General features: G+C 67.5%; 105 protein-coding genes, 1 tRNA gene, 3 pseudogenes and 1 riboswitch (2 of these 110 only partly in view). Of the genes and pseudogenes, 56 read left to right on the top strand and 53 right to left on the bottom strand.

Annotated elements, in window-relative coordinates:
- From DIE15_RS14895 to DIE15_RS14885, 3 genes are all read right to left on the bottom strand, one after another.
- Positions 1–782, bottom strand: the 5' portion of a protein-coding gene (locus tag DIE15_RS14895; protein WP_057929303.1) for a DegQ family serine endoprotease. Its footprint begins 703 nt before the window's first position; 782 of the gene's 1,485 nt are visible here — the first part of the coding sequence; it begins with the start codon at positions 780–782; its stop codon lies beyond the left edge, outside the window.
- 111 nt (positions 783–893) lie between these two features.
- Positions 894–2,240, bottom strand: a complete 1,347-nt coding sequence (locus DIE15_RS14890; protein WP_057929304.1) for an ATP-binding protein — start codon at positions 2,238–2,240, stop codon at positions 894–896.
- A 3-nt stretch (positions 2,241–2,243) separates the two neighbouring features.
- Positions 2,244–2,906, bottom strand: a complete 663-nt coding sequence (locus tag DIE15_RS14885; RefSeq protein ID WP_057929305.1) for a response regulator — start codon at positions 2,904–2,906, stop codon at positions 2,244–2,246.
- Between the two features lie 181 nt (positions 2,907–3,087).
- Here DIE15_RS14885 and dacB point away from each other — a divergent pair, with 181 nt between their 5' ends.
- From dacB to DIE15_RS14870, 3 genes are all read left to right on the top strand, one after another.
- Positions 3,088–4,623, top strand: a complete 1,536-nt coding sequence (gene dacB / locus DIE15_RS14880) for a D-alanyl-D-alanine carboxypeptidase/D-alanyl-D-alanine-endopeptidase (RefSeq protein WP_057929306.1) — start codon at positions 3,088–3,090, stop codon at positions 4,621–4,623.
- 355 nt (positions 4,624–4,978) lie between these two features.
- Positions 4,979–5,893: a sterol desaturase family protein gene (locus DIE15_RS14875; protein ID WP_124833670.1), complete on the top strand. Its 915-nt coding sequence runs from the start codon at positions 4,979–4,981 to the stop codon at positions 5,891–5,893.
- Between the two features lie 94 nt (positions 5,894–5,987).
- Positions 5,988–7,124: an SGNH/GDSL hydrolase family protein gene (locus tag DIE15_RS14870; RefSeq protein ID WP_124833669.1), complete on the top strand. Its 1,137-nt coding sequence runs from the start codon at positions 5,988–5,990 to the stop codon at positions 7,122–7,124.
- Between the two features lie 84 nt (positions 7,125–7,208).
- Here the strand turns inward: DIE15_RS14870 and DIE15_RS14865 are convergent, their stop codons facing one another.
- The 6 genes from DIE15_RS14865 to pyk form a co-directional block, all read right to left on the bottom strand.
- The gene (locus DIE15_RS14865) at positions 7,209–8,237 is read right to left on the bottom strand and encodes an L-threonylcarbamoyladenylate synthase (protein ID WP_124833668.1); all 1,029 of its coding nucleotides are present in this window, start codon (positions 8,235–8,237) and stop codon (positions 7,209–7,211) included.
- Positions 8,238–8,248: 11 nt separating this feature from the next.
- Positions 8,249–9,445, bottom strand: a complete 1,197-nt coding sequence (locus tag DIE15_RS14860) for a 5-(carboxyamino)imidazole ribonucleotide synthase (RefSeq protein WP_124833667.1) — start codon at positions 9,443–9,445, stop codon at positions 8,249–8,251.
- Positions 9,446–9,532: 87 nt separating this feature from the next.
- Positions 9,533–10,054 (bottom strand): 5-(carboxyamino)imidazole ribonucleotide mutase, encoded by a 522-nt coding sequence (purE, locus tag DIE15_RS14855; protein ID WP_012364611.1) that lies wholly within the window; start codon positions 10,052–10,054, stop codon positions 9,533–9,535.
- A 15-nt stretch (positions 10,055–10,069) separates the two neighbouring features.
- Positions 10,070–10,960, bottom strand: a complete 891-nt coding sequence (locus tag DIE15_RS14850) for a phosphoribosylaminoimidazolesuccinocarboxamide synthase (protein ID WP_057929311.1) — start codon at positions 10,958–10,960, stop codon at positions 10,070–10,072.
- Between the two features lie 231 nt (positions 10,961–11,191).
- A complete protein-coding gene (gene fba / locus DIE15_RS14845) occupies positions 11,192–12,256 on the bottom strand; it encodes a class II fructose-bisphosphate aldolase (protein WP_057929312.1) in 1,065 nt (354 codons plus the stop codon).
- A 310-nt stretch (positions 12,257–12,566) separates the two neighbouring features.
- Complete coding sequence (gene pyk / locus DIE15_RS14840; RefSeq protein ID WP_057929313.1) at positions 12,567–14,003, bottom strand: pyruvate kinase; 1,437 nt, start codon at positions 14,001–14,003, stop codon at positions 12,567–12,569.
- Here pyk and DIE15_RS37685 point away from each other — a divergent pair.
- A complete protein-coding gene (locus tag DIE15_RS37685) occupies positions 14,002–14,130 on the top strand; it encodes a hypothetical protein (protein ID WP_260428264.1) in 129 nt (42 codons plus the stop codon). The two genes, pyk and DIE15_RS37685, sit on opposite strands and share 2 nt — an antisense overlap.
- Positions 14,131–14,287: 157 nt before the next feature.
- On the opposite strand, the gene DIE15_RS14835 is transcribed toward DIE15_RS37685, so the two are convergent.
- From DIE15_RS14835 to DIE15_RS14825, 3 genes are all read right to left on the bottom strand, one after another.
- A complete protein-coding gene (locus DIE15_RS14835) occupies positions 14,288–15,484 on the bottom strand; it encodes a phosphoglycerate kinase (protein WP_124833666.1) in 1,197 nt (398 codons plus the stop codon).
- 291 nt (positions 15,485–15,775) lie between these two features.
- The gene (locus DIE15_RS14830; protein WP_124833665.1) at positions 15,776–16,099 is read right to left on the bottom strand and encodes an AzlD domain-containing protein; all 324 of its coding nucleotides are present in this window, start codon (positions 16,097–16,099) and stop codon (positions 15,776–15,778) included.
- On the bottom strand, positions 16,096–16,851 hold the full coding sequence (locus tag DIE15_RS14825; RefSeq protein ID WP_057929316.1) for an AzlC family ABC transporter permease: 756 nt from the start codon (positions 16,849–16,851) through the stop codon (positions 16,096–16,098). Before DIE15_RS14825 ends, DIE15_RS14830 begins: the two co-directional genes overlap by 4 nt.
- Positions 16,852–17,057: 206 nt before the next feature.
- Between DIE15_RS14825 and DIE15_RS14820 the strand changes: the two genes are divergently transcribed.
- The 6 genes from DIE15_RS14820 to DIE15_RS14795 all read left to right on the top strand — a co-directional run bounded on the left by DIE15_RS14820 (position 17,058) and on the right by DIE15_RS14795 (position 21,623).
- The gene (locus DIE15_RS14820) at positions 17,058–17,981 is read left to right on the top strand and encodes a branched-chain amino acid transaminase (protein ID WP_082664882.1); all 924 of its coding nucleotides are present in this window, start codon (positions 17,058–17,060) and stop codon (positions 17,979–17,981) included.
- Positions 17,982–18,031: 50 nt separating this feature from the next.
- Positions 18,032–18,226 carry a zinc-finger domain-containing protein gene (locus DIE15_RS14815; RefSeq protein ID WP_006749970.1) on the top strand — a complete coding sequence of 65 codons (195 nt, stop codon included), beginning with the start codon at positions 18,032–18,034 and terminating at the stop codon, positions 18,224–18,226.
- A gap of 137 nt (positions 18,227–18,363) precedes the next feature.
- On the top strand, positions 18,364–19,401 hold the full coding sequence (waaF, locus tag DIE15_RS14810) for a lipopolysaccharide heptosyltransferase II (RefSeq protein WP_057929318.1): 1,038 nt from the start codon (positions 18,364–18,366) through the stop codon (positions 19,399–19,401).
- 115 nt (positions 19,402–19,516) lie between these two features.
- Entirely contained in the window at positions 19,517–19,963 is a 447-nt protein-coding gene (locus DIE15_RS14805) for a nuclear transport factor 2 family protein (protein ID WP_006749968.1), read from the top strand.
- A 33-nt stretch (positions 19,964–19,996) separates the two neighbouring features.
- Positions 19,997–21,034 carry a hydrolase gene (locus DIE15_RS14800; RefSeq protein ID WP_057929319.1) on the top strand — a complete coding sequence of 346 codons (1,038 nt, stop codon included), beginning with the start codon at positions 19,997–19,999 and terminating at the stop codon, positions 21,032–21,034.
- Positions 21,027–21,623 carry a DUF2946 family protein gene (locus DIE15_RS14795; protein WP_124833664.1) on the top strand — a complete coding sequence of 199 codons (597 nt, stop codon included), beginning with the start codon at positions 21,027–21,029 and terminating at the stop codon, positions 21,621–21,623. Before DIE15_RS14800 ends, DIE15_RS14795 begins: the two co-directional genes overlap by 8 nt.
- A 30-nt stretch (positions 21,624–21,653) precedes the next feature.
- Here DIE15_RS14795 and DIE15_RS14790 read toward each other — a convergent pair whose 3' ends face one another.
- Positions 21,654–23,348, bottom strand: a complete 1,695-nt coding sequence (locus DIE15_RS14790) for a M48 family metalloprotease (protein WP_124833663.1) — start codon at positions 23,346–23,348, stop codon at positions 21,654–21,656.
- Between the two features lie 272 nt (positions 23,349–23,620).
- On the opposite strand from DIE15_RS14790, the gene moaC (DIE15_RS14785) reads away from it, so the two are divergent.
- The 5 genes from moaC (DIE15_RS14785) (at position 23,621) to DIE15_RS14770 (ending at position 26,431) form a co-directional block, all read left to right on the top strand.
- Positions 23,621–24,100 carry a cyclic pyranopterin monophosphate synthase MoaC gene (gene moaC, locus DIE15_RS14785; protein WP_124833662.1) on the top strand — a complete coding sequence of 160 codons (480 nt, stop codon included), beginning with the start codon at positions 23,621–23,623 and terminating at the stop codon, positions 24,098–24,100.
- Between the two features lie 139 nt (positions 24,101–24,239).
- Complete coding sequence (locus DIE15_RS14780) at positions 24,240–24,455, top strand: hypothetical protein (protein ID WP_185734466.1); 216 nt, start codon at positions 24,240–24,242, stop codon at positions 24,453–24,455.
- On the top strand, positions 24,452–24,592 hold the full coding sequence (locus DIE15_RS38135) for a DUF6988 family protein (protein WP_409364299.1): 141 nt from the start codon (positions 24,452–24,454) through the stop codon (positions 24,590–24,592). The genes DIE15_RS14780 and DIE15_RS38135 overlap by 4 nt, the downstream gene beginning before the upstream one ends.
- Positions 24,576–24,929, top strand: coding sequence for a DUF6988 family protein (locus tag DIE15_RS14775; RefSeq protein ID WP_409364298.1), 354 nt, complete (start codon positions 24,576–24,578; stop codon positions 24,927–24,929). The genes DIE15_RS38135 and DIE15_RS14775 overlap by 17 nt, the downstream gene beginning before the upstream one ends.
- A gap of 182 nt (positions 24,930–25,111) precedes the next feature.
- On the top strand, positions 25,112–26,431 hold the full coding sequence (locus DIE15_RS14770; RefSeq protein WP_124833660.1) for a hypothetical protein: 1,320 nt from the start codon (positions 25,112–25,114) through the stop codon (positions 26,429–26,431).
- Here the strand turns inward: DIE15_RS14770 and DIE15_RS14765 are convergent.
- The 3 genes from DIE15_RS14765 to DIE15_RS14755 form a co-directional block, all read right to left on the bottom strand.
- Entirely contained in the window at positions 26,412–26,699 is a 288-nt protein-coding gene (locus DIE15_RS14765; RefSeq protein ID WP_124833659.1) for a PAAR domain-containing protein, read from the bottom strand. The two genes, DIE15_RS14770 and DIE15_RS14765, sit on opposite strands and share 20 nt — an antisense overlap.
- A 63-nt stretch (positions 26,700–26,762) precedes the next feature.
- On the bottom strand, positions 26,763–27,074 hold the full coding sequence (locus DIE15_RS14760; RefSeq protein ID WP_124833658.1) for a hypothetical protein: 312 nt from the start codon (positions 27,072–27,074) through the stop codon (positions 26,763–26,765).
- A 68-nt stretch (positions 27,075–27,142) separates the two neighbouring features.
- Positions 27,143–28,450 carry a sel1 repeat family protein gene (locus DIE15_RS14755; RefSeq protein ID WP_221624173.1) on the bottom strand — a complete coding sequence of 436 codons (1,308 nt, stop codon included), beginning with the start codon at positions 28,448–28,450 and terminating at the stop codon, positions 27,143–27,145.
- 335 nt (positions 28,451–28,785) lie between these two features.
- On the opposite strand from DIE15_RS14755, the pseudogene moaC (DIE15_RS14750) reads away from it, so the two are divergent.
- A pseudogene (moaC, locus tag DIE15_RS14750) lies at positions 28,786–28,908 on the top strand (cyclic pyranopterin monophosphate synthase MoaC); the annotation flags it as partial.
- Positions 28,909–28,995: 87 nt separating this feature from the next.
- A pseudogene (locus DIE15_RS14745) lies at positions 28,996–29,328 on the top strand (hypothetical protein); the annotation flags it as partial.
- 109 nt (positions 29,329–29,437) lie between these two features.
- Here DIE15_RS14745 and DIE15_RS14740 read toward each other — a convergent pair.
- The 9 genes from DIE15_RS14740 to recA form a co-directional block, all read right to left on the bottom strand.
- Positions 29,438–29,788, bottom strand: coding sequence for a TonB family protein (locus DIE15_RS14740; protein ID WP_057926656.1), 351 nt, complete (start codon positions 29,786–29,788; stop codon positions 29,438–29,440).
- 414 nt (positions 29,789–30,202) lie between these two features.
- Positions 30,203–31,981 (bottom strand): Wzy polymerase domain-containing protein, encoded by a 1,779-nt coding sequence (locus tag DIE15_RS14735; protein ID WP_057926655.1) that lies wholly within the window; start codon positions 31,979–31,981, stop codon positions 30,203–30,205.
- 162 nt (positions 31,982–32,143) lie between these two features.
- Complete coding sequence (locus DIE15_RS14730) at positions 32,144–32,740, bottom strand: pilin (RefSeq protein WP_124833657.1); 597 nt, start codon at positions 32,738–32,740, stop codon at positions 32,144–32,146.
- Positions 32,741–32,837: 97 nt separating this feature from the next.
- The gene (locus DIE15_RS14725; RefSeq protein WP_124833656.1) at positions 32,838–33,542 is read right to left on the bottom strand and encodes a TerC family protein; all 705 of its coding nucleotides are present in this window, start codon (positions 33,540–33,542) and stop codon (positions 32,838–32,840) included.
- A 161-nt stretch (positions 33,543–33,703) separates the two neighbouring features.
- A complete protein-coding gene (gene sucD / locus DIE15_RS14720; RefSeq protein WP_042586225.1) occupies positions 33,704–34,585 on the bottom strand; it encodes a succinate--CoA ligase subunit alpha in 882 nt (293 codons plus the stop codon).
- Positions 34,586–34,734: 149 nt separating this feature from the next.
- Positions 34,735–35,901, bottom strand: a complete 1,167-nt coding sequence (gene sucC / locus DIE15_RS14715) for an ADP-forming succinate--CoA ligase subunit beta (RefSeq protein ID WP_057926652.1) — start codon at positions 35,899–35,901, stop codon at positions 34,735–34,737.
- Between the two features lie 68 nt (positions 35,902–35,969).
- Positions 35,970–36,578, bottom strand: a complete 609-nt coding sequence (locus tag DIE15_RS14710; protein ID WP_124833655.1) for a DUF2889 domain-containing protein — start codon at positions 36,576–36,578, stop codon at positions 35,970–35,972.
- Between the two features lie 146 nt (positions 36,579–36,724).
- Entirely contained in the window at positions 36,725–37,594 is an 870-nt protein-coding gene (gene recX / locus DIE15_RS14705) for a recombination regulator RecX (RefSeq protein WP_124833654.1), read from the bottom strand.
- Complete coding sequence (recA, locus tag DIE15_RS14700) at positions 37,594–38,664, bottom strand: recombinase RecA (protein ID WP_057926649.1); 1,071 nt, start codon at positions 38,662–38,664, stop codon at positions 37,594–37,596. The genes recX and recA overlap by 1 nt, the downstream gene beginning before the upstream one ends.
- A 190-nt stretch (positions 38,665–38,854) precedes the next feature.
- Between recA and DIE15_RS14695 the strand changes: the two genes are divergently transcribed.
- The 4 genes from DIE15_RS14695 to DIE15_RS14680 all read left to right on the top strand — a co-directional run bounded on the left by DIE15_RS14695 (position 38,855) and on the right by DIE15_RS14680 (position 43,242).
- Positions 38,855–39,583, top strand: a complete 729-nt coding sequence (locus tag DIE15_RS14695) for a response regulator transcription factor (RefSeq protein WP_057926648.1) — start codon at positions 38,855–38,857, stop codon at positions 39,581–39,583.
- A gap of 17 nt (positions 39,584–39,600) precedes the next feature.
- The gene (locus tag DIE15_RS14690) at positions 39,601–41,154 is read left to right on the top strand and encodes a sensor histidine kinase (protein WP_124833653.1); all 1,554 of its coding nucleotides are present in this window, start codon (positions 39,601–39,603) and stop codon (positions 41,152–41,154) included.
- Between the two features lie 229 nt (positions 41,155–41,383).
- On the top strand, positions 41,384–43,042 hold the full coding sequence (locus DIE15_RS14685; protein ID WP_057926646.1) for an MFS transporter: 1,659 nt from the start codon (positions 41,384–41,386) through the stop codon (positions 43,040–43,042).
- Between the two features lie 123 nt (positions 43,043–43,165).
- A tRNA-Met gene (locus DIE15_RS14680) sits at positions 43,166–43,242 on the top strand.
- Positions 43,243–43,350: 108 nt separating this feature from the next.
- On the opposite strand, the gene DIE15_RS14675 is transcribed toward DIE15_RS14680, so the two are convergent.
- The gene (locus DIE15_RS14675) at positions 43,351–44,322 is read right to left on the bottom strand and encodes a LysR family transcriptional regulator (protein ID WP_124833652.1); all 972 of its coding nucleotides are present in this window, start codon (positions 44,320–44,322) and stop codon (positions 43,351–43,353) included.
- Between the two features lie 198 nt (positions 44,323–44,520).
- Positions 44,521–45,489, bottom strand: a complete 969-nt coding sequence (locus DIE15_RS14670; protein WP_124833651.1) for a GlxA family transcriptional regulator — start codon at positions 45,487–45,489, stop codon at positions 44,521–44,523.
- A gap of 116 nt (positions 45,490–45,605) precedes the next feature.
- Between DIE15_RS14670 and DIE15_RS14665 the strand changes: the two genes are divergently transcribed.
- Positions 45,606–46,289 (top strand): DJ-1/PfpI family protein, encoded by a 684-nt coding sequence (locus DIE15_RS14665; RefSeq protein WP_124833650.1) that lies wholly within the window; start codon positions 45,606–45,608, stop codon positions 46,287–46,289.
- 137 nt (positions 46,290–46,426) lie between these two features.
- Positions 46,427–46,687 carry a cupin gene (locus DIE15_RS14660; protein ID WP_260428265.1) on the top strand — a complete coding sequence of 87 codons (261 nt, stop codon included), beginning with the start codon at positions 46,427–46,429 and terminating at the stop codon, positions 46,685–46,687.
- Between the two features lie 43 nt (positions 46,688–46,730).
- Here DIE15_RS14660 and DIE15_RS14655 read toward each other — a convergent pair whose 3' ends face one another.
- On the bottom strand, positions 46,731–47,015 hold the full coding sequence (locus tag DIE15_RS14655; protein ID WP_057926641.1) for a PAAR domain-containing protein: 285 nt from the start codon (positions 47,013–47,015) through the stop codon (positions 46,731–46,733).
- Positions 47,016–47,407: 392 nt separating this feature from the next.
- On the opposite strand from DIE15_RS14655, the gene DIE15_RS14650 reads away from it, so the two are divergent.
- Positions 47,408–50,515, top strand: coding sequence for a transglycosylase domain-containing protein (locus DIE15_RS14650; protein WP_057926640.1), 3,108 nt, complete (start codon positions 47,408–47,410; stop codon positions 50,513–50,515).
- A gap of 30 nt (positions 50,516–50,545) precedes the next feature.
- On the opposite strand, the gene DIE15_RS14645 is transcribed toward DIE15_RS14650, so the two are convergent.
- A complete protein-coding gene (locus DIE15_RS14645) occupies positions 50,546–50,893 on the bottom strand; it encodes a GFA family protein (protein WP_057926639.1) in 348 nt (115 codons plus the stop codon).
- Between the two features lie 155 nt (positions 50,894–51,048).
- On the opposite strand from DIE15_RS14645, the gene DIE15_RS14640 reads away from it, so the two are divergent.
- Positions 51,049–51,294: a DUF1272 domain-containing protein gene (locus DIE15_RS14640; RefSeq protein WP_057926638.1), complete on the top strand. Its 246-nt coding sequence runs from the start codon at positions 51,049–51,051 to the stop codon at positions 51,292–51,294.
- A gap of 22 nt (positions 51,295–51,316) precedes the next feature.
- Here the strand turns inward: DIE15_RS14640 and DIE15_RS14635 are convergent, their stop codons facing one another.
- Positions 51,317–52,036, bottom strand: a complete 720-nt coding sequence (locus tag DIE15_RS14635; RefSeq protein ID WP_260428262.1) for a FadR/GntR family transcriptional regulator — start codon at positions 52,034–52,036, stop codon at positions 51,317–51,319.
- Positions 52,037–52,155: 119 nt separating this feature from the next.
- Between DIE15_RS14635 and dgoD the strand changes: the two genes are divergently transcribed.
- A complete protein-coding gene (dgoD, locus tag DIE15_RS14630) occupies positions 52,156–53,304 on the top strand; it encodes a galactonate dehydratase (protein WP_057926637.1) in 1,149 nt (382 codons plus the stop codon).
- Positions 53,305–53,443: 139 nt separating this feature from the next.
- Here the strand turns inward: dgoD and DIE15_RS14625 are convergent, their stop codons facing one another.
- The gene (locus tag DIE15_RS14625; RefSeq protein ID WP_124833649.1) at positions 53,444–54,376 is read right to left on the bottom strand and encodes a CopD family protein; all 933 of its coding nucleotides are present in this window, start codon (positions 54,374–54,376) and stop codon (positions 53,444–53,446) included.
- Between the two features lie 377 nt (positions 54,377–54,753).
- On the opposite strand from DIE15_RS14625, the gene DIE15_RS14620 reads away from it, so the two are divergent.
- The 3 genes from DIE15_RS14620 to DIE15_RS14610 all read left to right on the top strand — a co-directional run bounded on the left by DIE15_RS14620 (position 54,754) and on the right by DIE15_RS14610 (position 58,419).
- Positions 54,754–55,518 carry a c-type cytochrome gene (locus DIE15_RS14620; RefSeq protein WP_057926635.1) on the top strand — a complete coding sequence of 255 codons (765 nt, stop codon included), beginning with the start codon at positions 54,754–54,756 and terminating at the stop codon, positions 55,516–55,518.
- Positions 55,519–55,537: 19 nt separating this feature from the next.
- Positions 55,538–56,836 (top strand): cytochrome c, encoded by a 1,299-nt coding sequence (locus tag DIE15_RS14615; protein WP_057926634.1) that lies wholly within the window; start codon positions 55,538–55,540, stop codon positions 56,834–56,836.
- Between the two features lie 128 nt (positions 56,837–56,964).
- Positions 56,965–58,419, top strand: coding sequence for a DEAD/DEAH box helicase (locus DIE15_RS14610; protein ID WP_124833648.1), 1,455 nt, complete (start codon positions 56,965–56,967; stop codon positions 58,417–58,419).
- Here DIE15_RS14610 and DIE15_RS14605 read toward each other — a convergent pair.
- The 3 genes from DIE15_RS14605 to DIE15_RS14595 form a co-directional block, all read right to left on the bottom strand.
- A complete protein-coding gene (locus tag DIE15_RS14605; RefSeq protein WP_124833647.1) occupies positions 58,413–58,922 on the bottom strand; it encodes a hypothetical protein in 510 nt (169 codons plus the stop codon). The two genes, DIE15_RS14610 and DIE15_RS14605, sit on opposite strands and share 7 nt — an antisense overlap.
- 66 nt (positions 58,923–58,988) lie before the next feature.
- Positions 58,989–59,816: a ferritin-like domain-containing protein gene (locus tag DIE15_RS14600; RefSeq protein ID WP_057926632.1), complete on the bottom strand. Its 828-nt coding sequence runs from the start codon at positions 59,814–59,816 to the stop codon at positions 58,989–58,991.
- A 311-nt stretch (positions 59,817–60,127) separates the two neighbouring features.
- Positions 60,128–61,768, bottom strand: coding sequence for a gamma-glutamyltransferase family protein (locus DIE15_RS14595; protein WP_124833646.1), 1,641 nt, complete (start codon positions 61,766–61,768; stop codon positions 60,128–60,130).
- A 223-nt stretch (positions 61,769–61,991) separates the two neighbouring features.
- Here DIE15_RS14595 and DIE15_RS14590 point away from each other — a divergent pair, with 223 nt between their 5' ends.
- Positions 61,992–62,771: a DeoR/GlpR family DNA-binding transcription regulator gene (locus DIE15_RS14590; RefSeq protein ID WP_048025981.1), complete on the top strand. Its 780-nt coding sequence runs from the start codon at positions 61,992–61,994 to the stop codon at positions 62,769–62,771.
- Positions 62,772–63,073: 302 nt separating this feature from the next.
- On the top strand, positions 63,074–63,271 hold the full coding sequence (locus DIE15_RS14585; RefSeq protein ID WP_057926630.1) for a hypothetical protein: 198 nt from the start codon (positions 63,074–63,076) through the stop codon (positions 63,269–63,271).
- Positions 63,272–63,350: 79 nt separating this feature from the next.
- Here the strand turns inward: DIE15_RS14585 and DIE15_RS14580 are convergent, their stop codons facing one another.
- A complete protein-coding gene (locus tag DIE15_RS14580; RefSeq protein WP_185734464.1) occupies positions 63,351–63,719 on the bottom strand; it encodes a hypothetical protein in 369 nt (122 codons plus the stop codon).
- A 164-nt stretch (positions 63,720–63,883) separates the two neighbouring features.
- Between DIE15_RS14580 and glpD the strand changes: the two genes are divergently transcribed.
- From glpD to DIE15_RS14565, 3 genes are all read left to right on the top strand, one after another.
- Positions 63,884–65,407, top strand: a complete 1,524-nt coding sequence (gene glpD, locus DIE15_RS14575; protein WP_124833644.1) for a glycerol-3-phosphate dehydrogenase — start codon at positions 63,884–63,886, stop codon at positions 65,405–65,407.
- A 105-nt stretch (positions 65,408–65,512) separates the two neighbouring features.
- A complete protein-coding gene (glpK, locus tag DIE15_RS14570) occupies positions 65,513–67,015 on the top strand; it encodes a glycerol kinase GlpK (protein WP_057926627.1) in 1,503 nt (500 codons plus the stop codon).
- Positions 67,016–67,103: 88 nt separating this feature from the next.
- Positions 67,104–67,820: an MIP/aquaporin family protein gene (locus DIE15_RS14565; protein ID WP_057926626.1), complete on the top strand. Its 717-nt coding sequence runs from the start codon at positions 67,104–67,106 to the stop codon at positions 67,818–67,820.
- A 127-nt stretch (positions 67,821–67,947) separates the two neighbouring features.
- Here the strand turns inward: DIE15_RS14565 and DIE15_RS14560 are convergent, their stop codons facing one another.
- The 3 genes from DIE15_RS14560 to DIE15_RS14550 are packed head-to-tail and all read right to left on the bottom strand — an operon-like array spanning position 67,948 to position 70,633.
- Entirely contained in the window at positions 67,948–69,198 is a 1,251-nt protein-coding gene (locus DIE15_RS14560) for an NAD(P)/FAD-dependent oxidoreductase (protein WP_124833643.1), read from the bottom strand.
- 4 nt (positions 69,199–69,202) lie between these two features.
- Positions 69,203–69,511, bottom strand: a complete 309-nt coding sequence (locus DIE15_RS14555; RefSeq protein ID WP_011657860.1) for a non-heme iron oxygenase ferredoxin subunit — start codon at positions 69,509–69,511, stop codon at positions 69,203–69,205.
- A gap of 36 nt (positions 69,512–69,547) precedes the next feature.
- Positions 69,548–70,633: a fatty acid desaturase family protein gene (locus DIE15_RS14550; protein ID WP_173938495.1), complete on the bottom strand. Its 1,086-nt coding sequence runs from the start codon at positions 70,631–70,633 to the stop codon at positions 69,548–69,550.
- Between the two features lie 172 nt (positions 70,634–70,805).
- Here DIE15_RS14550 and DIE15_RS14545 point away from each other — a divergent pair, with 172 nt between their 5' ends.
- From DIE15_RS14545 to DIE15_RS14525, 5 genes and pseudogenes are all read left to right on the top strand, one after another.
- Positions 70,806–71,870 (top strand): LacI family DNA-binding transcriptional regulator, encoded by a 1,065-nt coding sequence (locus DIE15_RS14545; RefSeq protein WP_057926680.1) that lies wholly within the window; start codon positions 70,806–70,808, stop codon positions 71,868–71,870.
- A 141-nt stretch (positions 71,871–72,011) separates the two neighbouring features.
- A complete protein-coding gene (locus tag DIE15_RS14540; protein ID WP_124833641.1) occupies positions 72,012–73,046 on the top strand; it encodes a xylose isomerase in 1,035 nt (344 codons plus the stop codon).
- Positions 73,047–73,081: 35 nt separating this feature from the next.
- On the top strand, positions 73,082–73,912 hold the full coding sequence (locus DIE15_RS14535) for a TIM barrel protein (protein WP_124833640.1): 831 nt from the start codon (positions 73,082–73,084) through the stop codon (positions 73,910–73,912).
- A 264-nt stretch (positions 73,913–74,176) separates the two neighbouring features.
- Positions 74,177–74,350 (top strand): annotated as a pseudogene (locus DIE15_RS37680) (Gfo/Idh/MocA family oxidoreductase); the annotation flags it as partial.
- 173 nt (positions 74,351–74,523) lie between these two features.
- Positions 74,524–75,210: an HAD family phosphatase gene (locus DIE15_RS14525; protein ID WP_124833639.1), complete on the top strand. Its 687-nt coding sequence runs from the start codon at positions 74,524–74,526 to the stop codon at positions 75,208–75,210.
- A gap of 90 nt (positions 75,211–75,300) precedes the next feature.
- Here the strand turns inward: DIE15_RS14525 and ribB are convergent, their stop codons facing one another.
- From ribB to DIE15_RS14510, 3 genes are all read right to left on the bottom strand, one after another.
- Positions 75,301–76,011 (bottom strand): 3,4-dihydroxy-2-butanone-4-phosphate synthase, encoded by a 711-nt coding sequence (gene ribB / locus DIE15_RS14520; protein WP_124621335.1) that lies wholly within the window; start codon positions 76,009–76,011, stop codon positions 75,301–75,303.
- Positions 76,012–76,129: 118 nt separating this feature from the next.
- Positions 76,130–76,278, bottom strand: a riboswitch (FMN riboswitch).
- Positions 76,279–76,470: 192 nt separating this feature from the next.
- A complete protein-coding gene (locus tag DIE15_RS14515; protein ID WP_057926617.1) occupies positions 76,471–77,157 on the bottom strand; it encodes a helix-turn-helix domain-containing protein in 687 nt (228 codons plus the stop codon).
- Between the two features lie 212 nt (positions 77,158–77,369).
- The gene (locus DIE15_RS14510) at positions 77,370–78,545 is read right to left on the bottom strand and encodes an MFS transporter (protein WP_124833638.1); all 1,176 of its coding nucleotides are present in this window, start codon (positions 78,543–78,545) and stop codon (positions 77,370–77,372) included.
- 146 nt (positions 78,546–78,691) lie between these two features.
- Between DIE15_RS14510 and DIE15_RS14505 the strand changes: the two genes are divergently transcribed.
- The 7 genes from DIE15_RS14505 (at position 78,692) to lnt (ending at position 86,835) form a co-directional block, all read left to right on the top strand.
- The gene (locus DIE15_RS14505) at positions 78,692–79,624 is read left to right on the top strand and encodes a LysR family transcriptional regulator (protein WP_057926615.1); all 933 of its coding nucleotides are present in this window, start codon (positions 78,692–78,694) and stop codon (positions 79,622–79,624) included.
- 256 nt (positions 79,625–79,880) lie between these two features.
- Entirely contained in the window at positions 79,881–81,254 is a 1,374-nt protein-coding gene (gene miaB, locus DIE15_RS14500; protein ID WP_057926614.1) for a tRNA (N6-isopentenyl adenosine(37)-C2)-methylthiotransferase MiaB, read from the top strand.
- A gap of 33 nt (positions 81,255–81,287) precedes the next feature.
- Positions 81,288–82,334 carry a PhoH family protein gene (locus DIE15_RS14495; protein WP_057926613.1) on the top strand — a complete coding sequence of 349 codons (1,047 nt, stop codon included), beginning with the start codon at positions 81,288–81,290 and terminating at the stop codon, positions 82,332–82,334.
- 153 nt (positions 82,335–82,487) lie between these two features.
- A complete protein-coding gene (gene ybeY / locus DIE15_RS14490) occupies positions 82,488–83,273 on the top strand; it encodes an rRNA maturation RNase YbeY (RefSeq protein ID WP_057926612.1) in 786 nt (261 codons plus the stop codon).
- Between the two features lie 14 nt (positions 83,274–83,287).
- Positions 83,288–83,920 carry a gamma-glutamylcyclotransferase gene (locus DIE15_RS14485; RefSeq protein WP_057926611.1) on the top strand — a complete coding sequence of 211 codons (633 nt, stop codon included), beginning with the start codon at positions 83,288–83,290 and terminating at the stop codon, positions 83,918–83,920.
- Between the two features lie 286 nt (positions 83,921–84,206).
- Positions 84,207–85,094, top strand: a complete 888-nt coding sequence (locus DIE15_RS14480; RefSeq protein ID WP_057926610.1) for an HlyC/CorC family transporter — start codon at positions 84,207–84,209, stop codon at positions 85,092–85,094.
- A 52-nt stretch (positions 85,095–85,146) separates the two neighbouring features.
- On the top strand, positions 85,147–86,835 hold the full coding sequence (lnt, locus tag DIE15_RS14475; protein ID WP_124833637.1) for an apolipoprotein N-acyltransferase: 1,689 nt from the start codon (positions 85,147–85,149) through the stop codon (positions 86,833–86,835).
- Between the two features lie 16 nt (positions 86,836–86,851).
- Here lnt and DIE15_RS37675 read toward each other — a convergent pair whose 3' ends face one another.
- Positions 86,852–86,986, bottom strand: a complete 135-nt coding sequence (locus tag DIE15_RS37675) for a hypothetical protein (protein WP_260428261.1) — start codon at positions 86,984–86,986, stop codon at positions 86,852–86,854.
- A gap of 334 nt (positions 86,987–87,320) precedes the next feature.
- Between DIE15_RS37675 and glyQ the strand changes: the two genes are divergently transcribed.
- From glyQ to DIE15_RS14450, 5 genes are read left to right on the top strand one after another with little or no spacing between them, the layout of a single operon-like run.
- Positions 87,321–88,325, top strand: a complete 1,005-nt coding sequence (gene glyQ / locus DIE15_RS14470) for a glycine--tRNA ligase subunit alpha (RefSeq protein ID WP_011885965.1) — start codon at positions 87,321–87,323, stop codon at positions 88,323–88,325.
- A gap of 22 nt (positions 88,326–88,347) precedes the next feature.
- On the top strand, positions 88,348–90,447 hold the full coding sequence (glyS, locus tag DIE15_RS14465) for a glycine--tRNA ligase subunit beta (protein WP_124833636.1): 2,100 nt from the start codon (positions 88,348–88,350) through the stop codon (positions 90,445–90,447).
- A gap of 10 nt (positions 90,448–90,457) precedes the next feature.
- Positions 90,458–91,021, top strand: a complete 564-nt coding sequence (gene gmhB, locus DIE15_RS14460) for a D-glycero-beta-D-manno-heptose 1,7-bisphosphate 7-phosphatase (protein WP_057926607.1) — start codon at positions 90,458–90,460, stop codon at positions 91,019–91,021.
- A 43-nt stretch (positions 91,022–91,064) separates the two neighbouring features.
- Complete coding sequence (locus DIE15_RS14455) at positions 91,065–91,829, top strand: 1-acyl-sn-glycerol-3-phosphate acyltransferase (protein WP_057926606.1); 765 nt, start codon at positions 91,065–91,067, stop codon at positions 91,827–91,829.
- 47 nt (positions 91,830–91,876) lie between these two features.
- A complete protein-coding gene (locus DIE15_RS14450) occupies positions 91,877–92,788 on the top strand; it encodes a M48 family metallopeptidase (RefSeq protein WP_057926605.1) in 912 nt (303 codons plus the stop codon).
- Positions 92,789–92,896: 108 nt separating this feature from the next.
- Here the strand turns inward: DIE15_RS14450 and gloA are convergent, their stop codons facing one another.
- On the bottom strand, positions 92,897–93,286 hold the full coding sequence (gene gloA / locus DIE15_RS14445; RefSeq protein WP_057926604.1) for a lactoylglutathione lyase: 390 nt from the start codon (positions 93,284–93,286) through the stop codon (positions 92,897–92,899).
- 378 nt (positions 93,287–93,664) lie between these two features.
- On the opposite strand from gloA, the gene DIE15_RS14440 reads away from it, so the two are divergent.
- Entirely contained in the window at positions 93,665–94,600 is a 936-nt protein-coding gene (locus DIE15_RS14440) for a DMT family transporter (protein WP_124833635.1), read from the top strand.
- 130 nt (positions 94,601–94,730) lie between these two features.
- Here the strand turns inward: DIE15_RS14440 and rsmA are convergent, their stop codons facing one another.
- The 4 genes from rsmA to DIE15_RS14420 are packed head-to-tail and all read right to left on the bottom strand — an operon-like array spanning position 94,731 to position 100,388.
- On the bottom strand, positions 94,731–95,561 hold the full coding sequence (rsmA, locus tag DIE15_RS14435) for a 16S rRNA (adenine(1518)-N(6)/adenine(1519)-N(6))-dimethyltransferase RsmA (RefSeq protein WP_057926602.1): 831 nt from the start codon (positions 95,559–95,561) through the stop codon (positions 94,731–94,733).
- Between the two features lie 55 nt (positions 95,562–95,616).
- On the bottom strand, positions 95,617–96,606 hold the full coding sequence (pdxA, locus tag DIE15_RS14430; RefSeq protein ID WP_124833634.1) for a 4-hydroxythreonine-4-phosphate dehydrogenase PdxA: 990 nt from the start codon (positions 96,604–96,606) through the stop codon (positions 95,617–95,619).
- An 11-nt stretch (positions 96,607–96,617) separates the two neighbouring features.
- Positions 96,618–97,976: a peptidylprolyl isomerase gene (locus tag DIE15_RS14425; RefSeq protein ID WP_124833633.1), complete on the bottom strand. Its 1,359-nt coding sequence runs from the start codon at positions 97,974–97,976 to the stop codon at positions 96,618–96,620.
- A 51-nt stretch (positions 97,977–98,027) separates the two neighbouring features.
- Complete coding sequence (locus DIE15_RS14420) at positions 98,028–100,388, bottom strand: LPS-assembly protein LptD (RefSeq protein ID WP_057926599.1); 2,361 nt, start codon at positions 100,386–100,388, stop codon at positions 98,028–98,030.
- A gap of 223 nt (positions 100,389–100,611) precedes the next feature.
- Between DIE15_RS14420 and DIE15_RS14415 the strand changes: the two genes are divergently transcribed.
- Both DIE15_RS14415 and murU read left to right on the top strand, forming a co-directional pair.
- Positions 100,612–101,661, top strand: coding sequence for an aminoglycoside phosphotransferase family protein (locus DIE15_RS14415; protein WP_124833632.1), 1,050 nt, complete (start codon positions 100,612–100,614; stop codon positions 101,659–101,661).
- A gap of 31 nt (positions 101,662–101,692) precedes the next feature.
- Positions 101,693–102,415 (top strand): N-acetylmuramate alpha-1-phosphate uridylyltransferase MurU, encoded by a 723-nt coding sequence (murU, locus tag DIE15_RS14410; RefSeq protein ID WP_057926597.1) that lies wholly within the window; start codon positions 101,693–101,695, stop codon positions 102,413–102,415.
- Positions 102,416–102,623: 208 nt separating this feature from the next.
- Here the strand turns inward: murU and DIE15_RS14405 are convergent, their stop codons facing one another.
- The gene (locus tag DIE15_RS14405) at positions 102,624–104,495 is read right to left on the bottom strand and encodes an ABC transporter ATP-binding protein/permease (RefSeq protein WP_124833631.1); all 1,872 of its coding nucleotides are present in this window, start codon (positions 104,493–104,495) and stop codon (positions 102,624–102,626) included.
- A 174-nt stretch (positions 104,496–104,669) separates the two neighbouring features.
- Here DIE15_RS14405 and DIE15_RS14395 point away from each other — a divergent pair, with 174 nt between their 5' ends.
- The gene (locus tag DIE15_RS14395) at positions 104,670–105,065 is read left to right on the top strand and encodes an acyl-CoA thioesterase (RefSeq protein ID WP_057926595.1); all 396 of its coding nucleotides are present in this window, start codon (positions 104,670–104,672) and stop codon (positions 105,063–105,065) included.
- Positions 105,066–105,101: 36 nt separating this feature from the next.
- Here DIE15_RS14395 and DIE15_RS14390 read toward each other — a convergent pair whose 3' ends face one another.
- Positions 105,102–105,584, bottom strand: a complete 483-nt coding sequence (locus DIE15_RS14390) for a nitrate reductase associated protein (RefSeq protein WP_057926594.1) — start codon at positions 105,582–105,584, stop codon at positions 105,102–105,104.
- A gap of 114 nt (positions 105,585–105,698) precedes the next feature.
- Here DIE15_RS14390 and fdhD point away from each other — a divergent pair, with 114 nt between their 5' ends.
- Complete coding sequence (gene fdhD, locus DIE15_RS14385; RefSeq protein ID WP_124833630.1) at positions 105,699–106,529, top strand: formate dehydrogenase accessory sulfurtransferase FdhD; 831 nt, start codon at positions 105,699–105,701, stop codon at positions 106,527–106,529.
- A gap of 51 nt (positions 106,530–106,580) precedes the next feature.
- Here fdhD and DIE15_RS14380 read toward each other — a convergent pair whose 3' ends face one another.
- From DIE15_RS14380 to DIE15_RS14365, 4 genes are all read right to left on the bottom strand, one after another.
- Complete coding sequence (locus tag DIE15_RS14380; RefSeq protein ID WP_124833629.1) at positions 106,581–107,348, bottom strand: enoyl-CoA hydratase; 768 nt, start codon at positions 107,346–107,348, stop codon at positions 106,581–106,583.
- A gap of 91 nt (positions 107,349–107,439) precedes the next feature.
- Positions 107,440–108,639 (bottom strand): acetyl-CoA C-acyltransferase, encoded by a 1,200-nt coding sequence (locus tag DIE15_RS14375; protein ID WP_124833628.1) that lies wholly within the window; start codon positions 108,637–108,639, stop codon positions 107,440–107,442.
- 27 nt (positions 108,640–108,666) lie between these two features.
- Positions 108,667–111,102, bottom strand: a complete 2,436-nt coding sequence (locus tag DIE15_RS14370; protein ID WP_124833627.1) for a 3-hydroxyacyl-CoA dehydrogenase/enoyl-CoA hydratase family protein — start codon at positions 111,100–111,102, stop codon at positions 108,667–108,669.
- A gap of 113 nt (positions 111,103–111,215) precedes the next feature.
- Positions 111,216–112,573: the 3' portion of an acyl-CoA dehydrogenase C-terminal domain-containing protein gene (locus DIE15_RS14365; protein ID WP_057926590.1), read on the bottom strand. It continues 430 nt past the right edge of the window; the window shows 1,358 of its 1,788 coding nt (coding positions 431–1,788); the start codon falls outside the window, past its right edge — the gene reads right to left on this strand; the stop codon is at positions 111,216–111,218.

Here is a 112,573-nt window from a genome sequence, read left to right as displayed (position 1 = left end):
GAGTTGATGCCGATCACCTCGCCCTGCAGGTTGAACAGCGGGCCGCCCGAGTTGCCGGGGTTCACCGGCACGTCGGTCTGGATGAACGGCGTGTAGTTCTCGTCGGGCAGCGCGCGCGATTTCGCGCTGATGATGCCGGACGTGACCGTGTTGTCGAAGCCGTACGGCGAGCCGATCGCGACGACCCACTGGCCGACCTTGCTCTGGCCCGGGTCGCCGATCTTCACGGTCGGCAGGCCGCTCGCGTCGATCTTCAGCACCGCGACGTCGGACTGCTTGTCGGAGCCGACGACCTTCGCCTTGTACTCGCGCTTGTCGGTCAGTTTGACCGTGACGACGTTCGCGCCGTCGATCACGTGTGCATTGGTGAGGATGTACCCGTCGGCGCTGACGATGAATCCCGAACCGAGGCTCGCGCTCGGCTGGTCGTCCGGCTGCGCGTCGCCGCCCATGCCCGGCACCTGGCCGTAGAAGTGCTTGAAGAACTGGTAGAACGGGTCGCTCGGATCCATCGGCAGCTGCGGCTGCTGCACCCGCCGCGACACCTGCTTCACGACGTGCTTCGCGCTGATGTTCACGACCGCCGGGCCGTAGGTTTCGACCAGCCCGGAGAAATCGGGAATGCCGGTCTTTGCCGCGGCCTCGGCCGGCATCAGCGCGGCGGCCTGCGCGGGCGTGATGATCTGCGGATCGGCGCGGCGGGTGCCCGCGACATAGCCGGCGGACAGGGCAGCTGCCACGGCGACCGCGACGGCGCCGCGCGCAAGGAATCGGGTGTTCATCGTAGGACCTCCTCTTTGTTAGGACGCAGCGTAACGACCCTGACTTAAAGGAGGCTTAATCGACCTTAAGCGGGGCTTAGGCCACCGCCGCGCCCGCTCGGGCGCCGTTCGTCATACTGATTCGGAGGCCTGCGGCGCCGGCGCCGGCATCTCGGCGTCGCGGAACACGACGCTCACGAGCAGGCCGCCCGCGGCCGCGTCGCCGAGCGTCACCGTCGCGCCCTGCTGCGCCGCCACGCGCTTGACGATCGCGAGGCCGAGCCCGCTGCCCGACACGTCGGCGCGCGAGCGCGCAGAGCTGTCGCGGTAGAAGCGGTCGAACACGCGCTCGCGCTCGTCGGCCGGGATGCCGGGCCCGCTGTCGCCGATCTGCACGCATGTGCGGCCAGCCGCGTCGCGCATCAGCGACACGTCGATGCGGCCGCCGTCGGGCGTGTACTTCACCGCGTTGTCGAGCAGGTTGCCGAACATCACGCGTAGCGCGCCGACGTCCGCGACGACGCTCGCCGCGCGCGTCTCCTCGAAGCCGAGATCGATGTGGTGCCGTTGCGCGAGCGGCGCATGCGCGGCCACGCATTCGACAAGCAGCGCCTGCAGGTCGACCGGCTCGCGCATCGTCGCGCCATCCGGTTCGGCGCGTGCAAGCGCGAGCAGTTGCTCCGTGAGACGCGTCGCACGCGACACGCCATCCTGGAGATCCGCGACCGCCTCGCGGCGCGATGCGTCGTCCTTCGCGCGGGCGACGAGCTGCGCCTGGATCTGCACGGCCGCGAGCGGCGTGCGCAGTTCGTGCGCGGCGTCGGCCACGAACGCCTTCTGCGTGTCGAGCGCGGCCGACAGCCGCGCGAGCAGCCCGTTCAGCGCGCGCACGAGCGGCTGCACCTCGAGCGGCAGGCGCGCATCGGGCAGCGGATCGAGCGCTTCCGGCCGGCGCGCCTCGACCGCGCGCGTCACGCGGCCGAGCGGTGCGAGCCCACGCCCGACGATCACCCACACGGCCGCGCCGAGGAACGGCAACAGCACGATCAGCGGCCACAGCGTGCGCAGCGCGACGTTCGCCGCGAGCCGGTTGCGCACCGACAGCGGCTGCGCGAGCTGCACGACGTTGTCACCGACGATCGCGCCGTACACGCGCCATTCGCCGCGATCGGTGCGCTCGGTCGAGAAGCCGAGCTCCGCGCGCGGCGCGATCGGCGCACGCGGATGCGAGAAGTACATCAGCACGCCGTTGCGATTCCAGATCTGGATCACGATGCCTTCGTCGCCATTGGTGCGCGAGCCGAACACCTGCGAGAACGGCTCGGACGGCAAGGCCGCCGCGATTTCCTGCAGTTGGTAGTCGAACAGCTCGTTCGCTTCGGCGAGCGCCTGCCGGTAGATGAGCCAGCCCGCGATGCCCACGCCCGCGACGACGATCGCAAGCAGCCAGATCAGCAATTGATGACGAATCGACCTCACGCGTCAGCTTTCCTTGACGACCATGTAGCCGAGACCGCGCACGTTGCGGATCAGGTCGGAGCCGAGCTTCTTGCGCAACGCGTGGATGTAGACCTCGACCGTGTTGCTGCCGATCTCCTCGCCCCAGCCGTACATCTTCTCCTCGAGCTGGCTCTTCGACAGCACCGCGCCGGGCCGCGCGAGCAGCGCCTCGAGCAGCGCGAACTCGCGCGCGGACAGCGCGACGGGCGCGCCGTCGAGCGTCACCTGGTGTGCCGCGGGATCGAGCGTGAGCGCGCCGTGGCGGATCAGCGACTCGCTGCGCCCCGCCTGGCGGCGGATCAGCGCGCGCATCCGCGCGCCCAGTTCGTCGAGGTCGAACGGCTTGACGAGGTAGTCGTCGGCGCCCGCGTCGAGGCCCTTCACGCGGTCGGCGACCGCATCGCGTGCGGTGACGATCAGCACCGGCAGCGACAGCCCGCGCGCGCGCAGCGTGCGCAGCACGTCGATGCCGTCGCGCTTCGGCAGGCCGAGATCGAGCAGCAGCAGGTCGTACGCCTCGCCGCCGAGCGCCGTGAGCGCCGCGTCGCCGTCCTGCACCCAGTCGACCGCGAAGCCGTCGGCGCGCAACGCCTTGCGCACGCCCTCGGCAATCATTCGATCGTCTTCAACAAGCAGAATCCGCATCGGAACTGGAACCCATGGGCGAGTAAAACATGGCGACCATTGTAGCGCCGCGAATCGCATGTGCCCCCTGCAATGCAACAGAAAGGCGGATTGCAAGGGGCGTGTCCGCACTTGTCTCTACAATGTGCGCTCCGGCGCCGCTAGCGCCCTGCCCGAACCCGTGCTTTTCCCGTATTCGCCCATGCCGATTTCCGCTCTTTCCGCCCGGTTCGCGCCGCGCGCCCGTCTCTGCCTGCGCGCGGCCGCCGTCGTCGCCACCTGCACGGCCCTTGCGTTCGCACCGTCCGCGCAGGCCCGCAAGAAGCCTCACAAGGAAGCGCGCAAGACCGCCGTCGTGTCGCCGGCCGCGCGCGCGGCCGGCCTGCCGGCGTCCGTGCTCGTCGCGCTGCAGCGCGCGAAGGTACCGGCATCGGCGATGAGCGTCGTCGTCGAGCGCGTCGGCGATCCCGAACCGCTGATCGCATGGAACGCGAGTCGGCCGATGTTGCCGGCGTCGACGATGAAGCTCGTCACGACCTTCTCGGGCCTATCGATCCTCGGCCCCGACTTCCGCTGGCGCACCACCGCGTATTCGGACGGCTCGATCGATCCGGACGGCACGCTGCAGGGCAACCTGTACATCAAGGGCACCGGCGATCCGAAGCTCGTGCCCGAGGAACTGATCGACCTCGTCGACAAGCTCCGCAAGGCGGGCGTCAAGCGCGTGGCCGGCGGCCTCGTGCTCGACAAAAGCTATTTTGCCGCGTCGACGCGCGACCTGCCATCGTTTGACGACGACGTGAGCGCACCGTACAACGTCGGCCCCGATCCGCTGCTGTACGCGTTCAAGGCCGTGTCGTTCACGGTCACGCCGGGTGACGACGGCAAGGTCGCCGTCGACGTGCTGCCGCCGCTCGCGAACCTGTCGATCGACAATCAGCTGTACGAAGGTAGCGGATCGTGCGGCGCAGCCGCCACGGCCGCGCGTCCGACGCTGTCGGCCGGCGGCGGCGGCATCATGACCGCGTCGTTCGCCGGCGACTATCCGCTGCGTTGCGGCGCGCACACGACCAACCTCGCGATTCTCGATCACACGGCGTTCTTCGCGCGCGGCTTCCTCGCGCTGTGGCAGCAGGACGGCGGCACGATCGCGGGACCGGTCAGCGAAGGCAAAGTGCCGACCACCGCGCGCCCGCTGGCCGTCCATCACAGCCCCGTGCTCGGCAGCATCGTCTACGACATCAACAAGTTCAGCAACAACGTGATGGCGCGCAACCTGTTCCTGACGATCGGCGCGGTCGCCGGCAAGCCGCCCGCCACCCCCGAGCAGTCGAGCCGCGCGATTCACGCGTTCCTGCAGAAGAGCGGGATCGCGATGCCCGACCTCGAGCTCGAGAACGGCTCGGGGCTGTCGCGCGACGAGCACGTGAGCGCGCTGTCGCTCGCCGCGCTGCTGCAGGCCGCGAACGCGAGCCCCGTCGCACAGGCGTTCGTCGATTCGCTGCCGATCGCCGGCATCGACGGCACGATGAAGAACCGCCTGACCAACGCCGGCGTGCTCGGCAACGCGCACATCAAGACCGGCACGCTGCGCGACGTGCGCGCGATCGCGGGCTACGTCGCGGGTGCCGACGGGCAGAGCTACATCGTCGTCAGCTTCATCAACGACGATCACGCGGAAGCCGCGCGCGCCGCGCACGACACGCTGCTCGAATGGGTCTACGCGGGCGCGCGCTGACGACGCACGCACCGCGACGCGGCGCACCCGTGCCCCGCGACCGGCTTGCGTCGAGCGCGGGGCGATACCGGCTTTCGAAGCCCGCGGCCCCCGGGACTTCGCCCGTCGCGGTTTGAAACGGCCTCGGCCGGCGGCACGCCGCGCACCGCCGGCCCATCCTGCCCACAAAAAAGGGGCCGCACCGCACGGCCCCGTTGCGCATGGTTTCCGTAGAAACCCTGTCCTCAGAGGGAACCCTCTACGCTGCCCCCTCGCCTAGCGCGTTGCGATTGCGTAGGCTGTTGGCCTGACCGATATCTACAACGGGCCATGCGCCCGGCCTCACGGCTTGCAGGGGAAAGGAGGAGACACGTCCATGCGATTCGACGTCGAATTGCTTCTGCTCGCGCTGGCGCCCGTCTTCCTGCTGTGCATCGCGTGGGAGGCCTGGCACCTCGCCCGCACGCGTGCGCAGGACCCTGTCTATGCGTGGCGCGACACGCTGTGCAATGCGGTGCTCGCGCTGATGCACCAGGGCGCCGACAAGCTCGCGTGGCTGTTCGTGATCCCCGTTTATGCGTACTGCTACGCACATTTTCGGTTGTTCACGTGGCACGACGGCTGGCTGTCGTTCGTCGTGCTGTTCGTCGGCCAGGATTTCCTCTACTACGTGTTCCATCGCGCGAGCCATCGCGTGCGCTGGCTGTGGGCCGCGCACGTCGTGCACCACTCGTCCGAGCGGATGAATTTCTCGACCGCGTTCCGGCAGAGCCTGATGTATCCGGTCGCGGGCATGTGGGCGTTCTGGCTGCCGCTCGCGTTCCTCGGCTTTCCGCCGCAGCAGATCGTCGGCGTCGTGCTGATCAATCTCGCGTTCCAGTTCTTCGTGCACACGCAGGCGATCGGCAAGCTCGGCTGGCTCGAATACGTGCTCAACACGCCGTCGATCCATCGCGCGCATCATGCACGCAACCCGCGCTACATCGACCGCAATTACGCAGGTGTACTGGTGATCTGGGACCGCCTGTTCGGCAGCTACGTCGAGGAGTCGCCCGACGATCCGCCGCAATACGGAATCGTCGAGCCGCTCGGCTCGAACAACCCGCTCGTCGCGACGTTTCACGAGTGGGCGTCGATGGCGGCCGACGCGCTGCGCGTCGACGGATGGCGCAACAAGCTGCGCGCGATTTTCGGCCCGCCCGAATGGGCGAGCGCTTATCATGCGCAGATCGCCGAGGCCGCAAACCACGATCCGCGCACCACGCCGCTCGCGGCCGTGCGCGACCAATAACCGCTTCAGCCAACGGCCGCCGTGCAGCCTGAACCTGAGCGGGCACACGGCAGATGCACAACACATCGGGCCATATCTACGAGGAGATCCATCGATGCAGTCACGACAATCCACTCCGTCGCGCAACCGTCAACGCCTGCTGCGCACCGCGCAGGTCGCAATCGCGGGCGCCGCGCTCGCCCTGCTCGCCGCGTGCGGCGGCGGTGACGACAACAACAACAGCGCGTCGAACACGCCGCCGTCCGGCGTGAAAATGCAGATCGTGTCGTTCGGCGACAGCCTGTCGGACGTCGGTACCTACTCGCAGATCAAGCTCGGCTTCGGCGGCGGCCGCTTCACGACCAACCCCGGTCAGGTGTGGACGCAGGACGTCGCGCAGTACTACGGCGACACGCTGCAGCCCGCGAACCAGGGCGGCTTCGGCGTCCCGCTGCAGGCCATGGGCGGCCTCGGCTACGCACAGGGCGGCTCGCGCGTGACGCTGCAGCCGGGCATCGGCCACGCGGCGTCGAGCGTGCCGAACCCCGACTACGCGCAGGCAACCACGACGCCGATCGCCGACCAGGTCAAGCAGTACCTGTCGCAGCACGGCAGCTTCAACGCCGGCCAGATCGTGCTGATCAACGGCGGCGCGAACGACATCTTCTATCAGGCACAGGTCGCGCAGGCGCAAGGCAACACGCCGGCCGCGCAGCTCGCGGCCGCGCAGGCGATCGGCCTCGCCGCTCAGCAGCTCGGCGGCATCGTCCAGCAGATCGTCGCGGCCGGTGCGTCGCACGTGTTCGTCGCGAACGTGCCGGACATCGGCAGCACGCCGCTCGCGCTGCAGGGCGGCACGCAGGCCGCGTTCACGCAGCTGTCGGGGCTCTTCAACCAGGCGCTGGTCGGCACGCTCGTTGCACTGAAGGTCGACACGACGAAGTACGCGATGCTCGATTCGTTCAAGTGGCAGGACGGCATCGCGGCGAACTACCAGGCGAACGGCTTCAGCGTGTCGAACACCGACACCGCGTGCAACCTGAAGGCGATGGTCGCGGCCGCGACCCAGTACGGCGTCGCGGATGCAACCGCCTTCGGCTCGTCGCTGTTCTGTTCGCCGCAGACCTACACGACCGCCAACGCGGACCAGACCTACATGTTCGCCGACACGGTCCACCCGACGACGCGCCTGCACGCGCTGTTCGCGCAATACGCCGAGCAGCAGATCGCGGCATCGGGCGTCGGCAAGTAAGCGGCCCGCCACGCGCGCAAACGAAAACGCCCGACCGGTTCGCCGGTCGGGCGTTTTTTGTTCCGGACGATGCGAAACGCTGCGTCAGTCGTGCGCTTCGAACGCCGCGGCCGCACGACCGAGACGATCGTTGACCGCGATCCACTCGACGGTCTCGGGCAGCTTCTCCACGAGGATGCGTGCGACCTGCGCGCGGTCGAGCGCGCGCAGCATGCCGTACAGGTCGCGCGCATACGCCTGTGGATCTTCGGGCGCCGCGACGAAATGCACGCCGTCGGCCTGTGCCCAGCGTCCCGCGCGCGACGCGCGTGCGACGAGCGCAACGCGTTCGCCATCGGTCTGCGCGGCCGCGAGCAGCGGCTCGAGCGCCTCGAACGGCAGCAGCGCGAGCGGCGTGCGCGGCGCGTAATGCGCCTTCAGCGTGCCGGACGCGCGCGGCGCGGTCGCGTCGCTGCCGTCGGGCAGGCGCGGCGCGCGGCCGAGCACGTCGGCGATCTGCTGCGGCGTCACGTGGCCCGGGCGCAGCAGCGCCGGGAAGCCGCGCGACAGGTCGAGGATCGTCGATTCGATGCCGACTTCGGACGGACCGCCGTCGAGCACGTGAACCGTGTCGCCGAATTCGTCGCGCACGTGCTGTGCGGTGGTCGGGCTCACGTGGCCGAAGCGATTCGCGGACGGCGCGGCGACACCGCCGTGACCGCCGCGCCGCGCGCTGAACGCGGCCAGCAGCGCCTGCGCGACCGGATGCGACGGGCAGCGCAGGCCGACCGAATCCTGGCCGCCGCTCACGGCGTCCGGGATGCGCGCATGGCGTTTCAGGATCAGCGTGAGCGGGCCCGGCCAGAACGCATCGATCAGCGCCTTCGCATCGGCCGGCAGGTCGTCGGCCCAGTAGCCCGGATCCCCGCCGGGCGGCAGATGCACTATCACCGGATGGTTCGCCGGGCGCCCTTTCGCCGCGTAGATGCGCGCGACGGCTTCGGGATTCGCCGCGTCGCCGCCGAGCCCGTAGACGGTTTCGGTCGGGAATGCGACGAGCTGCCCCGCGTCGAGCAGCGCGGCAGCCGCGTCGATCTGCGCGGGCGTCACGGCGTGCGGGAGATCGATGGACATCGGCCGGCGCCTCAGTCGATCGCCACGCGCAGCAGCTGCGCGCACGCGGTGGCGGCGGCGACGGCCTCGTCGCGCGTCTCGGCCGTGAAGTTCACGTGGCCCATCTTGCGGCCGACGCGCGCTTCTTCCTTGCCGTACAGATGCAGGTGCGCGGCCGGCATCGCGGCGACCGTGTCCCACGGCGGCGTGACGGCTTCGGCCGCGCCGCCGTTCGGGAACCACACGTCGCCGAGGATGTTCAGCATCGCGGCCGGCGAATGCTGGCGCGGGTTGCCGAGCGGCATGCGCGTCATCGCGCGCACCTGCTGCTCGAACTGGCTCGTTGCGCACGCATCGACCGTGTAGTGGCCGGAGTTGTGCGGGCGCGGCGCCATTTCGTTCGCAACGAACGAGCCGTCTTCCAGCACGAAGAATTCGACGCACAGCACGCCGACGTAGCCGAGCGTATCGGCGATCCGGACGGCCGCCTGCTGCGCCTCTTCGACACGCGCGGCATCGGCGGCCGGCGCCGGCACGACGGTCAGCGCGAGGATGCCGTTGTGATGCACGTTCTGCGCGAGCGGGAATGCGGCCGAGCGGCCGTCCGCGCCGCGCGCGATCAGCGCGGACACTTCGTATTTGAGCGGCAGGCGCTTTTCGAGCACGCACGGCACGCCGCCGAGCGCCGCATGCGCGTCGCGCGCTTCCTGCACGGTGCCCACGCGCACCTGGCCCTTGCCGTCGTAGCCGAGGCGCGCCGTCTTCAGGATGCCCGGCAGCACCGCGCCGAGCGCGGCATCGTCGAGCGCGGCGAGTGCCGCCGCCGATTCGATCACGACGTGCGGCGCGACCGGCACGCCGGAGGCCTCGATGAAACGCTTCTCCGCGATCCGGTCCTGCGCGACCGCGACGCAGCGGCCGGCCGGCGCGACGAACGTCGTGCGCGCGAGGAAATCGAGGCTCGCGGCCGGCACGTTCTCGAACTCCGTCGACACGGCATCGCACAGGTCGGCCAGTTCGGCGAGCGCGGCTTCGTCGTCGTAGGCCGCGCGCAGGTGGCGGTCGGCGACCGCGCCGGCGGGGCTCGTCGGGTCGGGATCAAGCACGGCGACGCGATAGCCCATCGACTGGGCGGCAAAGCAGAACATGCGGCCGAGCTGGCCACCGCCGACCATGCCCAGCCACGCGCCGGGCAGGATCGGGGAAACGGAATCAGGAGTTGCGGTCATGTCAGTGATCGGTCGCGGCGGGCGCTGCCCGCCGCAGTGGGGAGGTCGGGTGGCCGCTGGAATGGCAGTGCGGCCGCCGGTGCGCCGTCAAGCCAGCGGCGGCAGCACCATCGCGTGCGCGGCTTCGTTCTGACGCACGCGGAACGCGGCGAGCCGGTTCGCATAGTCGACCGACGTGCCGGACAGGATCGACACCGCGAACAGCGCGGCATTCGCGGCGCCGGCCTCGCCGATCGCGAACGTCGCGACCGGCACGCCCTTCGGCATCTGCACGATCGAGTGCAGCGAATCGACGCCCTTCAGGTACTTGCTCGCGACCGGCACGCCGAGCACCGGCACCGTGGTTTTCGCGGCCAGCATGCCGGGCAGGTGCGCGGCACCGCCGGCGCCCGCGATGATCGCGCGCAGCCCGCGCTCGCGCGCCTTCTCCGCATAGTCGAACATCTCGTCGGGCATCCGGTGCGCGGACACGACCTTCGCTTCGTACGGCACGCCGAATTCCTGCAGGATCGCGACCGCGTTCTTCATCACGTCCCAGTCGGAACTCGAACCCATCAGCACGCCGACGAGCGGCGCGCTGTGCGTGTGGGCAGTCTGGACTTCACTCATTTCGTGCGTTCTCTCTCAGGCAAGCGGCTGGCCGGTGATGCGCTCGAGCGCTTCCTGGTACTTCGCGGCCGTCTTCTCGACGACGTCGGCCGGCAGCGCCGGTGCCGGCGCGGTCTTGCCCCACGGCTGCGCCTCGAGCCAGTCGCGCACGAACTGCTTGTCGAACGACGGCGGGTTGGTGCCGACTTCGTACTGGTCTGCCGGCCAGAAGCGCGACGAATCGGCCGTCAGCACTTCGTCCATCAGGTACAACTTGCCGTGGTTGTCGAGGCCGAATTCGAACTTCGTGTCGGCGATGATGATGCCGCGCGTCGCCGCGTAGTCGGCCGCTTCCTTGTACAGCTTGATCGAGATGTCGCGAATCGTCGCGGCCAGCTCGGTGCCGATGCGGCGCTCGGTTTCCTCGAACGTGATGTTCTCGTCGTGCTCGCCGAGCTCGGCCTTCGCGGCCGGCGTGAAGATCGGCTCGGGCAGCTTCTGCGCGTTCTGCAGGCCTTCCGGCAGCTGCACGCCGCACACGGCGCCCGATGCCTGGTATTCCTTCCAGCCGCTGCCGGCCAGGTAGCCGCGCACGACCGCTTCGATCATGATCGGCTCGAGGCGCTTGACGACCGCGGCGCGGCCCTTGACCTGCTCGACCTCGTCGGCCGCGACGACCGCTTCAGGCGCGTCGCCCGTCAGGTGGTTCGGCACGATGTGCGCGAGCTTGTCGAACCAGAAGTTCGCCATCTGGTTCAGCACGCGGCCCTTGTTCGGAATCGGCTCGCCCATGATCACGTCGAATGCCGACAGGCGATCGGTCGTGACGATCAGGAGCTTGTCGTTGCCGACCGCGTAGTTGTCGCGGACCTTGCCGCGACCGAGGAGCGGCAGCGAGCGGAGCGTGGATTCGTAAAGGGTAGACATCGTCTTTTCGCAGATAAGGAGCCAAACAAAAAGGGAAACGCCGTTCCCCGCGGCAGGCGGGAACGGCGGTCTTGCAATGCGTCGGCGAACCGCTGGGAGATCACGCCCGTCGGTTGCCGGCCGGCCCTCGTTCGGCCGGACGGAACGGCTGCCGAAGCCGGATCCGATCCGGCCCCAAGGCAGTCGGCCCCGGCCCGGCGCGAAACCGGGCGGGGCAATCGTACTACAGTCTCAGCGCACGACCTGTGCGAGCGCGCCGGACTTGTACTGTTCGGCGATCTTGTCGAGCGACACCGGCTTGATTTTCGCGGCCTGGCCTTCGCAGCCGAACGCGAGGAAGCGGTCGACGCAGACCTTCTTCGCCGCTTCGCGCGCGGGCTTCAGGTAGTCGCGCGGATCGAACTTGCCCGGGTTCTCGAACAGGTAGCGGCGGATCGCGCCGGTGATCGCGAGACGCAGGTCGGTATCGATGTTGATCTTGCGCACGCCGTGCTTGATGCCTTCCTGGATTTCCTCGACCGGCACGCCGTAGGTTTCCTTCATGTCGCCGCCGAATTCGCGGATCTCGGCCAGCAGTTCCTGCGGCACCGACGACGAACCGTGCATCACCAGGTGCGTGTTCGGGATGCGTGCGTGGATTTCCTTGATGCGCTGGATCGACAGGATGTCGCCCGTCGGCTTCTTCGAGAACTTGTACGCGCCGTGCGACGTGCCGATCGCGATCGCGAGCGCGTCACACTGCGTGAGTTTCACGAAGTCGGCGGCCTGCTCCGGATCGGTCAACAGCTGCTCGCGGGTCATCGTGCCTTCCGCGCCGTGGCCGTCTTCCTTGTCGCCCTTCATCGTCTCGAGCGAGCCGAGCACGCCGAGTTCGGCTTCGACCGTCACGCCGATCGAGTGCGCCATCTCGACGACCTTGCGCGACACGTCGACGTTGTATTCGTACGAGGCGACCGTCTTGCCGTCGGCTTCGAGCGAACCGTCCATCATCACGCTGGTGAAGCCGCTGCGGATCGCGCCCATGCAGACCGCCGGCGACTGGCCATGGTCCTGGTGCATCACGACCGGGATGTGCGGATACGACTCGACCGCCGCTTCGATCAGGTGGCGCAGGAACGGCTCGCCTGCGTACTTACGCGCGCCGGCCGATGCCTGCATGATCACGGGCGCGCCGACCTGATCCGCCGCCGCCATGATCGCCTGGACCTGCTCCAGGTTGTTCACGTTGAAGGCCGGCAGGCCGTAACCGTGCTCTGCCGCGTGGTCCAGCAATTGACGCATTGATACGAGAGGCATTGTGGAACTCCTTGGAATGAAAACCGGTGCGCCCTGACGCCGGCGCGGCGCTCACCCCCCGTCGAAGCCGGGGCGGCACGGACACGGCGCGGCTGGGCGTCGAATAGCCGCATTTTATCGCGAAGCGCCTCCGATTCCGACCGCCCGGTGGCGCGTACTCGCAATTTGTTACCTTCGCACGGCACAATCCGGGCAAAAAACAGAAAAAAAGCCGCGCGGGGCATCAGACCCCACGCGGCTTTCATCTGAAAAACGGCGCCCGATCAGCTCGGGCGGCCGGTCGACGGACCGGCCCGGCGCACGCCGGCGCTCAGTAATGCTCGCCGACCCGCACGATCTTCAGCGTATTGGTGCCGCCCGCCTGCCCCATCGGCTCGCCGACGGTCAGCACGACCATGTCGCCGTGCTGCACGTAGCCCTGCTTGACGACGATCTCGAGCGCCGCCTGCAGCGCCGAGTCGCGGTCGCTGTTGAAGTCGACGTGCAGCGGCGTCACGTTGCGGTACAGCGCCATCGTGCGCTCGCTGCCGACGCGCGGCGTCAGCGCGAAGATCGGCACGTGCGTGTAGTGACGCGACATCCACAGCGCGGTCGCACCCGATTCGGTCAGCGCGATGATCGCCTTCGCGCCGAGGTGGTATGCGGTGAACAGCGCGCCCATCGCGATCGACTGGTCGATCCGCGTGAACGTGCGGTCGAGGAAATCCTTGTCCAGCTCGACGTGCTCGGACTTTTCCGCCTCGACGCACACGGCCGCCATCGTCTCGATCGTGACGACCGGGTACTTGCCGGCGGCCGTCTCGGCCGACAGCATCACCGCGTCGGTGCCGTCGAGCACCGCGTTCGCGACGTCCGACACTTCCGCGCGGGTCGGCACGGGCGCGTGGATCATCGATTCCATCATCTGCGTCGCGGTGATCACGAGCTTGTTCGACTCGCGCGCCATCCGGATCATGCGCTTCTGCAGCGCCGGCACGGCCGCGTTGCCGACTTCCACCGCGAGGTCGCCGCGCGCGACCATGATCCCGTCGGACGCATCGAGAATGCTCTGCAGCGCCGGAATCGCCTCCGCGCGCTCGATCTTCGCGATCATCTTCGGCTTGATGCCGTACGGCGCGCCCGCGATGTTCGCGAGCTGGCGCGCCATTTCCATGTCGGTCGCGTTCTTCGGAAACGACACCGCGACGAGATCCGCGCCGAGCGACATTGCCGTGCGGATGTCCTCCATGTCCTTCGCGGTCAGCGCGGGTGCCGACAGGCCGCCGCCCTGGCGGTTGATCCCCTTGTTGTTCGACAGCTCGCCGCCCACCTTGACGATCGTGTGGATCTCGTCGCCGAGCACGCGCTCGACGGTCAGCACGATCAGGCCGTCGTTCAGCAGCAGCAGGTCGCCCGGCTTCAGGTCACGCGGCAGTTCCTTGTAGTCGAGGCCGACCCGCTCGTCGTTGCCGAGCTCGCAGCCCGCGTCGAGGATGAAGGCCTGGCCCGGCGTCAGCGTCGTCTTGCCGTTCTCGAACTTGCCGACGCGGATCTTCGGGCCCTGGAGGTCGGCCATGATCGCGATCTCGCGGCCGACCCTGCGGGCGGCCTCGCGCACCATCTCGGCGCGCTGGCGGTGATCGTCGGCCGTGCCGTGCGAAAAATTGAGCCGCACGACGTCGAGGCCCGCCTGCATCATCTGCAGCAGAATCTCCGGCGAACTGGAAGCCGGGCCGATCGTGGCGACTATCTTGGTGGCGCGCTGCATGAAACTCCTCATCTGGATCAAGGTGGATGCGCTGGGTGAAACGCTGCGAGAGCCGGAATCGGCGAGCCCAGCGGCGGCCGTTCCGGGGAGCGTGCCGGTGCTTGCGCCCGGCATCGCTTTGTTCTGAATCTCGTGGTGCTGTACGGCCGCGTCGCCGGCAGCCGCCGGTGCGCGCGGGGCCGAGTTCGCCCGCGCGGGCGCGCGTTTGCGCTTGCCCGTGCCGGCCGGCTGCTCCGCTTTCGCGGAGCGCGCGGCCCTCGTCACCCCTGCGCGCGCCGCCACGCTCAGGCCGCCCGCGTTTCGAGCACTTCCACCGCCGGCAGCTTCTTCCCCTCGAGGAACTCGAGGAAGGCGCCGCCGCCCGTCGAGATGTAGCTGACCTGGTCGTGGATGCCGTACTTCGCGATGGCCGCGAGCGTATCGCCGCCGCCCGCGATCGAAAACGCGGACGATTTGGCGATCGCTTCGGCGAGCGTCTTGGTGCCGTTGCCGAACTGGTCGAACTCGAACACGCCGACCGGGCCGTTCCACACGATCGTGCCGGCCTTCTCGAGCTGGCTCGCGAGCGCCTTGGCCGTATCGGGGCCGATGTCGAGGATCATGTCGTCCGCTTCGATGCCAGCGACCTGCTTCACCGTGGCCGCGGCCGTCGGCGAGAATTCCTTGGCCGTCACGACGTCGGTCGGGATCGGCACCGACGCGCCGCGCTCGCGCGCTTCGTCGATGATCGCCTTCGCCTCGGCAACGAGATCGGCTTCCGCGAGCGACTTGCCGATCGACAGGCCAGCCGCGAGCATGAACGTGTTCGCAATGCCGCCGCCGACGATCAGCTGGTCGACCTTCCCGGCCAGCGACTTGAGGATCGTCAGCTTGGTCGACACCTTCGAGCCCGCGACGATCGCAACCAGCGGACGCGCCGGGTTGCCGAGCGCCTTGCCGAGCGCGTCGAGTTCGGCGGCCAGCAGCGGGCCCGCGCACGCGACCGGCGCGTACTTCGCGATCCCGTGGGTGGTCGCCTCGGCGCGGTGCGCGGTGCCGAACGCGTCGTTCACGTACACGTCGCAGAGCTTCGCCATTTTCTGGGCGAGCTCGTCCGAATTCTTCTTCTCGCCCTTGTTCACGCGGCAGTTCTCGAGCAGCACGACCTGGCCCGGCGCGACGTTCACGCCGTTCTCGACCCAGTTCGAGACGAGCGGCACATCACGGCCAAGCAGCTCGGCGAGGCGCTTCGCGACCGGCGCGAGCGAGTCTTCCGGCTTGAATTCGCCTTCGGTCGGACGGCCGAGGTGCGACGTGACCATCACGGCCGCGCCGGCGTCGAGCGCGGCCTGGATGGCCGGCACGGACGCGCGCACGCGCGTGTCTTCGGTGATGTTGCCGTGATCGTCCTGCGGGACGTTCAGGTCGGCGCGGATGAACACCCGCTTGCCGGCGAGCTGGCCGGCGGCGATCAGGTCGGTAAGACGCTTGACTTGGCTCATGTTGAACAGATTGAAGTAGTGGATGGGGAAAAGGGGGTCACGCTGGACGTGCGCGGGCTGCCGCGAAAGGGCGCCGGATGCGGCCGTGGCTGGCGGTTCGCATGACGCGCACGGGTAAAAAATCTCGAACGGGCATTCTAGCCGATCCATCCGGCAGACTGGCCGGTGCGGCGGCGAATTCCGCCTATTTGAGATCGGACGCGGTCGCCGACATATTGCCGCAACGCAACAATACACCAGCGTTGACGGCCGTTGCCGGGCCAACCGGCGTGGCAGTAGCGTGGCAGTTCGTCAGAAGATCAGTCGCAGCACCGTGAAAACGAGCATTCCGACGATGATCGTACCGAGCATGCTGCGCCGCCACAAAAACCAGCCGAGCCCGGCGAGCGCCGCATAGAACGGATGGTTGGACAGCGCGAACGACAGCCCGGCCGGCGTCTCGAGCACGTCGGGCAGGACGACCGCGACGAGCGCGGCGGCCGGCGCGTAGCGCAGCGCGCGCTGCGCGCGCTCGGGCAGCACGGTGCGTTCGCCGCCGAGCAGGAACAGCGCGCGTGTGACGGCCGTGACGATCGTCATCCCGACGATCACGATCCAGATTTCAGTCGCGCTCAATCGATTTCCTTTTCGTGCACGGTTTCGGTGCGGATGCGGCGCCAGTCGGCGCGTTCGACGAAGAAGTCGGCCGTGCAGCCGGCCGCGAGCGCGGCCAGCACCGCGATCGGCAGCGCGAGCCGGTACGGCAGGTCGAACGCGATCAGCGACACGATGCCCGCGACCGCGACGGCCGCGAGCGTCGAGCGGTTCGCGACCGCCGCCACCATGATCGGGATCAGCGCGAGCGTGCCGGCCAGCTCCAGCCCCCAGCTCGCGGGAAAGAAGCTCGCGAGCAGGATGCCGGCGAGCGACGACACCTGCCACGACGCCCAGCTCGCGAGCGCCATCCCCCAGAAATACGCTTCCTTGCCCGGCACGTGGCCGTACGCAAAGCCCTGTTTCTGGAACAGCAGGTAGATCACGTCGCCGTTGAAATAGCCGATCGCGAGGCGCCGCCACAGCGGCAGGTAGGAAAAATGGGGAGCAAGCCCGGCGCTGAAGATCACGAAGCGCATGTTGACCATCGCGGCGGTGAGCAGGATCGTCCAGATCGGCAGCTTCGCGACGAGAAGCGGCAGCACCGCGAGCTGCGACGAGCCCGCGTAGACGAAGATCGACATCGCGCTCGCCTGCCCGAGCGTCATCACCGACTTGCTCATCGCGACACCGGTGACGAGCCCCCAGGACAGGATCGCCATCAGTGTCGGGGAATAGTCGCGCGCGCCCTGGATCAGCGCGAAGCGGTCGGTGGCGGACAATCGAGCGAGCATGGGAGAGCGGGCCGCGGCGGGCAGTTCGTCCGGGCTCCGGCGTCTCCTGCCGGCACGGCCCGTCGTTATTGGAATCGGTGCCGGACGATTATAGCCCCGGCCCTGAGCCGACCGACCGGATCGACGCCAAATGACGCTAAAATAAGCGTCTTTCCGGCTCAACGCTGCACACAACCCGCTGTACCACTGCTTCCCAGGAGAATCCTATGTCAATGGCCGACCGCGACGGCAAGATCTGGATGGACGGCAAGCTGATCGACTGGCGCGACGCCAAGATCCACGTCCTGACCCATACGCTGCACTACGGCATGGGCGTCTTCGAGGGCGTGCGCGCGTACAAGACGGCCGACGGCAGCACCGCGATCTTCCGCCTGCACGAGCACACCAAGCGCCTGCTGAACTCGGCGAAGATCTTCCAGATGGACGTGCCGTTCGACCGGGAAACCCTCGAAGCCGCGCAACTCGAAGTCGTGCGCGAGAACAAGCTCGAGTCGTGCTACCTGCGCCCGATCATCTGGGTCGGCTCGGAAAAGCTCGGCGTGTCCGCGAAGGGCAACACGATCCACGTCGCGATCGCCGCGTGGCCGTGGGGCGCATACCTCGGCGAGGACGGCCTCGCGAAGGGCATCCGCGTGAAGACGTCGTCGTTCACGCGCCACCACGTGAACGTGTCGATGGTCCGCGCGAAGGCGTCGGGCTGGTACGTGAACTCGATCCTCGCGAACCAGGAAGCCACCGCCGACGGTTACGACGAAGCGCTGCTGCTCGACGTCGACGGCTACGTGTCGGAAGGCTCCGGCGAGAACTTCTTCCTGGTGAACAACGGCAAGCTGTACACGCCCGACCTGGCGTCGTGCCTCGACGGCATCACGCGCGACACGGTCATCACGCTCGCGAAGGACGCCGGCATCGAGGTGATCGAGAAGCGCATCACGCGTGACGAGGTCTACACGGCCGATGAAGCGTTCTTCACCGGCACGGCCGCCGAAGTCACGCCGATCCGCGAGCTCGACAACCGCACGATCGGCAGCGGCGCGCGCGGCCCGGTCACGGAAAAGCTCCAGTCGGCGTTTTTCGATATCGTGTCGGGCAAGAACGCGAAGTACGCGCACTGGCTGACCAAGGTCTGAGCGCGCCGCGCCACCGACCGCCCCACAAAAGAGTGATAAGAGAAAGTCTCATGAGTGAAATCAAGGAAATGCCGCTGGTCGAGCTGACGGCCAAGGATCTTCCCGCTTACTGCCCGAACCCGGCCATGGCGCGCTGGAGCGCGCACCCGCGCGTCTTCATCGACGTGTCGCACGGCGAGGCGCGCTGCCCGTACTGCGGCACGCGCTACAAGCTGCGCGACGGCGAGGTGGTCAAGGGCCACTGAGCCCGGCCCGGGCCTGCGGGCCCGTCGCACGCGAGGCGGCGCAGCCGGCGTTCCGGCGCGCCGCCCTTTTCCTGTTCTGACAACCCGAACGCGGTGCATGCGCGCCGTGCTTCATTACGACATCGGAAGTCGACCTGATGCGTCGAGCGCTGGTTATCGCACCGAACTGGATCGGTGACGCATTGATGGCGCAGCCGCTTTTTGCGCTGCTGAAGAAGCTCCATCCCCGCATCGCGATCGATGCCGTCGCGCCCACCTGGGTCGCGCCCGTGCTCGAGCGGATGCCCGAGATCCACGATGTCTACGCGACCGACCTCGCGCACGGCAAGCTGCAGCTGCTGCGTCGCTGGCAGCTCGCGAGCGACCTGCGCGACGTCGGCTACGACGCGGCGTACGTGCTGCCGAATTCGCTGAAGTCCGCGGTGATCCCGTGGCTCGCGAACATCCCGCTGCGGATCGGCTACACGGGCGAGCACCGCTACGGCCTGCTGAACGTGCGGCACGCGAACCCCGACAAGTCGGCCGAGCGAGCGCCGATGACGACGCACTACGCGGCGCTCGCGTATGCGCCGGGCGCGAAGCTGCCCGAGTCGATGAAGACGCTGCCCGCGCCGCGTCTCGACGCCGATCTCAACGAGACGGCGCGCGTATCCGCGCGTTTCAACCTCGATACGCGCAAGCCGCTCGTCGTGTTCTGCCCGGGCGCCGAGTACGGCCCGGCCAAGCGCTGGCCGCCCGAGCACTTCGCGACGCTCGCGACGATCGTTCACCAGTCGTTCCCGTACACGCAGATCGTCGCGCTCGGTTCACAGAAGGACGCCGCCGCCGCCCAGGCGATCGCCGACCACGCGCCGAACGTGCGCAACCTGTGCGGGCAGACATCGCTGTCCGAGGCGTGCGCGCTGATCGCGCGCGCGAACGCGGTCGTGACCAACGATTCGGGGCTGATGCACGTCGCCGCCGCGCTGCGCCGGCCGCTCGTCGCGCTGTACGGATCGACCGATCCGCGCCACACCCCTCCGCTGTCCGAGCTGGCGAAGGTACAATGGTTGCATCTCGAATGCAGTCCCTGCTTCGAACGCGAGTGCCCGCTCGGCCATCTGAACTGTCTGCGCGAACTCGGTCCGGAGCAGGTATTCGGCGATTTGCGCGGCATGCTCGTCGGGCAGCGCTGACCCTGACCGGCAGCGTCGCACGACGCGCCGGGCAATCCGATTCACCGGTGCACGGCGGCTCCATCCGGGCCGCCGTGCTGAATACGGCGCGCGACGCGCGCGAGAGACAACCCCGATGCCACGTTTTGCCCGCCTTTTCGAAGCCGCTGCCGATACGCTGAACGCCTACTACCAGGCCGTCGCCGATGCCAATCTCGACGCGCTGCTGGGGTTGTGGATCGACGAGGACTTCGCCAGCTGCGTCTGGGCCGACGGCGAGCATCTGCATGGCCTCGACCAGATCCGCAGCGGGCTCGCCAACCGGCTCGCGACGCGCCCGGTGACGATCGAACCGCTCGACATCCGCGTGTACGACAGCCTCGGCACCGTCGTCTATACGATCGCCGAAGCACATCAGCAGGCCGACCTGACGGCCGAACCCGACATGGTTTTCGCGACGTACGTGATGATTCACGAACGTGGCGAGTGGCGCATCGCGCATATTCACGCGAGCCCGATTCCTGAACAAGCGGCCGGACAATTCGCCGCGAAGATCCGTCACGGGCAGGGTCCGCTGCACTGACGAAGAACGAAGCAACGCATTAGCGGGGCGATCATGAGTACGGCTTCTCCGCCCACCTCGCCGCTGACCGGGGCCCCGGCCCCCGACGACGATTCACTGCGCTATCGCGCACCACGCTGGCTGCCGAACAGCCATGCGCAAACCATCGTGCCCGCGCTGTTCGCACGACGACCGGCGGTTGCGTACCGGCGAGAGCGATGGGAAACCCCCGACCACGACTTCATCGATCTCGACTGGGTCGCGCATCTCGACAGTGCCGCGCCGCCGCCCGACGCGCCGCTGTTCGTGCTGTTCCACGGCCTCGAAGGCAGTTCCGGCTCGCACTACGCACTCGCAATGATGGCCACGGCGCGCGCGAAGGGCTGGCACGCGGTCGTCCCCCACTTTCGCAGCTGCAGCGGCGAGTTGAACCGGCAGCCGCGCTTCTACCATCTCGCCGACAGCGCCGAGGTCGACTGGATCCTGCGCCGGCTTGCCGCGCAGCATCGCGGGCCGGTCGTCGCGGCCGGCGTGTCGCTCGGCGGCAATGTGCTGCTGCGCTGGCTCGGCGAGCACCGCAGCGACACGTCGATCGTGCACGCGGCCGCCGCGATTTCGACGCCGATCGATGTGCATGCGGGCGGCCGCGCGCTGTCGCAGGGCTTCGCGATGGTCTATACGCGCAGCTTCCTGAAGACGCTGAAGCGCAAGGCGCTTGCGAAGCTCGACCAGTATCCGGGGCTGTTCGACCGCGACGCGATGCTGCGGGCCGTGACGATGCGCGACTTCGACGAGGTCGTGACCGCGCCGCTGCACGGCTTCGCCGACGCCGACGACTACTGGACGCAGGCCACGACGCGCCCGCTGCTGCCCGCGATCGACGTGCCCACGCTGATCCTCAACGCCCGCAACGATCCGTTCCTGCCCGAATCCGCGCTGCCGAGCGCCGCCGACGTATCGCCGGCCGTCGAGCTCGACCAGCCCGCGCACGGCGGCCACGCGGGATTCATGACCGGGCCGTTCCCCGGCCGCCTCGACTGGCTGTCGGCGCGGGTGTTCGGCTATTGCTCGAAATTCGTCGACCATGGATGACATCGTCAGGCAGGCCCTCGCCAAATGGCCGAACGTTCCGTACTGCACCGGCTGGCTGCTGCTCGACCGGCGCGGCGAGTGGCGGCTGCGCGACGACGCCGCGCAGGCCGCCGGCGAGCTCGGCTCGCCGATCCGGCATGCGGCGCTCAACGCGTTCATCGGGCGCAACTACGAATGCGATGCGCACGGCCAGTGGTTCTTCCAGAACGGGCCGCAGCGCGTGTACGTCGAGCTCTCCTATACGCCGTGGGTCGTGCGCCTGGCCGAGCGCGACGGAGCACTGACGCTGGCCGACCAGACCGGTGCGCCGTTCGAGCCGGACGCCGCGTGGCTCGACGATGCGGGCGGCGTGCTGTTTCGCGCGGTGGGCACGCCGCCGCGCATCGCCGCGCTGCACGACCACGACCTCGGCCTGTTCGCCGATCATGCGGACTTCGACGCGATACCGCCCGTGCTGCGCTGGCGCGACGGGCGCACGCTGCCGCTCGGCAACGTCGCGTGCGTCGACGTGCCGGCGACGTTCGGTTTCGTCGCGAGCCCCGCGCAGCGGGCGCACCGCGCCGCGCCGGACGGCGGCGCCGAAAGCTGACGCGCAACCGCCCTGCCCGCCCGACGGCCGTTATCCGCGGCCGTTCTTCTCGTCCTCGCGCTCTTCCTTGTAGCGCGCCTCGAATTCCAGCAGCCGCGCGCTGATGATCGACTGGTCGTAGAACGACACGTCCTTCGCGTCGCGCGCCTCCTTCAGCTGGCGAATCGCCGACGGCCACGCGCCGTCGAGTGCCAGCTTCTCCGCGAGCGCCCGGCGCCGCGCGAGTATGTCGCCCTTGCCATCGCTCGCCTTCGCGAGATAGTCCCACCAGTCCGGCTGCTCGGGGTCCGCTTGCGCCTGCGTTCGCGCGAGCGTCTGCGCTTCGGTGAAGCGGCGCGCGGCGATCAGCGCCTGCAGGTGCGCGACGATCGCCGCGTGCGATGCCGGCCAGCGCCGCTGCGCGAGCGCCGCGAGCCGCACCGCGTCGTCGGTTCGGCCCGCGCGGCGGGCAATGTCGGCGGCGAGCACGTCGAGACTCGGCGAACTCGTCGCCGGATCGTCCGCGCGCCGCTCGCGTGCATCGAATGCAGTGCGGGCCGACGCGAGCGCCTTGTCCGCCGCGTCGTACTGGCCGAGCAGCGCGTTCGCGAGCGCGATCCCGTACTCGTTCGCCGCGACGTTCGGTGCCGTGCGATCGTCGATCTCGAGCTGCATCCGGCGCGCCTCCGCCGCGATGTCGTTCGGTGCGCGGTTCTGCAGAATGCGCAGCCGCGCGCGCACGAAGCCGTATTCGGCCGACTGGCGCGGCTGCCGGTACGGCGCGCGGCGCGCGCGATCCTCCATGTCGGCGATCCGCTCGCCCGTCAGCGGGTGCGTGCGCGCATAGGCCGGCACACCCGCGTCGCCCATCGACGCGCGCTCGAGCCGTTCGAAGAAACCCGGCATCCCGTACGGATCGTAGCCGGCGCCCGCGAGCAGCTGGAAACCGACGCGATCGGCCTCGCGCTCGGCCGACCGCGAGAAGCGCAGCTGGTTGTCCACCGCGTACGCCTGCCCGCCCATCGCGATCGCGCTGCCGAGATCGCCGCTTCGCGCGAGCACGCCCGCCAGCACGCCGAGCAGCATCGTCGCGAGCGCGGTGTAGCCGGTCTTCTCGTTCGCGCCGATCATCCGCGCGATGTGCCGCTGCAGCACGTGGCCCATCTCGTGGCCGACCACCGATGCAAGTTCGGATTCCGTCTGCGTCGTGACGACCAGCCCGCTGTTGATTCCGATGAAACCGCCTGGCATCGAAAACGCGTTGATCTGCGGATCGCGCACCGGGAACAGCTCGAAGTCCGGCGTGTAGCCGCCGATGTAGCGCGCCGCCGCCGCGGCCGCGAGCCGCTTCGCAACCGCATTCAGGTAGTCGCGCACGAGCCAGTCGTCGAGATAGTCCGGGTCGCGCCGCACCTCGCGCATCACGCGCTCGCCGAGACGGCGTTCGGCTTGCGGCGTGAGCGCGCCACCGGAGCCGTCGCCGAGGTCGGGCAGTTCCAGCGCGCGCAGCGGTGCGCGCAGGCTCGCGACGGGCGCGGATGCGCCGTCGGCGCCGGAAAACCGGCTTTCCGCGCCGCCGTAGGTGCCGAATACGCCGGTCGCGATGCCGGACGGCACCGTGGAAATCGTCGGCGCGGCGCCGGCCGCCGGCTCGAGCGGCAGCGCGGACGTGCGCTGCGCGTAGCCGCTCGGCGGCACCACGAGCGCCGCCGACAGCAACACGGCAAGCAACTGTTTGACACGCATGGCAGGATAAAGGCGATACCGTCCCGCGCGCCGGGCGCGCATCGCGACGTTTGGTCTGAATATTCGGGTCATTGTACCGATGCGATCCCGACTGTCCGCTGCGGCGGATGCGCCGTCTGCGCGCTTGGCGCCGCGGATGCCGCTGCTATGATAGGCGCCCGTTGAAAGATTGCATCGGATCGGGGCGCGCTTACCGGATTCAACGCCCCGGCCGATCGTGAAGCAGGATCGAGGAACGTGCTCGCGCTTCCTCCGTTCCACTGGAGCATGACATGTCAGGACTTACCCATTTCGACGCCGCCGGCCACGCACACATGGTCGACGTTGGCGGCAAGCAGGAAACGCAACGCATCGCGATCGCGCGCGGCACGATCCGGATGCTGCCGGCGACGTTCGCGCTGATTCGCGACGGCAAGGCGAAGAAAGGCGACGTGCTCGGCGTCGCGCGTATTGCCGCGATCCAGGGCGCGAAGCGCACGGCGGATCTGATTCCGCTGTGTCACCCGCTCGCGTTGACGCGCGTGGCCGTCGAGTTCGAACTCGACGACGCGCTGCCGGGCGTGCACTGCGTCGTGCAGGTCGAGACGTTCGGGCGAACCGGGGTCGAGATGGAGGCGCTGACTGCGGTGCAGGTCGGGTTGTTGACCGTCTACGACATGTGCAAGGCGGTCGATCGGGGGATGGTGATTACCGAGGTGAGCGTGAGGGAGAAGCGTGGCGGGAAGTCGGGGGATTGGAAGGCTCAGGCGTAAGGCTTTGTTTCGTAAGTCCTTTCCTCGATTCCATACCTGCCACCCCGGTATCACCTTCGTCTGACGAAATCGCCTCGAATCTGACTTCTGGCATACGAAAAATCGATCTTGTCCCACTCCTGTCCCACAGGAGACTGGAATGGCTTCAATTCGCCAACGAGACGGGAAATGGCAAGTACGTGTTCGGCGTCGAGGATTCGCCGACGAAGCAAAAACGTTCAACACGCGCACCGATGCGGAGCGATGGGCGCGATCCGTCGAAACGGAGATGGATCGCGGAAGCTTCGTCAGTCGTAGCGAGGCTGAAGCGAACTCGCTCGAAGACATCATCAACCTCTACATCGCCGACGTATGATGCTTATCACCAGCGGGCTTCACGCGTCCGGGTTCTCGCTGCTTCGCCCGCAATACGAGTCTCTGGTTCGAGGAATCTGGTTGCTGTACGCTGCATTCGAGAATTGCGTGGCAAGACTCAGTGCCCCCCCTGACTGAAGAGAATGCACGGAGAGCGAACGATGGGCGGATGCTGGCCGACATGCTAAAGGAACTGGACACCAGCGATGCGCCAACATCCCTGCTTGAACAGGTGAAAAAGTTTCGTGATGTCGCGTGGAAAGCCCTGAACAGCTACACACATGGAGGACTTCACCCTCTCGCAAGAACTGCCAGCGGCTATCCGCCACAACTGACTATCGATGTCCTGAAAAACTCCAACGGGCTTACTTGCATTGCCGCTCAGTTAGCGTCCGTGCTTTCCGGCGCCCCGGAGAACATGCAGCCCGTCCGACAGTTGCATATCGACTTTGCAGACTGCATTCCAATCATCTGACCTGCCTCGATGGAGTTCGTGGCACCGCCCGGAATGAAATCTCGTCATCGAACGATGGAACGGGCCATTCCTTCATCGCAGTCACCCTGCAAGCAGCGCGACAAGAATACCGAAAATTTCTCTTTCATCTCCCACGTCGGGTTGCTAACCTGCCTCCCGCTGAAAAATACTAGGGACATGGGATGGAGCGCGAACTGTTTCAACGTTTCTCGAATGATCTGATGCGTCTTGGTGCGGACGGGATGACCGCACCACAATTCAGTCTCGGAAAATCAGGCGTCTACGAGCTTCGGTACACACCCTTCGAGTACGTCAACCGGGAAGCAAAGTTGGTGATCGTCGGAATCACTCCCGGCAATACACAGCTTGAACTGTCGTATGGCAAGGCGCAGGAGCTGCTCCGACACGGGCACCCGACGGACATGATTCTCCGAGAAATCAAGAAGGCCGGGGCCTTCGGTGGTCCATCGATGCGACCGAATCTATTGAAGATGCTGCGGCACTTCGGGTTCGAACGACTACTTGGAATCGGGGATGTTGAATCGCTTTGGGGTTCGCACGCCGACCTCCTGCAATCGACATCGGTAGTACCGCATGCTGCGTTCAAGGCTGGAAAAATGTTCGCGGGGAGCTTCGATGAAGTCTTGGCATCACCGCTTCTCAGCGAATGCTTCCGTGACTGCTTCGTCCCGTCGGTGCGGGAAATGGCATCGGACACACTGTTTGTCGGCCTTGGCCCTTGCCCTGAAGCCGCGTTGGACTGGTGCGTCCGTCATGGCGCACTCCAACGCAAGCAGGTCCTGGGGGCGTTCTGCCATCCGTCCGGTGCGGGCGGCAGCACAACGCGCTACTACCTTCGAGAAGTCGCCAAGGGAGAACTTGACGCCAAGAATCCGGTCTTGCGCCGGACCGGCTGGCTTGACCGTGCCTATGAGCAGATGCATGCCGCAACGGCTTCGCTGCTTGGTCGAACTACGCCGAAGCCATCAGCACGGCGCGATCAAGAGACAGCAATGCCGACGCCCAACGTGCCGTCGTCTGCACCGTTGAAACCGGCAACGCCCAAGGTCTCCGACATCGCGACGTGCGCCACGGCTAACGACGAGGTCGCCACCATCCTTGCCGAAGTCCAGAAGGCCGGATACACGCTGACGAAACAAACATCGAAAGTGGCCGAATTCGCGACCCCTAGCGGTCAGACCATCTACTTGGTCAAGACCACATCGAGGATGAATCGCGTCAATCTGATGGTGCATCCCGGCCTGATGCCTGACGAGGTGATGGCATTGCCGGGAGTTGCATCGGTCAGCCACGAACATCGTTTCCACTCGAACATGTCGCGGTTTCCGAAGCGGCTGAACCGTGGGGCGACCGAAACCGCGTATGGATGGCAAGTGAGTCTCGACACATTCGATGACCTTCCGCGCTTCCTTGCTGCATTCGCTGATTGGGCCACGCCGGTCGGTGCGCACCGAGACATCATCACGCGTCAACCGACATGACCTGCTGAGACGGGATGAGCTTCGGCGGCGGGACACACTTGCAGATACAAAGGTCATCATTCAGTGCCACACGCCGACCGTCTGGTCCCGTCATCGGCAACCGTGGGCCGTCGCACTGAATCTTGCCAATCGTTTTACACACCGGGCAAAACACATCGTCCTCTTCATGTGCGATGTGCTTGCCATCAAGTTCAAACGGCGTTGCCCTTGCCCGGACCGTTCCGGCCACGGTCGTGTGATCGCCGTCGAGGATCATATATCGGGTCATTTGTTGTTGCCCAAGTCACATCCCGAAACGAACGAGTACAAAGGTGTGATCTTTGCCAAGCAATCATCCATGCGGGGCCAAGCCTCCGATTAAAAAAGCGAGTCGCGCCATTCCAACGCCCACACACCAGCCCACCAGAAGAGGGCCAATTTCGCCCGTGTACTCACTGTCGTACTTCCAAGCGGCAACAAATAGCAACGGCACCGGCACGGCGATCATTCCCGCCATCTTGGGCCAGTCGGCATACGGTGCGAATATCTGAAGCGCGCTGCTCGCAAGTGCCCAGCAAGGCAGTCCAAGGACGAACAACAACCAGCCAAACCCTATCAACGTCACCGGGTGCGCACGCCTCTTCGCTTCATTAGGTTGGTTCACTTCGAGCGATCTTCCTGTCGGTTACAAAAGGGGCCATCCGCCTGTAGTCTTCCCGGCGTGGAATCAGATCAAGCCTGATCAAGGTATGCGACAAGTTCCCATGCAACGGGTGCCATGTGCTGCCGCGTACCCATCATGCTGTCGAGAACCGCAAGCCGTCGTGGTTCATGCACGACGACGGACGGCAACGAGTCGCCCTTTAGAAATCTGCGTTTCGCATCGCCGACCTGACCGGCATCCAGTTTCGCGCACCACACCCCATCTTCCGGGCACTGCTGGCCGGTGTGCGCGACGGTCCCCAACGGCAGACGTGCCGCAAGGGTCTGCGGCTGATCTTGTTGCGAAATCTTCTCGGTCTTCCCTTCGAGCGGCAAACCAGTTTTCGGATCGAGATTTTGGGCCTTCGCCATCTCATTGACCACCTCGTCCGACGGCTTCTGCGGCGGGACAGCGGCGTCCTGCTCCTTCTGCCATTGGAATGTGCCATCCCACGGCGGAAGCTTTGCGGGCGGAAGCGGCACGACCTTGTCGATGTCCGGAACCTTGGGATTGCGTCCGTCGTTACCGTCGATGAACTTACCGATCAACGCGTATCGACGTGTCCGCTCCACATCATTTGGAAGCGACAGATATGAAAGTCGATCAGACTGAGGGGGGGCCTTGAACCCATTTTCGAGCGCCAAAGCCGCTTGGGTGCTGCCTGCCGCTACCCCCTTCTGAAAGGCATCGACCGCGTCGCTATACGATGCGTTATTTTTTAAATTAATTCCCAGCGCGTTGGCTGCCTCACCGTACCCCTGGTCAGTCGCACACCGACGCATCTGGCGCGCAATATCCGGGGCCTTGTCATGAGGGGCCAGCAACTCGGCAACATATGTCTGCGCTTCCGGGTTGCCGAGATCGGCGGCCTTCCGGAAATACCGCAGCGCCATCTCGGCATCTTGCCCCAGTCCATACCCCGTTTCGAGATAGTGGCCGATGTCGTAATAGCCCGATGGGATGCCTTGTTGGATCAATCGCACAGCAAGCGCCACCGTTTCCTTCGGTGCATCGGGCGAGTCCGCCAAACCGTCAGAAATCAGCGACTGAAGATTCTGGTTGGCCTTGTAGTGCCCGTGCGCCGCCGCGATCCGGTAATAGCGAGCAACCTCGTTGAAATCTTTCGGACCGTCCCGCTTTTCCAAATAACGCGCGTAGCGGAACAAACTGTCTGCCTGCGGATCAAGCGACGGCAAATGATCGGCCTGATGCGTGCAGGTAAAAGCGAGATTCGCACGCATGGCGCTCATGTCTGGCAATGATGTCACTGGCGCTTCCTTTTTCGTGCAAGCGCAGGCTACTAGAGCAAGCGCAATGATGGTGGCATATCGGTTCATGAATCAGTCGGAACGGGTAATCTTGTTCGAGGTTCGCATAAAGCCGATTAGAGATGCAGCGGGGGACTGGTCGCCAGCCCTCTGAAAATCGGCGCAGTTCATCGTAACGGGTACATCACCGACATCGAGACTCGCGTAATGCCGGTGCAGCATGTCTCCACGCTTCGACGCATGTCCAAGGATGCATCGAATCGCGTAAACGCGCGCTTGGCGAATGGGCAGGTATTGTTGTCCAAGTCTTGTCCAAACGCTGTCCAAGTTCATTAACCGATTTGGGCAAGATCGAACGCTTCGGCGACAGTAAGTCTTTGATTTACAAGACCATCAACCCAAGGCTTTGCACCGGAACCAGAATGTGCAAGGCGGTCGATCGAGGGATGGTGATTACCGAGGTGAGCGTGAGGGAGAAGCGTGGCGGGAAGTCGGGGGACTGGAAGGCGGAGGACGTAGCGGGCTGAAGCACGCCTGTCCGGGGCAGTTCGGGATGAATCGTCGGTCGTAACGATTCCTCATTTCGAACAATAGAAAATCAGAAGAACACGTTCAACGGCCGCGATTTCGTCGACGAATGGCTTGACGTGGACGATGCGCTCGCGCGCGAATGGAGCGAACCTGCGGCCGCAGCGGCGGCGCTGAAAGCCCGGCAGGCGTTCAATGCGGAAAGCAAGGCGCCCGATATCGGGTTCGCGTGTGGACCCGTACGCGGCTGCTCGGACAGCAAGGATCGCTTCCAGGTGGAACTGGATCTGACGGGCAAGGATGGAAACACCGTGGCGCGGCGCTATGCGCTGATCCGCCAGGAACGCAACGGCTTCACGATGCTGGGGCTGCGCAAGGCGGCCGAGCCGGCGTGCCGCCGTGCGAACCTGATGCCGTAGCACTGAACCTCGGCGGCGCGATGAGACGGCGCTCCGGCATAGCGGCGTCGGACAGGAAACGACAGCAAACACGGCGCGACGCGGTATAACCCGCCGCACCGGCCGCGCATCATTCGGCGCGTCGCGGCTCGAACACGAACGGTTGCGTAAGCAGAAACGGGTTCGCGGTGGCACCGGTCTGCGCGCAGGTCGCATGCGTCATCGCATCGACGGCCGCGCGGTCTGCCGCCGCGTTGCGGCTGCTCGTCGTCACGGTAACGTTCTGCGCTTCGCCCGAGGTCGTCATCAGCGCGCGCACGAGCACGGTGACCGGACGTGTGAGCGGCTTCGCGCCATCCGGATAGACGGCGCGCGGAATGTGGCAGGTCAGCTTGCTTTCCTGCGACGACGACAGCATCGCGCAGCCGGAAAACAGCAAGGCGACGGCAGGCAGGATCAGGATGGTCGAGCGAAGGGCCATGGTCGAATATCGTTCTTCAGTATTGTTCCGGACGAACGCCGCGCCGGCGGACATCGCCCGGCCGCGTCGCGTGCATCGCCCTGCGCCGCGGCCATCGGACCGGCGCCCCGTTATGGCCGCACGACCGATGACTACCGGTCGCGATCCTGCTTGGCGGGTTCCCGGAGACCGGCGCCAGCGTTCGCGTCGGCGGCCCGCACCGGGCAGCCATGCACGCGAACGCTTTCGCGCATTGTGCATGCGCCGCCCCGCGCATGGCAGCGATTTGACAATGGTTGACGCGAATCGCGCCGGATTCGGCAGGCATCCATTCCCTACGGGAAGCAATCGCCGCACCGTCCGGGTACGCCACCGCTCCCCCGCCTCACTGCAATCCGGCCAGCGCCGGGATTCCCCGCCCGGCGCTGCGCGACATCACTCGGAATCGTCGTCCGACTCGTCATCGTCCGCTTCGGGCGGCACGTCCCCATACTTCGCAACGACGGCCGCCTTGAACGCCTTCAACGCCGGCTGCTGGTCGCACAGCTTGTACAGCGACGCCAGTTGCTGCGGCCAGTCCTTCAATTCCTTCGCGAACACATGCAGGCGCGCGACCGTATCGAGCGCGTCGGCTTCGCGACCGGCCAGCGCCTGCAGCGCCGCATAGCGGCGCAGCACCGTCTCGCCGGGCAGCAGCGCAATGGCGCGCTCGTGCGCGACGAGCTTGAGCGGCAGGTTGTCCGGAGAAATCGTCAGCAGCGTGGCCGCTCCGTAATCGCCCCACGCACCGAATAGCAGCGACGGCGCATCGCGGTACTGCGCAGCCGGGTCGTTGCCGTAATACAGCACTTCAGCGCGCTGGTAGTCGCGCAGCACGGGCACCGCCGCCAGCACGCCGCCGACCGACAGCACCGCGAACAGCCCGAACGCCAAGCGGCCCGGCAGGATGCGCAGCGGCTTCACGTCGAGCAGGCCGATCACGAACATCGCCGGCAGCAGGAAGAACATGTACTGCTGCGGATATTCGACGAGCGCATGCATCAGCAGGATGCCGATCAGCGCGAGGCCGAACACGCGCGTGCTCGACTGCGGCGCGCGCACCGCGCGCACGAACCACGTCACGAGCGCGACGACGAGCACGCCGAGACCGGCGAGGCCGGATTTCGCGAGCAGGTCGATGAAGATGTCGTGCGAGTTGTTCGCGATCTCGACACCGCCGAGCGTGCGCACGAGCGCGAACTGGTGCGACGGGAATTCGCCCCAGCCGACGCCGAGCAACGGATGCTCGCGGAACATCGCGAGCCCGTACTTCCACAGCGCGAGGCGCGGCGCGATCTGCCCCGCGTCGCGCATCCGGTCGGCCGCCGACTCGGCGAGCCCCAGGTGGAAGTGCACGTTGGCCCAGCGCACCGCGACGTTCACCGCAACGAAGGCCACCGCGAGCGCGACCGGAATCAGCCATGCGCGGCGGTTGCCCGGCGTGCGGCGCGACTCGAGCCATGCCATCCAGAATCCCGCGACGACCATCACCGCGACCTGCAGCCACGGGCCGCGCGACACCGTCAGCGCGAGACCGACCGACAGCATGATCGACAGCGCGAACCATGCCCATGCCGCGAGCCGGCGCGTCTGCACCAGATACAGCGCGCCCGCGAGCGCGAACGCGATGTAGGTCGCCAGGTGGTTCGCCTGCGCCATGTTGCCGTACGGACGGCGATCGACCGCGATGTTGTACATCACGACGAACGGCGACACGGCGGATTCGAGATGGAACAACTGCACGACCTGGCTCGCGACGGCGAGCACGCCGCCGATGAGCAGCGCGCCGGCCATCATTCGCGCGGTGGCTTCGGCAAGCCCCTCGCGCGCGAGCGTGTAGCCGGCCTGCATCGCGACCAGCGCAGCGGCCAGATAGCCGACCGCGAGCCAGTTCATTGACGGCACCTTCAGCGGCATCAGCGCGACCTGCGCGATCAGTACCGCCGCGAACCCGAGCGGTGCGACGAACGCGGCCGGCGCGGCGAACGGCTCGGCCGGGCGGCCCGTGCGCGCAAGCAGGACGACGGAGAGCCCCACCAGCAGATACAGCACCAGTGCGGCAAATTCGGAATAAAAGGTCGGGATCGGATACGTGTGATTCGTGATCGAGTACGGCACGATCAGGGCGACAGCCAGCGCAACGAGCGGCAACGAACGGGAAAAAGTAGAAGGCATGAGCAAACCGGATGTCAGCAACCGGCGCACTATACAAAACTTTCCTCCCTCTGTGCGGGCCCGTCGCGCCGTCATCCGATACGGCAGGGCCAGCACGGCGGGCCGGCACGGCAGACGCCGCGCCGTGCACACCGTCACGCACCGGCCCGTACGCCGTCGACATTACGCGCGGCATTCCGCCGGCGCATATTTCGCGGGCAACGTCGCCGCCTCCGCTGGCAACGGACCCGCTCCCGGCGCCGGAAGCGACGACGCAGCCTTGCCGGCGGCAAAGCATTCCCAGGCAATCACGCCGGCCTGCATCGCGCCCTTTTTCAGCGGCACCCGTGCAGTCGGCGTCTCGGCCTTGTCCGGCGCGGACGGCACCAGGACGAGCGTATTCGCACCGGCCGCGGCGACGCGGGCGGTAAACGCCACCGTGATCTGGCCCGTATCGGCGTCGATACGAACGGATTCGACGTTGCGCGTGGCGGCGGGCGGACTGTAGCCGCCGTCGAGGCCCGCGCCGCTCGCGGCGTTGTCGGCGACCGCCAGCCGCGCGGACGACGCGAGCGCGAGCCCCTCGCCGACGCGCGACCGCGCGAGGTAATCCTGGTACGCGGGAATCGCATAGGCCGCGATCACGCCGACGATCGCGAGCACGATCATCAACTCGATCAGCGTGAAGCCGGCGGGCCGCCAGCGCGGCACCGGGCGGCGCGCGCGCCGCAGATCGGCGGCGATGCGACGGAACAGGGAAACGGAAAAGGCTTCGAACATGACTGGCTCCGGAAACGAAAAACGCCTGCCGAATCAGGCAGGCGTTTCGATCGTAGCCAGCGGGCCGCGGCCCCGGCAGTCGGCCGGACGGCCAACGTCAATGCGCGTGCGGAACGCTGCGGCGGCGCCGGAGCGCGTATCCGGTGGCAACGACGAACAGCGCGCCGGCGACGCTCGCGCCATAGATCGCGGCCGACGTATCGAGCACCGGCCAGCGATCGCCGACCGGGTCGTGCACCATCAGCCCGCCGGCGATCCAGCCGAGCAGCCCGGCGCCCAACGCGACGACGATCGGGAATCGGTCGAGCAGCTTCAGCACCAGCGTGCTGCCCCACACGATGATCGGCACGCTGACGACGAGCCCGAAGATCACGAGCGCCAGCCGGTGCGACGGATCGGCCTGCTCGGCCGCGCCGGCAATCGCGATCACGTTGTCGAGGCTCATCACGGCGTCGGCGATCACGATCGTCTTCACCGCGTCCCACAGCCGGTCGGCAGGCTTCACGTTGTCGTGCGCGTCGGCATCCGGCGCCATCAGCTTGATGCCGATCCACAGCAGCAGCAGGCCGCCGCCGAATTTCAGGAACGGCACGTCGAGCAGCACGACCGCGAACGCGATCAGCGCAACCCGCAGCAGGATCGCGCCGGCCGTGCCCCACACGACGCCGCGCAGCCGCTGGTTGGCCGGCAGGTTGCGGCACGCGAGCGCGATCACGACGGCGTTGTCGCCGCCGAGCAGGATGTCGATGATGACGATCTGGAACACGGCGCCCCAGTGCAGCGACGTCAGGAATTCAAGCATGAGGAATATAGGTAGGTGCGGGGCAACGACTGTCTGACAGGCGACCCGGTTCATCGCCGGCGCATGCATCGCGCATGCCCGGGGCTTACAAATTCATTGCGCGAGCATAACAAAAAACGCCGGCAGAGCCGGCGTTTTTTGCAGGACGAACCACGCGGAAATTACAGCGCCTTCTTCAGGAGGCGACCCATTTCCGACGGGTTGCGCGTGACGGTGATGCCGCACGCTTCCATGATTTCCAGCTTCGCTTCGGCCGTATCCGCACCGCCCGAGATCAGCGCGCCGGCGTGGCCCATGCGCTTGCCCGGGGGCGCCGTGACGCCCGCGATGAAGCCGACGACCGGTTTCTTCATGTTGTCCTTGATCCACTGAGCGGCGTTGGCTTCGTCCGGACCGCCGATTTCGCCGATCATCACGACCGCGTCCGTATCCGGATCGTCGTTGAACATCTTCATCACGTCGATGTGCTTCAGACCGTTGATCGGGTCGCCGCCGATACCGACTGCCGACGACTGGCCGAGGCCCAGTGCCGTCAGCTGCGCAACGGCTTCATACGTCAGCGTGCCCGAACGCGACACGACGCCGATGCGGCCCTTGCGGTGGATGTGACCCGGCATGATGCCGATCTTCAGTTCGTCCGGCGTGATCGTGCCCGGGCAGTTCGGCCCGAGCAGCAGCGTCTTGCGGCCTTCGCGACGCATACGGTCCTTCACTTCGATCATGTCGCGGACAGGGATGCCTTCCGTGATGCAGATCGCGAGATCCAGGTCGGCTTCGACCGCTTCCCAGATCGCAGCGGCTGCGCCTGCCGGCGGAACGTAGATGACCGACACGGTCGCGCCGGTCTCTTCCTTCGCTTCCTTGACGCTCGCGTAGATCGGAATGCCTTCGAAATCTTCGCCGGCCTTCTTCGGGTTCACGCCCGCGACGAATGCTTCGCGGCCGTTTGCGTATTCACGGCAGGCGCGCGTATGGAACTGACCGGTTTTGCCGGTAATGCCCTGCGTGATGACCTTCGTGTCCTTGTTGATCAGAATCGACATGTATTTTGACCTCTGTTCGATTGGCGTCGCGAGCTAACCGCGCCGCCATGCGTGTTCGTTGAGCGCGCCAAGAAAACGCCGGGCCGCCCCAAGTTTTCTTGACTCCCCCGAGGGGCCTGGCGCGTAGCGTCAGGTCTGGGGGCGCTTCTTTACTTGCCTTCGGCAGCCGCGACGACCTTCTGCGCAGCTTCTTCCATGCTGTCCGCCGAGATGATCGGCAGGCCCGAATCGGCCAGCATCTTCTTGCCGAGGTCCTCGTTCGTGCCCTTCATGCGCACGACGAGCGGCACGTTCAGGTTCACGGCCTTCGAACCGGCGATCACGCCTTCCGCGATCACGTCGCAGCGCATGATGCCGCCGAAGATGTTCACGAGGATCGCCTTCAGATCCGGGTTCTTCAGCATCAGCTTGAACGCTTCGGTGACCTTCTCGGTCGTCGCGCCGCCGCCGACGTCCAGGAAGTTCGCCGGCTCGCCGCCGAACAGCTTGATCGTGTCCATCGTCGCCATCGCGAGGCCTGCGCCGTTCACGAGACAGCCGATGTTGCCGTCGAGCGAGATGTACGCGAGATCGAACTTCGACGCTTCGATTTCAGCCGGATCTTCTTCGTCCAGATCGCGGTACGCGACGATTTCCGGGTGGCGGAACAGCGCGTTCGAGTCGAAGTTGAACTTCGCGTCGAGTGCGATGACCTTGCCGTCGCCGGAAACGTTCAGCGGGTTGATTTCAGCCAGCGACGCGTCGGTTTCCCAGAATGCCTTGTACAGGCCTTGCAGGATCGCGCGCGCTTGCGGAATCGACGCAGCCGGCACGCCGATCTTCGCGGCGAGGTCGTCGGCCTGGGCGTCGAGCAGGCCCGTCGACGGCTCGACGATGACCTTGTGGATCAGTTCCGGGTGCTTTTCGGCAACTTCTTCGATGTCCATGCCGCCTTCGCTCGAACCCATCAGAACGATCTTTTGCGACACGCGATCGACGACGAGGCTGACATACAGTTCCTGCTTGATGTCGGCGCCTTCTTCGATCATCAGACGGTTGACCTTCTGGCCTTCCGGACCGGTCTGGTGCGTGACGAGCTGCATGCCGAGGATCTGGCTCGCGTATTCGCGAACCTGCTCGATCGACTTCGCCACCTTCACGCCGCCGCCCTTGCCACGGCCACCCGCGTGAATCTGAGCCTTCACGACCCAAACCGGGCCGCCGAGCTCTTCTGCCACCTTGACGGCCTCGTCAACCGAGAACGCCGGCTTGCCGCGCGGTACCGCGACTCCGAATTTCCGCAGGATTTCCTTACCCTGGTACTCGTGAATCTTCATGCGTGATTCCCTTCAGTCTGAGAGTTGGATGAAATGTCGCTTAGGACGCTTCTTCGAATGATTTCCGTTCATTCCTTCGTGCTGCCTTCACCGGGCATATCCGGCCGAATCGGGCCATACCAGCGCGGGTAGTACTGCCGAACCACCTCGCCGTCGAACCGCAGCGCCCGGCAGCGGCCGAGCTGGAAAGGCGGTTCGGCGTGCACGCCGTCGTGATCCGGCCCTTCGCCGCCCTCCTCGCGCACGTTCCACACGTCACCGGCGAACGCCTGGATCGCTGCCGTCGGCAGCACGGCGCATAGTTCGGTGAGATGGGAGCAGCCTGCGACGCCGGCGAGCAGCCGGTTCGCGTTGCGGCGGAAATTGCGGAAGAGGTTGAGCCCGATGAGGGCCCGATAGGCGGGAGTGGCGGATTGACAGTGACCGGGATAAGGAACCCATTCCGACGACGCTTCGGCGTCGACGACATTGAGGTCACGATCGATAGTCACGCGCAGCCAGAGTTCGTGGATCGGCAGGCCCTGGGGCCGGATGCCCGACGCAAGCGCGACGTCGCGCGGCTTGTGGTCGGTCAGGCAGGCTTCGATGTCCCACAAGCCGTCGTCGCGCTCGTAGGCTTCCGCTCGGATTGCGCGTCGATGTCGCAACTGACGGGGCACGGGCTCGGATAGCGGCATGCTGGAGGTTGAGGCCGAAGAGGAAAACCCGTGGATTTTAGCATATCGGGTATTTGAGGCATCCGGCCGCGACGGCGGGTATTCCCGCCTGTCCGGAAACGGTTGCATTGCAGCAAAATCGCGCGCAGCGCGCGCGACCGAATCGGTTAATCGTCGATCGGGAAATCGTCGCCGACCTTCAGCAACTTCACGATGGTCGCGCTCGAAAAGCCGCGCGCGGCGAGAAAGCGCGCCTGCTTCGCGCGCTCGGCCGGCGTTTGCGGCAGTGCACCGAATTTCTTGCGCCAGACGGCCTGTGCACGTGTCAACTCGGTCTCGCGCAATTGTGCATTCACTTCCTCGACGAGACTGTCGCCGACCGCATGGCGCTTCAGTTCACTGACGATGCGTGCGACGCCGACACGCGACGCGCGGCGATGCACGAGGCTTTCGGCAAAGCGCGCATCGGACAGCCAGCCCTCCTTCTCCAGCGCATCGAGCACCGGTTCGACCGATTCGTCCTCGCCGACGTACGGCGCGAGCTTGCGCGCGAGTTCGGCGCGGCTGTATTCGCGCCGGGACAGGTAGCCGAGCGCGCGGCCCTTCAGCGAACGCGGCGGTTTCGACGATTTGCGCTCGGTGGGTGCCGACTCGTTGCCGGAAGCCGCGCCGGCAGAGCTGCCGGATGCGCGGCGCGGGCGGCGTGGATGCTGGCTGCTGCGCGTATACACATCTTCCTTGACCGGCGCAGCCGCATCGGCCGCGCGCTCGCCCGGGAAGCTGACACCGGACACGCGACGACTCGACCGGTCATGCGCGTCGAACGATTCTTCGTCGTCGAACGGATCGACCGGCACGGTAATCTCAAACGAAACGAGGGCATCGTCGGATGCCCTCGTCGCGGTGCGGTTCGCGGCATGACTGCCCGCGCCCCGCCGGTCGGCCCCCGAGGATTCGGCTCGCCGGCCGGAGCGACCCGCCGTTTCGGGCGCGTCGCTCGGTTCCGGTTCGCCAGCCTGACCTCGGCGCCCGACCATCACTCTTCTTCGTCCATCGCCTCGGCTTCGTTGCCTGCGCCATCGGGCATCGCAGCGACGCCAAGCGACTCACGAATGCGGTTCTCGATCTCGCGGGCGATTTCCGGATTCTCGCGCAGGAATTCACGCGCGTTGTCCTTGCCCTGACCGATCTTCTCGCCGTTGTAGCTGTACCAGGCGCCTGCCTTGTCGACGATCTTCGCCTGCACGCCGAGATCGATGATCTCGCCCTGACGCGAAATGCCTTCGCCATACAGGATGTCGAAGATCGCTTCGCGGAACGGCGGCGACACCTTGTTCTTGACGACCTTCACGCGGGTTTCGTTGCCGATCACCTCGTCGTTCTTCTTGATCGAGCCGATCCGGCGGATATCCAGACGCACCGACGAGTAGAACTTGAGCGCGTTGCCGCCCGTTGTGGTTTCCGGGTTGCCGAACATCACGCCGATCTTCATCCGGATCTGGTTGATGAAGATCACGAGGCAGTTCGTGCGCTTGATCGTGCCCGTCAGCTTGCGCAGCGCCTGCGACATCAGGCGAGCCTGCAGGCCCGGCAGCGAATCGCCCATCTCGCCTTCGATTTCAGCCTTCGGCACGAGTGCCGCGACCGAGTCGATCACGATCATGTCGATCGAGCCCGAGCGCACCAGCGCATCGGTGATTTCGAGCGCCTGCTCGCCGGTGTCCGGCTGCGAGATCAGCAGCTCCGGCACATTCACGCCGAGCTTCGCTGCATATTGAACGTCGAGTGCGTGCTCGGCGTCGATGAAGGCTGCCGTGCCGCCCAGCTTCTGCAGTTCGGCGATGACCTGCAGCGTGAGCGTGGTTTTACCGGACGATTCCGGACCGTAGATCTCGACCACCCGGCCGCGCGGCAGGCCGCCGACGCCAAGTGCGATATCCAGACCCAGCGAGCCCGTGGAGACAACCTGGATGTCTTCGGTCGCTTCGCCGTCGCCCATCCGCATGATCGATCCTTTGCCGAACTGCTTCTCGATCTGCGCGAGTGCGGCCGCCAGCGCCTTGCTCTTCTCGGCGGTCATCCCGGAGCCCTTCTTGCTATCTTCCATGAATCGTCCTTTGCTATGATGAGCAGCGTCTGTTAGAGGCGCGCCCGCTTTCAAGCGCCGCCCACGAATGCAGACACTGTATAAAAAAACAGTGTTTTATGCAAGCCCGCAATGCAGGCTGCGTTGTACACGGATAACTTCGGAGACAGCCGCGCCGGCGTGAACGCCCCGCCGGCCACCGGTCAGCAACATGCGAATTCTCATCGCCGAAGACGACAGCATACTCGCGGACGGCCTGACCCGGTCACTCCGCCAATCGGGCTATGCGGTCGACCACGTGAAGAGCGGCGTCGATGCCGATACCGCGCTGTCGATGCAGACCTTCGACCTGCTGATCCTCGATCTCGGACTGCCCAAGATGTCCGGGCTCGACGTGCTGAAGCGCCTGCGCGCGCGCAATTCCAATCTCCCCGTGCTGATCCTGACCGCCGCCGACAGCGTCGACGAGCGCGTGAAGGGGCTCGACCTCGGCGCGGACGACTACATGGCCAAGCCGTTCGCACTCAACGAACTCGAGGCACGCGTGCGCGCGCTGACCCGGCGCGGCGCGGGCGGCGGCCCGACCGTCGTGCGCCACGGCTCGCTCGCGTTCGACCAGGTCGGCCGCATCGCGTATGCGAACGATCGCGTGCTCGACCTGTCCGCGCGCGAACTCGGTCTGCTCGAAGTACTGCTGCAGCGCATCGGCCGGCTCGTGTCGAAGGAGCAGCTCGTCGACCATCTGTGCGAATGGGGCGAGGAAGTCAGCAACAACGCGATCGAAGTGTACGTGCACCGGCTGCGCAAGAAGATCGAGCCGAGCGGCGTGCGGATTTCCACCGTGCGCGGCCTCGGCTACTGCCTCGAGAAAGTCGCGCCCGCGGCACCGGCCGACACGGCCGCGCCCCAGCCCGCGGCGGCCGGCACGCCGCTGCGCTGAACACGGCCGTCGCCGCGATGGCCACGCCGGCCCGTTCCCGCCATCCGACCGGCGAGCAGCCGTCCGCCGCCGATGCCGCGCGCGACGCGCGCTACGAGAACCCGTTCGCGCCGCCCGACGAAACCGACACGCCCGAGGCCGCACGCCCGCGCTCGCTGTTCGGCGAAATCCTCGACTGGATGCTCGCGCCGCTCCTGCTGCTGTGGCCGATGAGCATCGCCGTCACCTATCTCGTCGCGAAGACGATCGCGAACGGCCCGTTCGATCGCGCCCTCGAGACCAACGCATACGTGCTCGCGCGGCAGATCCATCCGGTCAATGGCGTCGCCGAGTTGACGCTGCCGCAGCAGACGCGCGACTTCCTGCGCGCGGACAACATCGACAGCGTGTACTTCCAGGTGCTCGGCACGCGCGGCGAGCTGGTCGCGGGCGAGGCCGACATGCCGCTGCCGCGCGACGAGGACCGCCCACCGCCGGGCGTCGTCGTGTTCCGCGACGACCTGCTGCGCGGCAACGACGTGCGCGTCGCGTATACGACTGTCGCGCTGCCGGAGTCGAGCGGCACGCAGCCCGTGCTCGTGCAGGTCGGCGAGACGCTCGACAAGCGCAACGCGCTCGCGAACGACATCATCAAGGGCGTGATCCTGCCGCAGTTCGTGATCCTGCCGCTCGCGATCCTGCTCGTCTGGTTCGGGCTGTCGCGCGGGCTCGCGCCGCTCAACGCGCTGCAGGCGCACATCCGCGCGCGGCGGCCCGACGACCTGTCGCCCGTCGAGGCGCAGCGCGCGCCGCCCGAGATCGAGCCGCTCGTCACGTCGTTCAACGACCTGCTCGCGCGTCTCGAACAGAACATGGCACTGCAGAAACGCTTCATCGCCGACGCCGCGCACCAGATGAAGACGCCGCTCGCGGGGCTGCGCACGCAGGCCGAATTCGCGTTGCGCCAACCGGTGCCGCCCGACGTGCAGCGCTCGCTCGAGCAGATCGCGACGAGTTCCGAGCAGGCCGCGCGGCTCGTCACGCAACTGCTCGCGCTCGCGCGCGCCGAGAATCGCGCGAGCGGACTGACGTTCGAGCCGGTCGAGATCGCCGCGCTGGCACGGCGCACGGTGCGCGACTGGGTGCAGGCCGCGCTCGCGAAGCGGATGGACCTCGGCTACGAAGGCCCGGAGGATGACGCGCCGCTCGACGTCGACGGCAATCCGGTGATGCTGCGCGAGATGCTCGGCAACCTGGTCGACAACGCGATCCGCTACACACCCGAAGGCGGCCGCATCACCGTGCGCGTGCGGGCCGAGCGTGCGGCGCGGCGCGTGCATCTCGAGGTCGAGGACACCGGGCCCGGCATCCCGCCCGCCGAGCGCGACCGCGTGGTCGAGCGCTTCTACCGGATCCTCGGCCGCGAAGGCGACGGCAGCGGCCTCGGGCTCGCGATCGTGCGCGAGATCGCCGCGCAGCACGGCGGCACGCTAACGCTCGACGATCATGTCTACCAGCAGGCGCCGCGCCTCGCCGGCACGCTCGTGCGCATCAGCCTGCCGCTGTCGGAAGCCGTCCCGGCTCCCGCCTGACACGCGCGCGCCCATACCGCGTACCGCCCCGCGATCGCATCGAAACCGGCGCTTTACCGCCCGTTTGCGACACGATCGGGGCGCGAAGCGGCCGATTCGGCGCGGGTTAACGCGCAGTCGTTTTGTGCCCGCGAGTCAGTGCGCCGTAAGTTTCCCTGCCAATAATCGTCGACAGGCCCGCCCACCCAAGGCGGCCGCATATCTATATCAAGGGACTTGGAGACGATTCATGGCAACGTTAGGCGGGCAAATTTCGCACGCGCCGATGACGGGCGAAGAGAAGAAGGTGATCTTCGCGTCGTCGCTGGGCACCGTGTTCGAGTGGTACGACTTTTACCTGGCCGGCTCACTCGCGGCCTACATCAGCAAGAGCTTCTTCTCCGGGGTCAATCCGACCGCCGCCTTCATCTTCACGCTGCTCGGCTTCGCGGCCGGCTTCGCCGTGCGGCCATTCGGCGCGATCGTGTTCGGCCGGCTCGGCGACCTCGTCGGCCGCAAGCACACGTTCCTCGTGACGATCGTGATCATGGGCATCTCGACCTTCGTGGTCGGCTTCCTGCCCGGCTACGCGTCGATCGGCATCGCGGCACCCGTGATCTTCATCGCGATGCGACTGCTGCAGGGCCTCGCGCTCGGCGGCGAGTACGGCGGCGCGGCGACCTACGTCGCCGAGCATGCGCCGGCGAACCGTCGCGGCTTCTACACCGCGTGGATCCAGACGACCGCGACGCTCGGCCTGTTCCTGTCGCTGCTCGTGATCCTCGGCGTGCGCACCTTCATCGGCGAGGAAGCGTTCGGCAGCTGGGGCTGGCGCGTGCCGTTCGTCGCGTCGATCCTGCTGCTCGCGGTGTCGGTGTGGATCCGGATGCAGTTGAACGAATCGCCGGTGTTCCTGCGCATCAAGGCGGAAGGCAAGACGTCGAAGGCGCCGCTGACCGAAGCATTCGGCCAGTGGAAGAACCTGAAGATCGTGATCCTCGCGCTCGTCGGCCTGACCGCCGGCCAGGCCGTCGTGTGGTACACGGGCCAGTTCTACGCGCTGTTCTTCCTCACGCAGACGCTGAAGGTCGACGGTGCCAGCGCGAACATCCTGATCGCGATCGCCCTGCTGATCGGCACGCCGTTCTTCCTGTTCTTCGGTTCGCTGTCGGACAAGATCGGTCGCAAGCCGATCATCCTCGCGGGCTGCCTGATCGCGGCACTGACCTACTTCCCGCTGTTCAAGGCGCTCACGCACTACGCGAACCCGCAGCTCGAGATCGCGACGCAGAAGGCACCGATCTCGGTGATCGCCGATCCGGCCACCTGCGCGTTCCAGTTCAACCCGGTCGGCACGTCGAAGTTCACCGACTCGTGCGACATCGCAAAGGGTGCGCTCGCGAAGGCCGGCCTGAACTACGAGAACGTCGCGGCACCGGCCGGCACGACCGCGCAGATCAAGGTCGGCGACACGGTGATTGCAGCCTATGACGGCAAGGCGGCCGACGCGAAGGCGCAGGGCGCGGCATTCGACAAGACGCTCGCGTCGACGCTGAAGGCGGCCGGCTACCCGGCGAAGGCCGACCCGGCACAGCTCAACTGGCCGATGACGATCGTGATCCTGACGATCCTCGTGATCTACGTGACGATGGTCTACGGCCCGATCGCCGCGATGCTGGTCGAGATGTTCCCGACGCGGATCCGCTACACGTCGATGTCGCTGCCCTATCACATCGGCAACGGCTGGTTCGGCGGCTTCCTGCCGGCGACAGCGTTCGCGATCGTCGCGGCGAAGGGCAACATCTACTCGGGGCTCTGGTATCCGATCGTGATCGCACTGGCCACGTTCGTGATCGGCCTGCTGTTCGTCAAGGAGACGAAGGACTCGAACATCTACGCGCAGGATTGAGATCGGGCAGGCGGGTAGCACCCGCCTGCAACCCGGGCTGGCGCGGGCCGCCGGCACTTTTTTCAGGAAAGATGAAAAAAGGTGTTGACAGCCAAGAGGTAGATCTACATAATTCAAGTCTTCGGCGAATTAGCTCAGTCGGTTAGAGCGACGGAATCATAATCCGCAGGTCCGGGGTTCGAGTCCCTGATTCGCCACCAAATGCGAAAGCCCGGTAGATCTTTGATCTACCGGGCTTTTTCATTGCCTCATCCGGTGCAAGCGATATCGCGCGTCACCCGTCCTTCAGGTCACGCGCACGTTGCGCTCTATGCCACCACCGATCCGCGCTCCTCTATAGAATCCGCCCGCACCTTCCCGCGCCAGTTCTCCCCGCCCTCCAGCGCCGGCGTCGACTCGAACAGCTCTGCGATCCAGTCCGCGAACACGCGCACCTTCTGCGACAGATGCCGGTTGTGCGGATACACGATCGAAATCGGCTTGGGCTTCGGATTGCAGTCGGGCAGCACCTCGACGAGCGAGCCGTCGCGCAGGTTCGGCAGCACCATGAACAGCGTCGGCTGGATCATCCCGAACCCTTCGAGCCCGCACGTCACATACGCATCCGAATCGTTCACGGTGACGCTGCCGTTCATCCGCACCTCGACCGGCTTGCCCTCGATCATGAACACCCACGGAATGGCACGCGCACCGTGGCTCGCGCGGAAATTGACCGCGTGATGAGCGGCCAGGTCGGCAATCTCCTGCGGCTCGCCGTGACGCGCCAGATAGTCGGGCGACGCGCAGGTCACGCGCTTGAGCATCCCGATCCGCCGCGCGACCATCGATGAATCCTCGAGCGGCCCGACCCGGATCATGCAGTCGATACCCTCCTCGACCGGATCCACGTAGCGGTCCGACAAGCCGAGGTCGAGCGTGATGTCCGGATAGCGCTGCCGGAAGATCGACAGCGACGGCAACACGATACGGCGCCCGAGCGAACTCGGCATGTGAACACGCAGCACGCCGCTCGGCTTGCGATTGCCGGTCTGGAAACTCGCGTCGGCTTCCGCGATCTCCGAGATGATCTTCATGCAATGCTCGTAGTACGCGGCGCCCTCCGGCGTCAGCGACAGCCGGCGCGTCGTCCGGTGCATCAGGCGCACGCCGAGCAGCGCCTCGAGATTCTGGATGATGGTCGTCACCGACGCGCGCGGCATCGCGAGCGTGTCGGCCGCGCGCGTAAAGCTGTTCGCGTCGACCACGCGGGTGAAAACTTCCATTGCCTGGATGCGGTCCATGCTGCGCCCCCTTCGAATCGCCAACGGAACAGAATAGAGCGCGCGGCGGGCGCGGCACAAGTCCCAGTCGATTGTTCTCCACTTTTGAATAGTCACCGCTTTTCGGACTCGAAAGTAATCTGCCGTCGAGCAGCTCCGAGCGACGTCGGCTCCGTCCCCGGTTACAGCGCATGGCCTCGCTGCCGCACACCGGTCGCGTTACCGCACGAACCGCTCGCGATATCCCTGCGGCGACACGCCAAGCACGCGCACGAAACTGCGCCGCAGCGTCTCTTCCGAACCGAAGCCGCACCGCGTGGCGATCCGCTTGACGGGCCACGCGGTTTCGCCGAGCAAACGCTGCGCGGCCTCGACGCGAATCTGTTCGACCGCGCGCGCGGGCGTGCGGCCGGTCCCCGCGCGGTAGTGGCGCACGAAGCTGCGCTCGCTCATGCTGACGCGCTCGGCGAGTGCGGGCACCGACAGGTCGGCGTCCAGATGCTCGGCGATCCATGCATGCAGTTCGCCGAAGCGGTCGTCGGTGCGCTGCATCGACAGCATCGCGCTGAACTGAGCCTGCCCGCCCGGCCGCTTCAGGAACACGACGAGTTCGCGCGCGGCGTCGAGCGCGATCGCCCGCCCGAGATCCTCCTCGACGAGCGCCAGCGCGAGATCGATGCCGGCCGTCACGCCAGCCGACGTCCATAGCGCGCCTTCGCGGATGAAGATCGGATCGGGCTCGACGCGCACGTTCGGGTAGCGCGCCGCGAATTCGTCGCAGCGCGCCCAGTGCGTGACCGCACGCCGCCCGTCTAGCAGGCCGGCCTCGGCGAGCAGGAATGCGCCGGTGCACACGGACGCGACACGTCGTGCGCGCTGCGCCTGCTGCCGGACCCAACGCACCGTCCGCGCGTCCCGCGACGCGGCGTGCACGCCCTTGCCGCCGGCCACGATCACCGTATCCGGCCGCCCGGCCGAGCGCAGCGAATCGGCCATCACGACGAGGCCCGACGACGTCTCGATCGGCCCGGCCTCGGCGGCGACGACGCGCGGCGCATACGGTGCGGGCCGACCGCGCTCCTGCGCAAGTTCGTTGACGGAGGCGAACACCTGCAGCGGCCCGGTCACGTCGAGCAACTGCGCACGGGGGAACGCGAGGACCAGGATCGAGCGCGGAGCGGCAGGCATGGCGATTGGCTGAAAACGTGGGTGATCTGGCAATTTCGCCAAACACTACGCGTCTAGAATCGATCTGTCCATTGTGCGCCGGCCGCGGTGCATCCCCTTCCCTTCGGAGTGTTCGCATGACCCTGCATATCGGCCTTCTCGTGTTTCCGGGCGTCCAGCAACTCGATCTCACCGGCCCGCACGACGTGCTCGCGTCGCTGCCGGACGCGGCTGTCCACCTGGTCTGGAAATCGCGCGACACCGTCGCGTCGAGCAGCGGCCTCGCGCTCACGCCGACCTGCACGTTCGACGACTGCCCGCCGCTCGACGTGATCTGCGTGCCCGGCGGGATCGGGATCAACGACCTGCTGCTCGATGCCGAAACGATCGCGTTCGTGCAGCAGCGCGCGGCCGCCGCGCGCTACGTGACGTCGGTCTGTACGGGCGCGCTGCTGCTCGGCGTGGCCGGCCTGCTGCGCGGACGCCGCGCGACGACGCACTGGGCGTTTCATGGGCTGCTCGAGCCGCTCGGTGCCGTGCCCGTGCGCGAGCGCGTGGTGCGCGACGGCAACCTGATCACCGGCGGCGGCGTGACGGCCGGCATCGACTTCGCATTGACGATCGCCGCCGAACTCGTCGGCGACGAAGAGGCGCAGTCGATCCAGCTCGCGCTCGAATACGCGCCGGCGCCGCCGTTCGATGCGGGCTCCCCGGATACCGCACCGGCATCGGTCCTGAAGCGTGTGACCGAACGTTCGGCGGCTGGGCTGGAAAAGCGCAGGCAGACGATCGACGCGGCCTTGCGGGCGATGTCGCGCTGATCCGGAGCACATCGAATCAGGCTGGCGGGCAAGCGACGCGATCACGCCGCCGGCCCTGCGCAGCCTCCACACTCACGGATGGATCGATGAACATCATCCGCAGCACCGCGTTCACCGCGCAGCGCCCATAGGGCGCGCTGGACATCGCGAACCTGAACGGCATCACGGTCCGCCTGCACTGGACCGATCAGCCGTACCGGTGGCATGTGAACGACGGAGAGGAAGTATTCGCGGTGCTCGACGGCCGCGTCGAGATGCGCTACCGCGAAGCGGGCATCGAGCACGCGACGCTGCTCGAAACGGGAGACGTATTCCACGCGACGATCGGCACCGAACACGTCGCGCACCCGCTCGGCGAAGCGCGCATCCTCGTGATCGAGACCGAAGGCAGCGTCTGACGACGGGCAGCCCGCATCGTACGTTGCACGGATTCGACGGGCGTCAGCCAGAGAGGGTGCCCGTCCCCTGCGACGGGATCAGCTTCGGCTGCGGCGTGCACCGGCACTGGCACAGGTCGGGTTCGCGCGCAACGACCTTGCCCATCACGGTCATCGTCCGCTCGCCGCCGTCGGACACGATCACGCCCCGGGTCTTGCACGCGGCGCAGAACACCGGCGCGCCGAGACAGGCGAACTCGCCGCCGTCGAACGACGAATTGGCGATCCCGTCGAGCATGGCGCCACCATGGTCGGTCGTGTCGCCCTTCAGAATGAATTTGCGGCTCACGAGTTCGGCTCTCCCTCGGAAACGCCGCGCAACACGGCGTCGGACCGCGTGCGGGCAGTCGGTATCCGCCCGTCGGTCGCGGGGGTTGCGCGACGATATCATCGCGCGACTTTTCATCGATCACCTCACCGAACATTTCGTCAGGTGAATGAAGGGTGCAATCGCGCACCATTTCCAGCGTCGCCGGCAGGCTCGCCGCGACACCCGAGAACAGCCGGGAACGCACGCCAGGCGGGGCTCGGGCGGTTGCAACGCAGCCCACACACGGTGCGGGCACATCTGTTGCGTCGGTGCATCTCCGTAGAGAACCGCTCTTGGCAGCCCACGGTTGAGGACTACACTAATCCTTAATGAGGTGTGGCCGGAGCCCGCGCCTTCAGGGAGACGCCGCCATGAATCGGCCGCTGAATCGCATCCTGCCGCGCGTGACCGGGAGTGCATCGGTCTGGACGTGGATCAAGTGGTCTTTGCTGGCCGCGCTGGTGATCGCGATCGCGATCCTTGCACGGCTCGTGATGACCGAGATCGAGACGTCGCGCCTGCAGGCGCACTACCTGTCCGAACTCACCCGCGACGTTGGCTACACCGTCGAATCCGGAGCGAGCGACCACATCCGCTTTCCTGCCAACGGGCCGTACGACCAGCGCCTCGGCTATTCGATGATTCCTGCGTTCCAGCAGCGTCTGCTCGCGCGCGGCTTCGTCGTCGGCAAGCAGGCGCGCGATTCCGACCGGATGCTCTCGCTCGCCGATCGCGGCCTGTTCCTGCCTTACGAAGAGAAAGACCAGACCGGGCTGATGCTGTTCGATTCGACCGGCTCGCCGCTGTTCGCGACCGTGTTCCCGCAACGCGTCTACGCAGACTTCGACGCGGTGCCGCGCGTGGTCACCGATTCGTTGCTGTTCATCGAGGACCGCTACCTGCTCGACGCGAACCAGCCGAACCGCAATCCGGCGATCGACTGGGGGCGCTTCAGCCGCGCGCTCGCCGACCAGGCGATGCACGTCGTCAACCATCACCAGGCACGCCCGGGCGGCAGCACGCTCGCGACGCAGATCGAGAAGTTCCGCCATTCGCCCGACGGCCGCACCGCGACGCCACCGGAGAAGCTGCGGCAGATCGCGTCCGCGTCGGTCCTTGCGTACATGAACGGCCCGCAGACGATGCTCGCGCGCCGCTCGATCGTCGTGCGCTACCTGAACTCGGTACCGCTCGCCGCACGCCCGCACGTGGGCGAAATCACCGGCATCGGCGACGGTCTCGCGGCGTGGTACGGCCGCGACTTCAACGACGTGAACCGGATCCTCGCCGCGCCGACGACCGGCGACAACGTCGACGAACAGGGCAAGACGTTCCGCGAGGTGCTGTCGCTGGTCATCGCGCAGCGCGCGCCGTCGTATTTCCTGAATCGCGGCTATCCGGCGTTGCAGAAGCTGACCGACAGCTACCTGCGGCTGCTGTCGAGCGGCGGCGTGATCTCGCCCGCACTGCGCGACGCTGCGCTCGCCGCGCAGATCGAGCGCAGCGCGCCGCCGGCCGCCGCGCGCGTGCAGTCGTTCGTGTCGCGCAAGGCCGTGACGTCGGCACGCGCGTCGCTGCTGGCGGCGCTCGGCATCAACGACCTGTACCAGCTCGACCTGCTCGACCTGGAGGCCACCAGCACGCTCGACAACGGCGTGCAGCAGGCGGTCGCCGAACGGCTCGCGAAGGCGTCCACCCGTGACGGCGCGCAGGCCGCCGGCCTGTACGGCTTCGAGATGCTCGCGCCGAAGGACGACCCGTCGCACCTCACATACAGCTTCACGCTGTACGAGCATCGCAACGGCGCGAACCTGCTGCGCGTGCAGACCGACAGCGTGAACCAGCCGTTCGACGTGAACCGCGGCGGCCGCATCAACCTCGGCTCGACCGCGAAGCTGCGCACGCTGATCACCTACCTGCAGATCGTCTCCGACCTGCACGCGCGCTACGGCAACCTGTCGAACGCGCAGCTCGCGCAGGTGAAGCCCGACCCGCTCGACGGGCTGTCGCATTGGGCGCTCGACTACCTGTCGCATACGCGCGACCGCTCGCTGCAGGCGATGCTCGACGCCGCGGTCGAACGCAAGTACTCGGCGAGTCCCGACGTGTTCTACACGGGTGGCGGCGCGCAGGTGTTCTCGAACTTCGAGAAGTCGGACAACGGCCGCATCCTGACGCTGCACACGGCGTTCGAGCACTCGGTCAACCTGGTGTTCGTGCGGCTGATGCGCGACATCGTCCATTACGAAATGCTGAAGACGGCCGGCCCGTCGTCGTCGTGGCTCGGCGATCCCGAGCAGCGCAAGCATTACCTCGAGCAGTTCGTCGACGGCGAAAGCAAGGTCTACGTGAAGCGCTTCTACACGCGCTACGCGGGCAAGGCGCCCGACGACGCGCTCGCGCTGATGCTGCAGAACGTGCGCAAGTCGCCGCCGAAGATCGCGACGGTGCTGCGCAGCGTCGCGCCGCACGAATCGCTCGCGTGGTTCGATGCGCAGATGCGCGCGCAGCTGAAGGGTACGCCCGCCGCGACGCTGTCGGACGACGACCTCGCCGCGCTCTATGCGAAGTACGCGATCGACCGCTTCAACCTCAACGATCGCGGCTACATCGCAAGCGTCCACCCGCTCGCGCTGTGGACGCTCAATTACCTGCGCGCACATCCGAACGCGTCGCTCGGCGAAGTCCAGCGCGACAGCCGCGATGCGCGCTTCTACACGTATTCGTGGCTGTACAAGACGCGCTACCACGCGACCCAGGATCGGCGCATCCGCCGCATGGTCGAGCTGCGCGCGTACGGGGAAATCACGAAGGCGTGGCGCGCGCTCGGCTATCCGTTCGCGGAGGTCACGCCGTCGTACGCGGCCGCGATCGGCGCATCGGGCGACCAGCCCGACGCGCTCGCGAAACTGATCGGCCTGATCGCGAACGGCGGCCAGAAGGCGCCGACCGAGACGATCACGCGCCTCGATTTCGCGAAGGGCACGCCGTACGAAACGCGCTTCGTGCGCGCGGCTGCACAACCGCAGCCGATGCTGTCACCGGAGATCGTCAACGTGACGCGCACGCTGCTGCGCGACGTCGTGCTGAACGGCACCGCGCGGCGCCTGGCGGGCGGCTTCACGCTGCCCGACGGCAAGACGCTCGAGGTGTACGGCAAGACCGGGACGGGCGACCAGCGCTTCAATATCTACGCGCGCGGCGCGCGGCTGATCGAGTCGCGCAAGGTCAACCGCAGCGGCACGTTCGTGTTCGTGCTCGGCGATCGCTTCTTCGGCGTGCTGACGGCGACCGCGCACGAGCCATACGCGGCACGCTACGACTTCACGAGCGCGATGGCCGTGCAGTTGCTGAAATCGATGGCGCCGGCGCTCGCACCGCTGATCGAGCGCCCGGTCGCAGCCGGCACGCGCACGACGGGCCCCGCGCCGCAGGCGGAAACGCCGACGCCACAGGCCGCGCCGGTCGAGCCGTCCTGACGGCGGCCCGTACACGCGACGACGGGCCGCTCAGCGCGAGCGGCCGTCGTAGTGCGTGACGGGCAGCGCATCGATATCGACATCCTCGAGGCATCGCACGTTGATCGCGGCCATCTCGGTGCCGTTCGGATGCGTACCCTCGCCGAACGTGTGAATCCCGCAGCGCTTGCAGAAGCGATGGCGGATCACGTGCTTGTTGAACATGTAGGTGGAAAGATTCTCTTCGGGCGTGACGAGCGTCAGGTGGTCGCGCGGCACGAACCACATCAGCGCGCCCTTGCGCCGGCAGATCGAGCAGTTGCAGGCCATCACGCCCTGCAGATCGCCTTCCGCCTCGAACTTCACGTCGCCGCAGTGACAGCTTCCGCGATAGAGCATGGTCGTCTCCCAGGGCGGCCCGTGCGCGTCGACGGCATCCCGGCGGGACACCGTTGGCCGGGCCGACTCATGCGGGTACAGTAGCGCGCACGCGCGTCGCATGCAATGTGCGGCAGCGCCCGCCCCGATCCGCTCCGACTACGAGGAACACCGTCATGCTCGAACTGCGCCCCGGCTGCGAATGCTGCGACAAAGACCTGCCGCCCGACTCGGCGGACGCGCGCATCTGTACCTTCGAATGTACGTTCTGCGCGAGCTGCGCGGACGACGTGCTGAAGGGCCGTTGCCCGAACTGCGGCGGCGACCTGGTCGCGCGTCCGCGCCGGCCGGCGAGCCTGCTCGCGAAATATCCGGCGTCGACGCAGCGCGTGCTGAAGCCGGGCGGGTGCGCGAACGCCTGACGACCGGCGCCACCCCTGCCCGTCACGACATCTCGATCCGCGCGCGCGTCACCGCGAGCAGCGACGCCATCGCGCGGCGCGCGCCGTCCTCGTCGCGCACGCGGATCGCGTCGCTGACGGCCGTGTGCTCGGCGAGCGACGCGTTGAACACGTGCGCACGCCGGGCATTCAGGTGCAACTGCGCCTCGAGCGTGCGGGCGATCAGCGCACCGAGCGGCACCAGCAGCTCGTTGCCGCCGGCCTCCAGCACGCTCAGGTGAAAGCGCAGGTCCGCGCGCACCCATTCGTCGACGTTGCGCGCTGCGGCCATCGCGCGCACCGCATCCTCGATCGCGTCGAAGGCGCCCGGCCCATGCGTGCGCGCGGCCAGCGCGGCCGCGTGCGGCTCGATCATCTCGCGCATCTCCTGCAGTTTCAGCGCAAACGCGAGCGGCGGCGCAACCCGCGCGTACCAGTCGAGCAGGTCGGCGTCGAGCAGGTTCCACGCGCGGCGCGGCCGCACGCGCGTGCCGACCTTCGGCCGCGATTCGATCAGCCCCTTCGACGTCAGCGTGCGCAGCGCCTCGCGCAGCACCGTGCGGCTCACGCCGAACATCTCCATCAGCTCCGGTTCCCGCGGCAGCAGCGATTCGGGCGGATAGTCGCCTCGCAGGATCGCCGTCGCGAGCAGGAAAGCCGTCTGTCCATGCAGGTCGCGTTGAATGATCGTTCTCCGTTGGGCGGGCTCGCCACGGCTGCCCACTATCTGCGCAATAGTGCTATTAATACTATTTTTTAGCGAGCTGCGCTAGGATAACCGTCATGCACTGAATCGGCGCGGCATCCGCACGTCCGCGCCGGTCGCCCCTGGAGACTCCCCACATGAAAATCACCCGCCTCGAAACCTTCGTCGTCCCGCCGCGCTGGCTGTTCCTCAAGATCGAAACCGACGAAGGGATCGTCGGCTGGGGCGAGCCGGTCGTCGAGGGCCGCGCGCATACGGTCGAAGCCGCCGTGCACGAACTCGCCGACTATCTGGTCGGCAAGGATCCGCTGCTGATCGAGGATCACTGGCAGGTGATGTACCGCGCCGGCTTCTACCGCGGCGGCCCGATCACGATGAGCGCGATCGCGGGTGTCGACCAGGCGTTGTGGGACATCTTGGGCAAGCATCACGGCGTGCCCGTGCATGCGCTGCTCGGCGGCCAGGTGCGCGACCGCATCAAGGTGTACTCGTGGATCGGCGGCGACCGGCCGAGCGACGTCGCGAACAACGCGCGCGCGGTGGTCGAGCGCGGCTTCAAGGCCGTGAAGATGAACGGCTCCGAGGAGCTGCAGATCGTCGATACCTACGACAAGGTCGAGCAGGTGATCGCGAACGTCGCGGCGGTGCGCGACGCGGTCGGCCCGCATGTCGGGATCGGCGTCGACTTCCACGGCCGCGTGCACAAGCCGATGGCGAAGGTGCTCGCGAAGGAGCTCGATCCGTACAAGCTGATGTTCATCGAGGAGCCGGTACTGTCGGAGAACGCCGAGGCGCTGCGCGACATCGTCAACCAGACCAACACGCCGATCGCGCTCGGCGAGCGGCTCTATTCGCGCTGGGACTTCAAGCACATCCTCGCGGGCGGCTACGTCGACATCATCCAGCCCGACGCATCGCACGCGGGCGGCATCACCGAGTGCCGCAAGATCGCGACGCTCGCGGAAAGCTACGACGTCGCGCTCGCGCTGCACTGCCCGCTCGGCCCGATCGCGCTGGCCGCGTGCCTGCAGCTCGATGCGGTCAGCTACAACGCGTTCATCCAGGAACAGAGCCTCGGCATCCACTACAACCAGGGCAACGACCTGCTGGACTATCTGCGCAACCCCGAGGTGTTCCGCTACGAAGACGGCTTCGTCGCGATCCCGCAGGGCCCGGGGCTCGGCATCGACGTCAACGAGGAGAAGGTGCGTGAAATGGCGAAGACGGGCCACCGCTGGCGTAATCCGGTGTGGCGCCATGCGGACGGCAGCGTCGCCGAGTGGTGACGAAGCCGTGAGCTGACGTGCGTTGCGCGGCGGGCATGCCGCGCATCGGCTTCGATACGGCCGCCCGACAGGCGGCCGTTTTTGCATCTGCAGCACGCGGCGCGCGGGCGCCCCGCCCTGCGCGGCGCCGAACCGGCCGTCAGCCGAGCGCCGCGAACCCCGGCACGCTGAACGACAGCACGGCAGCCGCGACGAACACGCCGATCATCGTCAGCGCTTCGAGATGCAGGATGTTGCGGAACGTGTGCGCGTCTTCGGTCGACGCGGTGCGGCGCAGGCGCGGCAGCGCGGAGAAGCGGTTCAGCCCGCCGAGCACGAGCGCGAGCGCGACGAGCAGCAGCTTGAGCAGCAGCACGCGCCCCCACGTGCTGCCGTCGAGCGGTGCGAGCGAGCCGCCGAGCCCGCGCAGCGCATTGAGAACGCCCGTGCCGAGCACGAACACGACCGCGATCACCGACGTCCGCGACAATTGCTGGCCGATCCGGATCAGCGCACCGCGCGCGACCGACGAGCCGAGCACCGGCAGCACCGCAAGCCCGCCCGCGAGCACGAGGCCGCCCCACACCGCGGTGGCGAGCAAGTGCAGCGTCTGGACGCCGACCGCCGCGGACAACGGGCCCGTATCGGCCGCATGGCCGAGCGACGCCTTGCCGGCCGCGATCACGATCACCGCGAGCCACAGCACCGCGTGCGCGAGCGGGCCCTCCGGCTTCGCCAGCGCGACGATCGCGAGCACCACGGCACCGGCGAACGCGACGCTCCACGCGAAGCCCGTGTGCGTCTGCGCGAGCATGACGGGAATCGCGGCGAACGCGCCGCCGAGCCCCGCGCCGCTCATCGACGCGGCTTCGTACACCAGCCAGCCGAGATCGGCGAGCACGAGCGCCAGCGCCGCCGCGACCAGCGAATGTTGCGCGCGCAGCCATGCCGGGTGCGACGGTGCGATGACCGGCCGCCCGCCATCCTTGCCGAGCCACGCCTTGAGCAGCGCCGAGCCGACCGCCATCGCGAACGTCGCGTCCATCAATGCCGCGAGCGCGACCTGCCCGATCCACAAGCTGTCGATCCTCATCGCGCGCGCCCTCCCGGGAACGGCTGGCCGGCGGTGCGGCGGCACATGGAACGACAGCGGGAAGACGGCAACGGCACGGTAGGGAACGTCATCGATGAATCCGGAAACGGGAGAAATGACTGGATCTGCGGCGGAGGCGGCGCCGCGCGACCCGCGAGTGTACGGTCTTCGATGGTCAAAGCGCACGCCAGTTCACACTGCAGGTGCACACAGCGCGGCAAATTGTCGCAAGTCGCGAACAGACTGGAACCGATGTCCTTTTGCCAAATAGCCGTCATTACCCATCGATGATAGAATGCCGCGTCGCAGCAGCCCGGCTGTCCTGCCGTCCATGCGCCGAGCCGATCGTAGCCCGGACAGGTCCCCGACGAATAAACATGGAGTCTCGTGTGTCTTCAAGACGCCTCTTCCGTCCGTTGCTTGCCGTTCTGTTGATCGGTGGCGCGGGCCTTACGAGCGCTGCTCAAGCGCAGACCAAGCCCACGGAGCAAGCGCACGCCCAGCAGGCGCCGCTCAAGGCACCCGATACCATGGCCGAGCGCGTGCGCGGCTGTACCGCATGCCACGGCGTTCACGGCCAGGGCACGGACAACGACTATTTCCCGCGGCTTGCCGGCAAGCCGGCGGAGTACCTGTACAACCAGCTCGTCAACTTCCGTGACGGCCGGCGCAAGTACCCGCCGATGAACTACCTGCTGACGTACCTGAACGACGATTACCTGAAAGAGATCGCCGCGCACTTCTCGGCCGAGCGTCCGCCGTACCCGACGCCGGCCAAGCCGACGCTGCCGGCCGCCACGCTCGCGCGCGGCAAGCAGCTCGTCACGCAAGGCGACCCGTCCCGCAAGCTGCCGGCCTGCGTGGCCTGCCACGGCGCAGGGCTGACCGGCATGCAGCCGGCGATCCCGGGCCTCGTCGGCCTGCACGCCGATTACCTGAGCGCACAGCTCGGCGCATGGCGCTCGGGCAACCGCCACGCGAAGGCGCCTGATTGCATGCACGATATCGCGTCGAAGCTGTCGGACGAAGACGTGACGGCCGTGACCGCATGGCTCGCCGCGCAACCGGCGCCCGCCAACCCCGTGCCGGCCCCGGCGCGTTCGATGAAGACTCCGCTCGCCTGCGGCAGCGAACCGCAATAAGGCAAGGGAGACAGACACAATGAAACGCAAGTCCCTGTTTGCACTCTCGGCTGTCGCGATCGTCGCGGCTGCCGCCCTCGTGCCGGTCCTGTGGCCGGGCAACGACACGCTGCACGGCGCTGCCGCCGTCGCGGCCACGCCGGCCGACCAGGCCGCGCTGATCAAGAAGGGCGAGTACCTCGCGCGCGTCGGCGACTGTATCGCGTGCCACACCGTGCGCGGCGGCAAGTCGTTCGCGGGCGGCCTGCCGATGGCGACACCGTTCGGCACGATGTACACGCCGAACATCACGCCGGACGACAAGGATGGTATCGGCAAGTGGACGTCGGACGACTTCTACCGCGCGATGCACACCGGCCGTTCGAAGGACGGCAGCCTGCTCTACCCGGGCTTCCCGTTCGCGAGCTACACGAAGGTCACGCGCGCCGATTCGGACGCGATCTACGCGTACCTGCGTTCGGTCCCGCCGGTTTCCGTGCCGAGCCGTCCGCACGAACTGAAGTTCCCGTTCAACAACCGCAACCTGCTGATCGGCTGGCGCACGCTGTTCTTCAAGGAAGGCGAGTACAAGCCGGATCCGACCAAGTCGGTCGAATGGAACCGCGGCGCGTACCTCGTCGAAGGCCTCGGCCACTGCTCGATGTGCCACACGTCGATCAACATGATGGGCGGCCCGGTGACCTCGTCGGCATTCGCAGGCGGCCTGATCCCGCTGCAGAACTGGTATGCGCCGTCTCTGACGAACGACAAGGAACTCGGCCTCGGCGACTGGCACGTGCAGGAGCTGTCCGACCTGCTGCAGGCCGGCGTATCGCAGAAGGGCGCGGTGTTCGGCCCGATGGCGGACGTGGTCCACAACAGCCTGCAGTACATGAGCGACGAAGATACGCGCGCCATGTCGACGTACCTGAAGTCGATCCCGCAGAAGGCTGAAGCGCCGAAGAACATGCAGTACGAGCCGTCGAAGCAGTTCGGCAACGCGCTGTTCGACCAGGGCAAGAAGATCTACGCGGACAACTGCGCGACCTGCCACGCCGAAACCGGCTCGGGCAAGCCGCCGGCCTATCCGCCGCTCGCGGGCAACCATTCGATCGTGATGGAATCGGCAGTCAACCCGATCCGCATGGTGCTGAATGGCGGCTACCCGCCGAGCACGTTCAAGAATCCGCGTCCGTACGGGATGCCGCCGTTCGCACAGTCGCTGTCGAACCAGGAAGTCGCGGCAGTCGTCACGTATATCCGGATGTCGTGGGGCAACAACGGTACGCCGATCTCGCCGCAACAGGTGAGCGACCTGCGTTCCGCGCCGCTTGACTAAATAACGCGCGACACAGACGGGGGCGCGGCTGCGGGAAACCGCAGCCGCGCCCCTTTGCTTTTTGCGACGCCGTTCCCCGCGCGGGCCGCGCGAGGCGTCGCCGATCATAAAACTGAAGAGTGGTATCTATGTCTTTCGAATCTCTCGGCCTGGCCGAACCGCTCGTCAAGGCGGTCAACGAGCTCGGCTACACATCGCCGACTCCCATCCAGCAGCAGGCCATTCCTGCCGTCCTCGGCGGCGGCGACCTGCTCGCCGGCGCACAGACCGGCACCGGCAAGACCGCCGGCTTCACGCTCCCGATCCTGCAGCGCCTGCACACGTTCTACGCCGAGCATCGCGGCGCGAAGCGCGCGGTGCGCGCGCTGATCCTCACGCCGACGCGCGAACTCGCCGCCCAGGTCGAGGAAAGCGTGCGCGCGTACAGCAAGTACCTGAAACTGCGCTCGACCGTGATGTTCGGCGGCGTCAGCATCAATCCGCAGATCGATGCGCTCAAGCGCGGCGTCGACATCGTCGTCGCGACGCCGGGGCGCCTGCTCGACCACATGCAGCAAAAGACGATCGACCTGTCGGATCTCGACATCCTCGTGCTCGACGAAGCCGACCGGATGCTCGACATGGGCTTCATCCACGACATCAAGCGCGTGCTCGCGAAGCTGCCGCCGCAGCGCCAGAACCTGCTGTTCTCGGCCACCTTCTCCGACGAAATCAAGTCGCTGGCCGACAGTCTGCTCGACTCGCCGGCGCTGATCGAAGTCGCGCGCCGCAACACCACCGCGGAAAGCGTCGCGCAGAAGATCCACCCGGTCGACCGCGATCGCAAGCGCGAGCTGCTCACGCACCTGATCCGCGAACACAACTGGTTCCAGGTGCTCGTGTTCACGCGCACCAAGCACGGCGCGAACCGGCTTGCCGAACAGCTGACGAAGGACGGCATCAGCGCGATGGCGATCCACGGCAACAAGAGCCAGTCGGCCCGCACGCGCGCGCTCGCGGAGTTCAAGAACAGCACGCTGCAGGTGCTGGTCGCGACCGACATCGCCGCACGCGGGATCGATATCGATCAGTTGCCGCACGTCGTCAACTTCGACCTGCCGAACGTGCCGGAAGACTACGTGCACCGGATCGGCCGCACGGGCCGCGCGGGCGCGACCGGCGAAGCCGTGTCGCTCGTGTGCGTCGACGAGAAGCAGTTGCTGCGCGACATCGAGCGGCTGATCAAGCGCGAGATTCCGCAGGAAGTGATCGCGGGCTTCGAGCCCGATCCGAACGTGAAGCCGGAGCCGATCCAGCAGCGCCGCGGGCAGCAGCAACCGCGCGGCGGTGGCGGTGGCGGCGGCGGTGGCGGTGGCAATCGCCAGCCGCGTGCAGGCGGCTCAGGCCAGCCGGCCGCGAAGCGTGATGGCAATGCGCAGCCGAAGGCCGCGAAGGCGGCCAAGCCGCGCACGGCCGGCGGTGCGACCGGCAATGCCGGCGGTGGCGGTCGCCCGTCAAGCGGCAACGGCACGCGCCCCGCGAACGGCAATGCCGCGCACGCGAACCGCAACCGTTCGTCGCGCAGCGGCCAGCGCGGTCACTGAAGCCGCGCGGCCTCGCGCCGCAGGTGCTCGACCTGGCGCTGCCAGCGCGCGAGCACCTCGGCGCGTGCCTGCCCTTCCAGCGCAAACGTGACGCCTGTCGCGAGACGCGCATAGCCGACCCGCTGCGCATCGCCGTGCGCGATCGTCGCAGCGAATCCGGCCAGTCCGCCGAAGTCCCCTTCGAGCGGCTCGATCCTTAGTTGTGCCTGAAAGAATGTGCCGTCCGCGACGAGCGTCAGCGCGGCCGAACGCCGGTGCGCCAGCGCGCGCGCCGCGCGCGATTGCGGCCATAGCGCGAGCAGCAGCGTGTGCGCATCGCGCGCATGGATCTCGCCGACGCTGAGCAGCGTCGTGCGCAGCTGACCGTCGTCGGTCGCGACGATCAGCGACGCGGCGAAGTCGGCGTGGCGTTCGAGGGCGGTGCCGTCGAACAGCGCGACGACGGCCGGCGGCCACGCATCGAACGTCCATTGTTCGAGCGCGTGGCGATGGGAATCGGTCATGATGGCGGCCCCGGTGAAAAGCAGACGATACTGTCGCAGCATACGCGCTGGGCCGCGCGGTGACGATCAGCGCATGAACACGTGCCGCGTGATTTTCGTCAGCGGATAGTGGACGCTCGGCTGGATCTTCGCGGGCAGGTCGAGCGGCTTGAGCAGCATCTTCACGCACATGTCGGCCGACAGGTTGCGCCGCACGAGCGAGCTGATGCGGGCGGCACGCTCGCGGTTGTACTGATTGTCGCCGATGCGATCGGGATAGCGGATCGCGAACACGTGGCGCAGCGCGATCTCCGAATCCTCGTTCTTGATTTCCATCACGCGGCGCATCAGCGCGCCGAGCACCGCGAGCCGGCCGTTGCCTTCGAGCTTGTTGTACTTCTTGAAGAACTTGAAGAAGTGCTTGTAGTGACGCACTTCGTCCGAGCGGATGTTGTCGGTGATCTCCTTCAGCACCGGCTCGTCCGAACATTCGTTGATCGCGCGATAGAGCGTGGCCGTGCCCGTCTCGACGACGCAGCGTGCAACCATCTCGAGCGCGCGGGTCTTCTCGAACGCATCGACCGAGCAGGTCTTCGAATACTCGGCGAAGAAATTCGCGAACGCGGTATCCCAGTCGAACTCGGGCCACACGTGCGCGATGTACGCCTTCAGCGCACGCCCGTGCTGCAGCTCCTCGTGCTCCCATGCATTGTTGAGCCACGCGGAGACTTCCGGATCGTCGTTGAAGAACTCGCTCAGGTTGCTCGTGTAGAGATCCGAGCCGCTTTCGATGAACGACGACGCGCACAGCAGCAACAGCAGATCCTCGTTCGCGGCGGCGCGCTGACGATCGATCCGGTTCAGGTCGATGTCCTCGATACGCCACGGCATGACATGCGTCGTTTCAGTAGGCATGGTGGTGCACTCCCAGTCGTCGCGCGGTCGTGCGGCCGATGCCCTCGGCACAGGCGAGACGCCCGCAGGCGACGTTTTGCTTGCATTTATAGTGAATTGGTCCGGCCGAACCATTCTGGCATCTTAGCCGGACTTGAATGTTCGTGCTTCAAAGCACTGACCATGCCCGACCGGCGCAGTTCCATTGCCCGTATTGCGGTTCGTTAGATGAGTTCTTCGAACCGTTTGCGCGGCATCGACGAAACACGCCGCACCAAACGAAACGGGCGGCCATTCGGCCGCCCGTCGGGTACCACTCTGGAAGCGTTCCGTCAGAACCCGGCCGCGAGACCGTCGCGACGGCTGTCACTCGCGGCCACGTAGCCGCGCTCGGGATCGTCGCGATCGAGGCGCCACACGAACTGCCCCGAGCCGAAATCCATGTAGGGATCATCGATCGACTTGATCGTATGGCCGCGCGCGGCGAGCCCATCGACCGTCTCGTGCTTCATCGTCGCCTCGACGTCGAGCGTGAAGTCGCGATTGACCTTCCAGCGCGGTGCGTCGCATGCGGCCTGCGGCTGCTGCCCGTAGCCGAGCATCCGCACGACGGTCTGCAGGTGGCCCTGCGGCTGCATGTCGCCGCCCATCACGCCGAAGCTCATCACGGCCTCGGTGCGGCCGTCGACTTCCTCGGTGACGAACGCGGGGATGATCGTATGGAACGGCCGCTTGCCGCCCGCGACGACGTTCGGCGAGCCCGGATCCATCGAGAAGCCGTGCCCGCGGTTCTGCAATGCGATGCCGGTACCGGGCACGACGAGCCCCGAACCGAAGCCCATGTAGTTCGACTGGATGAAGCTCACCATCATCCCGCGCTCGTCGGCTGCCGACAGGTAGATCGTGCCGCCCGAATGCGGCCGGCCCGCGGCGAAGTGCGTCGCGCGCGTGCGATCGATCAGCTTCGCGCGTTCCGCGAGATACGCGTCGTCGAGCATCTGTTCGGGCGTCAGTTCCATCGCGCGCGGATCGGCGACGTAGCGATAGACGTCCGCGAACGCGAGCTTCATCGCCTCGATCTGCAGGTGCTGCGAATCGACCGAATCGACAGGCCATTCGGTCACGCCCGCCTGCTCGGCGATCCCGAGCGCGATCAGCGCAGCGATGCCCTGCCCGTTCGGCGGGATCTCGTGAATCGTGTGGCGGCCGAAGCGCTTGCCGATCGGCTCGACCCATTCCGGCCGGTACGCGCGCAGGTCGGCTTCGGTCAGCGCGCCGCCGCCTTCGCGCGCGAACGCCGCGAGCTGCCCGGCGAGCGCGCCCTCGTAGAATGCGCGCGGGCCGTCCTTCGCGAGCGTGCGCAGCGTCTGCGCGTGGCCCGGCAGGCACATGCGCTCGCCGACGAGCGGCGCACGCCCGCGCGGCATGAAGGTCTCGGCGAAACCCGGCAGCCCCTGCAGCTCGGGCACCGCGGCCGCCCACTTGTGCGCGACGATCGGCGACACCGAATAGCCGCGCTCGGCGATCTCGATCGCCGGCTCAAGCAGGTCCGCAAACGGCAACGAACCGAACTTCGCATGCAGCGCTTCCCAGCCCGCGATCACGCCCGGCACCGTGACGGTATCCCAGCCACGCGTCGGCTTGTTCGCGATGCCGTGCGCGTCCTCGCCGTGACGCTTGCGGAAGTAGTCGGGGTTCCACGCGGCCGGCGCGACGCCCGACGCATTCAGCCCGGACAGCCGCTCGCCGTCCCACACGAGCGCGAACGCATCGCCGCCGAGCCCGCACGACACGGGCTCGACCACCGTGATCGCGGCTGCGGCGGCCAGCGCCGCGTCGACGGCATTGCCGCCCTTCCACAGCATCCGCAGCCCGGCCTGCGCGGCGAGCGGGTGCGACGTCGATACGACGTTGCGCGCGAACACCGGAATGCGGGTCGTCGGATACGGGTTGTGCCAGTTGAAGCCAGTCATCGGTTTCCCCTCGTCGAAAGCTGAATGAACGCGCCGGACGCACGATCGGCGTGCGCGGACAGTCCGCCATTGCAGCGCGATCCGTGCGATCGCGCAAATTCATTTGTCACATTAATCCATGCGCTTTCCGCATGAATTCCGGGCAACCGCGCGCCGCACGCCGGCCGAACGGCCTTCCCACCCTTACAATACCCGCTCCGCTTCACGATCCGACCGCCGAGCCATGACCCGAGATCCCCGCCTCACCCTCAACGCGCGCCAGCAGGAATTGCTCGAATGGGTGCAGCGCGACGGCTTCGTGACCGTCGACGATCTCGCCGCGCACTTCGCGGTCACGCCGCAGACGATCCGCCGCGACGTGAACTGGCTCGCCGACCTGAACCTGCTGCGCCGCTACCACGGCGGCGCGAGCCTGCCGACCAGCTCGGAGAACGTGTCGTACACCGCGCGCCAGCGGATGTTCCACGACGAGAAGCGGCGCATCGCGGCGCTGGCAGCGTCACACATCCCCGACCAGGCGTCGCTGTTCATCAACCTCGGCACGACGACCGAGGAAGTCGCGCGCGCGCTGAACCGCCATCACGGGCTGCACGTGATCACGAACAACCTGAACGTCGCGTCGATGATGAGCGGCTATCCCGACTGCGAGGTGCTGATCACGGGCGGCATCGTGAGGCCGTGGGACAAGGGCATCGTCGGCGAGCTCGCGATCGACTTCATCCGGCAGTTCAAGGTCGACTACGCGATCATCGGCACGTCGGCGATCGAGGCCGACGGCACGCTGCGCGACTTCGACACGCGCGAGGTGCGCGTGGCCGAGGCGATCATGCAGCATGCGCGCACGGTCTACCTCGTCGCCGACCATTCGAAGGTCGGCCGCCCGGCGCTGGTGCGCCAGGGGCACCTGAGCCAGGTCCATGCGCTTTTCACCGACAAGCCGCTGCCACCGGAGATGGCAGACGCGGTAGCCGCCGCGGGCACCCAGGTGTACGTCGCGGAATGACGTTTGCGATGCTGCACCGCACCTGAAACTTCAAGTGAAATCAAGAAGTTGGCGCAACGACCGAACCGCTAGCGGCTGGCGTGCCTGTCAAACTGAAAATTAACGGGGCACGATTTGTCGTTGCCCGCGCGCTCGACTAGACTCCAGTTCCCCGGCCCGTTCGCCCGATCCGCCTGTGCCAAGGCGTGTGCGAATCCCAAGGCCGGCGAATACAGCTTTCCCCCCAAGCCATACCCTCCGGGGTATCGCGCACCGGCGTTTGCGCCGGCGGCGCGGGCAAACCGATTGCCATGGAGAGAACGATGCTGAGTCCGCATGAATTCGCCACGCTACTGCTTGTGAAGGATGCCCCCGATCACGGCGACATGGATCGGGACGAAATCGACGCACTGCTCGAACAGCAGCTCGTCCGACTGGAAGCGCTCGGCTCGGGACGCAAATACTGCGTGACCGAGACCGGCGACGCCGCACTGCGATCCATCAAGTACCGCTATTCCTGAAGTACCGCTGTTCCTGACCTGAGCGCGCCGGCCGGATTTCCGGCCGCGCCGCTTCTCCCGCCTCCCGCAGCTTCCCGCGTCAGCCGCCGCGCAGCGTCGGATCGACCGCGGCCCGCCAGCTGACGGCCTGCGCGCGTGCGCCGTTGAAATACGCGACCCATCCGGTGCGCCCCGCCGCGTCGGGCGCCGCATAGTGCGCCGAAAGTTCGTTTACGAACGCGCAATAGTTCGCTTCCGTCAGCCCGCGGTACCGTTTCGCCACGTACGCGTCGTACAGCGTCGAATAGACCGGCTGCGCGTCCGCGCCCCAGTCGCGCGTGGTGCCGCCACACGACGTCTGCAGGTCGACGAACGACGGCGCGCGCCAGTTGCCGGCAAGCGGCGGCGTGCCGGTGCCGCACCCTGCCAGAACGACGGCGCACGCGCCGGCCCACATCCCAATACGCATGATTCACCTCGCGAAACGGTCGATTCCGCCAGTATCGTCCGGGATCGCGCCGTGCGCTACTGGCCCCGCTTTTTTCGAACTTTACTTTTTCGATTTCGTTCGTTAAATTTCGAATTCGAACATTTTATGTTCACCCATTTTCATCAGACGATAAGGACAGCAGGGTGACCCAACCGAATCGCTACGATCTGCTCGTCGTCGGCGGCGGCATCAACGGCGCGGGCATCGCGCGCGATGCGGCCGGCCGCGGCCTGTCGGTCCTGCTCTGCGAGCAGGACGACCTCGCGTCGCACACGTCGTCGTCCAGCACGAAGCTGATTCACGGCGGCCTGCGCTATCTCGAGTACAACGAATTCGGCCTCGTCCGCAAAGCGCTGCAGGAGCGCGAGACGCTGCTGCGCGCGGCGCCGCACATCATGTGGCCGCTGCGCTTCGTGATGCCGCACATGCCCAACCTGCGGCCGGCCTGGCTGATCCGCATCGGCCTGTTCCTCTACGATCACCTCGCGAAACGCGAACTGCTGCCCGGCTCGCGCGGCATCGACATGCGCCGCCATGCGGCCGGCGCGCCGCTGATCGACTCGATCAAGCGCGGCTTCGTGTATTCGGACGGCTGGGTCGACGATGCGCGCCTCGTCGTGCTGAACGCGCTCGATGCGAAGGAGCGCGGCGCCGAGATCCTCACGCGCACGAAGCTCGTGTCGGCGGTGCGCCACGGCGACGAATGGGAAGCGCGGCTGCAGCATGCGGACGGCTCGATCCGCGTCGTCCGGGCGCGCGCCGTCGCGAACGCGGCCGGCCCGTGGGTCGGCGACGTGCTGCACGGCGCGCTCGGCCGCGGCGCGCAGCACAGCGTGCGGCTCGTGAAGGGCAGCCACATCATCACGCGACGCCTGTTCGATCACGATCATGCGTACATCTTCCAGAACCCGGACAAGCGGATCATCTTCGCGATTCCGTACGAGCACGACTTCACGCTGATCGGCACGACCGACGTCGAATACACGAACGATCCCGCGAAGGTCGCGATCGATCGCGACGAGACGCAGTATCTGTGCGATTCGATCAACCGCTACTTCAAGCGCAAGATCTCGCCGGCCGACGTGCACTGGACCTATTCGGGCGTGCGCCCGCTGCTCGAAGACGAAAACGCGGCGAATGCATCGGCCGTCACGCGCGACTACCGCCTCGAGATGGACGACGGCGCCGGCGCGCCGCTGCTGTCGGTGTTCGGCGGCAAGATCACGACCTTCCGCAAGCTCGCGGAAGAAGCCGGCGACCTGCTGTGCCGCGCCCTCGGCCGCGACGCGCAAACCTGGACGGCCGGCGTACCGCTGCCGGGCGGCGACATCGCCGATGCGAAGTTCGACGTGTTCGCCGACGCGTTCGCGAAACGCCATCCGTGGCTGCCCGCCGCGCTCGCGCGCCGCCATGCGCGTGCGTACGGCACGCGCGCGGAGCGCGTGGTCGACGGCGCGAAGTCGCTCGCCGATCTCGGCCCCGAGATCGCGCCGGGCATCCACGACGCCGAACTGCGCTACCTGCGCGACGTCGAATGGGCCACCTGCGCGCAGGACGTGCTGTGGCGCCGCTCGAAGCTCGGCCTGCACGTCGCGCCAGGCACGCTCGATGCCGTGACGGCCGCGCTCGACGCGTGGTTCGCCGCCGCGCATGCGCCGCACGCATGATCCGTTTGCAGTTGCAGTTGTCTTACCGATGTTGATTCACCGACGCGCCGCGCAACATGCGGCGCGCATCACAACTACGCCAATCCACGGATGGAGATGAGAGACATGCAGGACCAGTACATCCTCGCGCTTGACCAGGGCACGACGAGCTCCCGCGCAATGCTGTTCGATCGCCAGGGCAACATCGTGTCGATCGCCCAGAAGGAATTCGAACAGATCTACCCGCAACCCGGCTGGGTCGAGCACGACCCGCAGGAAATCTGGTCGACGCAGGCGGGCGTCGCCGCCGAAGCCGTGACGCGCACCGGCCTGAACGGCACGTCGATCGCCGCGATCGGCATCACCAACCAGCGCGAGACGACGATCGTCTGGGATCGCGAGACGGGCCAGCCCGTCTACAACGCGATCGTCTGGCAGGATCGCCGCACCGCCGACTTCTGCGATTCGCTGAAGAAGCAGGGCCTCGAGGCGAAGGTGCGCGCGAAAACCGGCCTGCCGATCGACTCGTACTTCTCCGCGACCAAGATCCGCTGGATCCTCGACAACGTGCCGGGCGCGCGCGACAAGGCACGCCAGGGCAAGCTCGCCTTCGGCACCGTCGACAGCTGGCTCGTGTGGAACTTCACGAAGCACGAGCTGCACGTGACCGACGTGACGAACGCATCGCGCACGATGCTGTTCAACATCCACACGCGCGAGTGGGACAGCGAGCTGCTCGAACTGCTCGACATCCCGCGCAGCATGCTGCCGGACGTGAAGGCGTCGTCGGAAATCTACGGCCACACGAAGACCACGGTGTTCGCATCCAAGATCCCGCTCGCGGGCATCGCCGGCGACCAGCACGCGGCGCTGTTCGGCCAGATGTGCACGACGTCGGGCATGGTGAAGAACACCTACGGCACCGGCTGCTTCCTGATGATGAACACCGGCGACAAGCCGATCGAGTCGAAGAACAACCTCGTCACGACGATCGCCTGGCAGATCGGCGACGACGTGCAGTACGCGCTCGAAGGCAGCATCTTCATCGCGGGCGCGGTCGTGCAGTGGCTGCGCGACGGCGTCGGCATCATCAAGTCGGCCGCCGAAATCGAAGCGCTCGCCGCGAGCGTGCCGCACACCGACGGCGTCTATCTGGTGCCGGCCTTCGCCGGCCTCGGCGCGCCGCACTGGAACGCACGGGCGCGCGGCTCGGTGTTCGGCGTCACGCGCGGCACGACGTCCGCGCACCTCGCGCGCGCGGCGCTCGACGCAATCGCCTATCAGTCGCTCGACGTGCTCGCCGCGATGGAAGCCGACTCGGGCATCAGCATCGGCGAGCTGCGCGTCGACGGCGGCGCAAGTGCGAACGACCTGCTGATGCAGTTCCAGGCCGACCTGCTCGGTGTCGACGCGGTGCGTCCGCAGATCACCGAGACGACCGCGCTCGGCGCGGCCTACCTCGCGGGCCTCGCGATCGGCTACTGGAAGAACCTCGACGAATTGCGCAGCCAGTGGCAGCTCGATCGCCGCTTCTCGCCGTCGATGCCGAAGGAGCAGGTCGAGCGCTGCATGGCCGGCTGGCAGCGCGCGGTGCGCGCCGCCAAGGCGTGGGCCGACGACGCGCAGTAACCCCCGCATTCACCCCTAGCAATCCGAACGAAATAAAACAATACCGGCGGACCGCAACGCGAGTCCGCCATCATCTACGAGAGACAACATGTCACCTTATATTGCGGAATTCATCGGCACGGCGATCCTCGTGCTGCTCGGCAACGGCGCGGTCGCAAACGTGCTGCTTGCGAAGACCAAGGGCAAAGGCGCAGACCTCATCGTGATCGTCATGGGCTGGGCGATGGCGGTGTTCGTCGCCGTCTACGTGACCGCATCGTTCAGCGGCGCGCACCTGAATCCGATCGTGACGATCAGCCTCGCGCTCGCGGGCAAGTTCGCATGGTCGAAGGTCGGCGGCTACATCCTCGCTCAGATGCTCGGCGGAATGGCCGGCGCGTTGCTCGTGTGGCTCGCGTACCGCCAGCACTTCGCGAAGGAGGTCGATGCGGACCTGAAGCTCGCGGTGTTCTGCACGGCGCCCGCGATCCGCAGCGTCACGCACAACGTGCTGACCGAAGCGATCTGCACGTTCGTGCTGATCCTCGGCGTGCTGTACCTCGCGTCGCCGCAGGTCGGCCTCGGCGCGCTCGACGCGCTGCCCGTCGGCCTGCTCGTGCTCGGCATCGGCATCTCGCTCGGCGGCCCGACCGGCTATGCGATGAGCCCGGCGCGCGACCTGTCGCCGCGCATCATGCATGCGCTGCTGCCGATTCCCGGCAAGCGCGACAGCGACTGGCGCTACGCGTGGGTGCCGGTAATCGGCCCGCTGCTCGGCGGCGCTGCGGCTGCCGGCCTGTATCTGCATCTGCATACGATGGCCTGATCGCGGTTTCATTCGAGCGCGGACTCATGCTCGGACTCGAGCGCGCGGCGGCAGTTGCCGCGCGCTTTCGATCCTTCCGCCCTCTCACGCTTCGCACGATCGCCGCCACACCTGTAGCGCACCGCCGCTAGCGATCGCCCGCCGACGACACCAGCGACTTCAGCTTCACCCCAGCATCCGCGACCGCGGCCAGGCTCACGCCGATCCCGCGCTCGACCAGCATGCGCGCGACGCGCATCTCCTTCACGAATCCCGACGCACGGCCGAAGCCGCTCGCCGCGACGAGCCGCTCGCCGGCATCGAAATGGAAATGGATTTCCGCGTCGTCGCCGAGCACGCGCGCGACCGTCCGCTCGCCCAGCGCCGGTTCGCCGGCCACCTGCAACTGCGCGTCGTATTGATCGGACCAGAACCACGGCATCTCGCGATACGGTTCGTCGGCACCGAGCATGTTGCGGGCGGCGACGCGCGCCTGCGTTTCGGCGCCATGCCAGGTTTCCTGACGCACGAGCCGCCCCGACGCCCTGCTCGGAAACACCGCGACATCGCCGGCCGCATAGATGCCGCGCGCCGACGTCTCGAGCCGCGCGTTCACGACGATCCCGCGCTCGACGGCGAGACCCGCGTCGCGCGCCAGTTCGTCGGCCGGTTCGATCCCGATGCCGGCGACCACCGTATCGGCGATCAGCCTATCGCCGTCGTCGAGCACGACGGCCAGCGCGCCGTCCGGCGTGCGCTCGATCGCGACGGGCCGGCGGTTCAGGCCGATTGCGACGCCGCGCTGCACATGCAGCGCATGCACGCGTGCCGCGATCGCCGCCGGCACCGCACGCCCGAGCAGGCGCGGCGCCGCATCGAGCACGGTCGCGCGGCAGCCGCGCGAGCGCGCCGACGCCGCGACTTCGAGACCGATGAAGCCGCCACCGATCAGCACCACCCGCGCATCGGGCACGAGCCGCGCGCCGAGCGCCGCCGCATCGTCGAGCGTGCGCAATGCGAATACGCCGTCGAGTTCCGCGCCCGGAATCGCGAGGCGGCGCGCGCGGCCGCCGGTCGCGAGCAGCAGCGCGTCGTAGTCGAATCCGCGGCCGCCCGATACATGCACCGCGCGCGCAACCGGATCGATCCGCTCGACCGTCCCGACGATCGGCTCGATGCCGTCGGCGCGCCACGCATCCGGATCGCGCAGCCCGCATTGCGCGGCGCTGCGTTCGCCGGTCAGCACGCCCTTCGACAGCGGCGGCCGCTCGTACGGCAGGTGCGCCTCCGCGCCGATCAGCACGATCCGCCCGCGCCAGCCGCCCTCGCGCAGCACCTGCGCCGCGCGCCCGCCCGCATGGCCCGCGCCGACGATCGCCATCACCCGGTCGTTCGCCATCGCGTCACACCTCGATCAGGATGCGGCCGTCCTCGACCTTCGCGCGGTAGGTGCGCAGCTTCTCGCAGGCGGGTGCCGACAGCGCCCGGCCGTCGCGCACGTCGAAGCGCCCGTTGTGCTTCGGGCATTCGATCACGTGGTCGATCACGAGCCCGTCCGCGAGATGCACGTGCTCGTGCGTGCACAGCCCGTCGCTTGCATACACGTTCCCGTCGATCCGGTAGATCGCGTACGTGCGGCCGTCGTGGTCGAAGCGGGCGACGTCCTCGTCGTCGATGTCGTCGAGGGCGCCGGTGTCGATCCATTGCGTCATGATGCGTGTCTCCTTGGTTGGAAGGTTCGATGCCGGTCAAGCACGCGCCGTGTCCGGCACCGGCCGCACGACGTAATGGGACGGATCGCGCGTCTGCCGGACGAGCGCCGGCACGATCTCCGCATACGCGGCCAGCGTGCTGCTGTACGGCGGCGGCATGTCGGCCTTCACGGCGTCATGCAGCTTCGGCAGCGCGTGGAACGGCACCATCGGGAACATGTGGTGTTCGACGTGGTAGTTCATGTTCCAGTACAGGAAGCGGAACACCGGATTCATCATCACGGTCCGGCAGTTGCGCCGGTGATCGAGCACGTTCTCCGGCATGCCCGCATGCTGCGTGAGGCCGAAGTACAGGTACAGCCACGCGCCGTAGAGGCTCGGCAGCCCGATGTACAGCAGCGGCAGGATCGTGCGCGAGTACAGCGCCGCGCCGATCGCGAGTGCATAAACGGTCAGATGAATGCGCGCCTCGCGCACGGCCTTCGGCCACGCCGATTCGGGCACGTAGGTGCGCTCCTCGTCGTCGAGCCGGCCAGCGAACGCGAGCATGACCATCTTGCGCAGTTCGCCCGCCACATGCTTGAGCGCGATCACGTTCAGCACGAGCCCGAGCCAGTCGGTCGGCTTCGGCGCGGCGATCTCCGGATCGCGCCCGACGACAAGCGTGTCGGTGTGATGGCGCGCGTGGCTCCAGCGCCATACCGTCGCGCGGCGGAACACCTGGAACGACGCGACCTGATACAGCACGTCGTTCATCCAGCGCGTGCGGAACGCGGTGCCGTGCCCGCATTCGTGCCAGCGCGAGTCGGCCGGGCTGCAGTACAGCGTGCCGTACACGAAGAACGCGAGAATCGCCCACGCGGAATGCGCACGCCATGCGAGCCACGCGAGCACGCCGCTCGCGACGATCGCCGCGTACCAGATCAGCGTGTCGCGGATCGCGCGCGCATCGTCGCGCTGCATCAGTTGCTTCATCAGCGGTCGCGACACCGGGCACCGGTACCACTCGGCGTTGACGAGCCCCGCGGCCTGCGCGCGCTCGCCGGCTCCGCCGATCATTCGGTATTCCTGACGGCGCGCCGCCGCGGTGCGATCGTGCGCCTGGTCGTCCGGATGGGCCACGCGTGTCTCCTGGCTTTTCGTTTGCGGGAAGCGCGTCGAGCGCTGCGTCATGCATTGAAAATTAGGCGACGGCCATGGCCCGCTCAATCGAAACGTTGACGAAATTTCGCCATCGCTTTAGCGTTCCGGACAGCGCCACGCACCGATGGCGACGACCAACATGGAGACGACCATGACCGACCCGTCCGGGCCGCGCTGGCGCAAGCGCACGGCGCGCTTCGACGAGATCGCGGCGCTCGCCGGGGTCAGCACGACCACCGTCGACCGCGTGCTGAACGAGCGCGGCAGCGTGTCCGCGCAGGCGCGCGAGCGCGTGGTCGCGGCCGCACGCCAGCTCGGCGTGCCGCGCCAGCTGCCCGACACGCGGCACGGGCTGCTCCACGTCGACGTGCTGCTGCCGGACACCGACGCGCCGTTCTTCCGGCGGCTGCAGCAGGCGCTGCAGCGCTCGCTGCAGATGCTCGACCGGCGCGTGGTCGTGCACCGGACCATCCTGCCCGCCGCGGACGACGAGCGCGCCGCCGCACTGATTGAACGGCCCGCCTACCGGCGCGCGGCGCTGATCGTCACCGCGCGCGACACGCCGCGCGTGCGCGACGCGCTGGCCGGCGCGATCGCGCGCGGCGAGACCGTCGTCACGATGGTCACCGACATCGGCGGCGTCGACCGCGTGCACTACGCGGGCATCGACAACTACCGCGCCGGGCGCACGGCCGGCTACTACATCGGCCGCCTCGCGACACGCCCCGGCCGCGTGCTGCTGCTGGGCGGACGCATGGGCTACCGTGCGCATGCCGACCGGATGGCCGGCTGCGTCGATCAACTGAAGGAGGCGTTCACCGGCCTCGGCTGCGACGATGCACCGGTCGAAACGCTCGACCAGGACGACCGCTGCTACCGCGCGGTCACGAACGCGCTGCACCGGTACGACGATATCGTCGGGATCTACAACAGCGGCGCGGGCTCCGCCGGTATCGAGGCGGCGCTGCGCAAGGCGGGCGCGGCCGGACGCGTCGTCTGGATCGGGCACGAGATGATCGACCTGCATCGCACCTATATCGAAGCCGGCTCGATGGACATCGCGATCGACCAGGATCCGGACGGCCAGGCGATTTCCGCGCTGCAGCACGTGCTGCATGCGTGCGGCATCGTCGAACGACTGCCGCCGGGCGACCCGGTCGAATTCCGCGTGTTCTGCTCGGCCAACGTGCGCACCAGCGCGTACCTGCAGGCCTGACGCTCGCCGCGCATCGCGCGGCTGCGCATCGCGAAAAAATCGACCGCCGCATTGGCGATTTTTCGTCAACGTTTGTCATGCATGCCGCGCGGCACGTCCGTACATTTGGCAACCATCCAGAACCAGAACGGACGGGAGACGATGGCTGAAGCGATCCTCATCGGCGCAAACCTCGACGGCGTGCTCGAACACGACGGCCTGCCGCTGCCCACGCCCGCCGAGCGGTTCCGGATGATCGCCGGCGCCGGCGTGTTCGACTATGTCGAGAAGAACCCGGTGCGCGGCGAGGATCTCGCGCCGTATTTCGCGCTCGTCGACCGGCATGCGCTGCCGATTCGCGTGATCGGCGGCATCTGGTGCGCGGGCCGTGACGAAGCGCACGTCGCCGAGATCGTCGACGCCGGCGCAAAGTTCGGCAGCACGGTGCTCAACTGCCAGCTGTACGCGCACCACGCGGACGGCCATCCGCTGTCGGACCGCGAAGTCGCCGACTTCTACCTGCGTGCATACGAACGCGGCGAGCCCGTCGGCTGCCTGCCGAGCCTCGAAGTGCACGTCGACATGTGGAGCGAAGATGTCCTGCGAATCGCGCGCGTCGCGCAATGCGTCGAGCAGGCCGGCGTGCCGTTCCGGATCACGCTCGACCATTCGCACCTGCTGTTCAAGATCGGCAATCGCGCCGAACTCGACGCGTCGAACCTGCGCGGGCCGGCCGACGGCGCGCACCGCCTGCTCGACCCGGCGTCACGGTCGGCCGTCTACGCCGACTGGATCGCACGCGGCTGGGTCCGGCACGCGCATGCGCGCAGCGTGATTCCGAACAATCCGGAGAACCGCTGGATGCGCCGCGCTGACGGCCGGCCCGGCCGCGGAATCCAGTACCCGTTCGTCGAACCGGCGCCGGGCGCCTATCACGGCGAATGGCGCGCAGCGCCGCTCGACACGTGGAAGACGGCGCTGCGGCACCTGCTGCAGTGGCAGGTGCACGCGCGGCCGACACGGCTCGAGCAGATCAGCTGCGAGTTCATCCCGTTTCCGGACTACGGCGGCGGCGCCCGCTATTCGATCTTCGAGAACAACGTCGCGTGCGCGCAATGGCTGCGCGACACCTGGCGCGCGCTCGCCGCGGACCCGCCCGACACGCCGGCCGGCAGCAGCGCGCGCAGCTTCACCTGATTCGCCCGCCCCGCTCGAGACCTGAGGACAGAACGATGACGCAACGAGCCTTTCACTTTTCGCTGAACCGGATGAGCGCGCCGCGCCTGCCGCTCGACCGCTATGTCGCGCTGTGCCGCAGGCTCGGCGTCGACGCGATCGAGATCCGCAACGATCTCGACGGCGTCGAGATCACCGACGGCACGCCGGCTTCGGCCGTGCGCGCGACGGCCGAAGCCGGCGGCGTGACGATCCTGACGATCAACGCGCTGCAGCGCTTCGAGCAATGGAATGCCGAGCGCGCGGACGAAGCGACCCTGCTCGCCGACTACGCCGCGCAATGCGGTGCGCGCGCACTGGTGCTGTGCCCGACCAACAGCCGCGGCGACACGCGCGACGCCGACGCGCGCCACGCCGATCTCGTGAAGGCGCTGAAGGCACTCAAGCCGATCCTCGACGCGCGCAGCCTCCTCGGCTTCATCGAGCCGCTCGGCTTCGAGGAATGCGCGCTGCGCCGCAAGTCGGACGCGGTGAAGGGCATCTACGCCGCGGCCGGCGAACAGGTATTCCGGCTCGTGCACGACACGTTCCATCACCACCTGTCGGGCGAAAACATCTTCTTCCCGAACCTGACGGGCCTCGTGCACATCTCGGGTGTCGAGGAAAGCGACCTGCCGGTCGACCGGATGCGCGACGGCCATCGCGTACTGATCGGCGGCGCCGACCGGCTCGGCAACGTCCGGCAGCTGCGCGAGCTGCTCGCGCGCGGCTATCACGGGGCATTCTCGTTCGAGCCGTTCGCGAACGAGATCGCCGAAGCGGATGACATCGAAGGCCGGCTACGCGCCAGCATCAATTACCTGCGCGGCGAGCTCGCGGCTCGCTGAGCGCCGCGGCGGCGCGTACAGCCTGTCGACGCGCATGCTGCTCCATGCGACTGTCGCGCACGTGCGCAACGCGAGCGGCTCGAATTTCCCGGTCGCGAGCAACAGTCCCGGCACGGACAACGACAACCTCGCGAATCCGCTGCCGGGCCGTTCGCGGACCACCGTGAACATTGGCATCAACCCTTCGTTCCGACGGACAACACAGGGCGCGGCCGATGCGTGCCGCGCGCCGTCGACACACAACGGAGTCACCAGGAGAACACCATGATCGAATTCGCGTTGTTCGGTGCGGGAAGAATCGGGAAGATCCACGCGGCGAATCTGGCGCGCCACCCGGGCGCGAAACTCAAGTACGTGATCGACCGTCATGCACCGTCGGCCGACGCGCTCGCGCACGCGCACGCGCACGGCGCGCAGGCCACCGACATCGAACGCGCGGCGGCGGCCGGCGCCGGACCGCCGCCGCCATGCCGCGATCACCGGCCGGATCCGGTACGCCGGCTCGGCCCGGTCGCGCAAGCGGACTCGCCCAAACGTCACGCGGCGCAGCTGCGAAAGCACGTATCATGGCGGGATGATCGGCGTCGCCGACACCCCGCCTCTCCACCACCATGCTCGATCACCTTATCTGCGACTGCGACGGCGTACTCGTCGACAGCGAAGTCATTGCCGACCGCGTGCTGTTCGAAACCCTGTCCGCCACCTTCCCTCATCTCGATTTCGAAGACGCCGCGAAGTCCGCGTTCGGCCAGCAGACGTCGCGCTTTCTCGCCGGGCTCGAAGCGCATTTCGGCATCCGGATGCCCGACAACTTCATCGAGACCATCGAGCACAACATCGAGACCGGTCTCGCGCAATCGCTCGCGCCGATCACCGGCGTGCGCGACGCGCTGTTGAAGGTCGGCCTGCCGGCCGCGGTGGTATCGAACAGCCGGCTCGTGCGCGTGCGCAGCTCGCTGAAGCGCGCATCGCTCACCGAAATCTTCGGTGATCGCGTGTTCAGCTCCGAGCAGGTCGCGCGGCCGAAGCCCTACCCCGACGTGTACCTGCATGCAGCGCACACGCTCGGCGTCACGCCGGCGCGCTGCATCGTCGTCGAGGACAGCGTGTCGGGCCTGAACGCCGCGCGCGCGGCGGGCATGAAGACGATCGCGTTCGTCGGCGCGAGCCACATCCCCGACAACTACGCGGACGCGCTGCGCGCGATGGGCATCACGCGGATCATGCGCAGGATGGATGAACTGCCGGCGCTCGTCGCGGCCGGCCTGCGCGGCGAATTCGGCGACGTGCAGTCCTGACCGACGGCCGCGCCGGATCGGCATGACCGGCGTGCGGCTCGCTGCGCACGCCGTATCGCGGGCGCAGCTGCGCGCCCGCCACACCGGCCGTCAGGCCGGTTCGCAGCAGCGCTCGCGCGCGGCCGCCAGCGCCTCGCGGAATTCGACGAGCTCCGCGATCGTCAGCATCGGCAGCCCGTGCTGCTGCGCGAAACGCTCGACATCGTCGCCGCGCGTCATCGTGCCGTCCGGATTCATCAGCTCGCAGAGCACACCCGCCGGCTTCAGGCCCGCGAGAATCGAGAGATCGACCGTCCCTTCGGTATGGCCACGACGCGCCAGCACGCCGCCCGGTTGCGCACGCAGCGGAAACACGTGGCCGGGGCGCACGATGTCGTACGGCTTCGCATCGTCGGCGATCGCCGCGCGGATCGTCGTCACGCGGTCGGCCGCGGACACGCCGGTATGCACGCCTTCGCGTGCCTCGATCGACACGGTGAACGCGGTGCCGTTGCGGCTCTCGTTGGTCTGCACCATCGGTGGCAGCTCGAGCGCGCGAACCTTGTCGTCGGTCAGGCACAGGCACACGATGCCGCTGCACTCGCGGATCAGCAGCGCCATCGTCTCCGGCGTGATGCGCTCGGCGGCAACGATCAGGTCGGCCTCGTTTTCCCGGTCGTGATCGTCCTGCAACACGACCGCGCGGCCCGCACGCAACGCGTCGAGCGCAGCGGCGATGCGCGGCGGCACCGGTTCGGAATCGAGCAACGGGAGATCGGCAAAGGCGTCGGCGGGGGCCGACGAAACGGACATGAAGGACATGTGAAACGCTCCTCGCAATGATGATTTGGGCGAAAAACGTTTCAGGGCATTGCAAACAGACAGAACGACAACCCGCTTCGCACGCACGGCGAAGCGGCCCTGACGGACATGACTATCTGCACATCTTCTCTCATCCGGACTATGACCGTCGGCTCTGGCATTCGACCAGATCTGCTGACCCCGCGCGGATGCGCGGGCGCTCGCGGGCTCGCCGGCTTACGCCAGCCTACCGCCGGTGGGGAATTTCGCCCCGCCCTGAAGACGCACTGATTGCCGGCCGGAATCCGTCCCGGCAGCGGCGGGCCAAGCATACCTCAGCTGCGCGCGCCGCGCAGCAAACCTCACCTAAAACCTTACTGACGACCCCGTCTAACGGCATCGTCCGAACGGCCGACACCCGGCCTGCGCGCCCGTCCCGAACGGAACCGGCGCCGGCCCGGCGAGCCAGCCCGCACGCGGTCAGCCGGCCGCGTGCGCGGCGTCGGGCACGAGCCAGCGCGGCGGCACTTCGGGGCTCACCGTCACACGAAACGCGCGTGCCTCGCTATCGCCCGGGTTGCGCAGGCTGTACGGCTGGTCGGCGTCGAACACGATCGCGTCGCCGGTCGCGAGTAACTGACGGCGATCGTGCACGCTGACTTCGAGCGTGCCCTCGCTGACCACCAGGTTGACCGTCGTGCCGGGTGCGCGGCGCGTGCCGGGCTCCGTGTGCAGCGGCGCGATCCGCAGCTCGTGGAACTCGGCCGCGGCCGGCTCGCCCTCCGGATACAGCGCACGCGCCGAGAAGCGGCCGTTCGAGCTGACGACGCGCGCCGCGCGCTCGGCCGCCAGGTGCTCGAAGCCGTTCACCGCGTGGCGGCGCAGGAACGCGGCGACCGACACCTTCAGCGCCGCGGCGATCTTGCAGAGCACCTTGATCGACGGCACGCTGCGCGCGGACTCGATCTGCGCGAGCATCGCGCGCGATACGCCGGACAGCCGCGCGAGCGCATCGAGCGACAGTTGCCGCTCGGCGCGCAAGCGCGCAAGGTTCACGCCGACGAGCTGCTCGAGGACGTCGAGCGACGCGAACGTCCGCGCGTCGGCGGCATCGCCGGACTCGAAGGAGGAAGACACGTCGCGCACCAGCGCCAGGGGTGAAGACATAGCATGGCCTCCAGGCCGCCGTGCGGCCCTGCGAATGGGGTAAGCCGGAATCGGGTTGCGCCACGGACGGCGCGTATCGAGACGCTATCACCCAGCCCTGAGCCCGCAAACGAAGTTATCTTCACACCGTTATCAGCATCGCGGAGGAATGCGTTCCTCGCGAACCGTGCCCTGTCGCCCCTGCGCCGGCGCACGGCCGCTCGATGCTTCGCTCACTGCGCAGCCGGTGCCGCGCCGCGCGCCGGCGCGCGCGCATCGAGCCGCATCGCGAGCCACGTGACGACGAGCGCCGCGAACGTCACCGCGACGGCCACCCACGGCAGCACGTCGAGCGCGAAGCCGTGTCCCAGCGCGAGGCCGCAGAGCCACGCGCCGCCCGCATTGCCGACGTTGAACGCGCCGATGTTCAGCGTCGACGCGAGATGCGGCGCGCTCGCGGCCTTCTCGACGACGCGCGCCTGCAGCGGCGGCACCGTCGCGAACGCGGCGATTCCCCACACGAATACGGTGACGGTGGCCGCGACCGGCTGGTGGCTCGTCTTCGCGAACACGGCCATCACGGCCATCAGCGCGACCAGGATCGCGATCAGCGACGGCATCAGCGCGCGGTCGGCGAGCTTGCCGCCGAGCGTGTTGCCGACCGTCAGCCCGGCACCGAACAGCACGAGGATCAACGCGACCGCACGCGGCGAATAGCCGGTGACGGTTTCGAGGATCGGCGCGATGTACGTGAACACGACGAACACGCCGCCGAAGCCGAGCACCGTCATCAACAGCGCGAGCCAGACCTGCGGCTCCTTCAGCACGCGCACTTCGTGGCCGAGGCCGACGGGCCCGCTGTCGTGGCGGTTCGGCACCAGCAGCGCGACGCCGCCGAGCGACAGCACGCCGAGCGCGGCGACGATCCAGAACGACGCGCGCCAGCCGAGCAGCTGGCCGACGAACGTGCCGAACGGCACGCCGAGCACGTTCGACAGCGTGAGGCCCGTGAACATCAGTGCGATCGCGCTCGCGCGCTTGTCGGCTGGCACGAGCGACGCGGCGACCACCGCGCCGATGCCGAAGAACGAGCCGTGCGCGAACGACGTGACGACGCGCGCGACCATCAGCATCGCGTAGCCGGACGCGCTCGCGCACAGCACGTTGCCGACGATGAAGATCGCCATCAGCAACAGCAGCGCGGCCTTGCGCGGCATGCGGCTCGTCAGCACGGCGAGCAGCGGCGCGCCGGCCGCGACGCCGAGCGCATAGCCCGTGACCAGCAGGCCGGCCGACGGCAGCGACACGGCGAGGTCGTGCGCGACTTCGGGCAAGAGCCCCATGATGATGAATTCGGTGGTGCCGATGGCGAAGGCGCTGATTGCAAGCGCCAGTAGTGGAATGGGCATGACGTTCTCCGGAAGGCGGCGGGAGCGGCGCCGTCTCGGTGCCGCACCGCACAAGAAGCGGGATGTGCGCGCATTGTCCCGAATACGCCTATCTTTGATAATTGGCGTGGCATTTGAACCATTTTCAAAAGATTCTGGAAAATCCGATGGATCGACTGGGCGACATCCGGCTGTTCGTCGAGGCGGCCGAACTGGGCAGCCTGACCGCGGCCGGGCGCAAGCTGAACCTCACGCCGGCCGCCGCAAGCGCGCGCCTCGCGAAGCTCGAGGCCGCGGTCGCCACCCGGCTGTTCGACCGTTCGACCCGGCAGTTGCGGCTCACCGACGAGGGCCGCCTGTACCTGAGCGGCTGCCGCCAGGCGTTGCAGGCGCTCGACGATGCAAACGCGCTGCTGCAGGCAGGCCGCAACGTCGTCGGCGGCCGGGTGCGGCTGTCGGCGACGTCCGATTTCGGCCGCCGCCGGCTGCTCGACTGGCTCGACGAATTCACCGCGCGCTACCCGGACGTGACGTTTTCGCTGACGGCATCCGACTCGACGGTGAACCTGTGGCAGGACGAGATCGACCTCGCGATCCGTTTCGCCGCGCCGCCCGACGGCGCGCTCGTCGCCCGCCGCCTCGCCGCGGACCGGCGCGTGCCGTGCGCGGCACCGGCGTTCGTCGCACGCCACGGCGTGCCGCGCGATCCGCATGACCTGGCCCGCTTTCCGTGCAACGTGATCACGGTGACGTCGGGGCCGATGAACACATGGCACTTCACGCGCGGCGACGACACGCAGACCTGCACGGTGCCGCTCGCCACCGCATTCGAGACCAACGACGGCGGCCTCGCCCGCGAGTGGGCGCTGCGCGGCAACGGCATCGTGCTGAACTCGATCTGGGATGTCGCCGACGACATCCGCGCCGGGCGGCTCAAGGTCCTGCTGCCCGACTGGCGGCACCAGGGTGCGCCGCTGCACGCGATTTATCCCGGCAAGCGCTACATGGCGCCGCGCGTGCGCGTGCTGCTCGACTTCCTCGCCGAACGCTTCGCGCGCGAGGAAGCGGCGCTCGACGATCTGCTGAACGCGTGCCGCTGACGGCCGCCGCGCCGTCATATCGGGGTCGGAGCGCACCGGGCGGACGTCGTGCGACTGCAACCTGCCGCCCGCCCGGGACGGCGCGTAAAGCTATAATGGAAGGCTTTCCCGACGGCTTTTCACGAGTTCACGCGTTCACGACAGGCGCGCCCCGGTCCGCCACGCGGCACCGGCACGAACCGCTGCACCGGCAGCAGCCGTCCCGATTCACTCTTGACGACGCCCCCAGGTCAACCACTGCGAACGGCGAATCCCCATGACGAAAAAAGTTTACGTAAAGACCTTCGGCTGCCAGATGAACGAGTACGACTCGGACAAGATGGTGGACGTGCTCAACGCGGCCGAAGGCCTCGAAAAGACCGATACCCCGGAAGACGCGGACATCATCCTGTTCAACACGTGCTCGGTGCGTGAGAAGGCGCAGGAAAAGGTGTTCTCCGACCTCGGCCGCGTGCGCGAGCTGAAGGAAGCGAAGCCGGGCCTCCTGATCGGCGTCGGCGGCTGCGTCGCCAGCCAGGAAGGCGCGTCGATCGTGTCGCGCGCACCGTACGTCGACCTCGTGTTCGGCCCGCAGACGCTGCACCGCCTGCCGCAGATGATCGACGCGCGCCGCGAGAGCGGCCGTGCGCAGGTCGACATCACGTTCCCCGAGATCGAGAAGTTCGACCACCTGCCGCCCGCGCGCGTCGAGGGGCCGAGCGCGTTCGTGTCGATCATGGAAGGCTGCTCGAAGTACTGCAGCTACTGCGTCGTGCCGTACACGCGCGGCGACGAAGTGTCGCGCCCGCTCGACGACGTGCTGACCGAAGTGGCCGGCCTCGCCGACCAGGGCGTGCGCGAAGTCACGCTGCTCGGCCAGAACGTGAACGCGTATCGTGGCGCGCTGACCGCCGGCTCGACGGAAATCGCCGATTTCGCGACGCTGATCGAATACGTCGCCGATATCCCCGGCATCGAGCGGATCCGCTACACGACGTCGCACCCGAAGGAATTCACGCAGCGCCTGATCGACGCCTACGCAAAGGTGCCGAAGCTCGTGAGCCACCTGCACCTGCCCGTCCAGCACGGCTCCGACCGCATCCTGATGGCGATGAAGCGCGGCTACACGGTGCTCGAATACAAGTCGGTGATCCGCAAGCTGCGCGCGATCCGCCCGGACCTGTCGCTGTCGACCGACATGATCGTCGGCTTCCCCGGCGAGACCGAGGAAGATTTCGACAAGATGATGGCGCTCGTGCACGAGATGAGCTACGACACCAGCTTCTCGTTCATCTACAGCCCGCGTCCCGGCACGCCGGCCGCGAACCTGCACGACGACACGCCGCGCGAAGTGAAGCTCAAACGCCTGCAACATCTGCAGGCGACCATCGAGGAAAACGTCGCACGCATCAGCCGGTCGATGGTCGGGAAGGTCGAACGGATCCTCGTCGAGGGCCCGTCGCGCAAGGATCCGAACGAACTGTCGGGCCGCACCGAGAACAACCGGGTCGTGAATTTCCCGGCGCCGCTCGCGTCGCACCCGCGCCTGATCGGCCAGATGATCGACGTGAAGATCAACCATGCGTACCCGCATTCGCTGCGCGGCGAGCTCCTGCTCGTGAGCGACGACGCGAGCGCGGCCACCCACTGACCGACTGACGTTCCACAGGAGCCCGACGCTACTTTGAAGACCGTCCAAGCACTGGAATTCACCGCGCCGCGCGACGACAACGCGCGCCTCGCCAACCTCTGCGGCCCGCTCGACGAGAACCTGCGGCAGATCGAGCAGGCACTCGACGTCACGCTCGCGCGGCGCGGCCACCGGATCACGATCCGCGGGCGCGGCGCGAAGCTCGCGCTCGCGGCGCTCGAGAACTTCTACAACCGCGCGCGCGATCCGCTGTCGGTCGACGATATCCAGCTCGCGCTGGTCGAAGTGCGCCACACCAACGGCAACGGCCGCCAGGACACGCTCGACGTACGCTTTCGCGGCGACCCGGACCATCCGTTCGACGAACCCGCGGTGCAGCTCGACGACGCAGCGCCCGACGAGGAGCCGGCGCCGAAGCTCTACACGCGGCGCGCCGACCTGCGCGGCCGCACGCCCGCGCAGCGCGAATACCTGAAGCAGATCCTGCAGCACGATGTGACGTTCGGCATCGGGCCGGCCGGCACCGGCAAGACCTACCTCGCGGTCGCGTGCGCGGTCGACGCGCTCGAACGCGACCAGGTCAAGCGGATCGTGCTGACGCGCCCGGCCGTCGAGGCCGGCGAGCGGCTCGGCTTCCTGCCGGGCGATCTCGCGCAGAAGGTCGACCCGTACCTGCGGCCGCTGTACGACGCGCTGTACGACCTGCTCGGCTTCGACAAGACCGCGAAGATGTTCGAGCGCCAGATGATCGAGATCGCGCCGCTCGCGTACATGCGCGGCCGCACGCTGAACCACGCGTTCATCATCCTCGACGAGGCGCAGAACACGACGCCCGAGCAGATGAAGATGTTCCTCACGCGGATCGGCTTCGGCTCGAAGGCCGTCGTCACCGGCGACACGAGCCAGGTCGACCTGCCGCGCGCGCAGAAGAGCGGCCTGATCGAGGCGCAGCAGGTGCTCGGCGGCGTGCGCGGCATCGCGCTCACGCGCTTCACGAGCGCGGACGTCGTGCGTCATCCGCTCGTCGCGCGCATCGTCGAGGCGTACGACGACTTCCACGCGCAGCACAAGGACGCGTGAAGCACGGGCGGCGCCCGCGCGCCGCACCGGCCATCGGCCCGGCCCGCCCGACGGCGCGCCGGGCATTTTTTTGGTCCGCACGCGGCCGGTTCGAATTCGGGAGCGATCGGCCGTTTGGTGTATCCTCAACGCGTTCCAATCGCCGCACCCGTCATGAAATCTTCCCGTTCTCGCAAGTCCGGGCGCGACCAGTCCGCCGCGCCCGATTCCCCCCGTCTTTCGCTGTTCGATGCGAAGGGCAAGGCCCGGACCGTCGACGCGCAAGGGCTTCGAATCGACTTCCCCGATGGCCGCAGCCTGATGTTCGACCTGTCGGGCAGCTCGGGCGAGGCGGCCGTCGCGATCGTCGCGCAGCACAACGATCCGGCCATGCGCGCGAAACTCGCGCTGCAGCCCGAGCATTACGACAGCGTGACGCTGCACGTGGGTGCCGAACCCGCACCGCGCGACGAGGAAATCGCGGAAATGGCGGATGAGCTGCGCGAGCTGGAGCTCGACCTGTCCGTGCAGTATGGCGACGAAATCACCGGCGACGTCCGCAAGGCGCTCCCGAAGCGCAAGCTGATCGCCGAATGGATCGAGCCTGCGCTGTTCGCGAGCGCGCAGCTCACCGTGCGCTTCGTCGGCGAGGATGAAGGCCGCACGCTGAACGCCGGCTATCGCCACAAGGACTACCCGACCAACGTGCTGACTTTCGCGTACGACCCGGCGCCCGACGGCACCGTGATCGGCGATCTCGTGCTGTGCTGTCCGGTCGTCGAGAAGGAAGCGCACGAACAAGGCAAGCCGCTCGCGGCTCACTATGCGCACCTGCTGGTGCACGGCGCGCTGCACGCGCAGGGCTACGATCACGAGACGAGCGACGAAGACGCCGCCGAAATGGAAGCGCTCGAAGTCGACATCCTCGCAAAGCTCGGCTTCCCGAACCCCTACCGGTAAGAGGCGTCCGTACCATGCGCCACGCCGCGACGCTGCCGCCCGCGTATCCGCCGTCGATCGGCGAAGGACGGCTGCTGACGGACGACGAGCTCGCGGCGTCGCTCGCGCACACGATGCGCGACTGGGACGGCCAGCAGGATCTCTGGCTGTTCGGCTATGGCTCGCTGATCTGGAACCCCGGGCTGCCGACCGCCGCCGCCGTGCGCGGCAAGGTACACGGCTACCATCGCGGGCTTTACCTGTGGTCGCGCGTGAACCGCGGCACACCCGAACGTCCGGGCCTCGTGCTCGCGCTCGATCGCGGCGGCTCATGCTCGGGCATCGCATTCCGGCTCGCGGGCCCGACCGCGCAGCCGCATCTCGAGACGCTGTGGAAACGCGAGATGCCGATGGGCTCGTACCGGCCCGCGTGGCTGCCGTGCTCGCTCGAGACCGGCGAACGCGTGAGCGCGCTGGCATTCGTGATGCGCCGCGACGTGCCGACCTACACCGGCAAGCTGACCGACCCCGTCGTGCGGGAAGTGTTCAGCTGCGCGGCCGGCCGCTACGGCACGACGCTCGACTACGTGAGCCGCACCGTGGACGCGCTGCGCGCGAGCGGCATCCCCGATCGCGCGCTCGAAGGGCTGCTCGCGCGGTGCCGGTGACGCCCGACAGGCCGGCGCCCGCCCGGCCCGCCCAGCCCGCGACGAAATGCCGCCTCCGCCGACCGGCCTGCCGGTCGCCATTGCGCTCCGCTTTTTTGCCACTGCTGCCCCGGCGCTCCTTTCTGAGATAGGATGGATACGAAGGACGGCGCGGCCGTTCCCGAGCGGGCTCGCGCGCGCCGCCTGCCCCGGCCGGACGGCCGGTGTGACACAGCCGCGCCATGCCCTTGGTGTATCCTTGCCTTCTCCGTGACCGCGCGCTCCGGCATGACCCGGGCGCACCACCATGAACGATTCGTATCCCAGTCGTAAGTCAACCGACAAACCGCAAGAAAAGCGCTCGCTGCTCGAGCGCCTGACCGACTTCATCTCGCCCGAGCCGGAATCCCGGGCCGAGCTGCTGGAAATCCTCCAGGACGCCCACGAACGCAACCTGATCGACGCCGATTCTCTATCGATGATCGAAGGCGTATTCCAGGTGTCCGACCTGTGCGCCCGCGACATCATGGTGCCGCGCGCGCAGATGGACGCGATCAACATCGCCGACAAGCCTGAAGACTTCATCCCGTTCGTCCTCGAGAAGGCGCACTCGCGCTACCCGGTGTACGAGGAGAATCGCGACAACGTGATCGGCGTGCTGCTCGCGAAAGACCTGCTGCGCTTCTATGCCGAAGAGGAATTCGACGTGCGCGGGATGCTGCGCCCCGCCGTGTTCATTCCCGAATCGAAGCGCCTGAACGTGCTGCTGCACGACTTCCGCGTGAACCGCAATCACCTCGCGATCGTCGTCGACGAATACGGCGGCGTCGCGGGCCTGATCACGATCGAGGACGTGCTCGAACAGATCGTCGGCGACATCGAGGACGAATACGACTTCGACGAGGAAGCCGGCAACATCATCGCGGGGCCGGACGGCCGCTACCGCGTGCGCGCGCTCACCGAGATCGAACAGTTCAACGAGACGTTCGGCACCGACTTCCCCGACGACGAGGTCGACACGATCGGCGGGCTGATCACCCATCATTTCGGCCGCGTGCCGCACCGCGGCGAGAAGCTGCAGCTCGGCAACCTGGTGTTCGAGATCCAGCGCGGCGACGCGCGCCAGGTCCACGTGCTGCTGGTGCGCCGCAACCCGCTCGCGAGCCGCCGCGCCGAAACCTCGCACGAGGACTGACCGTCTCGCGCCGGCCGCGTCTCCTTCAACCGCTCGCCCTCTTTCGCTTCACATGGACGATCCGATCCCGTCCCGCCCGGCTGGCGGTCTTCTCGCGCCGGCGCCCGGCCGCGCGCTGCCGCGCTGGCACTATCCCGCCGCACTGCTCGCCGGCGCGGCCAATACGCTCAGCTTCGCACCGACGCCGCACGGCGGCTGGCTGCAGCTCGTCGTATTCGTCTGGTTTTTCGCCCAGCTGACCCGCACGTCGAGCTGGCGCGGCGCCGCGCTCACCGGCGGCGCGTTCGGTTTCGGCAACTTCATCAGCGGCATCTGGTGGCTCTACATCAGCATGCACGTGTACGGCGAGATGGCCGCGCCGCTCGCGGGCGGCGCGCTGGCGCTGTTCTCGCTGTACCTGTCGCTGTACCCGGCGTTCTCGGCCGGACTGTGGTCGTTCTGTGCGGGCCATGCGTGGCATCGGCGCGAACCCGACCCGCGGCCGTTCTCGCCGACCTGGCACGGCGCGTTCGCGTTCGCAAGCGCATGGGCGCTCGGCGAATGGCTGCGCGGCACCGTGTTTACCGGCTTTCCGTGGCTCGCGAGCGGCTATCCGCAGGTGGACGGCCCGTTCGCGGGCTTCGCGCCGGTGGTCGGCGTATACGGGATCGGCTGGGTGCTCGCGCTGTTCGCCGCGCTGGTCGTGCAGGCGCTCGTCGCCGCGCGCCGGTCGCCCGCACCAGAACACGCCGGCGGCAACGCGCGCGTGCGTATCGCCGCGCCGGCCGCCATCGCCGTCGCGCTGGTCGCGGCCGGCGTCGGGCTGTCGCAGGCCACGTGGACCGTCCCCGCGAACGCGCCGCTCACCGTGCGGCTGCTGCAGGGCAACGTGAAGCAGGACATCAAGTTCGAGCAGGAAGGCATCGACGCGGCGATCAAGATGTACCAGCAGATGATCGTCGAGAAGCCGGCCGACCTGATCGTCACGCCGGAGACCGCGATCGCGGTGATGATCCAGGAGCTGCCCGAGCCGTTCGCCGTCGCGATCCGCAAGTTCAGCGACACGACGGGCTCGGCCGTGCTGTTCGGCGCGGTCGGCGCGTCGGTGACGCCGGAAGGCCGTTACGTCGACTACACGAACAGCCTGTATGGCGTGACACCGCACTCGCGTGACATCTATCACTACGACAAGCACCATCTCGTGCCCTTCGGCGAATTCATCCCGTGGGGCTTCCGGTGGTTCGTCGACCTGATGAAGATGCCGCTCGGCGACTTCGCGCGCGGCGCGCCGGTGCAGAAGCCGTTCCTCGTGCACAACCAGCCGGTGATGGCCGACATCTGCTACGAGGACTTGTTCGGCGAGGAAATCGCCGCGACGATCCGCGACAACCCGCAGCCGCCCGGCGTGCTCGTCAACGTGACGAACCTCGCGTGGTTCGGCGACACGATCGCGCTCGACCAGCACCTGCAGATCGCGCGGATGCGCGCGCTCGAAACGGGCCGGCCGATGCTGCGCTCGACCAATACCGGGATGACGGCCGCGATCGACGCGCACGGCCGCGTGCTCGGCCAGTTGAAGCCGTTCACGATCGGCTCGCTCGACGTGCTGATCGAAGGCACGAGCGGCTTCACGCCGTACGTGACGAGCGGCAACAACATCGTGCTCGCGGCGTCGCTCGTGCTCCTCGCGTTCGGCTTCACGTTCGGGCCGGGCCTGCGCCGCCGCAACAGCGCGAAGGCCGGCGACGACCGGAACGCGTGACGCATCGGCCGGCCGCTCAGGCCGGCCGCTTCGCCTGCGCGGCCGGTCCACGCGGATCGCGCCCGAGCGCTTCCATCACCGGCGCCCATGCTCCGAACGCAGGCTGCGGGTACAGAATCGGTGGAATGAGGAGGTCGTTCGAATCGTCCATGCGGTCCGGCGTGGGCAATCGATCACGCGGCAAGCGGCGCGCGGCACCGCAATACGCGCATCTTGACGCCCGCGCACAGCGGCGCGGCAGCCACGCGGCAAGCGCATCGCGACGTCGTGCGAGCGACCGCCCCGCACGCATCGACACCCCGCGCACGGGGCGCCGGAACACCGCCAACGGCCTCTTCGTCCGCGTTCCGGCCGCATCCGGTCGCCGATCCGGTAAAATTGCACGTTTCAGCACACTAACAAGCCGCGCCGCCGCGCGAGCCGACCCTCCGGGCCCCGCCCGGAGCGCCGCCCGCAACGGAGCGCCAGCGCCACGAAGGCTCTTCATGCTTACGTTTCAGCAAATCATCCTGACGCTGCAGTCCTACTGGGACAAGCAGGGTTGCGCTCTGCTCCAGCCCATCGACATGGAAGTCGGCGCGGGCACGTCGCACGTCCACACGTTCCTGCGCGCGGTCGGCCCCGAGCCGTGGCGCGCCGCCTACGTGCAGCCGTCGCGCCGCCCGAAGGACGGCCGCTACGGCGAGAACCCGAACCGCCTGCAGCATTACTACCAGTACCAGGTCGTGCTCAAGCCGGCGCCGGAAAACATCCTCGACCTGTACCTCGGCTCGCTGGAAGCGCTCGGCTTCGACCTGCAGCAGAACGACGTGCGCTTCGTCGAGGACGACTGGGAGAACCCGACGCTCGGCGCGTGGGGCCTCGGCTGGGAAGTGTGGCTGAACGGGATGGAAGTCACGCAGTTCACGTATTTCCAGCAGGTCGGCGGCCTCGACTGCAAGCCCGTGCTCGGCGAGATCACCTACGGCCTCGAGCGCCTCGCGATGTACCTGCAGAAGGTCGAGAACGTGTACGACCTCGTATGGACCGAGTGGGAAGAGCAAGGCCCGAACGGCCCCGAGCTGCGCCGCCTGTCGTACGGCGACGTCTACCACCAGAACGAGGTCGAGCAGTCGACCTACAACTTCGAGCACGCGAACGTCGACCTGCTGTTCACGTTCTTCAACAGCTACGAAGCGGAAGCGAAGAAGATGATCGACGCGCAGCTCGCGCTGCCCGCGTACGAACTCGTGCTGAAGGCCGGCCACACGTTCAACCTGCTCGACGCGCGCGGCGCGATCTCGGTGACCGAGCGTGCGGCATACATCGGCCGCATCCGCGCGCTGTCGCGTCTCGTCGCGCAGGCTTACTACGACTCGCGCGAGAAGCTCGGCTTCCCGATGCTCGGCAATCCGCCGGGCGTGCCGGGCCTCACCACCGACGCCCAGGACGCCGCCCAGCCGGCATGGGCGCCGCCGCTCAAGGTCGAACGCAAGATCGATCAGGACTGACGAGACGAGATTTATTCCAGACATGACGCACAATCATCCCGCCCCCCTGCTCGTCGAACTGCTGACCGAAGAGCTGCCGCCGAAGGCCCTCGCGCGCCTCGGCGACGCATTCGCCGAAGGCCTCGCGCAACGCCTCGCGGCGCGCGACCTCGTCGAAGGCGAACTCGTGTTCGAACGCTACGCCACGCCGCGCCGCCTTGCGGTCGTCGTGCAGAACGTGCGCGCCGTCGCGCCTGAAAAGCAGGTCCGCGAAAAGGTCCTGCCCGTATCGGTCGCGCTCGACGCCGAAGGCAAGCCGACCGCCCCGCTCGCGAAGAAGCTCGCGGCGCTCGGCCACCCGAACCTGTCGATCGCCGATCTCGAGCGCGCACAGGACGGCAAGGCCGAAGCGTTCTTCGTCAACTATTCCGCGGCCGGCGCGACGCTCGCCGACGGGCTGCAGGCCGCGCTCGACGAGACGCTCGAGAAGCTGCCGATCCCGAAGGTCATGACCTACCAGCGCCCGGACGGCTCCGACGTGAAGTTCGTGCGCCCGGTGCATCGCCTGACGGTGCTGCACGACGATCGCATCGTGCCCGTCACCGCATTCGGCGTGGATGCCGGCGACACCACGCTCGGCCACCGCTTCCTGTCCGACGGCCTCGTCGCGATCCAGCATGCGCGCGCGTATGCCGACACGCTGCGCGACAAGGGCCGCGTGATCGCGCACTTCGCCGATCGCCGCGAAACGATCCGCACGCAGCTGAACGAACACGCGAACGGCGACACGGTCGTGATGCCCGAATCGCTGCTCGACGAAGTGACGTCGCTGGTCGAATGGCCGGTCGTCTATCCGTGCCGCTTCGAGGACGAATTCCTGCAGGTGCCGCAGGAATGCCTGATCCTCACGATGCAGACGAACCAAAAGTACTTCGCGCTGACCGACGTCGGCGGCAAGCTGCGCTCGCGCTTCCTGATCGTGTCGAACATCGATACGAAGACGCCGGGCGAGATCGTCGAAGGCAACGAGCGCGTCGTGCGCCCGCGCCTCGCCGACGCGAAGTTCTTCTTCGAGCAGGACAAGAAGAAGAAGCTCGCCGAGCGCGTGCCGCTGCTCGCGAACGTCGTGTATCACAACAAGCTCGGCTCGGCGCTCGCGCGCGTCGAGCGCCTCGAGGCGCTGGCCGGCGAGATCGCGCCCGCGATCGGCGCCGATGCCGCGCATGCGAAGCGCGCCGCGCGCCTCGCGAAGGCCGACCTGCTGACCGACATGGTCGGCGAGTTCCCGGAATTGCAGGGCACGATGGGCACGTACTACGCGCGTCACGACGGCGAACCCGACGACGTCGCGCTCGCGTGCGCCGAGCACTACCAGCCGCGCTTCTCCGGCGATGCGCTGCCGACCACGCCGGTATCGACCGCCGTCGCGCTGGCCGACAAGCTCGAGACGATCGTCGGCATCTGGGGCATCGGCCTCGCGCCGACCGGCGAAAAGGATCCGTTCGCGCTGCGCCGTCACGCGCTCGGCGTGCTGCGCCTGCTGCTCGAGAAGCAGCTGCCGCTCGATCTCGTGTCGCTGCTGCGCACGGCCCATGCACGCTTCGAAGGCGTGCCGGGCGTCGCCGAATCGACCGATGCGATCTTCGCGTTCTTCATGGACCGCCTGCGCGGCCTGCTGCGCGAACGCGGCTACTCGGCCGGCGAAGTCGATGCGGTGCTGAGCCTGAACCCGACGCGCGTCGACGATCTCGTCGCGCGCCTCGACGCGGTGCGCGAATTCACGCGCCTCGCGGAAGCCGAAGCGCTCGCGGCCGCGAACAAGCGGATCTCGAACATCCTGAAGAAGTCCGAAGGCGGCGCGAACGGCGCGGTGCAGCCGACGCTGCTCGTCGAGGCCGCCGAAAAGGCGCTGCACGAACAGCTCGCGGCCGTGACGCCGCACGTGCAGTCGCAGCTCGAGGCGCATGCATACACGGGCGCGCTGTCGGCGCTCGCCGCGCTGCGCGCGCCGGTCGACACGTTCTTCAACGACGTGATGGTCAATGCCGAGGATCCCGCGCTGCGCGCGAACCGTCTCGCGCTGCTGTCCGCGCTGCATCAGCAGATGAACTGCGTCGCCGACATCTCGAAGCTCGCCGCATAAGGGCCGAACGATGCCGACCAGCCTCAACCGCAAGCTCGTCGTCCTCGACCGGGACGGCGTGATCAACGTCGATTCGGACACGTTCGTCAAGACGCCCGACGAGTGGATCGCGCTGCCCGGCAGCCTCGAGGCGATCGCACGGCTCAACCACGCGGGCTATCGCGTGGTCGTCGCAACCAACCAGTCCGGCATCGGCCGCGGGCTGTTCGACATGGCCGCGCTCAACGCGATGCACCTGAAGATGCATCGCGCGGCGGCCGCGGTCGGTGCACGCATCGACGCGGTGTTCTTCTGCCCGCACGTGTCGGAAGATCACTGCGACTGCCGCAAGCCGAAGCCCGGCATGATGCAGATGATCGCCGAGCGCTTCGAGATCGATCCCGATCACACGCCGGTCGTCGGCGATTCGCTGCGCGACCTGCAGGCCGGCGTCGCGGTCGGCTTCCGGCCGCACCTCGTGCTGACCGGCAAGGGCAAGAAGACGCTCGCCGCGGGCAATCTGCCGGACGGCACGAAGGTCCACGACGACCTGCGCGCGTTCGCACTCGACTTCCTTTCACACGAACACGAGTGATGCGGCCGCCGCGCGCATCCTCCTTACAGTCAGACCCACGCCGATGCGCTTCGTCCGCTCCCTGCTGCTGCTGATCTACTTCATCCTGTACACGGTGCCGTACGCCACCGCGTGCTTCATCGCGTTCCCGTTCATGCGCCCCGACGCGCGCTACTGGATGGCGGCCGGCTGGTGCAAGTCGACGCTGTGGGTCGTGCGCTGGCTGAACGGCATCCGCTATCGGATCGAAGGGATGGAGAACCTGCCCGACGGCCCGGCCGTGCTGCTGTCGAAGCACCAGTCCGCGTGGGAGACGCTCGCGTTTCCAGCACTGATGCCCAAGCCGCTCTGCTACGTGTTCAAGCGTGAGCTGCTGTACGTGCCGTTCTTCGGCTGGGCGCTCGGGATGCTGCACATGGTCAACATCAACCGCAAGGAAGGCAAGAACGCCTTCGTGTCGGTGATCCGCCAGGGCAAGAAGCGCCTGTCGGAAGGCGCATGGATGATCATGTTCCCGGAAGGCACGCGCACGCCGGTCGGCAAGCAGGGCAAGTACAAGACGGGCGGCGCGCGCTTCGCGATCGAAACCGGCGCGCCGGTCGTGCCGATCGCGCACAATGCAGGTCGTGTGTGGCCGCGCAATTCGTTCACGAAGTTCCCGGGCGTCGTCACCGTGTCGATCGGCAAGCCGATTCCCGTCGACGGCAAGACGCCCGACGTATTGAACTCGCAGGTCGAAGCATGGATCGAAGCGGAAATGCGCCGCATCGATCCGGATTCGTATCGCCAGGCGGGCAATGCCGGCACGCGCGATGCCGCGCGAGTCTGACGCCCCCTAGGTTACAGCCGTTGCGTACGACAAAAAGAAGCGAACTGATGAAAAAGCGTCCGCGGCCACGGCCTGCCGTCGTGGCCCTCGATCATCGCCAGATGGACCTGCCGCTCTTCGACGGGCCGGCCGCGGCGTCGCCGGCACCGTCGGCGCCCGCCGCGCCGTCCACGCCGCCCGAAGCGGCTGCAGCTCCCGCGGTGCCCACGGCGCCGCTTGATCCGGGCCCCGCGCCCGATCGCTCTCGCGTCCGTACGTTCGCGCTCGACAGCCGCGTGCTCGAATACCGGCTCAAGCGCTCCGCGCGCCGCACGATCGGCTTCACGATCGACGGCAGCGGGCTGTCGATCACCGCGCCGCGCTGGGTCACGCTCGCCGACATCGAAGCGGCGATCGCCGAAAAGCAGCGCTGGATCTTCGCGAAGCTCGCCGAGTGGAAGACCCGCACCGAGCAGCGTGCGCTGCCGCAGATCGACTGGCGTGACGGCGCGCAACTCCCGTATCTCGGCAAGACGGTCACGATCGCGCTCGGCGCGGGCGCCGTCGCATTCGACGCCGACGCGCTGCGGCTGTCGCTGCCGCTGCCTGCGCAGGCGGACATGCAGCAGATCAAGGATCGCGTGCAGGGCTGGCTGCAGGGCGAAGCGAAGCGGATCTTCGGCGAACGCCTCGTGGTCTATGCGGAAAAGCTCGGCGTCACGTATTCGATGTATGCGCTGTCGTCAGCCGCGACGCGCTGGGGCAGTTGCTCGAGCGACGGCAAGATCCGGCTGAACTGGCGGCTGATCCATTTCCCGATGTCGATCATCGACTACGTCGTCGCGCACGAGCTGTCGCACCTGCGCGAGATGAACCACAGCCCGGCCTTCTGGCAGACCGTCGAATCGATCTTCCCGGAATTCCGTGAAGCGCGGCACACGCTCAAGCATCACCCACCCGAGCTGCTGCCGTCGCTGTAACGCGATCGGTCGCACCGAACATGCAAACGGGCGATGCGGATTCCTCCGCATCGCCCGTTTTCGTTGCCCGCGACACGCATCGTGCGCCGCGAGCCGCTCATCCCGCGCTCAGTGCGCCTTCTTCTGGATGAACTCGATCTTGTAGCCGTCCGGATCCTCGACGAACGCGATCACGGTCGTGCCGTGCTTCATCGGGCCCGCTTCGCGGGTCACCTTGCCACCTTGCGCCTTGATCCTGTCGCAGGCCGCGTAGGCGTCGTCGACTTCCAGCGCCAGGTGGCCGAAGCCGTTGCCAAGATCGTAGGCCGGCGTGTCCCAGTTATGGGTCAGTTCGATCACGGTACCCGTGCTTTCGTCCTCGTAGCCGACGAATGCGAGTGTGAACTTGCCTTCCGGATAGTCGTCGCGGCGCAGCACCTTCATGCCGAGCAATTCGGTGTAGAACTTGATCGAGCGGTCGAGATCGCCGACTCGCAGCATCGTATGCAGCAATCGCATGTGTTGTACTCCTGTGGGGACTTTCCAGAACCGGAAATTCTACCGGAGTCACGTGAATCCCGCCGCCGGCGCCCGGCCTGCCGCCGACCGATAAACGGATACCGAGCATCCGCACGACAAGCCCGACGCCCGTACACCGGTAGAAACCAACCTGCTTGCCTGCCCCCGTCGCCCCCGCCGATCGGGTAACATCGTCCCACCTCGCACCAAAAGCGGGCATGCCGTCCGCCGCCGGAACGCGACCACCCTCCCATCCTGTTCAGCCACACTGCCTGCCGTGCGAAACCGCCGACTCAAGCGTGCCGGACGCGCCGTCCGTCCGCCGCTGCCGCTTCCCATGTCCACCCCCCTCTCCCGCCGCATCGGCGAGGTCCGCCGATGACCGCGCTCGCCGGGTCGTCCGTGCGCCGCGCGCTCGACACGCGTGCCGTCTGCGTAATGCTGCTGCTGTGCGCGATCTGGGGCTTCCAGCAGGTCGCAATCAAGAGCACGAACGCCGCGATCCCGCCGATGTTCCAGGCCGGGCTGCGCTCGGTGATCGCCGCGCTCCTGCTGTGGGGCTGGGCGCGCTCGCGCGGCACGCCGCTGTTCCGCGCGGACGGCACGCTCGGTGCGGGTATCGCGGCCGGCGCGCTGTTCGCCGGCGAGTTCATCTGCGTGTTCTTCGGGCTGACGCTGACGAGCGCGTCGCATATGGCGATCTTCCTGTACACGGCACCGTGCTTCACGGCGCTCGGCCTGCACCTGTTCACGCCGGGCGAGCGGCTGCAGCGCGTCCAGTGGACCGGCGTCGGCCTCGCGTTCGCCGGCATCGCGCTCGCGTTCGCGGACGGCTTCCTGAAGCCGCGCGCGCCCGGCGCGTCGGTACTGGCGGGGCTCGCCGGCGACGCGCTCGGCATCCTCGGCGGCGCGATGTGGGCCGCGACGACGGTCGTCGTGCGCTCGACGTCGCTCGCGCGGGCCAGCGCGAGCAAGACGCTGTTCTACCAGTTGGCGGTTTCGGCCGTCGTGCTGGTCGTGCTCGCGGCGCTGCTCGGCCAGATGTCGTTCGCGCGGGTCACGCCGCTCGCGCTCGCGAGCCTCGCGTACCAGTCGGTGATCGTCGCGTTCGTCAGCTATCTGTCGTGGTTCTGGCTGCTCACGCGCTACAGCGCGTCGCGACTGTCCGTGTTCACGTTCCTGTCGCCGCTGTTCGGCGTCGCGTTCGGCGTGCTGCTGCTCGGCGAATCGGTCGGCTGGCGCTTCATGTCGGCGGCCGCGCTGGTGCTGACCGGGATCGCGCTCGTCAACGCGCCGCCGCGCCGGCGCGCGTAGCGCCGCGCGGCCGCCGTCCCGCATCGATGAAATGGACGAAAACGGACGAAAGCGGCCCGGGAAAATAAAAAGGCTGCCCGTCAGGGCAGCCTCGTGAACCTCGAGCCGGCATGCGACGCGCGCGTTGCCCCTACTCCGCGGCCTTGCGCACCTTCGCGAGCGCCTGCGCGACGCCGACATACTCGGCCACGCTCACGTCTTCCGCGCGTCGCGCGAGATCGAAGCCGAGCCCGTCGAAATCGATCGTCTCGCGGTAGTCGCCGAGCGTATTGCGCAGCATCTTGCGGCGCTGCGAGAACGCGGCCGTGACGATTTCGCCGAGCAGCACGGGATCGACGTCCGGCAGTTCGTGCGGCTCGTACGGAATCATCCGGACGATCGCCGAATCGACCTTCGGCGGCGGCTGGAACGATTCCGGCGGCACGTCGAGCATCTTGTCCATCACGTAGCGGTACTGCAGCATCACCGACAGCCGCGAGAACGCCTTCGTGCCCGGCTCCGCGACCATCCGTTCGACGACTTCGTTCTGCAGCATGAAGTGCTGGTCGATCACCGCGTCGGCGAACGTCATCAGGTGAAACAGCAGCGGGCTGGAAATGTTGTACGGCAGGTTGCCGACGATCCGCAGCGACGGCTTGTCGCCGGGTGCCGCGAGCGAGCGGAAGTCGAACGCGAGCGCGTCGCCCGCGTGCAATTCCAGCAGCGCGCCGAAACGCTGCTGCAGGCGGCCGATCAGGTCGCGGTCGAGCTCGACCGCATGCAGCGGCGACTCGGGCGTCGCGAGACGCGCGATCAGCGGCTCGGTGAGCGCGCCGAGCCCCGGGCCGATCTCGACCATTCGCTGGCCGCGCGCGGGGCCGATCGTCGCGACGATCGAGTCGATCACGCCGTGATCGACGAGGAAGTTCTGCCCGAAGCGCTTGCGCGCGAAGTGGCCTTGGTGCTGTCTGCTGTTCGACATCGACTGAGAAAAACAAAAAATGCGACGAATAAAGTCAGGCCTGCGCCCGTGTGCGTCAGGACGCGCGGCGATGGCGCGCCATCGTGACGGCCGTGTCGAGCGCGGCGACCATGCTGCCCGGATCCGCGCGGCCCGTGCCGGCCAGATCCAGCGCGGTGCCGTGATCGACCGACGTGCGGATGATCGGCAGCCCGAGCGTGACGTTGATGCCCTCGCCGAACGTCGCATACTTCAGCACGGGCAAGCCCTGATCGTGGAACATCGCGAGCACGCAATCGGCGTCCTCGAGATGGCGCGGCTGGAATAGCGTGTCGGCCGGATACGGGCCGCGCGCGTCGATGCCCTGCGCTTTCGCGCGCGCGAGCGCCGGCGAGATCACGTCGATTTCCTCGCGGCCGAGGTAACCGTTCTCGCCCGCGTGCGGGTTCAGCCCGGTCACGAGGATGCGCGGCGCCGCGAGACCGAAGTCGCGCCGCAGGTCGCGATCGACGATCGCCAGCGTCTCGACGAGCCCGTCGATCGTCAGCGCGGCCGACACGTCCTTCAGCGGCAGGTGCGTGGTCGCGAGCGCGACGCGCAGCGGCCGCTCGCCCGTACCTGCCAGCATCATGACGACGCGCGGCGTGTGCGTGCGTTCCGCCAGGTATTCGGTATGGCCGGTAAACGGCACGCCGGCATCGTTGATCGTGCTCTTCTGCAGCGGTGCGGTGACGATCGCGTCGAACCGGCCCGCCACCGCGCCATCGATCGCGGCATCGAGCAGCCCGAGCACGTAGCGGCCGTTGGCCGCGTCGAGCTTGCCCGCCTGCGCGGGCACGGCAAGCGAATGATGCTCGACCGACACCGACCCGCCACCGGCGAGCACCGCCCGGTCGGCCCCGACGGCCGCCGCACGCGCATCGAGCAGCGCGGCATCGCCGAGCACGGTGAAATGCGCGCCGGGCCAGCGCCGTGCGGCATCTCGCAGCGCCTGCACGGTCAGCTCCGGGCCGACCCCCGCGGGTTCGCCAGTCGTGATCGCGATCTGCAGCGCGGATGCCGTCATGTGAAGCTCGCTCAGTTCGCCGGGCCGACGCCGCCGATCTTGTACTGAACGTACGACGAATCGCGCAGTTCGCGCAGCCAGTCGGCATACGCCTGCTCGGCCTTGCGCTGGCCGATCGCCTGGCGTGCGATATCCATCTGCTGCTGCACCGAGCCTTCCGCCTCGCGGCGGTCGATCACCTGGATCAGGTGATAGCCGTACTCGGTACGCACCGGCTGGCTGATCTGGCCGTCCTGCAGGTTGTTCATCGCGCGCTCGAATTCCGGCACGGTCTCGCCCGGGCTGATCCAGCCCAGATCGCCGCCCTGCGACGCGGAACCGTCCTGCGAGTAAGTGCGCGCGAACTTCGCGAAATCGCCGCCGGCCTCGACCTGCTTGCGGATGTCCAGCAGTTGCTGACGCGCCTGGCCTTCCGACTTGCCTTCGCCGACGCGCAACAGGATGTGGCGCACGTGCGTCTGGACGATCTTCGGTGCCGCGGCGGTCGCGCCCTGGCTCTGGCGGCGGTCGACGAGGCGCACGATCTCGAAGCCGTCCGGCACGCGGATCAGCGTCGGGTTGACCTGGCCCGGGCGCAGCTTCGATGCGGCTTCGACGACGTCGGCCGGCAGCGCGCTCGGCGCCTTGAAGCCGAGGTCGCCGCCCTTCTTCGCGTCGTTCGCTTCCGAATTGTTCTTCGCGAGCTTCTCGAAATCGGCGCCCGACGTAGCCTGCTGCAACAGCGCGTCGGCCTTCTTCTGCGCCGCTTCGATCTCGGCCTGCGGCGCGTTGGTCGGCGCCTTGATGAAGATGTGCTGGAAGCGCAGGTCCTGCTGCTGCGATGCGTTCGGCCCGCGCTGGCTCGCGATGTAGTTCGCGACCTCGGCGTCCGACACGGTGATCTTGCCGTCGACCTCGCGCTCGCGCAGCTTCGACAGCATCAGCTCGGTGCGCGCGTCGCTCGTGAACACGCTCCAGGGCACGCCCTGCGCCTCGAGACGCGCGCGATACTGTTCGAGCGGCATCCCGTTCGCCTGCGCGAGGCGCTGCAGCGTGGACTGCACGGTCGCGTCGTCGACGCGGATCCCGTCGTCCTTGGCCTTCTGCACCTGGATGCGTTCGAGCACCATCTGGTTCAGCACCTGCGCGCGCAGCTGGTCGGCCGGCGGCACGGGCGCGTTCTGCTGCTGCAGCCGGCGCGAGATCAGGCCGACGCGCTGGTCGAGTTCGCGGCCCGTGATCACGTCGTTGTTGACGACCGCGACGACTTCGTCGGTGAGCTGCGCGCCGTGCGAACCGAGCGCCTGCGCCGCGGCCGGCGCGGCGGCGAGCAGCGCGGCGGACGCGGCGAGGCTGGACACGACTGCCGCGAAACGAAGGGTTTTCTTCATTGCCACTGATACTCCATTGAAATCGTGCTAACCGGTGCAGACAAGCCGGCGTTACTCGTAGTTGCTGAAGCGGGACATCGGCGGCGGCGCGGACGGCAGCGGCGTGTAGCCCGGCACCCCGGCGCGGAATGCGGCCACGAGACCGTTGTCGACGCTCGACAGCCCCTTCAGCGTCAGCTGCATCATGAATCGCGTCGACGAGTTCTGCTGCCCCGACGTGTTCACGCCGTTCGCATAGCGCTGGACACCGACCCCGAGCGCCCAGCAATCCGCGTCGTATTGTAAGCCGAGCAGACCATCGACGATCCGGTCGCCGGCCAGGTCGTAGTTGAAGCGGCCGATCGCATACAGGCGGCGCGTGAGCGGCCATTGCGCGGACACCAGGAACTGGTTGATCGGCTGGTTGTCGAGCGTCGTGTTCGCCCGCGTATAGCGGTAGCCGACGTTGATCACGCGGCGCTCGCCCGGGCTGAAACCGAAACCGATGCTCGACTTCACGAGCTGGTTGTTGTTCTGGTTGTACTGGAACGCCGTCTCCGACATGAAGCCGGAGCCGAGCTTCAGCGCGGCGCCGACGATCAGGTCGGAGTGGCGCGCCTGCACGGCGCTCTGGCCCGAGTTCAGCGTGACGCGCTGGTCGGCGAAGTAGTACTGCTGCGCGACCACGAAACGCGCGCGTTCGTCGCCGGTGCGCGGATCGATGAAGCGCGACGTCAGGCCGGCCGTGATCCGGTTCGCGTCCGCGATCCGGTCGTTGCCGACGAACGTGTTCGGCTGGTAGATCTCCGCGAGGCCGAAGTCCGATTCCGCGGTGTCGAACAGCGGCGCGTTCGACTGGTCGCGATACGGCGTGTACACGTAGTACAGGCGCGGCTCGAGGGTCTGGATGAAGTCCTGGCCGAACAGGCGCACCGAGCGGTCGAAGATCAGGCCCGAGTCGAAGCTCACGGTCGGGATCGACTCGGTGAAGCGCTTCGGGCTGTTCGGTGTGCTCGACGACAGGTAGTTCAGGTCGTACGACGCAAAGTGGTACTGGACCTTCGGCACGACGAAGTAGCCAGGGCCGTACACGCCGTACGCGATGTACGGGTTGAAGACGATCCGGTCGCCTTCGGTCGCATCGGCGGTCGTGATGCGGAACCGCGAATAGTCGGCTTCCGCGCCGAAGTCGAAGCCGCCGACGTTGTACTTCGTGTACTTCACGTTCAACTGCGGTTCGCGGCTGTACGGCGCGATCGACGGCGGCAGCGTCTGCCAGTGCTGGTAGCGCGCGAGCACCGACCACGGGCCGTTGTTGTACGTGAGGCCGGCTTCCTGCTGGTACAGCGTCTGCGTCCCGTTGATGAACTGGTTCATCGACCCAAGGTCTTCGGGATACGTGTTGTCCGAGACCTTGTTGAAGTAGACGTAGCCGCCGAAACCGCCGCCGAAGTTCTGCTGGTGCTGCCAGTAGATCGCGTAGCGGTCGCGGTGCGCGAGCCGGTCGTCCGGCAGGTAATTGGCCGTAAACGTGCCCGAATACGTCGGCGACAGGTAGCGGAACGTCGCTTCGGTCTGCACGCCGCGCCGCGAGATGATCCGCGGCGTGATCGTCAGGTCGCGGTTCGGTGCGATGTTGAAGTAGTACGGCAGCGTCAGCTCGAACCCGTTGTTCGAGTTCATCGAGAACGTCGGCGGCAGCAGGCCGCTGCGCCGCTCGCCCGACAGCGGGAACGTCATCCACGGGCTCGCGAAGATCGGCACGCCCTGGAAGAACAGCACGCCGTTGCGCGCGGTGCCTTCGTCGGCACCCGTATCGAAGTCGAAGCGGCTGCCCTTGATGTACCACGCGGGGTTCGTCGAGCACTGGCACGCGGTGTAGGTGCCGTTGACGAACACCGAGCGCTCGCTGTCGAGCAGGTCGACGCGCTCCGCGCTGCCGGACCCGCCCGTCACGTTGAAGTGATACTTCGGCGCCGTCATGAAGCCCTGATTCGCCTCGACCTTCAGATGCGCTTCGGGGCCCGCGAACGACGTGCCGCCGTTGATCACCTTGACCTGGCCGTACGCATCGGCCATGTCGGTATCCTGATCGTAGTGGAGCGCGTCGGCCTTCACGACCGCGTCGCCACGGCGCAGCTCGGCCGAGCCCTTCGCGGCCAGGTCCTGGTCGGCCGTGCCGCTCGTATGGTCGGCGATCACGAAGGTGGCCGGCTTCGCACCGTCCTTCAGCGGATGATCCTCGAGCTGCGGGGCGAGACGCAGGTCCCACGGCGAGTCGAGCGGCTGCGGCTGCGCGGCCGCGCCCGACAGCTGCGCGTACGACACGGCCGGCACCAGGCCGGGCACGGCCAGGAGTGCGAGCGCGAGCCGCCGTTTGCGCGGCGCCCCGTCACCGGGGAAGACATTCGGGAATAGCGGTTTGGGCGGCATCTATCGTTTGGCGAATCGCCCCTTGTCAACCGCACCTGCACGGCACATTCGCGCGCGGCGGGCCGCGCCGTCGCACCGCGACTGCGGCTGTGCGCAAACCGGGGAGGCGATCGGGCGGACGGCGCGACAGGCGGTGGGCCTGCACGGCGGAAGCTGACGCGGGGCGCGTCAAAAAAGTCGTAGGGTATTATATGGCAAGACGTTCCCCCCTCCGCCGAGTTTCATGACGCCCCCATCCGCCGCATCCCAGCCCGACGCCCGCCTCGAAGCGCTTACCGCGTGGCTGCGCCCGCTCGCCGAGCGCTTCGCCCTCGACCTGTCGACCCTCGCGCCCGCGTCGTCGGACGCCAGTTTCCGCCGCTATTTCCGTGTCGCGTCGGCCACGAGCCCCGGCGGCTCGCTGGTCGCGGTCGACGCGCCGCCGCCCGAGAAGTGCCGCGAATTCGTCCAGGTCGCGCAGCTGCTCGCCGCGGCCGGCGACCACGTGCCCGACGTGCTGGCCCATGACTTCGACGCAGGCTTCATGCTCGTGACCGACCTCGGCCGCACGTCGTACATCTCGGTGCTCGATCCGGCCGACCCGGTCGCGGCACGCCCGCTGATGCGCGACGCGCTCGACGCGCTGATCCGCTTCCAGCTGAGCTCGAAGCCGGACGTGCTGCCGCCGTTCGACGAGGCGTTCCTGCGCCGCGAGATGGAGCTGCTGCCCGAATGGTTCGTCGGCCGGCACCTCGGCAAGCCCGTCACCGACGCGATGCGCGGCACGCTCGACCGCACCTTCGCGCTGCTGGTCGCGAGCGCCCATGCGCAGCCGCAAGGTTTCATGCTGCGCGATTTCATGCCGCGCAACCTGATGGTCTGCGAGCCGAACCCGGGCGTGCTCGACTTCCAGGACGCCGTGTACGGGCCGCTGACGTATGACGTCGTGTCGCTGCTGCGCGACGCGTTCATCAGCTGGGATGAGGAGTTCGAGCTCGATTGCTTCGCGTACTACTGGGAAAAGGCGAAGAAGGTCGGCCTGCCGGTCGACCCGGATTTCGGCGAGTTCTACCGTCAGCTCGAATGGATGGGGCTGCAGCGCCACATCAAGATCCTCGGCCTGTTCGCGCGCATCAACTACCGAGACGGCAAGCCGCACTACCTGAACGACCTGCCGCGGTTCCTGACCTATGCGCGCAAGGTCGCGCTGCGCTACCGCCCGCTCGTGCCGTTCGCGAAGCTGCTCGACGAGCTCGAGGGCAAGGCGGCGGCCGACGTCGGCTATACGTTCTGACCGCCCTCACCGTCCCCACCTTCAGCCGAACATGAGCACTACCCTGACCACGGCGATGATCTTCGCCGCCGGGCGCGGCGAACGGATGCGCCCGCTGACCGACACCCGCCCGAAGCCGCTGCTCGAAGCGGGCGGCAAGCCGCTGATCGTCTGGCAGATCGAAGCGCTCGCACGCGCGGGCGTCGAGACGATCGTGATCAACCACGCATGGCTCGGCGAACAGCTCGAGACGACGCTCGGCGACGGCTCGCGCTGGGGCGTGCGGCTCGCGTATTCGGCCGAAGGCGAAGCGCTGGAAACCGCCGGCGGCATCGCGCAGGCGCTGCCGCTGCTCGAACGCGACGGCCAGCCGATGGTGTTCGCGGCGGTCAGCGGAGACGTGTTCTGCGCATTCGACTACCGGACGCTGGCGTCGCGTGCGGCCCCGATGGCCGCGCTCGACGCGCCGGCGATGCATCTGGTGATGGTGCCGAACCCGCCGTTCCACCCGACCGGCGACTTCGCGCTCGGCAGCGACGGCCACCTGTCGCTCGACGGCGCCGCACGGCTCACGTTCGGCAACATCGGCCTGTACGACACGCGGATGTTCCGCGATCTCACGCCCGGCACGCGCCGCGCGTTGACGCCGTACTATCGCGCGGCGATCGAGGCCGGCCTTGCGACCGGCGAATTGTATGAAGGTATCTGGGAGAACGTCGGCACGCCCACGCAGCTCGGCGAGCTCGACGCGCGGCTGCGCGCCGCCGCGGGCTGATCGTTTCGCGGCTGACCGCGCCGGGTCACCCGGCGCGGCAGCCAATGACCGGAAAGACCGATAACGGTCCGCTCGATCGGCGGCAGGCCGACCCGGGGATCGAATACCGCGGACGCTCCGCCGGGTCACCCGGCCGTGTTGGCGGCGTAACGCCGCCCGATCCCGGACAGCCGGCAAACCATCCGCTCCCGCCGCGCGGCAACCACGCTCACGCGGCCTCGGCCGCCTCCCCGCCCGCTGCCGCGCGCTGCTGCTGCAGCGCCCACATCTGCGCGTACAGCCCCTCGGCGCGCACGAGTTCGTCGTGCGTGCCGCGCTCGACGATGCGCCCGTGGTCCATCACGAGGATCTGCTGCGCATGCACGACCGTCGACAGCCGGTGCGCGATCACGAGCGTCGTACGATGCCGCGCGATCTGGTCGAGCTCGTGCTGGATCGCGCGCTCCGAGCGCGAGTCGAGCGCCGACGTCGCCTCGTCGAACAGCAGCACCGGCGGATCCTTCAGCAGCGTGCGCGCGATCGCGACGCGCTGCTTCTCGCCGCCCGACAGCTTCAGCCCGCGCTCGCCGACCGGCGTGTCATAGCCCTTCGGCAAGCTCTCGATGAAGTCGTGGATGTGCGCGGCGCGCGCGGCCGCGATCACTTCGTCGCGGCTCGCGGTCGGCCGGCCGTACGCGATGTTGTAGTAGATCGAGTCGTTGAACAGCACGGTATCCTGCGGCACGATCCCGATCGACGCGCGCAGCGAGTCCTGCGTGACGTCACGAATGTCCTGGCCGTCGATCCGGATCGCGCCGCCCGCCTGCCGGTCGAGATCGTAGAAACGGAACAGCAGCCGCGACAGCGTCGACTTGCCGGACCCGCTGTGACCGACCACCGCAGTCGTCGTGCCCGCGTCGATCGTAAACGTCACGTCGTGCAGGATTGGGCGCGACGCCTCGTACGAGAAGTTCACGTGCTCGAAGCGCACCTGCGCGCCGGCCACCGCGAGCGGCCGCGCGTCGGGCGCGTCCGCGACTTCCTTGGCGGACGACAGCAGCCCGAACATCCGGTCCATGTCGGTGAGGCTCTGCTTCAGTTCGCGATACACGACGCCGAGAAAATTCAGCGGGATGTACAGCTGCAGCATGAACGTGTTGATCAGCACGAGATCGCCGAGCGTCAGCTTGCCTGCCAGCACGCCCTGCGTCGCGCGCCACAGGATGAACACGAGCCCGGTGCCGATGATCGCCTGCTGGCCGAAGTTCAGCACCGACAGCGAGTTCTGCGAGCGGATCGCGGCCTTGCGATAGCGCTTCAGGTTCTCGTCGTAGCGCTGCGCCTCCCACTCCTCGTTGCCGAAGTACTTCACCGTCTCGTAGTTGATCAGCGAATCGATCGCCCGCGAGTTCGCGCGCGAATCGAGCTCGTTCATCGTGCGGCGAAAGTGCGTGCGCCAGTTGGTGACCTTCACGGTGAACACGATGTACGTGACGAGCGCCGCGAACGTCACGTACGCGTAATAGGCCTCGTACTTGACCACGAAGAAGCCGAGCACGAGCCCGACCTCGACGAGCGTCGGCAGGATGCTGTACAGCGAATAGGAAATCAGTTGCTGGATGCCGCGCGTGCCGCGCTCGATGTCGCGCGACATGCCGCCCGTCTGGCGCTCGAGATGGAAGCGCAGCGACAGCCCGTGCAGATGCCGGAACACCTGCAGCGCGAGCTGGCGCACCGCGCTCTCGGTGACCTTCGAGAACAGGATCTCGCGCAGCTCGGTGAAGAGCGACGTCGACAGCCGCACGAGCGCATACGCGACGACCAGCAGGCCGACGCCGCCCGCGAGCACGATGCCGGCCGACTGCTCGGCGCGGCCGAGCGCGGTGAGCTGCTGCACGGCGGACAGGTGATCGACGATGCGCTTCATCACGACCGGCACGCCTAGGTTCGCGACCTTCGCGCCGATCAGGCAGCCGAGCGCGAGCGCGACGCGCCATTTGTAGGTGGCCAGGTACGGCAGCAGCGACCGGATGGTCTGCCAGTCGTTGCGGGGCCCGGTCGGAGCCGGCGGCGGCTCGCCGGAAGCGGAATATCGGCGCATGGGGGGAAGGATCGGCGGCGGTGCCGGACGCGTGCTGCGGCGGCCGACTCACCCGCTTTCTCGTACAATTTGCGAACGTTGTATTGTCGCAGAAGCCGCTTCGCGCCGCTGCCGGCGGCCACGCCGGCCGGCCTGCGCGCGGCGGCGCATTTATTACAGGATGAAAGCCCCGCCATGACCGATTTGACCCTCGAACTTCCGCAAAAGCAGCCCGCGCTGCGCGTCGTCCCGCAACCGCACGACGCGAACGTCCATGGCGACGTATTCGGCGGATGGATCATGTCGCAGGTCGACATCGCCGGCTCGATTCCCGCGAGCCAGCGCGCGAACGGCCGCGTCGCGACGGTCGCGGTCAATTCGTTCGTGTTCAAGCAGCCGGTGTTCGTCGGCGACCTGCTGAGCTTCTACGCCACCATCACGCGCACCGGCAACACGTCGGTGACGGTCGACGTCGAGGTGTACGCGCAGCGCATGCGCCTGATGGGCGAAATCGTGAAGGTCACCGAAGCGACGCTCACCTACGTCGCGACCGACCCCGACCGCAAGCCGCGCCAGCTGCCGCCGCTCTGACCCGCACGCGCCGCGCTGTGGCGTTGCCCGCGGGTGTCAGTGCATGGCCGTCAGCCCGAACTCCCGCATCGCGGGCAGGAAGTCGTGGTTGAGCTTCGGCTTGCGCGACAGCTTCATCAGTACGTAGCGCTGGAACGGCGCGAGCCGCTGCCACTGCGCGAGCGCGGGCGCCGGCAGCCCGGCCAGCGCGCTTTGCTGCACGAGCGCGTCCGGCACCGTGTCGGTCGCACGCCAGCTCGGCTGCTCGTCCGGCTGGAACCACGACGGTTCGAGGTCGGCATGCGTGCGCAGCATTTCGAACAGCGCGTGATCGAAGTTGGGCTCGATCGCGGTGTCCTCGTCGGCCGGAAAGCGCGCGAGCAGCTTGCGGTCCTCGAGCGGCAGCAGCTGCCACTGCTCCAGTGAAATCCGCAGACCGAAACGGTCGAGATTGAAACGCACGATCATCGGGATGTACGTCAGGTTTTCCGACGAATCGTGTTCGAAATTGAATAGCAGCGGAGCGTCGCTGAGTCCCATGGTCGTTACCTGAGTGGCGGATGCCGGCGCGGCCGGCCTGCCTGAGGTATTTTAGAACCTCTGCGCGCGAGCGGCGCACACGATCGTCGCCGCCCCCGCTTCGAATCAACGGGAGTGCTCGTGAATCCGACTGAAACAGAAGAACCGCGCGGCGCGATCGAGCTGTCCGTGCGCCGCACGCGCGGCGGCGCGGTCGAAACCGCGCACGACTACGTGGGCCAGGAATGGCCGGTCGCGCTGGTCTTCAACGGCATCTCGCACGCGGTGATGATGTGCACGCCGCGCGACCTGGAGGCGTTCGCGGTCGGCTTCGCGATCTCGGAAGGGATCGTCGAGCGCGGCAGCGACATCAAGGACATCGAGGTGATCCTGCACGCCGACGCGCCGCTGCCGCATGCGGAGGTGCACCTGGAGGTCGTCCAGCAGGCGTTCGCCGCACTGAAGGACCGCCGCCGCGCGCTCGCGGGCCGCACCGGCTGCGGCGTATGCGGGATCGAAAGCATCGACCTGCTCGATCTCGCGCCCGAACGGGTGCCCGACACCGGCTTTCTCACGCGCCTCGCGCCCGACGCGCTCGCGCGCGCGGCGCACGCGCTGCCGGCGCATCAGGCACTCACGCGGCTCACCGGCGGCCTGCATGCGGCCGCGTGGTGCGACGCAACAGGCGCGATCCGGATGGCGTTCGAGGATGTCGGCCGCCACAACGCGCTCGACAAGCTGATCGGCTCGCTCGTGCTGGCGCGCGCCGACGCGACCGACGGCTTCGTGTTCCTGTCGAGCCGCGCGAGCTACGAGCTCGTGCGCAAGTCGGCGCGGGTCGGCATTCCGATGGTCGCGACGATCTCCGCGCCGTCGTCGCTCGCGATCCAGATCGCGAAGGCGGCCGGTTTGCGCCTCGTCAGCTTCTGCCGCGAAACCGGTCATGTCGATTACGGCACGGCCTGACGCCGCCCGACCGGGCGCGCCGATGCGTTCCCGCCGGCGCGGCCCGCCACGTCAGTCGAACTGACGGAAATCCGGCTTGCGCTTCTCGAAGAACGCCGTCATCGCCTCGCGTGCTTCCGGCGCGCGCAGCATTGCGGAGAAGTGGCCGGCTTCCTCGGTCATCCGCGCGGCAACCGCCACCCCGCCCGTCTCCTTCAGCAGTGCCTTCGTCACGCGCAGCGACGACGCCGGCAGCGCCGCGAGCTTCGCGGCCTGCTTCGCCGTGAATGCGTCGAGCTCGGCGGCCGGCAGCACACGATTGACGATACCGATCCGGTGCGCCTCCAGTGCGTCGAACGCTTCGCCTAGCAGCAGCTTTTCGGCGGCGACCTGATGGCCGGCCAGGCGCGGCAGCAGCACGCTCGATGCGGCTTCCGGGCACAGCCCGAGCTGGGCGAACGGCAGCGAGAACGTCGCGGTGTCGGCCGCGTAGACGAGATCGCAGTGCAGCAGCATCGTCACGCCGACGCCGATCGCGAGGCCCGGCACTGCGGCGACGATCGGCTTGGTCGCGCTGCTGATGCGCGCGAGAAACTGGAACACCGACGCGTTCTCGTCCTTCGGCGGCGTCTTCAGGAAATCCTCGAGATCGTTCCCCGCGCTGAAGTTGCCGTCGCTGCCGCGCAGCAGGATCACGCGGATCGCCTTGTCTTCCTGCGCGTCGGCGAGCGCATCGGCCATCGTCTGGTACATCGCCGCCGTCAGCGCGTTCTTCTTCGCCGGGCGCGCGATCGTGATCGTCATCACGCCGTCGGCGCGTTCCACTTGAATTTCGGCCACAACCGTCTCCTTTGACTTCCTCTACCGGAATGAAAAAACGGTGCGCGAGCTCGTGGCCCGCGCACCGTCGTCGCTTTTCGTCGCGTCCCGCTTACAGGCGTTCGATGATGCCCGCCGCACCCATGCCGGTGCCGACGCACATCGTGACCATCCCGTACTTCAGGTTGCGGCGGCGCAGGCCGTGCACGACGGTCGCCGCGCGGATCGCGCCGGTCGCGCCAAGCGGGTGACCGAGCGCGATCGCGCCGCCCATCGGATTGACCTTCGACGGGTCGAGGCCGAGATCGCGCATGACCGCCAGCGACTGCGCGGCGAATGCCTCGTTCAGCTCGATCCAGTCGAGATCGTCCTGCTTCAGGCCCGCGGCCTTCAGCGCGGCCGGAATCGCCTCCTTCGGGCCGATGCCCATGATTTCCGGCGGCACGCCGCGCACCGCGAAGCTCACGAAGCGCGCGAGCGGCGTCAGGTTGAATTCCTTGAGCACCTTCTCCGACACGACGAGCAGTGCGCCCGCGCCGTCCGACGTCTGCGAGCTGTTGCCGGCCGTGACCGAGCCCTTGTTCGCGAACACCGTGCGCAGCTTCGCGAGGCCTTCGATCGACGTATCCGCGCGCGGACCTTCGTCGAGCGCGATCTCGCGCGTCTTCACGTCGACAACGCCTGTCGCGAGGTTCGGGAAACGCTCGGTGATCGTGTACGCGGCGATTTCGTCGGCGAATTCGCCGGCCTGCTGCGCGGCGAGCGCCTTGCGGTGCGATTCGACCGAGAACGCGTCCTGGTCTTCGCGGCTCACCTTCCACTGCTCGGCGACGCGCTCGGCGGTCAGGCCCATCCCGTACGCAATGCCGAAGTCTTCATTGCGATCGAAGATGTGCGGCGACATCGACGGCTTGTTGCCCATCATCGGCACCATGCTCATCGATTCGCAGCCGCCCGCGAAGATCGCGTCCGATTCGCCGACGCGGATGCGGTCCGCCGCCATCGCCAGCGCCGTGATGCCCGATGCGCAGAAGCGGTTGACCGTCACGCCGCCGACCGTCTGCGGCAGGCCCGCGAGCAGCGCGCCCATGCGCGCGACGTTCAGGCCCTGCTCGGCTTCCGGAATCGCGCAGCCGATGATCGCGTCCTCGATCAGCTTCGTGTCGAAGCCGGGCACCTGCGCGACCGCCGACTTGATCGCGTGAACCAGCAGCTCGTCGGGGCGCGTGTTCTTGAAGACACCGCGCGGGGCCTTGCCGATCGGGGTGCGGCTGGCGGCGACGATGTATGCGTCTTGCAGTTGTTTGCTCATTTGAGACTCCTTGCCTTATCCGCTCGCTCAGTTACGCACCGGCTTGCCGGTCTGCAACATGCCCATGATCCGTTCCTGCGTCTTCTGCGTGCCGAGCAGCTCGACGAACGCGCGGCGCTCGAGCGCGAGCAGCCACTGCTCGTCGACGAGGCTGCCGGCTTCGACGTCGCCGCCGCACACGGCTTCGGCGATGCGGCTCGCGATCAGGTAGTCGTGGTCGCTGATGAAGCGGCCGTCACGCATGTTGACGAGCGAGGCCTTGATCGTCGCGATTGCCGAACGGCCTGCGACCGGCACGTCCTTCGCGCGCAGCGGTGCGCGGTAGCCGACGGCGGCCAGCGCGCGCGCTTCCTTCTTCGCGGTGTCGAGCAGTTCGAACACGTTGAAGATGATCGTGTCGGACGGCTTCAGGTAACCCATCGCGCGCGCATCGTGTGCCGACGACGACACCTTCGCCATCGCCGCGTTCTCGAACGACTTCGTGACGAACTTCAGGATGTCGGTGGTCGCGTTCGCGGCCGTGGCGGCATCCGCCGCGCGCAGCGCCGCTTCCTTCAGGCCGCCGCCCGCCGGCACGAGGCCGACGCCTACTTCGACGAGGCCGATATAGCTCTCGACGTGCACGACGCGCTTCGCGCTGTGCAGCATCAGCTCGCACCCGCCGCCGAGCGCGATGCCCGACACGGCCGCCACCACCGGCACGTTCGCGTACTTCACGCGCAGCATGCCTTCCTGGAACTTCTTCACGAACGGCTCGATGCCCTTCGCGCCGCCCATCATGAACGCGGGCATCGCCTCCTCGAGGTTCGCGCCGGCCGAGAACGGGCCGCCCGGCGTGCCGAGCTTCAGCGACGTCGGCTGCCAGATCACCACGCCCTTGTAGTCCTTCTCCGCGAGTTCGATCGCCTGCACGAGGCCGTCGATCACGCTCGGTCCGATCGTGTTCATCTTCGACTTGAACGACACGATCACGACGTCGTCTTCACCCACACGGTCGTCAACCCACGCGCGCACCGCGTCGGTTTCGAACAGCGTCTTGCCGTACGTCTTCGGATCGGCGCCGGCTTCGCCGACGAGCGGCGCGCGGAACACCTGCTTGCCGTAGACGGCGAGGTCCGAACGCGGCACGAAGCGCTGCGACGCCGGCGCCCACGAGCCTTCGGCCGTGTGCACGCCGCCCTTCTCGGCGACCACGCCTTCGAGCACCCACGACGGCAGCGGCACGTTCGCGAGCGCCTTGCCGGCCGCGATGTCTTCCTGCACCCACTCGGCGACCTGCTTCCAGCCGGCGGCCTGCCAGCCTTCGAACGGGCCTTCGTTCCAGCCGAAGCCCCAGCGGATCGCGAGGTCGACGTCGCGCGCGTTGTCGGCGATCGACTCGAGATGCACGCCGATGTAGTGGAACACGTCGCGGAAGATCGACCACAGGAACTGCGCGTGCGGATGATCCGTTTCACGCAGCAGCTTCAGGCGTTCCGCCGGCGGGCGCTTCAGGATGCGGCCGACGGTTTCGTCCGCCTTCGCGCCCGAATCCACGTAGGTGCCCGTCTTCGCGTCGAGCACCTTGATCGCCTTGCCTTCCTTCTTGTAGAAGCCGCCACCCGTCTTCTGGCCGAGCGCGCCCTGCTTCACCAGCTCGGCGAGCACGGCAGGCGTCTGGTAGACCGGGAAGAACGGATCGTCGGCGAGGTTGTCCTGCATCGTCTTGATCACGTGCGCCATCGTGTCGAGGCCGACCACGTCCGCGGTGCGGAACGTCGCCGACTTCGCGCGGCCGAGGCGGCTGCCCGTCAGGTCGTCGACTTCGTCGAAGCGCAGGCCGAACTTCGCGGCCTCGGTGATCACCGCGAGGATCGAAAAGATGCCGACGCGGTTCGCGATGAAGTTCGGCGTGTCCTTCGCGCGCACGACGCCCTTGCCGACGATGCTCGTCAGGAAGGTTTCGAGCTGGTCGAGGATCTCCGGGCGCGTATGCGCGGTCGGGATCAGCTCGACGAGGTGCATGTAGCGCGGCGGGTTGAAGAAGTGTACGCCGCAGAAGCGCGACTTCAGCTCGTCCGAGAAACCTTCGGACAGCTTCGTGATCGACAGGCCCGACGTGTTGGTCGCGAAGATCGCATTCGGCGCGATGTGCGGCGCGACCTTCTTGTACAGGTCGTGCTTCCAGTCCATCCGCTCGGCGATCGCTTCGATCACGACGTCGCACTCGGCAAGCTTCGCGATGTCGTCTTCGTAGTTCGCGGCTTCGAGGTACTTCGCATCGTCCTTCACGCCGAACGGCGCGGGCGACAGCTTCTTCAGGTTCTCGATCGCCTTCAGCGCGATCGCGTTTTTAGGGCCTTCCTTGGCCGGCAGGTCGAACAGCAGCACCGGCACGCGCGCGTTGACGAGGTGCGCGGCGATCTGCGCGCCCATCACGCCGGCGCCCAGCACGGCGACCTTGCGAATCAGGAAATTGCTCACGGGATGTCTCCGGATAGTGTCGTGCAGCGCGGGTTGTGAGGGCTGCACGGCGAAGTGAGTACCAGGAACCGTTGCGTTCGGGCGGCGCGCGGCGCGCCCCGCCCGGACTCGCGTCAGAACAGCGATTCGTCGACTTCCATCAGCGTCTTCGAACCGGCGCGCGCGGCGCGGATCGTCGCTGCCGTCTCGGGCAGCAGGCGCGCGAAATAGAAACGGGCGGTGGCGAGCTTCGACTTGTAGAACGGATCGCCCGACGCTTCCTTGTCGAGCGCGAGACGCGCCATGCGCGCCCAGAAGTACGAGAACACCAGGTGGCCGACGGTGCGCAGGTACGGCACGGCGGCGGCGCCGACTTCGTCCGGGTTCTGCATCGCCTTCATGCCGATTTCCATCGTCAGCTTCTGCACCTTGTCACCGATGTCGGCGAGCGGGTTGATGAACTCGGCCATCTCCGGCTTCACGCCTTCGGCTTCCGCGAATTCGGTGACGAGCTTGCCGAACTTCTTCAGCTTCGCGCCCATGTCGCCGAGCACCTTGCGGCCCAGCAGGTCGAGCGACTGGATCGAGTTCGTGCCTTCGTAGATCATGTTGATCCGCGCGTCGCGCACGTACTGCTCCATGCCCCACTCGGAGATGAAGCCGTGGCCGCCGTAGATCTGCATTGCGTGGTTGGTCGACTCGAACGCGTTGTCGGTCAGGAACGCCTTGATGATCGGCGTGAGCAGCGCGACGAGGTCGGCCGCTTCCTTGCGCACCGCTTCGTCAGCGTGCGACAGTTCCTTGTCGATCTGCAGCGCGGACCAGTATGTGAACGCGCGCGCGCCTTCGGCGTAGGCCTTCTGCGTGAGCAGCATGCGGCGCACGTCCGGGTGCACGATGATCGGGTCGGCCGGCTTGTCCGGTGCCTTCGGGCCCGTCAGCGAGCGCATCTGCAGGCGCTCCTTCGCGTACGTCAGCGAGTTCTGGTAAGCGACTTCCGTGAGGCCGAGGCCCTGCATGCCGACGCCCAGACGCGCGGCGTTCATCATCACGAACATCGCGTTCAAGCCCTTGTTCGGCTCGCCGACCATCCAGCCCTTCGCGCCGTCGAGGTTCATCACGCACGTCGAGTTGCCGTGGATGCCCATCTTGTGCTCGATCGAGCCGCACTTGATGCCGTTGCGCTCGCCCGGCTCGCCCGCGGCGTCCGGAATGAACTTCGGCACGATGAACAGCGAGATCCCCTTCGTGCCTTGCGGCGCGTCCGGCAGGCGCGCGAGCACGAGGTGGATGATGTTCTTCGACATGTCGTGCTCGCCGCTCGAGATGAAGATCTTCGTGCCGCTGATCGAGTACGAGCCGTCGACGTTCGGTTCGGCCTTGGTGCGCAGGATGCCGAGGTCGGTGCCGCAATGCGGCTCGGTCAGGCACATCGTGCCCGTCCATTCGCCCGACACGAGCTTCGGCAGATATTGCTGCTGCAGTTCCGGCG

Source organism: Burkholderia sp. Bp9031 (assembly GCF_003857965.1).
GTDB classification, from domain to species: domain Bacteria; phylum Pseudomonadota; class Gammaproteobacteria; order Burkholderiales; family Burkholderiaceae; genus Burkholderia; species Burkholderia ambifaria_A.
This window is presented reverse-complemented; position numbering and strand designations above follow the sequence as displayed.

Bases quoted from the DNA above. Each gene is read 5' to 3' on its own strand.
- sucC (WP_057926652.1), bottom strand. From the start codon at position 35,901: ATGAAGATTCACGAGTACCAGGGTAAGGAAATCCTGCGGAAATTCGGA.
- DIE15_RS37675 (WP_260428261.1), bottom strand. From the start codon at position 86,986: ATGGACGATTCGAACGACCTCCTCATTCCACCGATTCTGTACCCGCAG.
- DIE15_RS14850 (WP_057929311.1), bottom strand. From the start codon at position 10,960: ATGTCTACCCTTTACGAATCCACGCTCCGCTCGCTGCCGCTCCTCGGT.
- DIE15_RS14870 (WP_124833669.1), top strand. From the start codon at position 5,988: ATGCAGTCACGACAATCCACTCCGTCGCGCAACCGTCAACGCCTGCTG.
- DIE15_RS14415 (WP_124833632.1), top strand. From the start codon at position 100,612: ATGACGCCCCCATCCGCCGCATCCCAGCCCGACGCCCGCCTCGAAGCG.
- DIE15_RS14610 (WP_124833648.1), top strand. From the start codon at position 56,965: ATGTCTTTCGAATCTCTCGGCCTGGCCGAACCGCTCGTCAAGGCGGTC.
- DIE15_RS14605 (WP_124833647.1), bottom strand. From the start codon at position 58,922: ATGACCGATTCCCATCGCCACGCGCTCGAACAATGGACGTTCGATGCG.
- DIE15_RS14390 (WP_057926594.1), bottom strand. From the start codon at position 105,584: ATGGGACTCAGCGACGCTCCGCTGCTATTCAATTTCGAACACGATTCG.
- murU (WP_057926597.1), top strand. From the start codon at position 101,693: ATGAGCACTACCCTGACCACGGCGATGATCTTCGCCGCCGGGCGCGGC.
- miaB (WP_057926614.1), top strand. From the start codon at position 79,881: ATGACGAAAAAAGTTTACGTAAAGACCTTCGGCTGCCAGATGAACGAG.
- lnt (WP_124833637.1), top strand. From the start codon at position 85,147: ATGGACGATCCGATCCCGTCCCGCCCGGCTGGCGGTCTTCTCGCGCCG.
- DIE15_RS14835 (WP_124833666.1), bottom strand. From the start codon at position 15,484: ATGAGCCAAGTCAAGCGTCTTACCGACCTGATCGCCGCCGGCCAGCTC.
- DIE15_RS14480 (WP_057926610.1), top strand. From the start codon at position 84,207: ATGAACGATTCGTATCCCAGTCGTAAGTCAACCGACAAACCGCAAGAA.
- DIE15_RS14560 (WP_124833643.1), bottom strand. From the start codon at position 69,198: ATGGCGAACGACCGGGTGATGGCGATCGTCGGCGCGGGCCATGCGGGC.
- DIE15_RS14420 (WP_057926599.1), bottom strand. From the start codon at position 100,388: ATGCCGCCCAAACCGCTATTCCCGAATGTCTTCCCCGGTGACGGGGCG.
- DIE15_RS14710 (WP_124833655.1), bottom strand. From the start codon at position 36,578: ATGCCGCTATCCGAGCCCGTGCCCCGTCAGTTGCGACATCGACGCGCA.
- DIE15_RS37685 (WP_260428264.1), top strand. From the start codon at position 14,002: ATGAAACTCCTCATCTGGATCAAGGTGGATGCGCTGGGTGAAACGCTG.
- DIE15_RS14725 (WP_124833656.1), bottom strand. From the start codon at position 33,542: ATGCTTGAATTCCTGACGTCGCTGCACTGGGGCGCCGTGTTCCAGATC.
- DIE15_RS14675 (WP_124833652.1), bottom strand. From the start codon at position 44,322: ATGGACCGCATCCAGGCAATGGAAGTTTTCACCCGCGTGGTCGACGCG.
- DIE15_RS14425 (WP_124833633.1), bottom strand. From the start codon at position 97,976: ATGAAGAAAACCCTTCGTTTCGCGGCAGTCGTGTCCAGCCTCGCCGCG.
- DIE15_RS14505 (WP_057926615.1), top strand. From the start codon at position 78,692: ATGGATCGACTGGGCGACATCCGGCTGTTCGTCGAGGCGGCCGAACTG.
- DIE15_RS14600 (WP_057926632.1), bottom strand. From the start codon at position 59,816: ATGCCTACTGAAACGACGCATGTCATGCCGTGGCGTATCGAGGACATC.
- DIE15_RS14455 (WP_057926606.1), top strand. From the start codon at position 91,065: ATGCGCTTCGTCCGCTCCCTGCTGCTGCTGATCTACTTCATCCTGTAC.
- DIE15_RS14645 (WP_057926639.1), bottom strand. From the start codon at position 50,893: ATGCTCTATCGCGGAAGCTGTCACTGCGGCGACGTGAAGTTCGAGGCG.
- DIE15_RS14440 (WP_124833635.1), top strand. From the start codon at position 93,665: ATGACCGCGCTCGCCGGGTCGTCCGTGCGCCGCGCGCTCGACACGCGT.
- DIE15_RS14820 (WP_082664882.1), top strand. From the start codon at position 17,058: ATGTCAATGGCCGACCGCGACGGCAAGATCTGGATGGACGGCAAGCTG.
- DIE15_RS14665 (WP_124833650.1), top strand. From the start codon at position 45,606: ATGACCCTGCATATCGGCCTTCTCGTGTTTCCGGGCGTCCAGCAACTC.
- recX (WP_124833654.1), bottom strand. From the start codon at position 37,594: ATGGTCGGGCGCCGAGGTCAGGCTGGCGAACCGGAACCGAGCGACGCG.
- recA (WP_057926649.1), bottom strand. From the start codon at position 38,664: ATGGAAGATAGCAAGAAGGGCTCCGGGATGACCGCCGAGAAGAGCAAG.
- ybeY (WP_057926612.1), top strand. From the start codon at position 82,488: ATGAAATCTTCCCGTTCTCGCAAGTCCGGGCGCGACCAGTCCGCCGCG.
- DIE15_RS14650 (WP_057926640.1), top strand. From the start codon at position 47,408: ATGAATCGGCCGCTGAATCGCATCCTGCCGCGCGTGACCGGGAGTGCA.
- DIE15_RS14730 (WP_124833657.1), bottom strand. From the start codon at position 32,740: ATGTTCGAAGCCTTTTCCGTTTCCCTGTTCCGTCGCATCGCCGCCGAT.
- pdxA (WP_124833634.1), bottom strand. From the start codon at position 96,606: ATGACGGCATCCGCGCTGCAGATCGCGATCACGACTGGCGAACCCGCG.
- DIE15_RS14625 (WP_124833649.1), bottom strand. From the start codon at position 54,376: ATGAGGATCGACAGCTTGTGGATCGGGCAGGTCGCGCTCGCGGCATTG.
- DIE15_RS14545 (WP_057926680.1), top strand. From the start codon at position 70,806: ATGACCGACCCGTCCGGGCCGCGCTGGCGCAAGCGCACGGCGCGCTTC.
- sucD (WP_042586225.1), bottom strand. From the start codon at position 34,585: ATGTCGATTCTGATCAACAAGGACACGAAGGTCATCACGCAGGGCATT.
- DIE15_RS14510 (WP_124833638.1), bottom strand. From the start codon at position 78,545: ATGCCCATTCCACTACTGGCGCTTGCAATCAGCGCCTTCGCCATCGGC.
- fba (WP_057929312.1), bottom strand. From the start codon at position 12,256: ATGCCTCTCGTATCAATGCGTCAATTGCTGGACCACGCGGCAGAGCAC.
- DIE15_RS14780 (WP_185734466.1), top strand. From the start codon at position 24,240: ATGGCTTCAATTCGCCAACGAGACGGGAAATGGCAAGTACGTGTTCGG.
- DIE15_RS14515 (WP_057926617.1), bottom strand. From the start codon at position 77,157: ATGTCTTCACCCCTGGCGCTGGTGCGCGACGTGTCTTCCTCCTTCGAG.
- DIE15_RS14800 (WP_057929319.1), top strand. From the start codon at position 19,997: ATGAGTACGGCTTCTCCGCCCACCTCGCCGCTGACCGGGGCCCCGGCC.
- DIE15_RS14805 (WP_006749968.1), top strand. From the start codon at position 19,517: ATGCCACGTTTTGCCCGCCTTTTCGAAGCCGCTGCCGATACGCTGAAC.
- DIE15_RS14450 (WP_057926605.1), top strand. From the start codon at position 91,877: ATGAAAAAGCGTCCGCGGCCACGGCCTGCCGTCGTGGCCCTCGATCAT.
- DIE15_RS14735 (WP_057926655.1), bottom strand. From the start codon at position 31,981: ATGCCTTCTACTTTTTCCCGTTCGTTGCCGCTCGTTGCGCTGGCTGTC.
- DIE15_RS14770 (WP_124833660.1), top strand. From the start codon at position 25,112: ATGGAGCGCGAACTGTTTCAACGTTTCTCGAATGATCTGATGCGTCTT.
- DIE15_RS14375 (WP_124833628.1), bottom strand. From the start codon at position 108,639: ATGAGCAAACAACTGCAAGACGCATACATCGTCGCCGCCAGCCGCACC.
- glyQ (WP_011885965.1), top strand. From the start codon at position 87,321: ATGCTTACGTTTCAGCAAATCATCCTGACGCTGCAGTCCTACTGGGAC.
- gloA (WP_057926604.1), bottom strand. From the start codon at position 93,286: ATGCGATTGCTGCATACGATGCTGCGAGTCGGCGATCTCGACCGCTCG.
- purE (WP_012364611.1), bottom strand. From the start codon at position 10,054: ATGAGTGAAGTCCAGACTGCCCACACGCACAGCGCGCCGCTCGTCGGC.
- DIE15_RS14885 (WP_057929305.1), bottom strand. From the start codon at position 2,906: ATGCGGATTCTGCTTGTTGAAGACGATCGAATGATTGCCGAGGGCGTG.
- DIE15_RS14865 (WP_124833668.1), bottom strand. From the start codon at position 8,237: ATGTCCATCGATCTCCCGCACGCCGTGACGCCCGCGCAGATCGACGCG.
- DIE15_RS14670 (WP_124833651.1), bottom strand. From the start codon at position 45,489: ATGCCTGCCGCTCCGCGCTCGATCCTGGTCCTCGCGTTCCCCCGTGCG.
- DIE15_RS14585 (WP_057926630.1), top strand. From the start codon at position 63,074: ATGCTGAGTCCGCATGAATTCGCCACGCTACTGCTTGTGAAGGATGCC.
- DIE15_RS14525 (WP_124833639.1), top strand. From the start codon at position 74,524: ATGCTCGATCACCTTATCTGCGACTGCGACGGCGTACTCGTCGACAGC.
- dgoD (WP_057926637.1), top strand. From the start codon at position 52,156: ATGAAAATCACCCGCCTCGAAACCTTCGTCGTCCCGCCGCGCTGGCTG.
- DIE15_RS14535 (WP_124833640.1), top strand. From the start codon at position 73,082: ATGACGCAACGAGCCTTTCACTTTTCGCTGAACCGGATGAGCGCGCCG.
- DIE15_RS14405 (WP_124833631.1), bottom strand. From the start codon at position 104,495: ATGCGCCGATATTCCGCTTCCGGCGAGCCGCCGCCGGCTCCGACCGGG.
- glyS (WP_124833636.1), top strand. From the start codon at position 88,348: ATGACGCACAATCATCCCGCCCCCCTGCTCGTCGAACTGCTGACCGAA.
- DIE15_RS14555 (WP_011657860.1), bottom strand. From the start codon at position 69,511: ATGACGCAATGGATCGACACCGGCGCCCTCGACGACATCGACGACGAG.
- DIE15_RS14540 (WP_124833641.1), top strand. From the start codon at position 72,012: ATGGCTGAAGCGATCCTCATCGGCGCAAACCTCGACGGCGTGCTCGAA.
- DIE15_RS14595 (WP_124833646.1), bottom strand. From the start codon at position 61,768: ATGACTGGCTTCAACTGGCACAACCCGTATCCGACGACCCGCATTCCG.
- DIE15_RS14685 (WP_057926646.1), top strand. From the start codon at position 41,384: ATGGCAACGTTAGGCGGGCAAATTTCGCACGCGCCGATGACGGGCGAA.
- DIE15_RS14875 (WP_124833670.1), top strand. From the start codon at position 4,979: ATGCGATTCGACGTCGAATTGCTTCTGCTCGCGCTGGCGCCCGTCTTC.
- DIE15_RS14825 (WP_057929316.1), bottom strand. From the start codon at position 16,851: ATGCTCGCTCGATTGTCCGCCACCGACCGCTTCGCGCTGATCCAGGGC.
- DIE15_RS14755 (WP_221624173.1), bottom strand. From the start codon at position 28,450: ATGAACCGATATGCCACCATCATTGCGCTTGCTCTAGTAGCCTGCGCT.
- DIE15_RS14765 (WP_124833659.1), bottom strand. From the start codon at position 26,699: ATGACCCGATATATGATCCTCGACGGCGATCACACGACCGTGGCCGGA.
- DIE15_RS14695 (WP_057926648.1), top strand. From the start codon at position 38,855: ATGCGAATTCTCATCGCCGAAGACGACAGCATACTCGCGGACGGCCTG.
- DIE15_RS14690 (WP_124833653.1), top strand. From the start codon at position 39,601: ATGGCCACGCCGGCCCGTTCCCGCCATCCGACCGGCGAGCAGCCGTCC.
- gmhB (WP_057926607.1), top strand. From the start codon at position 90,458: ATGCCGACCAGCCTCAACCGCAAGCTCGTCGTCCTCGACCGGGACGGC.
- DIE15_RS14565 (WP_057926626.1), top strand. From the start codon at position 67,104: ATGTCACCTTATATTGCGGAATTCATCGGCACGGCGATCCTCGTGCTG.
- ribB (WP_124621335.1), bottom strand. From the start codon at position 76,011: ATGTCCTTCATGTCCGTTTCGTCGGCCCCCGCCGACGCCTTTGCCGAT.
- DIE15_RS14485 (WP_057926611.1), top strand. From the start codon at position 83,288: ATGCGCCACGCCGCGACGCTGCCGCCCGCGTATCCGCCGTCGATCGGC.
- DIE15_RS14795 (WP_124833664.1), top strand. From the start codon at position 21,027: ATGGATGACATCGTCAGGCAGGCCCTCGCCAAATGGCCGAACGTTCCG.
- DIE15_RS14815 (WP_006749970.1), top strand. From the start codon at position 18,032: ATGAGTGAAATCAAGGAAATGCCGCTGGTCGAGCTGACGGCCAAGGAT.
- dacB (WP_057929306.1), top strand. From the start codon at position 3,088: ATGCCGATTTCCGCTCTTTCCGCCCGGTTCGCGCCGCGCGCCCGTCTC.
- pyk (WP_057929313.1), bottom strand. From the start codon at position 14,003: ATGCAGCGCGCCACCAAGATAGTCGCCACGATCGGCCCGGCTTCCAGT.
- moaC (WP_124833662.1), top strand. From the start codon at position 23,621: ATGTCAGGACTTACCCATTTCGACGCCGCCGGCCACGCACACATGGTC.
- DIE15_RS14790 (WP_124833663.1), bottom strand. From the start codon at position 23,348: ATGCGTGTCAAACAGTTGCTTGCCGTGTTGCTGTCGGCGGCGCTCGTG.
- glpK (WP_057926627.1), top strand. From the start codon at position 65,513: ATGCAGGACCAGTACATCCTCGCGCTTGACCAGGGCACGACGAGCTCC.
- DIE15_RS14590 (WP_048025981.1), top strand. From the start codon at position 61,992: ATGACCCGAGATCCCCGCCTCACCCTCAACGCGCGCCAGCAGGAATTG.
- rsmA (WP_057926602.1), bottom strand. From the start codon at position 95,561: ATGTCGAACAGCAGACAGCACCAAGGCCACTTCGCGCGCAAGCGCTTC.
- DIE15_RS14740 (WP_057926656.1), bottom strand. From the start codon at position 29,788: ATGGCCCTTCGCTCGACCATCCTGATCCTGCCTGCCGTCGCCTTGCTG.
- DIE15_RS14620 (WP_057926635.1), top strand. From the start codon at position 54,754: ATGGAGTCTCGTGTGTCTTCAAGACGCCTCTTCCGTCCGTTGCTTGCC.
- DIE15_RS14580 (WP_185734464.1), bottom strand. From the start codon at position 63,719: ATGCGTATTGGGATGTGGGCCGGCGCGTGCGCCGTCGTTCTGGCAGGG.
- waaF (WP_057929318.1), top strand. From the start codon at position 18,364: ATGCGTCGAGCGCTGGTTATCGCACCGAACTGGATCGGTGACGCATTG.
- DIE15_RS14860 (WP_124833667.1), bottom strand. From the start codon at position 9,445: ATGACCGCAACTCCTGATTCCGTTTCCCCGATCCTGCCCGGCGCGTGG.
- DIE15_RS14395 (WP_057926595.1), top strand. From the start codon at position 104,670: ATGACCGATTTGACCCTCGAACTTCCGCAAAAGCAGCCCGCGCTGCGC.
- DIE15_RS14615 (WP_057926634.1), top strand. From the start codon at position 55,538: ATGAAACGCAAGTCCCTGTTTGCACTCTCGGCTGTCGCGATCGTCGCG.
- DIE15_RS14640 (WP_057926638.1), top strand. From the start codon at position 51,049: ATGCTCGAACTGCGCCCCGGCTGCGAATGCTGCGACAAAGACCTGCCG.
- DIE15_RS38135 (WP_409364299.1), top strand. From the start codon at position 24,452: ATGATGCTTATCACCAGCGGGCTTCACGCGTCCGGGTTCTCGCTGCTT.